Genomic DNA, 115,343 nt, shown 5'->3' on the forward strand with positions numbered 1-115,343 from the left:
GCGTGGCGCCGAAGAAGACGGCGCTGGCCGCGCCGGTTGATGGCGTGATCAGCCCCATTCAAGGTCGGGTGGTGGCGGTGCGGGTGGCCCATGGACAGCAGGTTGAAGCCGGCCAAGTGTTGTTCATCGTGGAAGCGATGAAGATGGAGAACGAGATTACCGCCCCTCACAGCGGCACGATCGGCGAGGTGCGGGTCGAAGTCGGGGCGACGGTTGAAGCCGGCGCCGTGTTGGCGACCTACCAAACCACCGCGTAATATACCTCCGTCGAGCCGCACAGTCATGCGGCTCCCATCATCGTCATGTGATCGAGATCGCCTCATCGCGCCGTGCGGCGCGATGATTTTTTTGGTATCATCACGGCAGAATCGGCGCGATCATCCCTAACACAGGAGGCCCTATGTCCGAACGGCCATGGATCGAATTGTTTCCCGGCGTGTTTCGCCGCCGGATTGCGTTGACTGATCGAATGTATCAGATGGAAGTACGACTGACGGAAGGCAGCCATGTGCCGTTGCACAGCCATCCTGAAGATCAGGTCGCCTATATTGTTAGTGGTCGTTTGCGCTTTCAGCTTGGCGACGAGCTGATCGAAGCCGCTGCCGGCAGTTCGGTTGCTATTCCCGGCGGTACGCCGCATGCGGTTTGGACGCTGGAAGAGACATTGGCGATCGACACCTTTAGCCCGCCGCGGGCCGACTATTTGGCAGCCGATGGCGATCGGTAAGGTAATGTTTGCGCGTCACTGCACGTTGAACCACCTTGGTAACAGCGCCAACAACCCACGCACTCGCTCGCGCAGCTCGTCACGCACGGCGACAAACGCAGCGTATTGCTCCTCATTGGTACCGGTTACAGCCACCGGATCAGGAATGCTCCAATGAATATGACGTGCCGACTCGGGCCACACTGGACACTCCTCGCGAGCAATATCGCACACAGTCACGATCACTTGCGGTTTTTGATCAAGGATAGCGTCAATCGGTTTGGCTACCTGCTGATCGATTGGCGCACCAGCTTTAGCCATGACGGCAATGGCCAGTCGATGGATTGGTTGCGGGTGAGTGCCGGCACTCAACACCCCTACTTGCCCGCCACTCAGTGCGCGTAACCAGCCTTCGGCCATCTGTGAGCGGGCACTGTTGGCGCGACACAAGAATGCGACGGTGACGGGCGGCAACGGCGGCACGGTTGGTTCCGGCAGGGCCAATTCATGGCCAACTTGCGCGAGCAATGCCTCTAGTGCGGCGAGGTGCAAGCTGTAATAGATGACCCGCCCGTCAGCGTCACTGCGGTGGGCGTTGACTAACCCAGCTTGCCGCAGCATATTCAGGTGGTACGAAACCAGATTTTGGGCCAAGCCGGTTGCCGTCACTAACTCCGCGACTTGCCAGTCACTGTCACGCAGAGCAGTGATGAGCTTCCAGCGAGTTTCGTCGGCGAGTAGACGCAATCCAATCAACGCTGATGACGGGTGTGGTACGATCATAGCAGTTGTGCAATATGTCAAACAAGGCGCAATGAAATGTAATTGCTATAGTAGCAGAGGCCAGCAGCATCAGCAAGCATCAAAGATGTTCAATGAGGTGAAAGGCGAATTTCATGAGTGGCGAGGCTCTGAGAGGCGACATGTAGTTCGTCTTCACCTAAGTGCCGCTCTCTCAGAACAAGAGAAAAAAATAGCGCAGCCGGTGATCTCACGCGCTGGGCAGATATGTGTTCAGGGAACGAGACGTTTGCCAACGAGAATCAACGCTCTGCCCATATTCTAGGTTAAAAACCAATGAACCCGCTTGCCGCTGAATATCCAACGTGGGTAGCGTATGCCCACCTCACCGCTGACCTTCCACCACCACCGATCCGCGATCCGGCACAGCCACTCGTGAGCATTGTCGTGCCGTCACTCAACCAAGGGCGCTATATCGGGGAAACGCTCAACAGCATTCTGACGCAAGACTACCCTAACCTCGAAATATGGGTGATTGACGGCGGCAGCAGTGATGAGACGCCGAAGGTGTTGCGCGCGTTTGCCGGTGATGAGCGAGTGCAACTGGTGGTGGGCAACGATGCTGGCCAAGCTGACGCGATTAACCGAGGTTGGGCACGAGCGCGCGGATCGGTGTTGGCATGGCTCAATAGCGACGATACCTACCTACCGGGAGCGATTGCCACGCAGGTGGCGGCGTTGCAAGCTCATCCGGCGGCGGTTGCCGTCTATGCCGACGCGCGCTATACCGATGCGCAGGGCCAGCCGTTGTACACTATCGCGGCCCGCCCGTATCATCCACTCGCTCTGCTTCGATTGCTCATTCCTATGCAGCCTACCGTCTTTCTGCGCCGGACAGCGGTAGGCTTAACCGGCCCGCTCGATGTACGCATGCGGTACGCCCTCGATACCGCGTATTGGGTGCGGCTGGCCCAACTCGGCCCGTTTCAACCCACGTCTACCGTGGTGGCGACCTACCGGCTGCATGCCGCCTCGAAGACGGTGACGCAGTTTGCCGGTTTTTATCGCGAGTGGTTGCAGATCGCCGAGCAGAGTTTTACCGTGATGCCAGAGTTATCGCCGGCGCGGCGGGAGGTGTTGGCCGATATTTACGCGGCGATGACCAACCTCGAAGCGCGCAACGGTTCGTTACGCACGGCGCTGCGCTATGCAGCATATACGTTGACGCTGGCCGGCTGGCGGCCCCGCTTAGCCAAGACGCCACTAGTGTTGCTCGATCGCTGGCTCGGTAGCGATTTGGCTGAGCGTGCCGGCAGTTGGTGGGGCCGGCAAACGCGCAGGTAGCGGGTAGTAGTACCGCAGGGGCGCAGAGGGGGCAGAGGGTACGCTCCCCCCTGCCCCCTCTACGTTCGCTGCGGTTCAATTATGGGCGCAACAGCCTGCGTCCGGCGAGCACCGCACCGGCGGCAAGCGCTCCTGCGCCTAATACGATTGGCCCCCAGCGCCGAGCACTAGTATCGGCCAACACGACGCGGGCCGTGTTGTAGCCACTGGCACCGAAGACACCGCCGCCGGGGTGGGTACTCGCGCCGGTGAGGTAGAGACCGCGGATCGGCGTGCGGTAACCGGCCAGCTCTGGTAGAGGGCGGAAGAAAAACATCTGGTCAAAACTCATCTCGACGTGCATCACATTCCCGCGTAGCAGCCCGATCCGCCGCTCAAGGTCGAGTGGGCTTTGAATGAAGCGGTCAATGATCTTACCGCGCATGTTGGGCGCATAGCGGTAGAGCACTTCGAGGATCGAGTCGGCGACCGCTTCGCGGATGTCGTCCCAGTTTCGACCATCGCTGAGCTGGTAGGGGAAATACTGCGACCAGAGAAAGACCGTGTGCTTGCCGGGTGGAGCAACATCAGGATCAATCGCCGAGAAAGTCATCGCGATCACTGCCGGATCACGGCTTGGCTGACCGCGCAGATAGTCTTCGTAAGCGCGGCGGACGTAGTTCATGCTGGGGCTAAGTAATTGCAAGCCGTGGTGACTCTCGTGCGGGCGGCCATAACTGCGAGCCGCAGTGTAGTCAGGCAGCTCCTCGGCAGCGCAGCGCACCGTCATACCGAAGCCGTTGCCAATCCGAATGTGGTTGAGCCGGCGCGCCAGATCGGCGCTGAGGTGATCGGGGCCAACCAGTTGCAGGAAGGTGGTCAGCACGTGCGCATTCGAGACCACAATCGGGGCCGAGTAACGCTGGCCGTCTTCAGTCTCAACACCTTGCACACGACCATTCTGAACGATAATCCGGCGCACGGGCGCGTCGAGCACAACCTCGCCGCCCATCGCCTTGAGCGAGCGGGCCATGGCTTGGGTCAACATGCCCGACCCGCCACGTGGGTGCTTGGCGCCACTGTAGTGCAGCATCGCATGCCAGCCAAAGAAGTCACCAGCCCCGATCTCGTCTGGTGGTGGCCCACTCTGAGCAGCGAGCCACGTCATCGCGGCTCGCATTGCCTCGCTCTCAAAGGTCTCTTCGATCAACTGCGCATAGCTGGTGAAGAGACGGCGAGTCACTTCTAGCACCTGCTGCTCGGCCTTGGGCAAACGCGGAATGCTCGACGCCACCTTGCCGAACAGGCGCGTCACCGAGGGCGGATTGAGGAAGACATCGAACACCGCCTCGTTCAGCGGCGTCCAGAAGTCGAGGAAGCGCCGGTAAGCTTCGGCGTCGCGCGGGCTAACGGTGGCAATACTCTGGCAAGTGCGCTCGACATCGCGGTAGAAGTAGATCGCACCGCTCCCGTCGGGCAAGGGGTAGAAGGCGTATGGATCCATGTCGATGTACTCGAGGCCGTGCCGTTCGAGTTCGAGGTCGCGCACGATCGGAGTGAGATGGATCATGATGTGGGCCGACGAGCCGACATCGATCTTGTAGCCGGGGATGACCTCTTCAGTGCAGACGGCGCCGCCGACGATAGGCCGCCGTTCGAGCACGAGCACGCGCTTCCCCGCTTTGGCGAGATAGCCGGCGCAGGTGAGGCCATTATGGCCGCCACCCACCACTATCACGTCGTAATCGGTTGCTGATGACATAGGGCTCCTCTAGCTGTGACACTGACTACAATGGTAGTATACCCTTAGTTTGATGGTTAAGAGAATTGTATCGGGTTGAACTATCTTCACGATGTATTTCAAGCAACCAAGCTCGCGCAACGGGACGACCGGGCGGTCGTTCTGCGTATGGCGAGTGTGTGCTGTAGCGATGCGATTCATCGCTCGGCCTTACGTTACCGGTACAGAGGCGCGAGCGAGAGTGAGGGATGCTATCGCCTTACCCGATAGATCACCACTTCGTCTTGAGCAAAAACAACCTCACCGATCTGTGCGAGCGCAGCTAGCCGTTCTGGCGGGTATTGTTCACGTTCAAGCGCACCAACATAAATGTAGTCGATCCCGTATTTATCGACTAAGGCTCGGATTCGATCTCGATCACCGCTGCGGTAGATTGCATCAACGGCCACACAACGCGGGCCGAGTTCGGCCAGCGCTGCCGGGTCGCCGCCGCGCCACTGCATTTCGTGGCCCACCCAACCCAGCACAGTGGCATGCCCGCTCGCTGCCGCCACCCCGCCGAAGCCTTGCCAGTTGTACGAGCCGCCACAACGCGGTGGTTCGCTGCCGGCCACAACTGCGGCGTCATTCTCTACCGCCGCTGCTTCAAGTACCACGCTGCCCGCCGGTACGTTATAGCGCAACCACGCCAGCGAGGCTAAGCCGGCGGCGGTTTGCTCGCGGGGGGTATAGCCATTGAGGCCGCGCAACGGCCCGCGGCTGATGTCACGGGTGACGATGAAGGGGTACACTAGCGCGCCGGCCAGCAAGAGAGCTGTGCCGGCACTGATCAGGCTCGCCGCTAGCCGCCGCCAACCCGTCGCCTGCGCCCATACCCACCACAGCCCGACTGGGGCCAGCCCGCCCCAGATCAGCCAGACCTGATAGTAAAACTTAAAGACGGTATTCATTCGGGAGGAAAGCCCCTCGAACACGTCACGGATGTAGACGATCTCAACCCCAAACAAGATGGCGCTACCCAACGCCACGAGCAGCAACCCGAAGCGGAAACCGGGTTCGGCGGCATTGAGTGCCTGCCAGCTTGCCCACAACGTGATACCGGCCAGCGCCAGCAACGGAAAATTAATCAGCAGACCAACAGTGAGGAGGATGAGCGGCAGCCACAGCACCCAGCGCGGCATTGCTAAGCCGGCTAACGATTCGTTCTCTGGTGAGCGGTAAAGATAGCTGCCGGCGATGATCGGTAGCGCCATCAGGCCGAAGATGATCATAAACTCGTGCCAGCCGCTGCGTTCGCCGAGGTAGATACCAATGATACTAGTTAGCCGACTAAGAATTGGCAGGTCAATCCACGGCGTCGCCCCACCTACCGGCGAGCGAAAGGTGAGGTGAAACGGCAGAAAGAGGGCAAAAGCCAGCACCGCCACAATCACCGCTTCGCGCAGCCATGCCCGCCATGGAAACGCAGCACCGTCGCGCCGGCAAGCCAGCGCCAACCCGCCCCAGTAGAGCAGCAGATAGGTGGGCAGATCCCAACTGTTGATCGCATACAAGCTACCGAGGATCACCCCGTGCAAAGCGCGCAACAGCCAGCCAGATCGTCCGGCAGGGAATAGCGCACCATTGATAAGCAGGGAAGCTCCGCTACTCTGCGCCGCTACCGCTAGCGCCAACCCTATCGCCAGTGTCGCGAAGGGCAGCGCCATCACGTGCGGGTGCATGTCGCCGAGGCGAAAGCTGAAGAAGGGGAATTCGGTGATAGTGTAACGCCGCTCGCTGCGCGGCGGATCCCCAGCGACGCGATAGCTGTCCCAGAGCGAGCGCGATGGCCACCACCAGTTGAAGTCGTTCCATGTATCAGCCCGCCGCCATCCGTCAACCGTGCCAAAATCGTAAGTTGCGGTTTGGGCCGGGTAGGGTAAGGTGATGAAGGTCTCGCCACGCAGGGCCTGCCCGAGTGCAGCAAGGAGCTGACGGTCATCGAGCACTACCGCCCGTTCATCGCCAACGATCACTTGGATCGCGCCAGATTGATTGCCGGCTAACAAAATAATCGCAGCGCCGAGCACACCCAGCGCACTGCGGATCAAGGCTGGCGGCGGGCGATGCAACAAGCCGAGCAGGGCGTTGATCACACCAAACGCGCCTTGTGCGGTCATCGCGGCCAGCAGCGCTAACGCGAGGTTGTAGGCAGTTGCCGGCGGCAAGCCGCTGAGCATAGCCGGGATGGCCATGAGCAAGTAGCCGAAGTAGTAGTAGTTGATACTGTAGCCGGATAACCACGGGTCGTTGGGCGGGAAGAAGCCGCTGCGCTGGATCGCGTTGAAGAAAGCGAAGTCCATGGGGCGTTCGGTGCCCCACGGGGTGGGGTCGTGGGCACGCAGCCAGACCACGCCGAGCAAGGTGGTCAGAAAGATCGCTTCGCCGGCCAGCGTTGGGCCAAGTGGCGGCAGCCGTCGTTGCTCGCTGCGCCAAAGCCAGAGCCAGCCGCTGCCGGCAATGATCGCCAGACAGATGACGATCAGCGGTGCTTCAAAACGGCCGAGTCCTAACATTGCTAACAGCCATGCTAGAAAGCCGGTGAACAGCAACCCCAGCGGGCGAGCAAAGGCAGCACCGGCTCCCGGCAGATGGCCGAAAAGGCGCGCAGTTGCCGGCCAGCCCGCCAGCCCGAAGATAAGACCAATCACCCACCAGATCAAGACTTCGCCGGCAACCGCGCTCATGGTTGCCCTCCGTTCAGGTTCGCCAGCATGCGCTGTGCTTCTCCGGCCCACGGCCCGTCAGGGGCAAGCTGCAGGTAGCGCTGTAAGGCGTCTTTGGCGAGTGTGGTCTGGTTACGCAACAAAAAGACACGGGCCAATTGGAAATAAGGATCAGGCAACGCCGGGTCAATACTCATCGCTTGGCCTAACGCAAGCTCGGCCTTATCAAGTCTTCCCCAGTCGATCAACGCCGTCGCGAGTTTGTTATAGTTACCTGCCGTTGGGCTAGCCCGGGCCGCAGCAAGGTACGCCTGCTCCGCTTCATCATACCGACCGGCATCGGCCAAAATATCACCCCATAGGTGATGCAGCCCGACATCATCGGGATTCGCAGCCGCTGCAGTAGCTAAGATTTGAGCCGCCTCGAACAATCGTCCCTGTTTGCGATAGGCTTCGGCCAGCCCAAAGGCTAGCGGCGCGTTGGTAGGTTGCGCAGCGACGGCGACCTCAAGCTCGGACAGATCGACCGCTGGTTCGTTAGGTGGTGGTGGCGGCGGTTGGGCCGCCGCCGGCATTTCCGCGCGCAACAGCCGGTAGCTGTCAGGCAAGGGCCGCACTTGATAGATCGCAACGCCATCTTGCTCGTAGACCGGACGCAGGTAGCGGTCGCGCAAGACGGTGAACTTTTCCATACCCTGTGGGTAGAAGGCGCGCTCGACACTGCCGATATAGACATAATCGACATTGTAGCGAGCCAAAATCCGCAACGCCGTTTCGGGATCGTTGGTGGTAAAGAAGGTCTCAATATCGCGCACGCGCCGTCTGGTTACCACCGGATCGCGCTGCTCATCGGCGTGGAGGGCACTGATGACAGTAGGCAAGCCGGTGGCCGCCGCGACACGAATGCCGTAGGCGCGGTAAAACCAGAGGCTCGATTGGGCGACGATCGGCGTACCGTTGATCTGCTGGTTAAGCCAGCGAATTGCCGCCGCGTCGCCACGCAGATCGACGTGTACCATCGTCGTACCCGGCGCACATCCACCAAATGCGTTGCAGTCATAGGTGAAGCTGGCCTGTTCCATAAACGCCATACCATCGAGCGTAGGGCCGGTTTCTATCGGGAAGCGGGTCACGAGCCGCGAAGGCACGGCGACCGGCACGTAGCTAGCTGCGATCAATGCGGGAATGGCAATAACGGCGAGCGCTGCGGCGGTTGCTGGTTGGCCGCCGCGATGATTAAGCCACACGAGCATGCGTGGCAAGAGACCGGCAGCGGCTAGCCCCAGCAGCACCCAAACGTGCAAGCCGAACTTAAAGACGGTGTTCATCCGGTACCAGTCGCTGCCATCGAGATGATCACGGATATAGACCACTTCGACACCGAGCGAGATGGCCCATGCTAGCCATGCCAGCAGCAGCGCGTACCATGCCGGTGCGCCGGCAGCCCGCCGTGCCAGTAGCAAGGTAGTCATTGCCAGCAGCGCCAATAGGCTGATCCGCAGTGCCCATTCAGGCAGCGCCGCGCTGACGATGAGCACGATGCCAGTTCCGCTCAGCAGCAGTGTCCACGACTGTGCCGGCAGATGCCGGCGCCAGCGTTGCAACGCCGCGCCAAGGATCACCGGTATGACGATGGTTAGCGGCAGACCATAGAGCAAGATGTAGTCGAGTGGCAGGGTGACGTGGCTTGTTACCAGCCCGATCCCACCCACCATCGGCCAATAGCGGTCGAAGAAGGGAGCAAAGAGCGCGAGTGATCCGATCCCTAGCCCAATCGCTTTCGCCGCAGCCAACGTGATCACCGGCCAGCGCCAACCAGCACGCCGCACTGCGCCGGCAATGATGGTGATCCCAACCAGCAACCCGTAGGTTGGGAAATCCCACGAGTTGGTGACGGCCAGTGTGCCGAGGGTCAGCGCACTCAGCGCCCAGATCGTGCGCCCTTTGCCAAAGATCAATTGCCACGCGCAAGCGATCGCTAACAGCGAGAGCGGCAATGCGATCAGGTGCGGGTGCAGATCGGCGTAGAGGAAGCTAAAGAGCGGAAACTCGTTGATCGTGTACGGAATGACCCGGCTCGGCCCGACAAACCAATCGCCGAGCAGGCCGGCATTACCGCTGAGCAGCAGACGTAAACCGTTAGCGCCTTGCGACCATCCCGCTGCGATCAGGCTGGTGAGATTGCCGGCCAGCCCGATCAAGGCCAGCGCAACCAACCCGTACCGTCGCCGCTCACCCAACCGCGTCCCTAGTTCATACGCACCAGCCAGCAACATGCCGAAGAGAGTGGCCAGCGCCAGATTGAAGCCGATCGCCGGATCGAGACCGAGCAGCTTGATCGGCAGCGACATCAGATAGAGACCGTAATAGTAATAGTTGATGTAGCCGTTGCTGTAGAACGGGTCGTAAGGCGGCATGATCGGGCTGCGCAAGATGGCGTTGAGGAATCCTTGCTCCATGGGCTTTTCACCGCCCCAAATCGGATGCCACAGATCGGGATTAAGCGTGCGAATGACGGTCATCGCCGCAAAACCGGCCAAAAAGATGACTTCTCCGGGAACGACTGCGCGCCATGCAACCCGGTCAGGCCGCACACCGCGCATCCAGAGCGCAAGCGTAATCCCGGCCATTACTGACAGCCCGCCAATGATACCCACCGTATCGTAACGCCAGAGCCCCAGACTCGTCGGCAACCAGATGGCATAACCAAGCATGATCAAACCAACGGGCCGTGCCCACGCCAGCCCGGTTCGACCGAGCGCGGCATACGCTGGCAGCACGCCAAGGCCGGCGATCAGATACCAGACCAGTAGCCATGCCACGACTGCCAGCCATTGTTGTTCGCTCAGCAACGTATTCCAACCCAACCGGCCCGTTGCCGGCAGCTCTTGCACCGGTTGCACCAATTCGAGGGCGGGGATGGTGCGCGCGCTCGGTGGGCGGATCGGCAGGTCGTTCGTGAGCATGCGCGGTTGGCCGGGAGTGCGCAGCCGGTAAATCACGCTCTCGCCTTGCCGGAAGACGATATCGGCGTCGCCGCGGTTGGCCAGCGTAGCGAACTTGGCCAGTCCTTCGGCACGATAGAGTTGCCGTTCAACGCCGCCAATATAGATGTATTCAACGCCGTAGCGCCGGAGCGCCGCCAATGCGGTGTCGGGATCAGGCGTATTGTAGATAGTGGCAATGATCTGCTGTCGGTAATGAATCACTGCTCTAGCGTTGACCGCGTTGCGCTGCTGAATCTGGTGCCATTCCCAGCCGAGCAGGGTGGGCATGCCGGTGAAGGTGGCGATCCGACCAGCCCACTGGTATGAGGGTTGGTGGGCTTCGAGGATGATCGGCGTGCCACGTGCATTGCGACGCAGCCAATCAATCGCCGCCGCGTCTTCATCAAGCGAGTAGGGAGCGCCAGCGCGGGCCACCGTGATGTTGGTAAAGAAGGCCATGCCGTCGAGTGTGCGCGGCGCCGCCGGATCCCAACGGTCGGCGATACGGGCAGGCGTAGCCGTGATAGGGTAGACCAACCCGGCTGCGAGCAGCACTCCCACAAAGGCTCGCACTGTCCAGCTCGTTTGGCGCGGTAGCCGGTTCGTTGCCGCCCACAGCCACGGCAGGGCTGTTGCCGTCGCCAATGCCAGCAATATCCACGCATGCAGCCCAAACTTAAAGACGGTGTTCATACGGCCTACGTCGCCCCGCACGACGATCACCTCAACCATTGCCCACAGCCCAATCCCGCTAAAAGCGAACAGCACAGGGACGACGATGACCAGCGGGCGCGAGCGCAGTTGCCATGCGATCCAACCAGCCACCCCCAGCACGGCGAGGAGCGGGATGATGGCCGGCCAATCGAGCGTCCATGCCACCAGCAGCACTGCCAGCAGCCCAATGACGAACAACAGATGAATACCGCGCCGCCATACCCACAGCCCGATCATAGCCAACCACATTGCCAGCCAATGACCGCCGATTTGCAGCAGTTGGCTGGTAGTGGTGCGTTCAGCGGCTACGACCGTCTCGAGCAGGGTCAGGCCCGGCCCACGCCAGAGGTCAATCCCACTCGACTCAGTGGCGAAGTTGGCGATAAACGGCGCAAAGAACAGATTACCGAGCAGTGCCGGGGTCATCGCCACAGCCAGCGCCGCTGTGACGGTAGCTGGCCAACCACGTCCCGCCCGCCGCCAGCGCCGTCCGGTGGCCAACGCCAGCAGCAACCCCGCCAACCCAATGAAGGTGGGGTAATCCCACGTGTTGGTGGCCCGGATCGCGCCCGCCACCACCCCCATTAGCCCAATCAGCCACCACTGCCGCGCCGCACCCTTGCCCATCCATGCCAGCGCCAGACCCAGCGCAGCGAGGCTGAGCGGCATAACGATCATATGGGCATGGAGATCGGCGAAGAGGAAGGTAAAGAAAGGAAACTCGTTGATAGTACCCGGCGTAATCCGGGTTGCGTCCCAGAAGGCCCACTCGTAGCGCCCTTTCGTGGCTTGCTCGGCGGCATAACCGCTAAGGAACCAGCCGGCCTGCGCCAAATTGCCGAGCAGGAGCATCAAGCCGGGAGCTAGTGATCCGGCCACGAGCGCTGTTCGTTCACGGCGAGCGGATGGCACGCGCGCGGCGAGGAGGTTATAGACGATGCCAAACGCGCCCAAGGCGGTGAGGGCAAAGATCGTCGCCACGCCAAGGTTATAGCCCACTGCCGGTGCGATTCCGCTGAGATGGATTAACGCGCCGACCAGCACAAACCCGAAGTAGTAGTAGTTCATGTAGCCACCGGCATGCCATGGATCGAGCGGCGGGAAGGCAGCGCTGCGCAAGACGGCATTGAGATAGGCGAAATCCATCGGCTTTTCACCGCCGCGCGCCGGATGCCAGAGGTCAGGGTTGAACCAGCGCAAGGTGAGGCCAAGCAACAAAAACCCGATGAAGAGCAATTCAGCGACGAACAACGCCATAAAACGCTCTTGCCAGAGTTGGCGCAGCGACTCGCGAGCGCGCCAGCCAACCACTGCTCCTATCCCCAACACCACCAGCCCGATCGTCCAGAGAGTGGCCGGCGCAAAGGGGGCAAGGCGCAGGCTACCGGCCAGCCATGCAAGGTAGGCGACCAGCAACAGGCCTATGATCTTGGCCAGCGTGAAACCACGGTCGGGCAACCCGCGCAGACGCGGCCCGATCACGGCGAACACTGCCAATCCAAGCGCCTCTAGCCAGAGTACCCACAGCACCGGCGCGAAGGGACTGGTACCGAGCCACGACCACCACTCACCGCCGGCAGCGTACTGCGGCCAGACACTCTCGGAAAAGCGGAGCGCAGTTGGGTTACGGTCGGCAATCTGCAGCGGCGACTTGTAGACCTCGCCCCATTCGACATCGTTGGTTATGAGGCGTTCGGCGCGTTCACGACTGTACAGCGGTGTCTTACGAAAGATCAACACTCGCGGGTGGTCGTAGACGCTAAATGCCTCTTCAGCCATCCAGTCGGGAATACGAATACCAAGAATCGTTGGGTAGGAAGTGATCTCTGCCGCCAGCTCGAAGCCTAGCTCGCCGGTGAAGAGGCTGTGGTAATACCGCATCAGCGCCGGGTAGCGCATGCGCAAGCGCGAGGTGCTATCGTAGACGCGGTTGCTGGTCAGAGTAATGTAATCGGCCCGGTCAAGCTGATCGAGGAAGCCGGGTTCGCCGCCGCTGCCAAAATACTTAGCCGGCTCATCTTCAGCGTAAGGCGATGAGTCGATGCCAAAGAAGGTAATATTCCACGCGGCAATCGACGTAGCTTGCAGTGGCAACGGGTCATCCCAGCGTTCTGAAATCACATAGCTACCGGGCGAGGCGTGCTCGGCCAGCCATTGGGCCGCTTGCACCCGCGAGTGAGGGACGGTATAGATGCGTGAGAAGGCGTAGGCCCAAGCCGCAGTTGCGATCAGTACCGCTGGCAGCGCCAGCCGGGCCGCCCATGCCAGCCCGCGCCCTAGGCGGGCGCGCCACGCCTGTAGTCCTTGGGTGGATAGTCGCGTCGTTGAGGTGGTATACAACCAGCGCCGGCCCCAGCGTGCTGCCGTTATCAGCGCCCATGCCGCCAGCACGATTAATGCGCCGTAGATCGGCAACAGGTAACGCATCGTGATCGCAAACTGGTTACCCTGCCACGCGAAGTAGAAAGCGACCCAAGCCCACAAGACCCACGCCGGATGCCATGGCCGGCCAACGACAGGTGACGGTTGGAGCGCCCACTGCCAACCGTACCGGGCATAACGGGCGGCAAAGAGCAGCCAGCCGCCCCACGCCGCCAATCCTAACAGCGGCCCCATCCCCCACAGTACCATATTGCTCCATGGAAAGAGGTAGGCTGGGCGACCTACCCATTGCTGGCCCGGCGGAAAATCATATTCGCCCGTCACCAATGCCCGCACTGTGGTGAGATTGTCGCGAAAACGCGGGTCGAGTCGGACATCAAGGAAGCCAGCGCCATGCAAGATCGAAGGCCCCTCGATCAGCGGCGAATCGGCGCGCGAGCCGATGAACGCGTCGGGGGCAAGGGTGCGGAAGCTCAGCATGGTGAGGGCACCGGCCATGATCAGCAGCCAGATCTCGCGGTGGAAGAAGCGGTCGAAGACGGCTGGCCACGGTTGCCCGCGCAGCGCGCGTTGGGCGGCAATCAGCGCCGCGACAATCGCCAAGCCGCCGATGGTTGCCATCGTAATTCGGTTGGCCATCGCCGCACCAATACTAAGACCGAGCGCGCCGTACACCGCAAAGCCGCCACCTTGCACTGCTCGTACCGTCCAGTAGAGTGCAAGTAAGCAGAAGAAGGTCGAAAAAGCCGGATCGACAAAGAAATGGCTCTGCTGGATATGCATCACTGTCAGCGCGGCAAACAGCGCAGCGAGCAGCCCAACGCGCCGGCCAAACAACCGGCGCCCAATCAGGTAGACGAGCAGAACGCTACCGAGATCGAACAGCACCGTCAGTCCGCGCCCAACCTTCACAATCTCGCCATAACTCGTGAGATTGACGCCTGTCGGATTCAGCCATGGCAGCAGGAGCGTGAGGCGCGGCCAGTTCCGTTCAGGATTTGGCACAGGCGGGCCATAATCGGTACGCCGTTCGTTCGGTGCAGTTGGATCGGCACCGACGCGCGGCGGCCCCTTCAGAGAGAGTACCTGTGCTGGCAGTGCATCGGCTGGGGTCAGCATCACCGCCACGACACGGGTCAACATGATAGGAATCGGCCCGTACACATAGAGCGGAAACTGTTCGTAACTGCGCGGGTTGAACGGTGAGCGGCTCGAGTCGTAGAATTCGCCAAGATCGCTTGGTAGACGAACCGTTGAGGCAACGTAAGTAAAGAACCGTTCGTCGGGATGCTGGCCGGTGCCGGAATCCCAACCAAACAAGTTGAGGGCACGGAAATAGAGCGCCAACAGTAAAATAGCCGCCAGCCCAAGGCGGGCGACCCATGCACGGTGTCGAATCAGAGCCTGTCGCACAGCGATTCTCACGAATGTGTTGCCAACCCGATGGTGTTTGAATGAACGTGCGAGCGTGATGGGTTTACAGACATCACGCGATGCGCGCTAGCATTATACACCGGTATCACTGAGCAAGGCGACGAGAGCGCTGATCTGGTGCGGAGTAAGACGATGCCAGCGCCTGCCGCCGGGTTGCACGAGCAGGTTCGGCCCGCGTTGGCAACGGTCTTGGCAACCACTGGTAATACATTCTACTTTTCCTACCAAACCGGCTTGCCAGAGGGCTTGTTCCAGCGCGGCGTACACATCGGTAGCGCCCCGGCTGCGGCAATGAGGCCCCATACAGAGATAAAGACGAGGCATAGGAGTGTCGCATAAACAGCGTGTCATGTAAGCCGTCACCATGATACACGCTCGTGCTCTTATGTTCTTGCGCGGTGGCGAACCTGTGTTGTCATTGCGAGGGGACGTAGCGCCTGAAGCAATCTCCGGCTAAAGCGAGAGCCATGCCTGAGCGGGTGGCATCCGGGCTTGCGGGGAATCGCGTCGCCACGCAGGGCCATGCGCAGCATTGCCCCTCTGCAACTCACAACGACAAGGGGCGGGCCGTTCCCCGCCCCTTGCGCCTGCTTACAGCATTACGCCCGGAACCGGTTCAAATAGGCTTGGGTATCGAACGGCTTAGGCGTTGGGCGCGGCAACGGTTCGAGCGGTGGGCGGCGGTAGAAGATGCCGAGCGGCAGCCGTTCGCTCTCAACTGCGTAGTGCATCGCCGCATCGAGGTCGGATGGGTCGTGCGTATCGGGCAGGTTGTAGACCAGTTCCTTATACAGCTTGTAGGTGTCGTAGAAGGTGACGCACGGGCTGAGCACGTGAATAAAGGCGAAGCCGCGATGGTCAAGGCCGGCCTTGATCAGCTCGGCTAACTGCTTTGGCTGGCTAGAGAAGCCACGAGCCACGAACGACGCGCCGCTAGAGAGCACGATAGCCAGCGGATGCAATGGTTGGGCTGACTGGCCATAAGGAGTGCTCTTGGTGACATGGCCGCGCGGCGAGGTCGGCGAGGTTTGGCCCTTGGTTAAACCGTAAATCGCGTTGTCCATCACCACCACGGTGATATCGAGATCGCGTCGCGCCGCATGGGGCAGATGGCCTAAGCCGATGCTAAAGAAGTCGCCATCGCCGCCGACAGCCATCACTGTCAGATCAGGACGAGCGACTTTCAAGCCAATAGCTGCTGGTAAGGCCCGACCATGAACCGTATGCAGGCCGTATGTTTGCAAGAAACCGGGCAAACGCGAGCTACAGCCAATGCCGGAAACAACGGCCAAATCCTTCGGATTGATCTGCGCAGCAGCCAATGCTTGTTGGATAGCAGCCAATACGCCGTAATCACCGCAACCCGGGCACCAGATCGGTTTCAGATCGCTGCGATAATCAGACGGTTTGTAAATAACAGGCGATGAAGTGATTGGTACGGCTGTCATAGGTGTGACCTTGTTGATCTGATATTGTTGAGGCAAGGCGATGTGTTACCCATACAGAATGCGGCAAAGCCCAATTAAACCAGCACTGGCTCGGCTAGGCCGTACAGAGCGTGAATCTGGCGCAGAATCTCAAGCCGCGAGAATGGCATGCCGGTATACTTGGTCAACGAGCGTACCTTAATGCCGAGTTCAGCCTGCAAGAGCTTGGCAAACTGGCCTTGGAAATTGACTTCCGGCACCAACACGATCTCAACCTGCTCGAGAAACTCATTGATCGCGTCAACCGGCAGCGGTGAGAGCATCTGCACTTGCAGCAGCGCCACCGGCAAATCCTCTTGACCGGCCAGATAAACTGCACCACGAGCGGGACCGGCGGTAGTACCCCAGCAAATAATCCCAACCTTAGCCCGCTCAGCGCCGAAACGGCGCACATATTCGCGTGATTGCTGCAACGGCGCCAATTTACCCCACCGCTTCTCAGTCATCTGAGTATGAGTAGCCGGCGTATAATCGGGGTTGCCGAACTCATTATGTTCGAGACCGGTCGCCGTGTACTGGGCATAGGCCACACCGGGAGCAACCATCGGCGAGACCAGATTAGCGGTCAGCTCGTAGCGGCGATACTGTTTGGGAGCTAACGCACCCGCGGGCCGCAACCGGTCGATACGCGGATACTTGCTCAGATCAAACGGCTCAACTGTCTCGGTACGGAACGAGAGCGAATAGTCGCTCAGCACGATCACCGGTGTTTGATATTGTTCAGCCAGATTAAAGGCCCAAACCGTCAGATGGAAACACTCGGCGACACTGGCCGGCGCCAGCACAATGCGCGGGCTATCGCCGTGGCCGCCGTGGAGGGCGATATTCAGGTCTGACTGCTCCATCTTGGTCGGCAAACCGGTGCTCGGGCCGCCGCGCTGCGCATCAACGATCACTACCGGAATCTCGGCCATGCTAGCGTAGCCGATCGCCTCGCTCATCAGCGACAACCCCGGCCCGGAGGTAGCAGTCATGGCGCGCTTGCCACCATACGATGCGCCGATGCACGCCATAATTGACGCAATCTCATCTTCGGCCTGCATATAGCCGCCGCCGATCTGGGGCAACATTGCCGCCATGCCTTCCATAATGTCAGAGGCAGGAGTGATTGGATAGCCGGCAAAGAATTCGACCCCGGCATGCAATGCGCCGGCCACAATCGCCTGATTGCCGGTCATTACGTAGCGGTCGTGTTCGCCGGTCGATTCCATCCAGAACGGATCGCGTTTTTCAAGCTGGTGGGCATACTCAATACCGGCCCGCAGCGCGGCTAGATTCGACTCGAGCAGATCGGCTTTCTTGCCTAGCTTGGCCCGCACAATATCTTCGAGTTTATTCAACCCCAAACCAAACAGCGCCGCTACCAAACCGAGCGCAGCCACATTCTTGCCGCGCCGGTTGCCGGCGGCTTGCGCAATTTGGCCAATTGGGGCCGGGTACGCGATGCCGGTAAACTCGGCAGGGAGGTCAAGCTCTTCGGGATCGTAGAGTAAAACGGCATTGGGGGCCATATCGGCGTGGTGGAGATCCCACGCTTCGCGGTTAAAGGCGAACAGCACATCAACCGCATCACCCATCGAACGGACTGGGCTGTTGGAAGCGCGCACCTGAAACATCACCGGCCCGCCCTTTATTTCAGCCGGAGTGGTGCGGAAGGTGAAGACGTGGAGGCCAGAGCGAGCAGCCGCTTGTGCTAGCATCTCGCCAGTCGCGCTGCTGCCATCGCCGCTTTCACCGGCGACGCGGATGACGACATCTTCTTTCTGGATCATATGGCGACCTCGCCGTTCTTCATTGTGTTGCGTCAGTCTCGGCGCAGCACTGACAAGGAAGTTATTAACCTAATCATAACACCGCTGATCAGCCACTGCAATGACTTTTTGCTTGTGATAAACAGTGCGATGATTGTGCAAATATGTTGCGGGCAGGAATATGGTAGGGGCGCAGCGGTGCTGCGCCCCACCACTAAAACCCAACCCCAGACACTGTGGTCATACGTTATGTATTGTCCCCTCACCCTACCCCGCTCCCCAGTGGGGAGCGGGGGGAAGGAAAACGACGCTCGCTCTCTTCAGGGCAAAGGTTGGGAGAAATAGGTCAGCGAACGAATGGAGAGCAGGGGACATCGTACCTTCACCTCTCCTCTGCTCCTGCTCCCTGAAGGTTCCCCCACACCTCGACGGCAATACCATCACGTTCACCCTGCCAGAGCAGCACGCGGCAGGTGTCACGCAGCAGCCGTTTCCACAGTTGCGCGTGCTGAAAGATCTCTTCGTCGGTGGCGAAGAGCTGGAAGACGGTGCGGGCGGCGATTAAGATCAGCTTGTGGCGCGCGCGGCTGAGAGCAACATTGAGCCGGCGCGGATCGAGCAAGAAGCCGCTGGCGGCGCGCAGGTAGTCGGGGTCGCTCTCGGTGGCCGAGACGATGATCACGTCGCGTTCATCGCCTTGGAAGCGCTCGACGGTATCGACGGTCGCGCCATCGTGCTCGATCAAGAGCGCCTGCATAATCTCAGGCAGTTTTTCGCGCAGCGTCAGCCGTTGGGCGCGGTGCGGCACGACGATACCGATGCCGGTGGCGGCATCGAGGCCAAGCTGTCCAACTAATGTCTCGATCAGTGGCCGAATGAGGCTCGCCTCGAAGGGGTTGCTGTCTTGGCTCTGCGCCTCGTCGTGGACGATAACTACCAGTGGATGGTTGGGATGGAGCGCAGCAGCAACCATAGGGTCAGCAATCTGGGCGACAGCCAGAGTGGTGACACGGCGCGAAAAGTAGGGAATACCGTCTTGTTCGTAGATGACGCGGCGCAGAAACGCGGCCAGATCGCGGTGCAGGCGGAAGCTCTCGACCAACCGCGCCAGCGGCGGCGGTGGATCAAGGTTGAGCAGGGTCTCGAACAGCGAGGCATAGACGCGGTAGGCTTGGAAGGTGCGCCGACGCTCACCACGCCATTCGTGCTGCACAATCGGCGGCATCTGCCGGTGATCGCCGACGACAATCAGCCTCCCCTCGGCTTTGAGGCCCAATGCCGCCATACAGGCTTCAGGTAAGTTCATCTGCGATGCTTCATCGAGCAGCAGCAGATCGGCAAAGGGTTCGGTGTGGTAGCACTGCTCGCGCCGCAGCAACGACGCCACTGCAAACGGTGTGGCAGCGACGAAGCAGGCCGATGTATCAATGATCGGGCTGATGCTGTCGATGACCTGCACAGCCGACGATGGTTCGGCATTCTGCCTAGGACGAACTCGAAAAAGGGGTATGGTCAGCAGTCGTTCATCAAAATAGGCAGCGAACAGTTCAGGGCGTTGGTCGCGCACGATGGCAAGCTTTGCTTGCACCTCGCCAATCTTGCGCAAAAGCACATCGGTGGCAGCATGCGTCTTACAACTGAGCAATACGCGGCAGGGTTGGCCGGCAGCCAGCAAGCCTTGCATGCGGGCCAGCAGGGCAAAGGCCGACGTGTAGCTCTTGCCGGTGCCGGGCGGGCCTTGCACCAGCAAGGTGGGAGCATCGCCATAGTTGGCAATGTAATCCATCTGGTGCTCATCAAAGGGGTGCAACACACCAGCCTCGGCCAACACACGCAACCCCGCGACGAACTGGTCGTGCCCAGTTTGCGCCGTTTCCGGCAACGCGACCCGCACCCCGGCGGGATCGTTCAAGCGCACGTAGAGCGCATTGACTGCCCCTTTCTGCAATTCCCGCACTACCTCCATACAGCGCTGGCCATAGATGTCGTTGGGATCGGCCTCGATCGTATACAGCTCGCCGGCTTGCGGCCAACGCCAATTGCTGTTGAAGGTGAACCGTCGATCGCCTGTGCTATAGCGATGTTCAGGCTTCAGCAACACCCGTCCGTCTGCTTCAATCGCAACCAGCGTCGCCCGTGGCTGATAGAGCAGTTGGCGAACCGTGGTGGTGAACGGTTCGCGCTGGTCGGGTGGCAACCGTTCATCAACGCTCCAGCGCGGCGCGAGAATGACCTTATCGCCGGGCGAGAGACTAGTCAAGCGCAGTGTTGTTGCGAGATCGCACTCAACACCGCTGAGATCAATCCGCAGACACAGCGGCACATCAGGCAGCGGCAGCGGCTCGACCTGCTTTTTCTGCTCGGCCTTCAACCGCACCCCTTTCCGGCCACCGGTCAATTCAGCCTTCAACGCCTGCCGGCGCTCGTTTTCGGCCAGCGTCTCGAGCAAGGCCGGGTCTTGATCTTCCAACTCGTAGCGCACAATCAGGCTAGTACCGGCCAGTACCCGCTGTTCGGGCGGCGGCAGATGCTGCTGCCCCCATGTCACCAGCGCCACGTACCGCTCGAGCAACAGAAATTCGGCCAGCGCATCGGCCAAAGTATGCGCCCGTCGTGAGTAGTTGACAATGCACGAGAGATCAAACGCCGGTTTGGTTGTGCGCGGATTGCGCGGTACTTGATCGACCAGCAGTGCGATGGCATGTAGCCGCTTCTCGACAAAGTTGATGACATCTTGCCGCTTGACTCGCCGGTAATCAACCAAATCGTCATTGCCGTGACCGGGTGGCGGCGGTAATGCATCCCACGCTGCATACACATATTCAAGAGGTATCTGATTGTTGAAGCGTACCCGTCGGGTATACCAGCCCAAATCTTTGTCATTACCGAGATCATCGAACACGCGCCGGTAGAAGAGCCGGCGATACTCGCCCCAATCAAACCGCTGCATGTACGCCAAGCGCGCCAACGAGTCGTAGGCGAGCGGGTCGTTGCGGAACCGACGGCGCTCGCTGATTAGCACCGTTACCATCGGCGCTTCAAAACCGGCGCTCTGCGCCGCCAGATCGTAGAGTGGGGTCGAGCCAAAGACTTGAGGGTGGCGGGCCAGCCCGTCGAGCAGGTTTTGCAAACTGAACGAATCGGGCACGATTAGATGGATAGGCGCTTGCCGAGTCTCATCAGCCACCGCAACAATCGCCTGCAAGAGTTCATTGATCCATTCTTCCAGCAACTTCCCTTCATCGGCTGGCAACTGCGGCGGTTGGTCGAGTAATTTGATCAGTGTCCGTTCCTGAGAGGGGACACCGTTTCTATACCCAACCACCAGCGCACCGAGCAACACTAGCATGCCCTTCGTATGGTCGTAAAGCGGGTCAAGATAGACGGCGATCAGGTTGGGATGGAAATCGGCGCTTACAGCAGGCAACGAGCTATGGCCTTTGTAGGGCAGATAAGCGGTAGCTGTGAGCCGATCGCCACGCCAGCGGCGAAACGCGCGGGCGCGGTGAATCAACTCATCGAGACGCGGGGCCAATATGGGATGGCTGTGCAGTTGGTTAATCAATGGACGGTGGCTGTCCGGCGTGATCAACCGCTCGCCATCGAACTCTTTGAGCAGAGCCAGTTGGTTCGTGGTGGTAATACCGTGCGCGCGTAAAGCTGCCTTCTCCGGCTCGGTGAGCGACGGGATAAGTGAGAGGTCATCGTGGGTGGCAGCCCAGCGCATACACACTTCGTTATAGAGGCAGCCATCGCACTTAGCAGTGAGATGAAATGGCAACTCGGCAAACGGCGCAGTGGCGGTAGTCGCCAAAATCGATGTCGACCCATCGAGCAGGGTCTCAATCTCGGCGAGGTAAGGGGCAGGATCGGCAATCAGCTCAAGCTGAGCAATCGTCACACCGAGGAGATCAGATGCCTGCTGGCGCTCATTGGCCACCCGCCGCTGTTCAGCAGGGGTATGCTGCGGTGATGGTGTCTCACCGCGATAGAGCACGCCAAGCCGGATGGAAGCCAGCGTCACGCCGGCATCGCCCGTTATCTGTTCGAGCAGACGTTGGTAACAGGCCAACTGCAAGCGGTGCTCGATCTTGGCTGCCGCCGAACTTTTGGTGTCAATAATGATCGCATGGCAAGCGCCGGCATCATCGCAGGATAGCAACAGCAGATCGACATCGCCGCTCATCTCCCAGCCGTACACGCGCGCGGCTAAGCGGGGTTGAAACAGCACGTGGGTCGTGTTGGGCGTCAGATGCCGCAACTGGTCAATAACGATATGATTGTGATTAGACAGCAAAAAGTTGGGAACACCCTGTTGCCGGCGCTGCGCGCAGTGAATCGCCTGCGGAAACCGCTTGCGCACCTGCGCCTCGATCTCCTGCTCAAACTGGCGCCCAGCGATGGTCAGCATCGGCGGGAGGGGCTGAAGCGACATACCGTAGCGGGGCAGCCAACTCAGCTCCTTCCGGCGTTCGTGCAGGCGCAAGCGCAGATAGCGCCGGCACTGATCGAGCCGCAGGTACTGGGCTAGATCGGTGGGAGAAATCGCCTGCGGTTGGGCCGAGTCAAGCGCCAACGGCGGTAAGCGCTCATCTATCTCATGCTGCTGGCTCATCGAACACCCCCGGCTCTGGCTTGGGCTCGATCCGGTTGCGCAGCATGCGCTCGAAAGCGCCTACTTGGCGGGGGCCAATCGCGCGGGCCGAGATGAGCAACACCTGCCCATTGATCAGTTGCAGCTCGTAAACACCGCCAAGCTTGCGCCACGCGCGCACCTTCGACCATGGAATCTCGCTGCGCCCGCTGCGTGCGCTGACGATCAACGTCTCGCGTCCCAATTCGTAACGAGTTGGCTGGTAAATCGGTAGATCGCAGTTGCGGCTCTGGCGGTAGATCAGGACAAAACCGGTGATGGCGTAGACCAGAAACGGAATCCAGCCGCCGATCAGGGCTGGCGCTTGCGGGATGCTCGGATCGTAGATCACGAATGCGGTCAAGATAGCGGCGACAAACGCAAACACGTAGAAAATCGGCCGGCGAAAATAACGGCTCAGTGCATGGCGCGTAAACTCGCGCTGGCTAATAGTGCTCTCGATAATCATGGCCAGTTACCGCTAAAAAGCATTCCACTTCACCAGTATTAATTCATTTCCACCCTGAGGCAATACTCGATATTGTAAATCATCGAGCAGATGGCGCGACAAAAATAACCCCAACCCGCCGGCGCGTTGCTGGCCGCGCCCGATCAGATTGCGCGGCAGCGGCACATTGAGCGGGTTGAAGGCCGGCGCGGCATCGCAAATGCGCACACACAGCATATCACCGTCGTTCCAGACATCGACCCAAATGGGGCCAGCTTGGCCGCCATAGCCGTAGGTAATCGCATTGGAAATCAGCTCATTAGCCGCATACACAACATCGTCGATACTATCCCGGCGAGCGCCGATATTGCTGGCCGCATCAGTGATGAAACGCCGGATCTGTTTAAGGCTGCGTAGGTCGGCGTTAAAGACGAATGATGCGGACATATTATCTCCAGTATAGGTGGGGATTCGGCAAATATATCGTGCATGATACCATAGGGTGAGGAAGTAGTGAGTAACAATACCTCTGTTAGGTTATCGCTGAGGAGAGTTTGATAATGCATGAAGCGGTTGAATTTCTCATTCGCCTCTTGCGCACGCCATCGTTATCGGGCCACGAAGCGGCGGCGGTGCAGGTGATGGTCGAGCAGATGGCGGCTTTTGGCTGGGAAGCATTCGTTGATGAGTCGGGCAGCGCGGTTGGGCATGTGGGCACAAGTGGGCCGCTGGTGGTGTTGCTCGGCCATATTGATACTGTGCCGGGCGAGGTGCCGGTGCGGATCGAGGATGGTAAACTGTACGGACGAGGCGCGGTTGATGCCAAAGGGCCGCTGGCAACGTTTGTGTGGGCGGCGCGGCGGGCCGAATTGGCCGGCACGCTTAACTGTCGGCTGGCGATCATCGGTGCAACCGAGGAAGAGGCGGCCAGTTCGCGCGGCGCACATGCCGCCCGTGACCGGTATCGTCCGGCATTCTGCGTGATCGGCGAGCCAAGCGGTTGGGATCGGATCACGCTGGGGTATAAAGGACGCTTGCTGACGCACTACCGGTATCAGCAGCCGGCTGCCCACAGCGCTGGTGAACAGCGTGCCGCACCTGAGCAGATGGTTGATTTTTGGCGTGCAGTTGAACAACATTGTCAGCATGTGAATGCGGGGCGTGAGCGACTGTTCGAGCAGTTGATCCCCTCGTTGCGCCGCGTGAGCAGTGGCAGCGACGGAATCAGTGAATGGGTAGAAGCGACTGTTGGTCTGCGCCTCCCACCCGGCATTGATCCGCACGAGTTAGCCGAGACCGTGCGCAGGCTGGCCGGCCCGGCAGAGGTAGGATTTGAAGGGGCCTGTCCCGCCTTCCAAAGCTCACGCACCACGCCGCTGGCCAGCGCCTTTGTGCGTGCTATCCGCCAACACGGCGGTCAACCGGCCTTCTTGCACAAAACCGGCACTGCCGATATGAACGTGGTCGGGCCGGTGTGGCAATGCCCGATCGTCGCCTACGGGCCGGGCGACTCGCGCCTTGACCACACCCCCGACGAGCACGTCGAGCTGGCTGAATACGAGCGGGCGATTGCGGTGTTGGCCGAGGTGCTGGCGCAATTGCGGTGATGGGGAGGGAGTTAGGGAGATGGGGAAAGATTGACAATCCCGACTCCCTACTCCTTGCCTACAAACGGGCAAGCCGCTTGTAGCGAGAGGGTAGTAGGGAGATTGCCAAGCTCTACTCCATTGACGCACGGTAGCAATTATGGTACTATCGCCGCAATTGAATATAAGTAATTGCGGGGTAGCAACCCCGCCAGCAGGGAGCCCGGAGGAAGCGAAGGGCTTAATTGGGGGAAGTCCGGTCAAAGGCCGGCGCAGTCCACGCTACTGTAGGTCGCCATCGGCGACGAGCCAGAATGCCCGTCCCTGCTTGTTCGCTATCACACCCGCGCTGGAAAGGGGGTGAGGCGCGCGCAAGATTGGCGTTCTTTCTTGCCTTCGCACCCTTCCACAGCCGTGGAAGGGGTTTTTGTTGTCGGGGCAATAGATCTGTTGGATTGTGATGTTTTGTTGAACGAAAGGGATCTGCATGATGCGCCGGGTTTTTGCACTATTCCTTGCCACGGTGTTGAGTATCGCCGCTTGGCTGCCGGTCGCTGCGCAGGGCACGGCGGTCGAATCGGCGCTGAAATGGGTCGCCAGTCAACAGCAAGCCGACGGGAGCTTTGCCGGTTTTGGGCCGGGTGACACAGCCGACGCGATCGTCGCTTTCGTAGCTGGTGGTCAGCAACCGTCGGCCAATGCCGTGACCTACCTCGCCGGGCAGGCAGCCACCTACGGCACCTCATCAGCCGGTGCGACGGCCAAACTGATATTGGCCGCCGTCGCCGCTCAGAGCGATCCGCTCAACTTCGGCGGGGTCAATCTAGCCCAACAGCTTGGTTCAACGTACAACGCAACGACCGGTCAGTACGGTAGCGATGTGTACGGTCATGCGCTCGCATTATTAGCGATCAAGGCAATGGGTGTGCAACCGCCAGCGGCGGCGATTGACCGGCTGATCGCGCTGCAATTGCGCGACGGCGGCTGGAGCTTTGATGGCACGGCGGCAACCGGTAGCGATACGAACACCACGGCGTTGGCAGTGATGGCGCTGGCTGGCCGGGCCCGCGCCGCTGATGCGCTGAACGCGGCGCGGGCTTACCTGCGCGGCCAGCAAAACCCTGATGGCGGCTTCCCCTACTCGCAGACATCGCCGTTTGGCAATGCCAGCGATGCTAACTCGACGGCAGCGGTGACGATGGCCATCATTGCCCTCGGCGAAGATCCCAGCGGCGCAGCGTGGAAGCAAAGCGACGCGACGCCACTCAGTGCGTTGGCCGCCTTCCAAAACAGCAGCGGTGCGTTCCGCTATCAAAATGCGATGCCCGATGATAATGCGCTCGCGACCTATCAGGCTATTCCGGCGCTGGTCGGGAAGGCATTGCCGGTGGCGACGACCTCGATCCCAGCAGCGCAGAGCCTGATTGCGCCGGCGACTACGCTGCCGCGCACTGCTGGCGAAGCACAGCCGCTATTGCCGCTGCTGGCGCTGGCTGGCTTGCTGGCGTTGGCGGCAGGGCAAGCGTTGCGGCGGACGCAGGTAGGATAATGAGAAGATAGCTTGCAGGGCACAGCGCTGCTGTGCCCATACAGCGATGAAGCGAATTTTTCAACTTGTTGGCTTAATCGCGATCGCGCTTCTCTCTGGCGTGGCTGCCGCGCAACCGGCGGTTAACCGCGCCGGAGTAGTCGTGCGGTTTGGCAATGGCGAAGTTGTTACTGCGTGCGTCGAGTTTAGTGAGCCGTCGATCAGCGGATTAGAGCTGCTCGAACGTAGTGGCCTGCCGGTCATTAGCCAGCAAAGCAGCATTGGCGCAGCGGTATGCAAAATTGGGCGCGAAGGGTGTGATTATCCGGCCACCAGTTGTTTCTGTGCTCGCGATCAGCAGGGTCGGGCGGTGTATTGGGCCTTCTACCGGCGCGAAGCGGGTGGGTGGCGCTACTCTAACCTCGGTGCGAGTAGCGTGCGGGTGAGCGATGGCGATCTGCACGGGTGGGCATGGGGGCCGGGTGATGCCAGTGGCGGGGCGGTTCCGCCTCATCTGGAACTCGCCGATGTATGCCGGAGTGAAGCGGCGGAAGCGGCGACTATAGCGCCGACAGCGACGGCAGCACCTACCACAACGCCACCGCCGGCGGCGACGGCAACACCCACCGCAACGGCAGCACCTACCACAACACCACCGCCGGCGGCGACGGCAGCACCCACCGCAACGCCACCGCCGGCGACCGGCACTGCCGGGCAATGGCTGGGCTTTGCGGCGCTGGCGGCGTTGTTAATCGGCGGTATTGTTGTGGCGGCAACGAATCAACGAATGAGAGGAACGAATTAACGAATAGTGATGTACCAATGGAAAGCCGCACGGCGGTGTGGCTCCTACAGCGGCGTGATCATACGGCAAGGGTGGGAGGCGGTCGACGGCGGGGGGCCGGTCGAGGGTAACCCCGCACGGCAATGCGGCTCCCTGATCGAGCCAACGATACATCGTATTATCTCTCTGCAACGCCAATGCGCGTGCCGTCAATAGTGAGAGGATAGGGGGTTAACGACACAATGCGCACCAGTGTCTGGCTCGTTCGCCATGGCCAAACCGAAGCCAACCGTGCTCGCCGGTATCTGGGCCGTGGCGATAGCCCGCTGACCGAGTACGGCCTGCGCCAGCACGCAGCGGCGGCGAATCGGCTGCGCGCGTTGCCCTTTACCCATGCTATCGCCAGCCCTACCCAGCGCACGCGCGCGTTGGCTGCGGCCCTGCTGCAGCATCGTTCCATCCCGTTGCGTGAAGACTCGCGCTGGATCGAGGTTGATCAGGGTTTGTGGGAGGGACTAACCTACCGTGAAGTAGGGCAACGCTTCCCAACCGATGCCCAAGCACGTTGGGCGTTAGGGATAAACGGGCGACCTACCGGCGGCGAGAGTCTGGCTGAGGCGGCGACGCGGGTGGCGGCAGCGTGGCAGGAGCTGTTGGCAAACTATCGCGGCGGACGGGTTCTCGTGCTGACCCATGCCACACCTATTCAACTAGTGCTCTGTTTTTGTTGTAATATCCCGATCGCTGAACACTGGCGCTGGCGGATCGATTTGGGTAGCATCACTGCGCTTGATATCTACGGCGCGTCAATTATTATCCGCACGGTGAATACCGTGCCTCCTCTCGGAGGATGACTATGAGCGAATCGCCGGCTCGACCTGCCAATGGTCTGCTCGAAGCCATCCGGTTTCTCACCATTATCCCACTGCCCGGCCTGCCGCCGATGAACGAGCAGAGCGTGGCGCGGGCGATTCCGTGGTTCCCGGCGGCCGGGTTGGTCATCGGTGGTGCAATGGTCGTCGTCGATGCGGTTGCCCGCCCGCTTTGGGGTGATCTGGTGGCGGCAGTGTTGGTCGTCGCCACGTGGGGGATTGTCACGGGCGGCATGCACCTCGATGGTGTCAGCGATACGTTTGATGCAGTGATGAGCTGGCGCTCGCGTGAGCGCAAGCTCGAGATTATGAAAGACAGCCGGATCGGCGCGATGGGAGCGATTGCGCTGATCATGACCATCTTGCTCAAGGTGGCGTTTATTGCCGGCGCAACGGTGGTATGGCCGGCGTTGCTGTTAGCGCCGATACTTGGCCGTTGGGCTGATTGCTACGGCATCTATCGCTTCCCACCTGCCCGTGAAGGTGGGTTGGGCCGGATGTTTAACTCACACGTCCAGCAGCGCGATCTCTGGCTCTCGTCGGTGCTGATGTTGGGCAGCGCATGGCTGATCGCCGGTCTTGCCGGGATTGTCGCTGCGGCGTTGGTGCTCGCGGTCGCGCATCTGCTGGCACGCTGGTGGGTGCGCGATTTGGGTGGTCTTACCGGTGACACCTATGGCGCAATGTGCGAAATCGGTGAAGTAGTCGTATTGGCAGTGCTGACAGTAAGAATATGAACGCGATAACGCAAGGTCACAATGATGGCAACGGTGCGAAGGAGATAAGGATATTTAGTACGCCTTTGCGCACACCGCGCCTTGGCATTTCTAACGCCACGCACCTTCGCATCCGCTTTGCCTTGGTGGTGCCACACCTTGCGTCTTTGCTCACGCTGCGTCTTAGCGCTTGACGAAAGGCTCACTATGCACACCCGCACATGGCTTTGGTGGCTGGTCGCCGCTGCTGCGATCGCGACGCTGGCTCCCCACCCGCTCTACCATATCTTGTTGATGCTCGCAGTGACGTATGTCTTTACAGCCCGGCGCGACGATCGCCCGCTGGCGCACAGCTTCACGCTCTTTGCCCGCGCCGGCGCGATCCTCTGGCTCGGTTATATCATCTTCGCCGTGGTGACGGTGGGTGGGCCGCGCGGCGCGACGGCGCTCGTTACATTACCCGCTTTGCAACTGCCGATTTGGCTGGGCGCGATTGTGCTGGGTGGGCCGATCACCGCCGAAGCGCTTGCATGGGGAGCGACGCGCGGGTTGGGGTTGTGGGCCTTACTGCTGATCTTTGGCGCGTTTAATGCACTGGTTGATCACCACCGGCTGTTGCGACTAGCGCCGCGATCGCTCTTCCACGCGGGGTTAGCGATCACGATCGCAATTGCCTTTGCACCGGGGTTAGTGCGATCCATCCAAACCATCACTGCTGCCCAACGCGCGCGTGGTCATCGCTTTGGCGGCCTGCGCAGTTGGTGGGCGCTGGCCGGGCCGCTACTGGCCGGCAGCCTCGAACGGGCGCTGCAATTGGCTGAGGCGTTAGAGGCACGCGGTTATGGACGCACGCTTGCTGCAACCCCAGACACTGGACGGATGCTCATACTGCTGGCCGGTCTCAGCAGTCTTGCCGGTGCGTTGATCGGCTGGCTCTGGGCCGGCCCGGCGGCGTTTCCGCTGATGGCTCCGCTCGCCGGTGCCGGGCTGCTCCTCACCGGCTGGGCCGCCCGTCAACTCAGCCGGAGCGTGCCGCGCACCACCTACCGGCGCGAACGCTGGCACCGCCACGACACTATCGCCTGCATCAGCGCTGGCATAGCGTTGATCACCATTGCCGCGCTGCGCCTGCTCGAACCAGCCGTGCTGGTCTATTATCCCTTCCCAACCATCTCCCTTCCCACCTTCGATCTGCGGGTGGGCGTAGCCATAGTATTGCTGGCCGTGCCTGCCTTACCGCTACGCACACCCCTGCCGCGCCGCGCCCGCCGCATCGTTACCGATCGACGCGCTGCCCGCCGCACAGCAGCCCAACAAGGTGCGTTCGCGGATTGAGCGTGATGCGAGGGATTACACTGTGTACGAGATGACCGGGTGGCGATTGGCTCTTCGCTATGCGTGGATGACTGCTACGGGCGAGACGATAGGAGGGATGTGCCATGCGCCCTACGATACCTCTGCTGTTTGAACCGTCGCTCGTTGCGGCCATTCATCCCATGTGCGGCCATCGAGCACGCGACCGGTGCGATGTTTGCGCGGACCACCCCATTGCTTGAAGAAAAACGCCACTCCTGCCGCCTGACACTGATCGCGAATCTCGCGCACCCACGCCGGATCAATTGGTCGCGCTCCCGGCCCCGACTCGCCACCCACGATCACCCAATCGATGCCATCCAATGGAAGATTCGGCAATGGCCCCAACAACGGTTCGCACGACAGAAACTTGATCGTCGCGCCGGTCTCGCGTAGGCGATGGATACGATCAAGATAGTCGGCTCGCTCAACGCTGACTCCCATCCAAACATTTGATGGCCACGCTAGCAACGGATCAAGCTCGTGTAATCGTTCGGCCCGCTTGGTCAAGACCTGAAACGTATGCCAGTGTGCTTGGGTCATGACGGCAAAGACCTGCTGAATGAAGGTCACCGGCACATCGTGATGAAAGAGATCGCTCATCGAATTGACAAAGATCATGCGCGGTTGCTTCCACTGCAATGGCTCAGGCAGCGTGTTAGGGTGGAGCGTGAGACGAAACCCGTTGCGATACTTTTCCAGCCCCATTGCCTGTAAGCGCAACGCCATCCGCTCGGCGTAGCAATGTTTGCAGCCGGGACTGATCTTGGTACAGCCGGTGAGCGGATTCCATGTGGCTTCAGTCCACTCGATACTGCTGCGGGCCATAGTCTACTCCAAACAGAGGAACAAGCCGATCTATTTGTACTGTAGCACAAATGTTTAGGTCTGATGACTAAGAATATGATCAGCAATCTTGAGTGCGGTAGGAGCGCCTTTTGGATTGCCAGCAGCAAAGCAGAGCAAGTAGATCGGGTTGTTCCGTACATTGGTGAGCAGAATAATCTTATCCGTACCTATGTGTGCTATTGTAGAATAGACCACGGATCGGCACGGATGTGCCAGATGTTCCCGGATGATGTGATCCGTGCCCATTCCGCCTCAATCCGTGTGCGATTAAGAGACCACGGATGTTCACGGATGAGGCGATCCGTGTCCCATTAACACAGGAGCGCCCCCGCATGACAATAACCGCTCCGCCCTCCACCGAGTCGCGTTCATCGTGGCACGCTCGTGATCTCGCCGATGTGTACGCTGAATTGAACAGTTCGCCCCGTGGCTTGACCAGCACCGAAGCCACTCGTCGCTTGGCCTACTACGGGCCTAACGAGCTGCAAGCGGCGGCACGAGTGTCGCCGTGGGCTATCTTGCTCGCTCAGTTTCAAAATGTACTGATTATCATTCTGCTTATTGCCACTGGCCTCTCGTTGCTGCTCGGTCACGGCATTGAATCGATTGCGATCATCGTGATTGTGCTCTTCGCCGTGCTGCTCGGTTTTATCCAAGAATACCGCGCCGAGCGGGCGATTGAGGCGCTGCGCCGCTTGGCTGCGCCCAATGCAACGGTATTGCGCGATGGCGTTGAGCAAGCGATCCCGGCGCGCGATCTCGTTCCCGGCGATGTGGTGCTGGTGCGCGCCGGTGATCGGGTACCCGCCGACCTGCGCCTGATCGAGGCGGTGAATCTCCAGATCGAAGAGGCCGCGCTGACCGGCGAGTCGCTGCCGGTCGAGAAGACGGTTGATCTGCTCGTGCCGGCTACGGCACCGGTCGCCGAACGGCGGAATATGGTCTATGCCGGCACATCGGTAAGTTATGGCCGTGGGCGCGGGATTGTGGTCGCGACCGGCATGCAGACCGAGTTCGGCACGATTGCGACCATGTTGCAAACCATCGAGACCGGCCGCACGCCGTTGCAAGCGAATCTCGACCGGGTGGGGCATACGCTGGCGCGGGCGGCGCTGGTAATCGTCGCCGCGATTACCGTGCTCGGTCTCTGGCGCGGCCAGCCGCTGGTCGAGATGATCATCTTTGGGATTGCGCTGGCAGTGGCAGTGGTACCCGAAGCGTTGCCTGCCGTCGTCACTATCTCGCTGGCGATTGGCGTGCAGCGCATGGTCAAGCGCAATGCGCTGATGCGGCGCTTGCCCGCCGTCGAGACGCTCGGCAGCACATCGGTGATCTGCACCGACAAGACCGGCACCTTGACCAAAGACGAGATGACGGCGCGCCGGTTGTTTGTAGCCGGCCAGTGGTGGGAGATGACGGGATCGGGATATGCGCCAGAAGGTGAATTCCGGCTGGCGGATCGGCCTACCCCGCCTGATGAAGCCGTCCGCCAGCTCTTGCGCGGCGCGGTGCTCGCTTCCGACGCCCGCGTCGTCTTTCGCGACGAACGCTGGCAGGCGCAGGGTGATCCGACCGAAGCGGCTTTGGTAGTGGCGGCGGTAAAGGCTGGCTTAGTGGTTGATGAATTGATCACCCAAGCGCCGCGGGTGGCCGAAATCCCATTCTCGTCCGAGACCAAACGGATGATCACGCTCCATGATGAAGATGGCGTCACGGTAGCGTATGCGAAGGGAGCACCGGAGGTGATAGTGCCGGCGTGCAGCCACTGGCTATCGCCAACCGGCCTTGCCCCGCTCACCGATGCTGATCGGGCAAGAGTGCTAAACGCGGCCCAAGATATGGCCGGCGCTGCCTTGCGCGTGCTGGCCATCGCCACCAAAGCTCCGGCCACCCTAGACGATGCCGAACATGATCTGACCCTGCTCGGTCTAGTTGGTATGATCGATCCGCCCCGCCCCGAAGCGAAGACCGCCATCGCCACTTGCCAGCAGGCCGGCATCCGGGTCGTGATGATCACCGGCGATCACCCGTTGACCGCGACCGCTATTGCCCGCGAATTGGGTTTGCTCAGCCACGGGCGAGTCATGACCGGCAACGAACTCGATGCGCTCAGTGACGACGCCTTTGCCCGCATCGTCGAGACAGTGGATGTCTATGCCCGCGTCGCTCCAGCGCACAAGCTGCGCGTAGTAGCGGCGCTGCAACGCAAAGGCTACGTTGTTGCTATGACCGGCGATGGCGTCAATGATGCACCGGCGCTCAAGAAGGCCGACATTGGCATTGCGATGGGCATCACCGGCACCGATGTCACCAAAGAGGCGGCGGCGATGACCATTACCGACGATAATTTCGCCTCGATCGTAGCGGCGGTCGAAGAGGGACGGCGCATTTTCGGCAACATCAAAAAATACCTGATGTACTTACTCTCATCGAACATCGGCGAGATCACGCTGATGGCTGGCGCGACGCTAGCCGGCTTACCGCTGCCGCTCACCGCAGTGCAAATCCTCTACGTCAACCTCGCCACCGACGGACTGCCGGCGCTGGCGCTGGCCGTCGATCCGCCCGACGACGACCTCATGCGCCAACCGCCGCGCGATCCGCGCCGCGGCATCTTCACCCGCCCAGTGGTCGGGCTTATGATGATTGGCGGCTTCTGGTCGGCGCTGGTCAATCTATCGCTCTTCGGGTGGGCCGTGCAGAGCGGGCGTGGCATGGTTGAGGCGATGACCATGACCTTCGTCTCGTTGGTGCTCATCCAATTCTTCAAAGCCTACAACTTCCGCTCTGATCACCTATCAGTCTTTCACCGCCCCTTTGCCAACCGTTGGCTCAACCTCGCCATCCTCTGGGAACTGCTCCTGCTGGCGGGGGTGGTCTACGTGCCCTTCCTGCACGAACCGTTCGGCACCTTTCCGCTCTCACTCAATGATTGGCTGATCGTGGTGCTGGTAGCGCTGACGGTCGTACCGGTGTTGGAAGCGGCGAAATGGGTGTTGCGGCGGTTAACGTAATGGCGCAAGGACGGCAAAAAACGAAAAGGGGGCGAAGATCGCAAAGGTTTTTATGGATAAGGATGTAAGGGAGGATAGAGAACACCTTGTGATAGGTCTACAATTTACTATCATCTTAGCGCCCCCCAGCATTCACACATCTCCATCCAAAATCCTTCGCGCTCTTCGCGCCTTTTGCGCCTGTGCGTTAACCCCTGCGCGTCTTTAACAATTCACATTGCCTGCATCTCAGCCCGCCCCGTCGTTGCAAACAAGGCGCGGGCCAGCGGCACGTAGGCCGACGCACGCCGCACATAGTCGCGGGCGGTCGGGTTGGCCCGGATCACCACCGGATCAACGATGCCCTGATTGTGCCACGCGGCCAACGTGCGCCACGAAATCGGCTGACCTTCAACAGCAGCACGCAAGATACCGCGTTCGAGGTTAGCAGCAAGGTAGTTGATCGCTAACTCATCAGTGCTGATCTCAGCAGTGATCGCGGCAAACAAGGCCCGTCGATCGGAATACTGCGTCAGATCGATTTGACTGCCTTCCACCCGTAGCGGCACACGTAACATGCTCCCGTCAGCAAGCGGCACCTCACCAGCCAGTATCTCGGCCGCCACCGAGGGCCGCAGATTGGCCGGCCAGACGCTAAAATTGGCCCCCATGCCGCTCAAATTGGCTTGCTGTTGGGCAGCTTGGTACCACGGCGTCACCATCCGCAACGGCGGAGCCAGCTCCTCTGCCCACCCAAAGTTCTCGTTGTAGAGGATCGTTGCCATCACTACGGCAAACTCGCGGTCGCTCATCCCCGACAACTGCGGATGATTATGCCGCGCCGCCGCCGCTAGTATCGTGCTGCGCAAACGCCTCATTCGCGCCGCAAATGCAGGGCGTACATACGCTTCAATCGTCGGGCCGGGGCGAGTTGGCGGCGCCGTGCGCGCCTGCGGCATCGTCGCACGCGTTGGCAGTGAGCCAGCTAAGACTGCGTGATCCACACCGATCAGGCAGAGCGCGATGACGAGCACAAGAAAGCGTCGCATAGGCGGTGCCTGTCGCTAGAACTCTTTTTCAACCCTGCCCCAAAGACATCAGGCCGCGTTCGCTATGATGAAGACGCTAGGTAACAACGTGTGGTTGCATCTCCACATACAGGTGTCTGAAAAGAGCGGTGAATGGACGATAGGCGAGGATCCGTACTGACCATTCGCTACGCGCCAACGATACGATAAGCACACCTCAGCGCATCTTGTGTCTCCGAGTGAGCATTGTTCAGACACATCCTGTATATCCCTGCGTTGGCCTAGCTAGCAAGAGACTATGGGCTGATATTCGCGTTCATTCCATCCCTCGATTGCGCCACGAGCTATACATATCCTACCGGTCATCATAGAGTACATGAGCAAAGTACCATTGCTGTCAGCTCTAATTTCTAGGTACTTTTACTACATAGCGAAGAGCTTTCAAAATGAGCAACACGGTTAGTTGCACAACAGAAGTTCTCAGCACAGTGCAGTGCTACGTGTTCGTCGTGCTACGTCTTTAACCCACCCAGCATTCTAGAAAGATCTGCGTTGCCTGTGATGCATTTCCGTTTCTTGCGCGTTGGCGTGAGTGTTGGTCTATGCAGTTTGATCACGCTCTTCCTCATCGCACCGCTCATCTCATTGCTGGCTGCACCTGTATCGCCTGAGATTACTCTTTCTACTGATCAGAACTACGATCTCCAAGTTGTGGCCGGTCAAACAGTTCGTTGGCACAATACCAGCACAAGTCCGCATCGTTTGCGCGCTATTGATAACAGTTGGGCAACGCCACTCATTCAGCCCGGTGAAACCGTGACCCAGACCTTCACCATGCCCGGTCAGTCGTTATTCGTGTGCGATATCGATCCCACGATACGCGGTGTGGTGACAGTACAATCCGGCAACACCATTTTCGTGCCGTTGGTAGTCGGTCGCACGGTCGAGCGTTGGTCACAGCCGGGAACGTGGGGTGGCAGTCTACCCCAAGCCGGAGCGGCGGTCACGATCCCCGCTGGAAAGGTAGTGCTGCTCGATACCAGCCCGCCTCCGTTGCAGAGTTTACTGATCGAAGGCGAGTTAATCTTTGACCGGCGCGATCTCGACCTCACCGTGGGCTGGATTATGCTGCACGGCAATGGCCGGCTCCGCATCGGTAGTCCGAGCGAACCGTTCACGCATCGTGCAACTATCACCCTCAACGCACCCGACCCGAATGAAGATGTAATGGGTATGGGTACACGCGGGATTTTGTTGATGGGTGGCACGTTTGAGGCGTATGGCCTCATACCGAACCGGGTTTGGACAACGCTGAACGATCATGCTGCTGCCGGCGCTACCAATCTGACGCTGCGGGACACAGTGGATTGGCAGTCGGGTGATCAGATTGTGATTGCACCGACCGATTATTACGGCGTCGCCGAAACCGAACGTCTGACGGTACAGGCCGTGAGTGGCTCACACGTGACGCTGGCGATGCCGCTGACCAGAGCACGGTGGGGACGGTTGCAGTATGTCAGTCCAACGAGTCTGACCGAGACTCCTACTACCGCAGTGACACCGCTGGTGCTTGACGAACGAGCCGAAGTCGGCCTGCTTTCACGTCGGATCGTGATTCAAGGCGCTGACGACACGCTCTGGCGCGATCAACGCTTTGGTGCCCATATCATGGTGATGGATCATGCGGTGTTGCGGCTTGATGGAGTTGAGTTACGACGAGTCGGGCAGGGTGGTCGCTTAGGCCGCTATCCAATCCACTTTCACATAATTTCGTATACTGAAGATGGTCGCTTTATTGGTGACTCACCAGCACAGCTGGTCGCCAATTCAAGCATTTGGAACTCGGCCAACCGCTGCATTACTATTCACAGTACGAATGGTACAACCATTCGCAACAATGTTTGCTACGATATTGCTGGCCATGCCATTTTCCTTGAAGATGCTGTCGAGCGCCGGAATGTGATCGAAGGCAATCTGGTGCTGCGCGTGCGTCAGCCACCACAGCCACTCTTGCCAAGCGATCGCAGCAGCTTCCGACGCGGGCCGTCAGGGTTTTGGCTGACCAACCCTGATAACGTGGTACGCGGCAATGTCGCCGCCGATACTGCGGGCAACGGCTTTTGGCTCGCCTTCCCGGAACGATCGCTCGGCCCAAGCAAGCGGGTTCCAATGCGTCCGAATGTTATCCCGCTTGGCATCTTTAGTCATAATGTTGCCCATTCCAATAGCAAGCCGGGGATCAACATCGATTTTGCACCGGTCGATGATGAAGGAAATACCGCTGAACGTAAGTATACGCCAACCAATGATGGCGAGCCGTACCGCGTATCAAACGGCGTTCGCTTCACTCTTAGCGACATCACCACCTACAAAAACAATGACAACGGATTGTGGAATCGGGTCTCGTTGCCGGATTATGTGCGTTTTGTCGCGGCAGACAACGCGGGGATGTTCTTCGCCGGCGCTGGTGACAATGGCAAAATCTACGATTCGCTCATTGTCGGTGAAAGTCTGAACAACCACAACGTGCCTGTGTCGTTGTTTACCAACCAACCAAATGCTGCGATCGCCAGCTATCACAGCACGTTCGATATCTTCGACAACGTGATTGTGAATTTTCCGCTACATCCCCGCCCTGATCGCGCCAGCGGCGCATTTGCGACGAACGATTATTACACTCGTCCGGTCGATCGCGGATTAGTGCGCAATCCGAATAACCGATTGATCAACGCCCATCCGGGCCGACGGGTGATCTCGCCCAACATCCATACGCCAACCGGCAATGCAACGCTTGCCGGCGCGCTCTGGGATCCGCACGGGTATTGGGGGCCGGCCGGCAACTATTGGGTCTACGATATACCCTTCCTCACCGCTGGTCAAGAGTGTGGAGCAGTTGAACCAGTTGGGCAAAATGGCCGCAGTTGCCGCGGGCCGTACTATGGGGTAGCTGGTTTCAGAATTGATAATAGTGATCTATATAAATCGTTGATGCCACTGACCATCACCCGCCTTGATGCCGACAATCAACCAATCGGCCAGTGGGTGGTCGAAGAGGGCTTTAGCGGCATGCGCAATACGTTCGCTATCATGCAATGGATGCGCCATTTCGCTACTGTTTCGGGTGGTCGCTACTTGGTTGAGTTCCGTGATGGCTCAACCAGCTTACCACCACCAACCCACGAGCTACGGTTGTTACTCTCGAATATGCATACGACGTCCGATCAGATCATTCTTGGCGTGCCTTTTAGTAGTGGGAGCGGAGTGGTTGCCTATCTGACGACCCGCGAGCTATATCAGAACGCAGAGGCGGGAGCGCCCGAACGTCGCGATTTGATGCCGGTGAATTCGTTTGCCGCCATGTTGGCCACCGACAACAGTATGTGGCACGACCAAGCCAACCAGCGCGTATGGATCAACGTGCGCGGCGGGGTACCGATATTCGGCGACGAACTTGCAGATCCGTTGTCGGATGCGTCGCTCTACCGCGAGACGAACGTGCGCATCTACCGACCATAGTGACCCCTGAACCGAAGGGCGCCCCCCTCCCGCGTGTGGGAGAGGGGACATAGCCGGTGGTGGCAGTAACTATCATCTGCGCGCCCCCCTCCCGCGTGTGGGAGAGGGGCGTAAAGGCTGACCGTATCACGCGACTCCCGGCTTTGGTTGCAATCCTAGGAGCACGAGCAATACCGCGCTGCCAAGCACAATCAGCGCCACCAATTTCATCAACGGGGTAAAGAAATCGAGCAGCCCAATTGCGCCAAAAGCGATGCTTAAGCCGTAGTAACATGCCACCACCTGTCGCTGGCTCAAACCGAGATCAAGCAGGCGATGGTGCAGATGGTCGCGTCCGGCTTGTGCCGCCGAGCGCCCGCCCAATGTGCGGGTCAGAATCAACCACGCCATATCCACGATCGGCACCCCAAGCACCAGCAAGACCGTTGCCAGCTTAGCCCCGCCGATCAGGGCGCAGATGCCTAGCGTGTAGCCGATCGCCATTGCCCCCACATCACCCATAAAGATGCGGGCCGGATGGGTATTGTAGAGCAGGAACGCCGCACACGCGCCACTCAGCGCCAGCGGCAGCAGCGCGACCGTCAGTTGCGGCGGGTCGAGCGTCAGGGTGTGCAGAGCCAACACCAACCCGGCAATCAACGTTACTCCCGCCGCTAACCCATCGAGGCCATCGATCCAATTCACCATATTCTGCATACCCACAATCCAGAACACGGTAGCAGCGATCGCTAGCCATGGGCTAAGGTTGTGCAGATGAATCTGGTTCACAAAGGGAAAATTGAACGCAGTCAGGATAATCCCGCGCGCCTCAGTCGGCTGGCCGAGCGCGTCGGGGTAGAGGGTGTGATCCCACAGATACGGACCGACGGCGATCAAGGCAGCGCCAATATGAACGGCGAGGCGCGGTAACGCCGGTAAATCGTACAGGTCATCCAGCAAACTAACAAAGGCGATAATTGAAAGGCCAATCAGCAGTAACCCAATGCGCAGATGTTCAAACGACGAACGGGATAATGTCGGATCGAGCTGCTCGAATACGAGACTAGCTATAAGGGCGGTCACCAAACCGGCGATGATTGCCAACCCACCCACAACCGGCGTTGGTTCGCGATGGACATGGCGCGGGCCGGGTTTGGCCACCCATCCCTCGCGGCGTGCCAACCTGATCAGCGGTGGGGTGAGCAGCGCCGTGACGGCGAAGGCGATTAGCGGCGCGCCGAGCAAGGCCAATGTGACAAGCATGCAATAGTCACTGTCCCTCAAAACGCAAAACTCCCGCTTATGATATGAGGAAAGCCGCCTAAACGCAACATCGCAACGAAATGAGCCATTAGCAGCGTTATTGTGCCATTTCCGCCTGTCATTGCGCCCTCCCCCCACTGGTCATTGCGAGCCGCCGCAAGGCCGCGACGCAATCTTGTGCGAGGGCGGGAGAAGGCTGGTTAGGCATCCGTATCCACTGAAGCGGGAGATGGCTGCGGGAGCTGCGCCCCTTCGCACTGACAACTATTACTACCCGGAAATGACGCAGGCGGTTGACGGGACTGTGCCCCCCTGCACTGACAACCACCCATCCGGCGAAGCAATTCTTCGCGGGAGCGGAAGGAACCGGTGTAAGCATCTGTTCCGCTACAGGGGGGATTGCTTCAAGGGTAGGGCGTCCCGCTGGGCAGGTTCGCCCCACCCCTTCGCACTAACAAGCGGGCATGCCCCACCTCACCCATTCGCACGATGCACGCGATTTGCGTCATACGAGGATATATACGCTCCCCCTCTCCAAAGGCATAGGCGAGGGAGCAAGGGGGTGAAGGTCGCTACCCCGTTCCGAATTGGCGGTCGCCAGCATCACCAAGGCCGGGCACAATATAGCCACGCTCGTTGAGATGACTATCAATCGCTGCCAGATGGATAGCAACATCGGGATGTGACTCAGACAACGCGCGCACCCCTTCAGGCGCCGCGATCAAACCAAGAAACTTAATCCGTTGCGCACCCCACCGTTTGAGAATATCCACCGCTGCCACCGCCGAACCGCCGGTCGCCAGCATCGGGTCAACGATAATCGTGAGGTCAATATCCGGCTTGCTGGGCAGCTTGTTGTAATACGTCACCGGCTGCAAGGTTTCGTGGTCGCGGTAGAGACCGAGGTGCCAGACATGCACTGTCGGCAGAATGTCAACAATCGCCTCAGCCATACCTAGACCAGCGCGCAGAATGGGGATGATGCCGATTCGCTCGGCCACTTCATAACCCTCGCAATTAGCCAGCGGCGTCTCGACAGTCAGCGGCGCTAGCGCCAAATCTTGCGTTGCCTCATAAAACAACAACTGGGCAATCTCGCGCACCAATTCACGAAACTTCTTCGGCTCAGTCCACTTGCTGCGCAGGAGCGCCAGTTTGTGTTGCACCAGCGGATGGCGCGAAACAAACACGTGTGAGAAGGGCATATTCAGTTCCTGCCTTTATAGACATATGACGCAAAAACGCGAAGCTGCGAAGAGTGTTGCGGACTAAAACAGCACTATGCCTGCCCACCAACCTCTTTGCGCTTCGGCGTCTTTGAATAAAACCCGCACTCCGGTCTATGATCGCTCGAGCTTGTACCCGACGCCGCGCACCGTCAGAATGACCTTCGGTTTAGAGGGCTCCACCTCAACTTTTTCGCGCAAACGGCGCACGCAAACATCGACCAGATTGGTCTCACCGACATATTCATAGCCCCACACCTCGCGGAACAACACCTCGCGGGTGAAGACCTGCCCGGCGTTGGCAGCGAGGAAATAGAGCAGCTCAAACTCCATCGGCGTCAGTTTAATCTCAGCGCCGCGCACCGACACTTTGTGCGCGATGGCATCAATAGCGAGATCTCCCACTTGCACGAATGTTGGCGCAGTGCGCGCCTTTTGCATGTCTACCCGGCGCAAAATCGCTTCCACGCGAGCCACAAACTCGGCTACTTTGAACGGTTTGGTAATATACTCATCGGCGCCGCGCCGGAACCCTTGCACAATGTCATCGGTGCCATCCCGGGCAGTGATGATCACGATCGGCACATCGCTCTTGGCGCGAATGCGCTCGCAAGCATCGAAACCGTCAACAAAGGGCATCATCACATCGAGAAAGACCAGATCGAACTGGTCTTTCTCGAAGGCGTTCAAGGCATCCATGCCATTCGCCACCACTACTGTTTCATACTGTTGCGCCGGGAGGGCAGTCTGGATCAGGCGGCCAATCGAGGGATCGTCATCAGCCACCAAGATCCGGCGTTTGGGCGGCGGTTGATCGGCTGCGCGTTGTGATGTGCGATGAAATAATGGCATACGGATTCTTCGTTCGTTAACGTCGGGCCGCACGCCGTGCGGCTCTACATTAGACGGCTTCGTCTAGCCGGCGGCGGTAATCGGCCCGCGGCACTAGAATCGGTCGGCCACGCCCCTGAATAACCTCAGCATTGACAATGCAGCGCCCAATATGCTCTTGCGACGGGATCTCGAACATCACTTCAAGTAAGACCTCTTCGACAATACTGCGCAAGGCGCGGGCGCCGGTACGAGCATTCATAGCGCGATCAACAATCGCTTCAAGGCTGTCGGGCGTAAACTCCAGCTCGCAATGGTCAAGCGCGAACAGTTTCTGATACTGTTTGATAATCGCGTTGCGCGGCTCGGTCAAGATACGAAGCATAGCCTCGCGGCTCAGCGGATCGAGTGCGACGATCACCGGTAACCGCCCGACAAACTCAGGGATGAAACCGAAACGCATCAAATCATCAGGAGTAATTTGGGCTAGCAACGCGCCCTCTTCATCGATCGTCTTCACCGGATTGCTGCCAAAGCCGATCGCCTGCTTGCCACGCAGCCGTTTGGCGATGATGTTGGTAATTCCCTCAAAGGCACCGCCACAGATGAACAGAACGTTCGTGGTGTCAAACGGAATATACTCTTGTTGCGGATGCTTACGACCGGGTAGTGGCGGCACATGTGCGACGCCACCTTCAAGGATCTTAAGCAGTGCCTGCTGCACGCCTTCACCCGACACATCGCGCGTAATCGAGGGGTTATCCGACTTTCGTGCGATCTTGTCAATCTCATCGATATAAATAATCCCGGTCTGGGCGCGTTCAACATCGCCATCGGCAGCTTGGATCAAGCGCAAGAGAATATTCTCGACATCTTCACCCACATACCCAGCCTCGGTCAACGCGGTAGCATCGGCAATGGCGAACGGCACATCGAGAATACGCGCCATCGTCTGCGCTAGCAACGTCTTGCCGCTACCAGTCGGCCCAATCAGCAAAATATTACTTTTGCTAATCTCGACATCATCGATTCGGGCGCCGGCGCGCACGCGCTTATAGTGGTTGTACACCGCCACCGACAAAGCGACTTTCGCCCGATCCTGCCCGATCACATACTGATCGAGCTTTTCGCGGAGCTTGCGTGGCGTCGGCAAGCGCGCGGGGCTAGGTGGTGGCGTGCGCCGCGACGCCGGTGTCTTCTGATCGCTCTCTTCGGCGATAATGGCGCTGCACAGCGCCACACACTCATCGCAGATGAAGACATTGCCGGGGCCGGCGATCAAGCGTTGCACTTCGTCTTGTCCGCGCCCGCAGAACGAGCAGGCATACGGATCACGACCGGGATTGCGGGTACGAGTCATGGGGAATTCTCCAGACGGGCGGGCGCCAGCGGTCACGCCCGCCCGGGTGTCGCTACTTCTTATCCTCGCGGGTGAGGATTTCATCAATAATGCCGTACTCTTTGGCCTGTTCTGGCGTCATGAACAGGTCACGGTCAAAATCCTTGGCAATCCGCTCGATCGGCTGGCCAGTGTCTTTGGCCAGCAGTTCACGCACCACCTGTTGCAGACGGAGCAGCTCGCGCGCCATGATCTCAACGTCGGGCGCGTAGCCGCGGGCGCCGCCGCCAGCCGGGTGCATGTGAATGGTCGAGTGGGGCAGGCTGTAGCGCTTGCCTTTAGCCCCGCCAGCCAGAATCGGTGTCGCCATACTGCCGGCCATGCCGACACAGACCGTCGCCACATCAGGCCGGATGTGGTGCATCGTGTCGTAAATGCCCAAGCCGGCTGTAACCGATCCGCCCGGACTGTTGATGTAAAGCCAAATGTCGCGATCGGGATCTTCGCTCTCAAGGAAGAGCAACTGGGCGACGATCAGATTAGCGATCTGATCGTCAATTGGTGTGCCCAAAATCACAATCCGCTCTTTTAACAAGCGCGAATAGATATCAAAGGCGCGTTCGCCGCGGCTCGTGCTCTCGACTACCATCGGAATCAGCAATTCCGGCCGTTGCGAGAGCCACTCTGGGCTGGGCATGCTACGCCAATCATGACTGTAGCGTGTTGACCAATTCATACGGTACTCCTCACGATTCAGTTATTGCACGGCTGGATTGATCTTCCGTTGCAGTCGTTTCAGAGGCCGGTTCTGCGTCCGGAGCTGCACTCGATTCGCCGCGGGCAATCTCGGCGAGGCGAGCGCGAAGTTTCTTATCAAGCACCACATTCGCTACCGAGGAGCGCATTTGGGTGTTGAGCATCTCTCTGAGTTGAGGTCGCCGCTCTTCCTCATAGTCGGCCAGAATGCGCTCGATCTCGGCTGCGATCTCGTCGTCGGTGACGGTCAACCCTTCCTGCTTAATCACTTCGCTGAGCGCCAGCGTCACCTTAGTCTGCCGTTCGGCTTCGGGCAGTAGTTCATCAACCGCCTGATCGTGAGTAATGCCGCGATACTGCAACACCTGCTCGAGGGTGATGCCGTAGCGCGCATACTGCTGCTCTTGGTCGTGCAGCATCGAGTGCGCCAGATCGCGGATCATCACATCGGGAATATCGAAGGTGGTCTGCTCGACCAATTGCTCAAGGTAGGCGTTGAGCAACGCTTGCTCGGCACGGCGGCGCTCGGCCTCTTCGAGATCAGCCCGCACCTTGGCCTTCAGCTCGTCGAGCGTACCGGTGAAATTCACCAGCCCCGGCAGCTCTTCCCATGCCGGCACGATCCGGCGTTGAATACCCAACACTTCAACCTTGAACGTCACCTTCTTGCCGCGGATCGACTCTTCGGCATGATCGTCGGGCATCGTCGCGACAATCTCTTTCTTCTCGCCAACGTTCATGCCGATCAGCCCTTGATACAGCTCATCCACCAGCCGGTTCGGCTCGAGGTCAAGCTGCTCTTCCGAGCCGGAAGCCTCTGGCTCAGCTTCGGATTCGTCGCTGGCCTCGGCCTCATCCTCGTCGCCCTCGACCTTAGTACTGAGCAGCACGCGCAGCCGGTCACCCTGCTGGGCTGGACGCGGCTCGTCAAGCTCTTGCAAGATGACGTGTTCTTCGCGCATGCGTTCAAGCTCAAGCTCGACCATCTGATCGGTCACCGGTTCGACGTTCAGCGGCACACGGATGCTGCGGTAATCGGCGAGTGTGACCGTCGGCGGCACCGGCACCTTGACCGTAAAGATAAACGGCTCCAGCGAGTCGATCCGTTCGAGGGCCGGCGGGCCGATCACTTCGATCTGCTCTTGCTGGATGGCCTTCTTATAGGCATTATTGATGAGATCCTCGGTTGCCTCTTCGATCAGCGCCGCGCGCCCGAAGGTGCGTTCAATAATAAAGCGAGGCGCTTTGCCGGGACGGAAGCCGTGAATGGGAAACTTCTGCGACAGACGGCGCGCCGCCTGCTCGAGGCCGCGCTCGAACTGATCTCGGTCGATTTCAATCTGCAATGAGATGAGACTCTTTGGCAGTTTTTCGGTCGTAACTTTCACGGTGGTATCCTTAACACAATTCGCTTTGCGCAACGATCAAGGCGCTGGCACTCAACGTTGAGCGCTGGCATGCTGGCGCGCCGTATGTTGCATTATAGCATGTCTGCTTGTGGGATGCGAGAAGTCTAGGGGGTGGGATGGTTTCGCAGCGCGCCATCGCTCATCGGTTGCCAGCGATGGTCGTTTCACTCGGATGCATACGCCACTCCTTATGCTCCACTCCCCCATCACTGCCCTAGCCGGCGTGCCACGCGCTGGAGCAACACGCGCAATTGGCGATACCCAATCTGGCGGATGGCGTCGTTAAGCGGCACCCATGCTGCGGCACGAATCCCTTCGGCTAGCGCCGGTGTTGGTGGTTCAGGAGCAGCACTAGCCAGAAAAAAGGTAACTTGCTTATCACGCCAGCGCCCGCGCCGGTACACTGGGTACGTCACCTGATCGAGCCGTTCGGCGAGTGTACAAGTCACCCCCGTCTCCTCAGCCACTTCTCGCACTGCCGCCGCTTCATCACTCTCACCATCATCAACATGGCCTTTTGGTAATGTCCAGACCCCTTGCTGATCTTGAATCAATAAGACAAGATGCCGGCCCGTTTCATCACGGGCCAGCACAATACAACCGGCAGCGCGAATGGGTGTATCCGTCATACGTCCTCAGAGCCCAAATAGCCGGCCAATCGCTGCTTCAATTTCGACCCACCACTGCGCCATGGGGGTGGCATTCGCTTGTTGCGAAATCCACTCTAGCCGCCCAGTCGCCAAGAGCAGGCCCATGACGACCATCAGTGCTCCACTGAGCAGGCTGGTCGTATGCAAGAAGAGTTCGCGTCCAAAGACGTTGACCGTGAAACCGCGCCCGCGCAGGAATTGCCATGCACGCGAACCGGTGCCGAGCCGCTGAAAGAAGGTGGCAATCAGAATGAGCGGCAGCCCTAGCCCCAGCGAGTAGATAAACGCCAGCACAGCCCCTTGCAAGATGGCAACGTCACTAGTGGCAGCGAGCAAGGTCAACAAGGCGCCCAAAATCGGCCCGACGCATGCCGTCCAGCCAAGGGCAAAAGTAGCGCCATAGAGATACGAACCGGCGAAGGTGGCAGCCGGACGCTCTTGCAATTGCGGGCCGGCGAAGCCTTTGCCGAGCATACCCATGAAGCCGAAGCCGATGATTATCAGGCCTCCCCAGAACGTTAGGGCGCTGCGGTTGGCGAAGAGCAAGCCGCTGAGGGCGGTAGCGCTGGCACCGAGCAAGGTCATAGTGGTGGCGAGGCCGAGGAAGAAGGCGATGCCCATCGTGGCGACCCGTGCTCGCCCGTGGCCGCTGGCCTGAAAGGTGAATGCGAAGTACGCCGGCAAGATGGGCAACGTACAGGGCGAGAGAAAGCTGAGCACGCCGGCCAGAAAGGCAGGCAGCGCCAGCACCAGCACACTGCCGCCGCCGGTGAGGAACCGGGTCTGTTCGCCGGCATCTATGCTCAGCGCCAGCAAAATGAGCAAGAGCAACATTCCCAGCACTGCTAGCGCGATCAGGCTGCGCTTGCCAAACCGGCGCGGTGAGTCGATTGGTTGTAAGGTCATACGGCCCTCGCTTGCAGGGAGCGACCGGTGGGCAGCCGCGGCGCTGCGCGCCGAATGCGAGCTGCTTCCTCATCGCTGATTGGTGTCGAACCCATAAAGAAGACAACTTCGGTTGGTATATCGTAACGGTAACGCTGGCGTTCCCATTGACCAGATGTATTCCGGGAGAGCAAGGTTACACGCCAGAACATGCCGTCGGCATCATATTCTTCGGCTTCAATCCAGACCAGCGCCCCGGCAGGAAAGATCGTTGCCAGTCGTTGGTGGCAAGCGTCACGGCTAGCCGCCATCGCGTCGGCCATAGTGATGCGTCCTCCGATATATGTGTACTAAGGAGCGAGGGGTGTCTCGCCGGTTGTGTGTTCGTTCTGGGGGCGAGCAGTGTCTCGCCCTTACTATTATACCGGGTTATCGTAACGGTGATGGCATGGATAGCTATCTCTGCGCGAGATTTAGCCGGCGGTTAGCGCACGCTTAACACTGAGCGCATACCGACTTAACACCCGCATTGTATTATGTCGGCAATATTGTAGGATGTCCGCTCTTCGTCTGGAGCTGATGCCATGCGTGTGGCACTGATTGCGGAAACGTTTCTGCCTGACGTGAATGGCGTGACGACTACCCTCTGCCGACTGCTGGAACATTTGCAGCGCGCTGGTCATGAGGCGATACTGTTTGCGCCGCAGGGTGCGCCAGCGAGCTATGCTGGCGCTGAAATTGTGCCGTTAAGCGGGATGCCATTGCCGATGTATCCTGAAGTAAAATTGACCCCGCCCCAACCCGGCTTGACGGCCCGCCTGCGCAGTTTTCAGCCCGATGTGGTGCATCTGGTAGGGCCGGTGGTGTTGGGGGCAATTGTGCCCGGCATTGTGCGTCGCCTCGGTTTGCCACTGATCGCCTCGTATCATACCGACTTCGGCGCGTATAGCCGGCACTACGGCTTCGGCTTTTTGCAGCACGGCGTCAATGCGTGGCTGCGCTGGATCCACAACCGCTGTCGGATCAACCTCTGCCCGTCGAGCTTTACGTTGCGCGTTCTTCGCGCAGCCGGCTTTCGCCGCTTACGGATTTGGGGGCGTGGGGTTGATGTCGAGCGGTTCCATCCCCGCTATCGTAGTGAGGCATGGCGTGCAGCGGTCGGGGCGCAACCCGGTGAGCGGATTGTGCTGTACGTTGGCCGCGTCGCCGCCGAAAAGCGAGTCGAATTACTACCTGAAGCGATTCGCGGCCTGCCCAATACGCGGCTGGTGATTGTCGGCGATGGCCCCTTCCGACCCGAATTGCAGCGACGCTGCGCTGGCTTGCCGGTGCATTTTACCGGTTATCTGAAGGGAGAGGCACTAGCGGCGGCGTATGCCAGCGCTGATGCTTTCGTCTTCCCGTCCGATACCGACACCTTCGGTCAGGTCATTCAAGAGGCGCTGGCTTCGGCGCTGCCGGTGGTGGCGGCGCGAGCCGGCGGTGCGATTGATCTCGTACAGCACGGCCAGAACGGTTTCCTCTTCACCCCCGGCGTTGCCACTGATTTGCGCGCTCGCCTGCGCGAGCTGCTTGCCGATGACACCCGCCGGATGGCGCAAGGGTTGGCTGGCCGGGCCGCCGCCGAGCGCCGGTCATGGCCGAGCGTGATGGAAGAGTTGATGGGGTATTACGGCTATGCGATGCGGCGCCGGCGTGGGATAGCGCACGCAGCAATCTAGTGGGGAAGTGGTCGCGATTATCCCATAGGGGGACACTAATAGGTGCCCCTATTGTGCCACGCGCGGAGGGGAAGTGGCGACGTTGAATGGTTCTAACGCCAAGATATCGATCCGTGACCGGCGTACCTCAATCCAATCACCAAGTGCAAGGTGATCGCGTCCGATATGATCGGCGATGCGTGGTGCGCTTAACGTCGTCCGCAAGCCGATGGTCGCCTCGTCAGCCAATGCAATCACCAATTCAGTGTAGAGCGTCTCGAAGGGGAGATGCTCGCGCTCTACTTCCCACGTCAAAATTGCCGCTACCCGGCCATAGACGATAGGCTCGCTTAAAGGGGTCGCCGGTGTGATGGATGTTAGCGACGTGAAACCGGCGCGAAACGGCGGGTTTTGCAATTGTACCGTGCTTAGCGCGCAGAGCAGGCGGGCAATGATCACTTGACCTGCGAGCTCCGGATCGACACGGTGATGGCGATCAACCAGCCACAGTTTGGTATCTGGCGCAGTGTCAGGCCCGGCGTCCAGCGGCGTCATTATTACCTGCGGCAAATACCGCCGGCCATCGGGGTGCAGCGCGCCGGGAATGAATTGCTCGTAGCGGCAACGCAGATGGAGTTGGCTCAGAGCGCTAAAGCGCATTACTCACCTCCGCCAACTCTTGTAAGCGTTTGGTGGCCGAAGCGAGCCGTTGCTCATTGAGGGCAGTGATAAAATCGCGGGGCCGGTCAGGGCTGATGATCACGACGGAAGCATCGTATCGGGAAATGGCGACAAGCCGTTGCCGGTTGGTGGCAAAGAGCGTCACGCGGCCATAGGGGGCAAGGTGAAACGGCCCCTGATAACCGAATACGCCGGCGTTGAAAGCGAAGCGCAACCCAAACCGTGGCATATCGGCCAGAGCGGTGGCCGGCGACACGCCACTGATCTGATCAAACCGGATGCGTACCGCCGGCGCCCAGCGCCGCTCAATCACCAGCGCATCGGGGTCGATCCGGTACGCTTTGGGTTGAAAGGCGTAACTCAGCAAGAGAAACAAGGCCAGCGCCGCCGCTAATCCCAGCGGGACCTGCAAGCCATTCCAGCGTAGATTGGCGAGATACGCGAAAAATTGCGGCAATACCAGCAAGCCGCCTACATACGCGAGACTGTAGGTAACTTTGACGGCATACGAGTCGAGCGGCGCTGACGCGAAGCGCGTGGGCGAAGACATACACCGAATCCTTATCTTACTCGTTTATGAACTGCGTTTACGAATAGCTCTTCGATAGGCGTTCCAGCGGCCCGCGCTTCAGGCCGGTGGGTGCGCGGGCGACTCACTTGCGGGAATGGCCTGCGCCTTGCATTGCGGCCGCTCGCCTGCATAACAGTTGCCCACAACGCTACCCTTCGATAAGGAGAAGCGCCGAATTGCTGCTCACAACGTATGTCACCAATGAAGATATGCACTGTTTCCATCGCAACCTCTCTCCGCATTATACCCCGCCTTTTCTTTCTGTGCAGGCTTTGCATATAAAACATATCATTGCATTTCATTCGATTTCAGCGCATAATAGCAGCGGGATCTACACTCTTGCCTACCGGCAGCCAACAGACAGGAAGATGCTCTATGACGCAAGAATCGGAGTTACCCCTGTTACCGGTGGCTCCCACCTACGTCGGCTGGCGCGATCAACGGATTGCTACGTATCAAGCGGGCGCTGGCCGGCCAGTGCTGCTGATCCATAGCATCAACGCGGCGGCATCGGCGTTCGAGATGCGCGAGCCGTTTCAGCGGTTGAGCCAGCAGTTTACCGTGCATACGCTCGATCTTATCGGGTATGGCAATTCGAGCCGCCCGCCGTGGCGTTACCGCGCTGCGATTTATGTCGATCTGATCACGGCGATGCTTGACCGGATCGGCGAACCAACGGCGCTGGTGGCCAGTTCGCTCGGGGCAGCCTATGCGGTGTTAGCCGCCGCTCGCCGGCCCCAGTTGGTGAGCCGGCTGGTACTGATTTGCCCAACCGGAATTGGCCAGCTTGATCGCGGCCCCGGCATCGCGGCGTACACGGTCTACCAATTGTTGCGCAGCCCGTTCGGGCGGGCATTCTACGAGGCGCTCACCACGCGCGCCAGCATTCGTCTCTTCCTTGCCAGCCAAGCTTACGCTAACCCGGCTAGCATTACTCCTGACCGGCTAGAGGTCTTTTACCAAACGTGCCACCGTCCCGGCGCGTACTATGCGCCGATCTGCTTCCTCAGCGGTTTACTCAATTGCGATATTGCGCCAACCTTCGCAACATTGCCGCAACCCACGCTGGTGGTGTGGGGGAGCGACGCCAAGACCAGCCCACCGGCTTTAGCTAGCAATTTTGTGCGCGTGCGCGTGGCGACCAAGGTGGTCACGATCAATCAAGCCAGCCTGCTGGTGCAAGACGAGCAACCAGAAGCGTTTATGGCGCAGGTTAGGCCGTTTTTAGCGTTATCGTGACCCTCGTGGTACAATTGCTCTAAACCGACCGGCAACCATCTGCCCGGCAGACGAGCGATGTACCCATGAATAACCGCATTTACGTTGCGATCGATGTTGAAACGACTGGCTTGCAGAGCGGCCTCGATGAGATTATCGAGGTCGCTGCGGTTACGTTTCGCGGGCGTGAGATTCTCGACCGCTTCGAGCGGTTGGTGCGCCCGCGCCAATCGGTGCCGCTGAAGATTACCCGCCTGACCGGGATCGATCCGGTGGCGCTGGCGAAAGCGCCTCGCTTTAACGAGATCGGCGCCGAATTGGCCCGCTTTATCGGTAATCGCCCGATTGTCGGCCATTCGATCAGCTTCGATCTGACAATGTTGCGGGCGCAGGGCATGAATTTTAACCAGCCAGTGTACGATACCTTTGATCTGGCCACCCTACTCTTTCCGCAGGCGACGAGCTATAAACTGTCGGCGCTGGCTGCTCGGCTCGGCATTCCCCATCCCGACGCTCATCGCGCCCTCAACGACGCCGAGGTGACAGCGCAGCTCTTCGCCAAGTTGACCGAGCGAATGTTGCAGCTCGATTTGGCGACGTTGGGCGAGATGGTGCGGTTGATGGGCAAGATTGGTTTACCGTTGCGCGATCTGTTTGAAGAGGCGTTGCGCCAGAAGGCACGCAATGCGTTTCATGAGCCGATTGCCACTCCGTCCGAACCGGCAGAGGCGCTCGGGCCTGAGCTACCGCCGTTGCGCCCGACCGGCGATACCCGCCCGCTCGACCTTGAGGCGATTGGCGCATTTTTCAGCCCCGATGGCCCCTTTGGCCGCGCGTTTCCCGGTTACGAACCGCGCCCGCCGCAGGTTGAGATGGCACGTGCCGTGGCGAAGGCGTTTAATCAGAGCGAGCCGCTGATCGTTGAGGCTGGCACTGGCACCGGCAAGAGTATGGCATATCTGGTGCCGGCGACAATCTACGCGGTGCAACGCGGCGAGCGGGTCGTCATTTCGACCAACACGATCAACCTGCAAGATCAGCTCTACAACAAAGATATTCCCGATTTGCAGCGCATTTTTGCCGCTGCCGGCTTGCCCGCCTTTCGGGCGGCGCTGCTGAAGGGGCGCAGCAACTATCTCTGTCTCAAGCGGTATCACGAGCTGCGCCGCAGCGAACATCTGGCGATCGAAGAGGTGCGTGCGCTGCTCAAGATTCAACTCTGGCTGCCGACGACCGCTAGCGGCGATCGCACCGAGCTGCCCCTAATCGATCGCGAACAGGCGGCTTGGAATAAAGTAAATGTTTCGGCGGAGACCTGCACCGGTGCGCGTTGCCCTCATTTCCGCGAGTGTTACTTCTTCCGCGCCCGCCGCGCTGCCGAGGCGGCTCATGTGGTGGTGGTGAACCATGCCTTGCTGATCGCGGATCTGGCCGCCGCTTCGCAAGTTTTGCCGCCCTACGACCATCTGGTGATTGACGAGGCGCACAATTTAGAGGATGTCGCCACCGAGCAGCTTAGTTTTAATCTCGATCAAGCCGGCTTGCTCGAGTTTCTCGACGATCTGTTCCAGACCGGCGGCGCGCAGGTGGTGAGCGGCTTGCTCAGTGAGTTGCCGGTTGTCTTGACCGAGTTGGGGGGTGGGGGTGCGGCTGGCGAGCGGATTGCGGCGGCGATTGAGCGCGTGCGCCCAACGTTGATCCGCGCCCGCACAGCGGTGTACGAGTGCTTTAACCTGCTTACCCGCTTTGTCCAGTTCGATACCGAATCGGGTGGCCAGTACGACCCGCGGTTGCGTTTGACCAAGAAGGTGCGACAGCAGCCCGAATGGCAAGCAATCGAGCAGGCATGGCAGAACCTGAGCGATATGCTGGCGGCAATCGGCAACGAGCTAGCCGTGATCGAAGATCAGGTGCGCGAGCTGAATGAGACGAGCGGCGAGCTTGACGATGTGTTGGTGCGCACCGAGGTGTTGCGCCGGTTTGCGACCGATGCCCGCGTGCGTAGCGGTCACGTGATCTTCGGCGACGACGACAGTATCTGTTGGTTGACGTATGACCGCCAGCGCGATACGCTCACCTTAACCGCCGCGCCGCTGAGCGTGGCCGAAATCTTGCATAGCCAGCTCTTTACTCAGAAACAGACCAGTGTTCTCGCTTCGGCAACCTTGAGCATCGCCGGCGATTTTGCGTTTGTCAAGAACCGGATCGGTCTCGCTGAGAGCAATGAGCTGATGCTCGATTCGCCGTTCGATTACGAGCAGCAGGCGTTGGTCTACATTCCTAACGATATTCCCGAACCCAACCAACGGGGCTATCAGCAGATGATCGAACGGGCGATCATCGATCTGGCGCTGGCTTCCGGTGGGCGGATGCTGGCGCTGTTTACCGCCTCGAATGCGCTACGCCAGACCTACGCCGCAATTCAAGAGACACTTGAAGATCACGGGATCGGCGTAATGGCACAGGGGATTGATGGTTCGCGGCGGGCGCTCGTTGACCGGCTGAAGGAGTTTCCCCGCTCGGTCTTGCTCGGCACCAACAGCTTCTGGGAAGGGGTGGATGTGGTAGGCGATGCGTTGTCGGTGTTGGTAATCACCAAACTACCCTTTGCCGTGCCGACCGACCCGATTGTAGCGGCGCGCAGCGAGCAATTCGCCGACCCCTTCAGCGAGTACAGCGTCCCACAGAGTATTCTGCGCTTTAAGCAAGGCTTTGGCCGCTTGATCCGGTCGCGTGACGATCGCGGGATTGTGGTGGTGCTCGATCGCCGGTTGCTGACCAAGAAGTACGGTCAGCAATTCCTCGACTCGCTGCCGCACACGCGGGTGCGCACTGGGCCGCTGGCCAATCTGCCGGGGTTGATAACGCGCTTCTTGCAGGCGAAGAATGGCGGGTCGTAGGTTGTTTACCTTGTGTACCGCCGAGGACGCAGAGGATTTCAAACCGCTGTGCATCCTCTGCGGAGCCGGACAGCCGTCCGGCTCGCCGGTGGCTTGGCGTTAATACCCTTTGCGCCTTAGCTTCATTGCCGCACCTACGCCCGTTCAATAGCCAATGATTTGCACGAGGTAGCGCACCACCGGTCAGGTGTGGTAAGAATAAGGTAGCAAGCGCTATGCATGTTGTGGCGATGCTGCTCTCAATCACCACACTAGACAGGAATCTCATGCCGCGGTGGATATGGATCGTCTTGATCGGTTTGGTAAGTTTGACGGCTTGCGCCAGCGCAACTGGCAATCCGGCTGCGCAACCACCGTTGCCCCCCACGGTGCCTATCATCACGCCGGAACCAATCACGCCAACGACCCGACCCACGACGGTGCTGGCCACCGCGCCGGCCAGCTCAGCGCCGTCACCATTGCCAACTACGCCAGCAGCAGTGGTTGACCCGACTCGCCTGACTTACACGCTCGAACAGATTGCCGACGGCTTTAACCGACCCACTCATCTGACCCATTCCGGTGATGGTAGTGGGCGTCTGTTTGTGGTTGAACAGGCAGGACGAGTATGGATACTCCGTGATGGGCAGCGGCTGGATGAACCGTTTCTCGATCTTCGCGCCCTAGTTGGATCGCGCGGTAACGAGCAGGGCTTGCTCAGTATCGCCTTCCACCCGCAGTTTGCCGCCAATAGCCGGTTCTTTGTCAACTATACCGATACCGGCGGCGATACGGTGGTGGCCGAATATCGGGTCAGCGCCGATCCGAACCGAGCCGATCCAGCCAGCGCGCGTGTGCTGTTGCGAATTGCGCAGCCAGCGGCGAATCACAATGGCGGTCTGTTGCTGTTTGGCCCTGACGGCCACCTCTACATCGGCACTGGCGACGGCGGCAGCGCCGGTGACCCGCTCGATGCCGGGCAGCGGCTCGATACGCTCTTGGGCAAACTCTTGCGGATTGATATAGATAACGGCCAGCCATACGCCATTCCCCCCGATAACCCCTTCCTCAACCGTACCGGCGCACTGCCAGAGATCTGGGCCTACGGTTTGCGCAACCCATGGCGTTTTGCCTTTGATCCGGTCGCCGGTCTGCTCTTCATTGCCGACGTGGGCCAAAATGCGTGGGAAGAGGTGAATGTTGCACCAGTAAACGCTGCCGGTCTCAATTACGGCTGGCGCTTGATGGAAGGCAATCAATGCTACCGGCCAACCAATTGTGATCCGAGCGGGTTAATGCTGCCGGTAGCAGTGTATGGCCACGACAACGCCACCGGCGGTTGTTCGGTGACTGGTGGCGAGGTCTATCGCGGCACGCGCCAGCCGGCGCTGGTTGGCGTCTATTTCTACGCCGACTTCTGCACCGGCAATTTATGGGCCTTGTGGGCGAATGCCGGTGAATGGCAGCACGCGCTCGTGGCGCGGCTCAACATTCAGACCACCTCGTTTGGCGTTGATGAGGAGGGTGAGATCTATCTGCTAGATCGGGCGGGTGGCGTCTACCGGTTAGCCGGTCAAAAACTGCCGGATTAACTGGATCAACACCGCTGGTCGGTCATCTTGAATACTATGGCCGCTATTGGCGACAAACTCAAGGCGGCAATTAGGAATAGCGGCGGCCAGCCGGCGCACATCTTCCGGCAAATTATTCCGCTCGCCATCGCCGTTGATCAACAACGCGGGGCAACGGATCTGCGGTGCTTCGCGTAAGCAAATATCACCGCCAGCAGCGACGATCGCCTCCGCTGCTCGCACCCAGCCTTCGATCATCGGTTCGAGCTGCTCGCGTCCATGCAGCTTGATAATCTCTTGCCGCCAAGCGGCGCGCTGTTCATCCCATGCTGACACCGGCAACCAATCTTGCACAGCATCAACCATTGCTTGGCTCATCACGCCAGCTACACCCCACGCCACGACGCCACGCAGCAAATCAGGCCGGCGTGCTGCCAGCACCAACGCGCTCTCAGCGCCATCGCTAAACCCCAGCGCCACCACCGGCCCCGGCTGAATGATACCGAGCAGTTCGGCCAGATCGGCGGCATCGCGCTGGTAAAAATCGGGTGGGAAGGTGCGATTGGGTGGGCGGCTAGCGCCATAGCCACGCAAATCGGGCGCAATCACGCGGTAATCACGACTGAGGTCATCGATCAGCAACCCCATGTGCGAGCGAGCCGTGCCGGTGAAGCCGTGGATGAGCAGTAACGGCAGACCGCTGCCGAGATCGTGATACGCCAAACGAGCGCCATCGTGGAGCATAACATGGTGCAGCATAAAAGTCTCTATAATGGTGATGAGAAACAATGCCGGATCCAACGACGATCGAAGATTGAGAGCAGCGCAATGACGATTGAAGACCTGCGCGCCATTCCATTATTTGCCAGCCTTGATGAAACAACACTGGCCGACACGGCGCGGCGCGTCCATATCTGCCACTACCGGCCCGGCCAACATATCATACACGAAGATCAGCCGGCGCATGCCATCTTTTTTGTGGTGCGCGGGCGGGTGCGTCTCTCGCGCACGGCGCCTGATGGCCGCGAGCAAGTGCTGGCCATGGCGGGGCCGGGCGAGTATTTCAATGCGGTGCCGATCTTTGACGGTGGCCTGAGCCCGGCAACAGCACGGGCTATGAGCCATGTGACCTGTTTGTTGTTAGCCCGCGACGATCTGCTGGCACTAATCCGCAAACATCCTGATCTGGCACTGGCCGCGCTCTCGGACTTGGCCGGCCAATTACGCGAATTAGTAACGCTGGTTGAAGACCTCGCCTTTCGTTCGGTGCGGGCGCGCTTAGCACGGCTATTGTTGGCTGAGGCCGCAGGTGGGGCTGCCGAAATGACCCATCAAGAGTTAGCCGAGCGCACCGGTACCGTGCGCGAGATCGCCGGGCGAGCGTTACGCCAGATGGCTGAAGAGCGGTTAGTGAAGTTGGAGCGGGGGCGGGTGATTGTGCTTGATCGGGCACGATTGGCTAAGGTGGCGGAAGAATAATCTCAAGGCGCGAAGATAATCAACATTGATATCTTGGTGCCTTGAGACCTCATTACAATGAATTCCACACTAATACTTATTGGAAAATGGCCGCCACCGTAGTGATCATGTCAGACAAGGATCCGCCGATAGCGCTAATCGCTAACACACAAACTAGTGCAATTAAGGTAATAATCAACCCGTATTCGGCTAACCCTTGCCCGCGCTCACGGTACAATTGCGCAACGATGATCGTTTTCTGCCATTGATTCAAGAACATGAGCCTTCACCTCCTTTCTGTTTGGATTGTATGGATCTACTGTACCGTGAAAAATGGCGTCATGCAACAAGGATCAGGTACTATTACGCCGTGGTACCAACCCTCATTGCCAATTGCAGCACGTAACAATAGTGTAGGAGTAACGGAATGACCATCACATGGCGGGTGCCGTTTGGCAATTTGCAGCGCAGTCATCAAGCCTTGCAAGCCGAATTGCTTGCTGCTGCCGAGCGGGTAATTGCGAGCGGCTGGTATATCTTGGGCGCTGAAGTGGCCGGTTTCGAGCGCGAATTCGCCACGTTGTGCGGTGTTGAGCACTGTGTAGGTGTCGCCAGCGGCGCCGAAGCGCTCTATTTAGCGTTAGCCGCGGCCGGAGTCGGGCCGGGTGACGAGGTCATCACGGTGGCGAACGCTTGTATGTATGATGTCGCGGCGATCCTCCAAGCCGGCGCGCGGCCAGTGTTAGTGGAGATCGATCCGGTGACGCAAACCATGGATCCGGCGGCATTGGCGGCAGCGATCACCCCGCGAACCAAGGCAGTCATCCCAGTACATTTGTTTGGGCGGCTGGCCGATATGGCGGCAATTATGGCAGTGGCCGAACAGTATGGGCTGACGGTGATTGAAGACGCGGCGCAGGCACACGGCGCATGGCGGCTCGATGCCGGCGCCGCGCCGCGCATGGCCGGGCAGTGGGGGCATTTGGCTGCGTTTAGCTTCTACCCCAGCAAGAATCTCGGTGCATTGGGTGATGGCGGCGCGGTTGTGACAAATAATCCTGAATTGGCCGAACGGCTGCGCCGCCTGCGGATGTACGGCTGGGAACGTAAGTATTACACGACGGAAGCCGGCGGGCGCAACTCGCGGCTTGATGAACTGCAAGCGGCGTTGCTACGGGTGAAGTTGCCTCGCCTTGCCGCTGCCAATGCCGCGCGGCGCGAACGGGCTAGTTGGTACGCCGCCGCGCTAGCTGATTTACCGGTTGGCTTGCCAGTTGATGAACCGGGCCACGTCTATCATCTCTACGTGATCACGCTTGCTGACCGGGCGACCCGCGATCGCTTGCGCGAACACCTGCTAGCGCACGGGATTGGATGTGATGTTCATTATCCGGCGCCAACCCATCTACAACCGGCCTATGCCGATCTTGGCTATCATTCGGGCAGTTTGCCGGTCACTGAGGATTTGGCCGGGCGGATTCTGTCGCTGCCAATGTATCCGGAATTGAGCTATGACGACGTGATGACAGTCGCCGAAACGATACGCATGGGGTTCGTATGATTGATCGCACGATATTTGCCGGCTCACAGGTGTTAATTACCGGTGGGCTAGGGTTTATTGGTTCAAATTTAGCCCATCGCTTGGTTGATCTAGGCGCTAAGGTGACACTAGTCGACTCACTGATCCCGGAATACGGTGGTAATCTCTACAATATCGCCGGGATCGAGGATCAGGTGCGGGTAAATATTGCCGATGTGCGCGATGAATACTCGATGGATTATCTGGTGCAGGGGCACGATTTTCTCTTTAATCTGGCCGGCCAGACCAGTCATCTCGACTCAATGCGCAACCCGTATATCGATCTTGATATCAATTGCCGAGCGCAACTTTCGATTCTCGAAGCTTGCCGCAAAAACAATCCACGGATTACGATTGTATATGCTTCCACCCGCCAGATCTACGGCAAACCCGACTATCTGCCGGTCGATGAACGCCATCTGCTCCATCCGGTGGATGTCAATGGGATCAACAAGATGGCCGGCGAGTGGTACCACATTCTCTACAATAATGTCTACGGCATTCGCGCCTGCGCCTTGCGCCTGACCAACACCTACGGCCCGCGCATGCGGGTGAAAGATGCACGCCAAACCTTTCTTGGCATTTGGATCAAGAATGTTATCGAAGGAAAACCGATACAGGTGTGGGGCGACGGTATGCAATTGCGCGATTTTACCTATGTGGATGATTGTGTAGAGGCGATGTTGCTGGCTGCCGTCCATCCGGCAGCCGCCGGACAGATTTTCAATCTAGGCGGTCTTGAGGTGATCAACCTGCGCGATCTGGCAGCGCTAATGGTCGAAGTGGCGGGCGGTGGCAGTTTTGAGATCATTCCTTACCCGGACGATCGCAAACCGATCGATATTGGTGACTACTACGCCGATGATCGCCGCATTCGGAGCATGCTTGGCTGGCAGCCGCGCATTGATCTCCGCACTGGCTTGGCGCGAACCATTGCCTTCTATCGCGAGCACCGCCAATACTACTGGGATTCATCTGATGCAAGATGTTAATAACTAACAGCCGGATGTTCATCAGACCTTCACGATAAACGGCTACAATACCCACTGATAGCGATACTAAGGAGAACTTCAGTTATGCGCGTGCTTATTACTGGCGGGGCAGGGTTTCTGGGATCGCACCTGTGTGATCGCTTTTTGGCCGAAGGTCATACGGTGATCGCGATGGATAATTTGATCACCGGCAACACCGACAATATTGCTCATTTGGCTGGTCATCCCCGCTTCCTCTTCATTCATCACGACGTCACCAACTATATTTACATCGAAGGGCCTATTGATGCTATCCTCCACTTTGCCTCGCCGGCGTCGCCGATTGATTATCTCGAATTACCGATCCAGACGCTCAAGGTAGGCGCTCTAGGCACGCACAAAGCGTTGGGCTTAGCGCGAGCCAAGGGCGCGCGCTTCTTGTTGGCCTCGACCTCAGAGGTCTACGGTGATCCACAAGTCCATCCACAGCCGGAAACCTACTATGGCCACGTCAATCCGGTTGGGCCGCGCGGCGTCTATGATGAAGCCAAGCGTTTTGCCGAAGCGATGACAATGGCCTATCATACCTACCACGGTGTCGAGACGCGGATTGTACGTATCTTCAACACTTACGGCCCGCGCATGCGGTTGCGCGATGGCCGAGTGGTACCCAACTTCATTGCGCAGGCGCTGCGCGGCGAGCCGCTGACGATCTACGGCGACGGCAGCCAAACCCGCTCATTCCAGTACGTCTCTGATCTGGTCGAGGGAGTCTACCGGTTATTGTTTAGCGACGAGGTCGAACCGGTCAACATCGGGAATCCCGGCGAATTCACTATCGCCGAATTTGCGCAGATCGTGAACGAGATTACCGGCAATAAGGCCGGTGTGACCTACCGCGACCTGCGCACCAAAGACGATCCGCAGGTGCGCCAGCCCGACATCAGCAAGGCGCGCCGGATCCTCAACTGGGAACCGAAGGTGACGCTGCGCGAAGGTCTTGAACAGACAATCCCGTGGTTCCGCCAAGAGTTGCAGCGCCGCGGCGAGTTGTAATCGGCGTGAGCAATGGTTAGAGGAGCGAGACGATGCGGTTCATGCCCACTGAGCTGAAAGATGCGTACATCATCGAGCCAGAGTTGTACGAAGACAATCGCGGGTTCTTTGCCCGCGTTTGGGCTCAAAACGAGTTTGCCGAGCATGGGTTGGTCAATCGGGTTGTGCAGATGAACCTTTCTTACAACCGAGTGGCGGGAACCCTGCGTGGCATGCATTTCCAGCACGCACCCTACGCCGAAACCAAGCTGGTGCGCTGTATTCGGGGCGCAATTTACGATGTGATTATCGACTTGCGACCCGATTCGCCCACCTACAAGCGTTGGATTGGGGTGAAGCTGACGGCAGCTAACCGGTTGGCGCTGTACGTCCCCGAAGGGTTTGCTCACGGCTTTCAAACGCTCGAAGATGACACCGAGGTCTTCTATCAGGTGTCGCAATACTACACCCCAAGCGCCGAGGGCGGCGTGCGCTACGATGATCCGGCGTTTGGTATTATCTGGCCGTTGCCGGTCACCGAGATGAGCGAGAAGGATAAGCGTTGGCAACCCTTTACGGGCTAACTGAGATAGCAGGACTCAACCGGGGATAGCACACTATCCCCGGTTGTTGGGGATCGCTAGGAAACAAGTTGCGAGTGATCGTTTATCTCTGGATAGTTGAAATTGTCTCCGTTCCATACATCCACTTGCTCCTCGCGCCCGTAAAGAGTAGTGAAGCCGGAAATTGTGCAAGATATTTGCAAAGAATTGCCAATACCGGTACGTGAGGAAGCGTTGTATTGTAGGGAGGAGACATCCGTGTTTCGCAAGCTGTCGATTGCCCTGACCACTGCCCTCTTGTTCGCCCTGTTGGTTGTGCCAGCTGCCTTTGCCCAGAGCGGCGCGGCGAAAGTGCGTGTGATCCACGCTTCGCCCGACGCGCCGGCAGTGGATGTGTTCGTCAACGGGAATGCAGTATTGACCAACGTCGGCTTCTTTGCTGCGAGCCCTTACCTTGATCTGCCGGCGGGCACTTACCGCGTGCAGGTCGCGCCAACGGGTGCCGGCGCCGGTTCGGCGGTGATCGATGCCAACGTGACGATCGAGGCGGGCAAGGCCTACACTATCGCTGCGGTTGGCCCGGTGGCCAGCATCAAGCCGCAGGTGATCGTTGATGATTTGCGCGCTCCGGCGGCTGGCCAAGCCAAGGTACGGGTGTACCACTTCTCGCCCGATGCCCCGGCGGTAGATGTCAAGCTGGCTAATGGTACGACCCTGATCAGCAACTTGGCCTTTCCCGATGCCAGCAACTATCTCGAAGTTCCGGCAGGCACCTACGATCTGCAGGTGACTCCGGCTGGCGGTGATGCGGTGGTGATCAACTTGGCGGGCACGACTGTCAATGCTGGTCAGATCTACAGTGTCTTTGCCACCAACTTCGTTGCCAACATCACCCCGCAGCTCGCAGTGACCGCGCCGGTAACCACGGCAGCGCCAGCGGTGCTGCCCACCACAAGCGGTGAGACGCTGCCGCTAGCGGCGCTAGCCCTGACCGCGTTGGCCCTGACCGCGTTGGGTGGGATGGTGGTGCGCCGCAGTATGCGGTAAATCAAGCGATATGTTCGGTTGAGGGCGGCTGCAATGCAGCCGCCCTCGTTACGTTTTGGACGGTTTCGTATCTGTTTACCGCAGAGGACGCAGAGGGTTTGAACGCAAAGATGCAGGAGAGCCGGACGGCTGTCCGGCTCCACCAAGGTGCAAAGGGTTGAGAATGGAATTATCCCGCGCCCTCCACGGTAGCAACCGCTAGGAGCAGGCTCACCCCTCATCTCCTTCCCTCGCTGGGTGAGGGGGATGGGGATGAAGACCACCACTAAGGCGCAGAGAACGCAGCGGGCGTTTGGGAATGATCCCCTCACCCCCAATCCTCCCCTGCTGAGAGCGAGAGCAAGTTGCCCCCTCCCCGCTGGGGGAGGAGGATAGGGAATAGGGGCGACTTCGGGAGAAGGGCCGGGGGAGAGAGCCACTACCAAGGCGCAGCGGGTGGTACCGCCAAGGCGCAGCGCATGCAGAGGGGAGGAAATGAGTCGCATTTTCGGCGTCCGCTACGGGAACAACCACTTGACAACCCGATACAAATAGTGTAAAATTGACACTATACTAGTATAGTACATTTTTCAACCGGCACTCATTAGTGCCAATGAGACATTTACAAGGAGGCGCGCCATAATGACCATCTTTCTATTGGGGCTGACGGCGCTGGTAGGTGTAACGGTAGCCAGCGCGGCGCTACCGCTGCCCACACCGCCGCCAGTGGTCTATCTGCGTGCCGAAACTCCAGCAGAGTCAGGTGGCGGTGACATAGGGTTTGCGTTACTTATCTTTGTGATATTGGCGTTGGTGGTGGCGATGGCGGTGTGATGAGCGCGCAACATTCACCCCTCCCCGCGTCGCCAGTTCCAAATGATGACTGAGAGGTAGCCAGCGGCGCCAATCGCGATTCCGACCGGCCACGAGTTGCTGGCTTGCATGCCGACCAAACCGGCGAGCAACGGCCCGACTGCGGCCAAAAGCGGGCGTAGATCGTCGCTGGGGGTGAGGCTAGCGCGGCGGCGCGGGAGCGACGACGTTTCGGTCGGCGGTAATTCAGCTTGCACGGTTTCGTCATCATCTTCGTCATCGTCTTCGGCCTCGAAGATGGCCGGCGGGAGCGGGTTCTCGACCGGCGGATTTTCGCGCAGTTCGGCGCGGTAAGCTTTGCGCCAGCGATAGGTTGGCCGGCGGCGCGTTTCGTAGAGGTGGTAGGCGGCGCGCTGCAAGAAAGCCGGCTGGCCGGCGCTGAGCACCATCAGTTCACGCACTTCGTCGGCGCTAAAGAGCGGTTCGCCTTCCTCAAGGTAGCTGTCGAGCAGCATACGCGCTTCAGCAAAGCTGAGCGGGCCGAGCCGCACGGTGGCGAACGGTTCGCTGAGCGTCGGCGGCGCCCCGCGCACGGCCCCAACCACCATCAGATCGTAGGCCATGCTCTGACCGGTCGGCCCGGCGACGCCGTGGTAGCCGGGGGAACTGCGCCGGGCCAGCCGGCCTAATCGTTCGAGCAGGTCTTCGCCCCAACCGGCGGCGATTGCCGACTCAACCCCATCGAGGCAGATCAGCACCGGACGCCCATTGGCGGCCAACCGCCGTTCAAGCGCAGCGATAGTCGGTTCGCTGCCGCCGAGTGCGCGCACGATCAGGCCATAGGTGGTGGCGGCGTCGGGCAACACGGCCAGATCGAGATAGAAGGCGTTGAGATTGGGAATTTCGAGCACTGCGCCGGCAGCTTGGGCGAGATGGGTGAGCAGCGACGAGCGCCCGCTACCGCTCGGCCCATACAGCAAAATTGGCCGCCGCCGTTCGAGTTGCTCACATGCCGCGCCAAGCTCACGCCACCGCCCAACAAATTTGCCCGGATCGACGATGCGCCCGCGTTCGCTAAAGGGGTTGGTCATACGTTCCACCTAATATAGAGAGGCAGGGAGTGGGCAGACAGGGGATGTTCAAGCACGGCTTCCTCTTGCCTACTGCCTACCGTTCTAAATACCACCGTTCAATATTCCACAAATACCGCGGCGTACTCAGATCGATCGGGCCATCGAGCGTGCGAAAGCGACTATCGAGTACCACCGCCGCGCGATCAACCCACAGGTACAAATAGGGCAACTCGCTGGCAAGGCGGGCCTGCGTCTGGGCAATCGCACTGCGCCGCTCGTCTCGGCCATAGAGTTGGCGGGCAATCAGCGCCTGTTCATCGTAGACCGGATCGTTAAAACCAACAAAGTTGCGCGTGGCCCGCGTATCACCCGGCCCCTGTGCGAGCTGGCTGGAATGGAAGAGAGCGAAATCGTCGGGGTCGTAGAACATAGTATCGGCGAAAGCCGGATCGCCGGCGCCGTTGATCCAACTGCCTAGCAAGAGGTCGAAATCGTAAGGCGCGACATAACGGGCGAGAATGACGGTAGCAAAGTCGGCTGGTTCAACCACAATCTGAATGCCGATGCTGGCAGCGATTTCGGCAATGCGCCGCGCCGCCACCAACCGCCGTTCGTCGTCGTTGCGCACGTAGAGGCGGGCAATCAGCGGCACACCCTCGCGTTGGCGAATCGTCGCCCCTGCCGGCAACGTCCAGCCGGCAGCGTCAAGGATTTCACGCGCCGCCGGCAAGTCGCCGGCTGTCATCGGCGGGGTCAGGTCGGCCCAACTCCCCGGCAATGCGCCGTTGCCAACCGGGATGCCGGCGCCTTTGGTGGCCGTCTCGACCAGCCGGGGCAGATCGATGGCAGTAGCTATTGCTTGCCGCAAGCGGACATCGGCAAAGGGCCGTCCGGGGCGCAAATTGAAGGCTAAAAAATACACGCCGTTTTCGGGGATGCTACCGCTGCGCAGGGTGGTCACATCGGCGAGGGCATCTTGGCTGCCCCACGGCAATTCGGCGGCTTGCAACCGGCCATCGCGCAGCGCGCTCTGGGTGAGGCTAGTTTCAGGCATAACGGTCAAGACCACGCGATCGAGCAGCGGCGCGCCGTGGTGATACTGTTCAAACCGATCGAGAACGAGACTACCGTTGGTTTGCCGTTCGGTCAGGCGAAACGGCCCACTGCCAATCGGCTGATTCAAGAAATTAATCTGGCTCAGCTCGCGCCCGGCGAAGAGGTGGCGGGGCAGGATCGGCACAGCCAGCAAACTGAGCATCGGCGCATACCGGCTGCGCAGCTCGATCACCACGGTGCGTTCATCAGGGGCAGAGGCGGTGGCAATGTAGCGCAGATCGGCTAACAACGCCGTGCTGGTTTCGGGTAAACTACGCAACGCTTCGAGGGTAAAGAGCACATCAGCCGCGGTCAGCGGTTGGCCGTCGTGCCAGCGCAGATCAGGGCGCAGAGTAACGGTGAGCGTCCGGCCTTCGGCATCGATATCGAGCCGTTCGGCTAGATCAGGAGTAGGCCAGAGATCAGCGTCGAGGCGCATCAAACCGCTGTACAGCAAGCCGATCAGATGTTCTTCGCCGCGCGATCGCGGTTGCCACGGGCGCAGATCGGTAATATTGGCAGCAATCCGCAGATTTAGTGTGCCGCCGCGTGGCAGTGGCGTCGCGGTTGGCAGCGGCGTCGCGGTTGGCGGCAGCGTGCTGATCGGTGTTGGCGTTGCCGGCGCCGCACAAGCAGCCAACCAGATGCTCAACCCCACCCACCATACGATCCGGAACCAGCGCTGCCAAAGAGGGTTGCGATGCTTCATAAGATTATTATACCAATGCTCATTTTATTAGGGGCGATGAACGAAAGCTTATGGTACAATACCATAGCAATGAAACGCTCCACATTGGCCGGTCGAGATGGCGCGGAAAGGGATAAGGCATGGCATCACGGCTGCATGAAGCGGAATCCTTCGTCTGGCATCGCTTGGCCCCATTAGGGCAGGCGCAGTCATTCCGCCGGCACAGCACCATCTATACTCCAGCCCAACCGGCACAGATGATCTATTTGTTGGCCAATGGGCAGGTTGGCTTGCACCTTGCTTCGCGGGAAGGAAGGTTGCTGACCGTGCGCGTCGTTGAGAGCGGCCAAGTGTTTGGCTTGAGCGCCCTAGAGCGCGAAGCAACCTACGACACCTTTGCCGAGGCGTTGACACCGGTGCGCGCGTTGGCCGTGCCGCGGGCCGAGGCGCTGCATGCGATCGCGAATGATGGCGCGTTGGCGACGGCAATGCTCGAATTGCTCGGTCAGCAACGACTGATTGTCAGCCGCCGGATCGAAGAGGTGGCGTTCAAGTCGGTACCGGCCCGTTTGGCTTCGGTGCTACTCGAGATGTCTGAGACCCAGCCGGTCGCGACGCCGCAACCGGCCCGGCTGCCGCGCCGTACCCATCAGCAACTAGCCGACATGATCAATGCCTATCGCGAAACTGTCACCAAAGTCATTAACCAGTTCCGCGATGCGCGCCTGCTCGATGTGGACAGCTCCGGCATCACGCTGCTCAACCCGTCTCGGTTGCGTGAATTGGCTCAAAGTTAGCTTACGGCGTTTCAGCGCGTCGTCTGCTCAACCTCGGTTTGGGCGCGGGTTTTGCGTTTGCGCAGATGCTCGCGCCGCACCACCAACTTCCACCACAATTCAATCAACTGCACAAACGTGCGCCATAGCCGCGGGAAGTTGAAGAACTGGCTCTTGCCGTAAGTACGGTGATAGTGATGCACCGGCACTTCAGCGAACCGGTAGCCGGAGTCTTGCAATTTCTTGACTAGTTCGAGACAAATGGTACCGCTGTCTGATTCCAGCTCGATGTTGTCAAAGACGTGGCGGCGAATCAGGCGGAAATCGCAATCGACGTCGCGTAACTTGAAGCCGAAGAGAAATTTAACGGTGTGGTGATAGATCCGCCCGATAATAACGCGGTGCAACGGATCGCCGCGATCGATCTTCCAACCGTTGACAATATCGACATCCTCGCGTAGCGCCGGCAAGAGTAGCTTGAGTTCACGTGGATCGTACTGAGCATCGCCATCGGTGTAGAAGATGAGGTCTTTCGTTGCCTTGGCGAAGCCAACCCGCAGTGCGCCGCCATAACCGAGCGCCTGCCGGTGGGTGTAAACCCGCAGCTTGTCGTAGCGTTTGGCCAGCGACTCGAGCACTTCGACAGTGTAGTCGGTGCTGCCGTTTTCGACCACAATTACTTCGTAGTCGTCGGTGATCTCTTCGAGCGTCTCGATCGCTGCGACTACCATACTGCCGATAGTGCCGGCGTCATTGCAAGCGGGGAAGAAGACGCTGATACTGGGCCGATTGTCCATGCTGTAAAACTCCCTGCGCCATTGGGTTCGTTGCCGGCTGATTATAACATAGGGTCTGCGGTCGTGACGGTGAGGGCGCAGCGTATCCCATGACGATCCCTGCGCACCGTCGTGTGCGCTGCGGCGTTACCTTTAACCCTTTGCACCGTTGGGTTGACCAGACAGCGCCGTGCCAGCGCAAGTGTGTTATCATGCCTCTGCAATGTAGCGGACATAGCGAGGATGGCTATGGCGACACTGCTTTCGTGGCTCCTGCTGCTGATGATTCTGCTGTCAATCTGGTATGTGATCGCATATCTGGTCGCGTTTGTTCATCTACGCGAACGGATGCTGTTCCTGCCGATTGTGCAGTGGATCCTCGTCGGGATAGGGCTCGGTTCGATTGTACTTACCAATGGCACGCCAGTACTGGTGTGGGTCATGACACCACTCTTGATCGGGTTGGCGCTAGCTGGAATTTGGCGGCGGCATCCGCGCGGGTTAGCGCTTATCTTGCGGTCATACCCCCGTGGCACGCTCGACGTACTCTCGTTTCGGCGTCCGGTTATTGACCTTAAGCGCCGGGTGCGCACGAAGTAGTGTTCAACCGGTTGGTTACCGTTCCTTGGCTGTGACGGCAGCGAGAGGTTTACGAAGGTTATGAGAGATGATCTTGTCGCTGCACTGCTGCGCGTAGTTGATCCGGCCATCGTATTACGCCGGCCTGAAGAGCTGATGCTCTACGAGTACGATGGTTCGGTGCTCGATCAAGGGATGCCGGAGGTGGTGGTAGTGCCGCGCACCACTGACGAGGTGGCAGCCTGCGTCAAGGTGGCGTTCCAGCTCGGCGCGCCGATCGTGGCGCGGGGCGCCGGTACCGGTTTAGCCGGTGGTTCGGTGCCCGAACAGGGCGGGCTGGTCATTTCCCTCGCTCGATTGAACCGCATCCTCGCGATTGATCCGGTTGCCCGCACTGCCCGCGTGCAAGCCGGCGTGGTCAATACCGATCTGAGTCTTGCCGCCGCTCGCTACGGTCTCCATTTCGCCCCTGATCCAAGCAGCCAGCGTTCGAGCACAATTGGCGGCAATATTGCTACCAATGCTGGTGGGCCACATTGCTTGAAGTATGGTGTAACCACCAACCATATTTTGGCCGCTACCGTCGTGTTGGCCGATGGCCGGGTGGTGGAGCTAGGCCACGCCGCGCTCGATGCCCCCGGCTACGATCTGCTTGGGGTGATGATTGGCAGCGAAGGCACTCTTGGCATTGTCACCGAGGCGCTGGTCAAGCTGACGCCAAACCCGGAAGCGGTGCGCACATTCCTTGCGATTTACGACGATCTCGATGCCGCGAGCACGACCGTATCGGCCATCATTGCCCACGGCATTCTGCCCGCGGCGCTCGAGATGCTGGTCGGGCAGGGGATTGCGGCGGTGGAAGCAGCGGTGCAGGCCGGTTACCCAGCCGAGGCGCGGGCGGTGTTATTGATTGAGATTGACGGTTTGGGTGAAGAGGTAGCGGCGCAGGCTGAGCAGATCGCGGCGTTGTGCCGGCAGTATGGTGCGCGTGAGTTGCGCGCCGCCCAAGATGAAGTGCAGCGAGCGAAGTTGTGGGCCGGGCGCAAGGGTGCGTTAGCCGCCTGCGCTCGGATTGCGCCCCACTATCACATTCAAGATGGGGTGGTGCCGCGTTCGCGGTTGCCCGAATTGTTGCGGCTCACCGAAGAGGTCGCGACGCGCCATCAGATCACCATTGTCAATATCTTTCATGCCGGTGACGGCAATCTGCATCCATTGTTGCTGTTCGATCTGCGTCATCCCGGTGCGCTCGAGCGGGCAGTGGCGGCGAGTGAAGAGATTTTGCAGGCCTGTGTCGCGGCTGGCGGCACCATTAGCGGCGAACACGGGGTCGGGATCGAGAAGCGCGATTATTTGGGATGGATCTTCGGCCCGGCAGATTTGGCCGCTTTTGCCGATGTGCGGGCGGTCTTCGATCCTGTTGGCGTGATGAATCCGTGCAAGTTGTTGCCGAGCGGCAGCAGTTGCGCTGATATTCGTCACGCGCGCGGTGCGTTGCGCGCAGTTGATCGCGGGGCATGGATCTGATGGCGGCGCAAAGGCATAACGATGAACGTTGAATCTCTTCAACCAACGCCTCAAACCGCTGCGTATGCGTTTGGTGATTGCTGGCCACGCCAAGTGGCGCAACCGATGACCGTGGCCGAAGTGGCCGAGGTGCTCGCTGCCGCATCCCGCGCGCAAGCGGCAGTGGTGCCGTGGGGCGCCGGCACACGCCAGTTTTTGATGAACCCGCCTCCACGCTACGATCTGGCCCTCGATTTACGCCGGCTCGATCGGGTGATCGAGTATCATCCCGCCGATCTGGTCGTGATGGTTGAGGCCGGCATCACTTTGGGCGCATTGCAGGCCGTGCTGGCCGAGCACGGGCAATGGCTGCCGTGGGATCCGCCGACGTCTGATACCGCTCCTATCGGTGGCTTGTTGGCGACGGCGGCGTGGGGGCCGTTGCGGCTCGGCTATGGCGGGCCGCGCGATTGGCTGCTCGGCATGCGGGTGGTGCTCGGCGATGGCCGGATCGTCCAGAGCGGCGGGCGGGTGGTTAAGAATGTAGCTGGTTATGATAATCACAAATTACACCTCGGCGCTTTCGGTACGCTCGGCGTCATCGCTGCCGTCACCTTTAAAGTCGCGCCGTTGCCAGAACGCATCGCCTCGGTGCGGGCCGTCTTTGCCACCCCGGCCGCGGCGCTGCACGCCGCTACTGCCATCCGGCAACCGCCAACGCAACCGGTTGCGTTGGCCATCACTGTGGCCGAGACGGTCACGCTGGCGGTTCGGTTTGCCGGCGTCGCAGCAGCCGTCGAGCGCCAGCTTGGATTGGCGACCGCTGCTTGTGCGTTGGCGGAAGCGGTGACGCTGAGTACCGATGATCGTGAACTGTGGGCAGTGCCCTCCGCGCCGGACGATGCTCTTGTGCTGCGCATTGGTGTGCCTGAGCGGATGCTGGCGGCGGCGATCGATGCGGTAACGGCGCTGGCTCCTTCCCACCTCACCATCTTCCCCGGTCTTGGCCTGATGGTTGGGCGCTGGTCAATGGCGGCAGCAACGCACCTGCCCGCTCTCCGTCAAACCCTCGCCGAGATGGATGGCTACGCCGTGGTTGAACGCGGCCCCGCCGGGATCGATCGCTGGGGGCCGCCACCGCCAACGATCGATTTGATGCGTGCGTTGCGCCAGCGTTGGGATCCGGCGGGTATTCTCAATCCGGGACGGTGGCTGGTGGAGTAGCTCGTTGAGATTGCGCCCCGTTCGTGTGATTAGGGTTCGCAGATAAGGAGAAGCAAATGGCGCTGCTTGGTTCATTGATTGCGTTGGGTGCGGCGCTGGTCTTTGCAGCGTTAGCGATCGCTACCCTCTGGGGTGGTTGGCAGGCGGTGCAGCGCGAACTCGTGCGCGGCTTTGTGAGTACCAATCCTCCCGTGGGCGAACGTATTTGGAGCATCCTCTTAACTATTGTTCCGCTCTTAGGTGCGGCGCTGCTTGGCCTGCTGGCGGCATGGCGAATCGCGCAAGTAGCCTTTGGGCTTGGATAAGGAGCAAAACCGTATGACCAGTCCCCGTCCGGTGGTGTTAATTATTATGGATGGCTGGGGCGTCGCCCCTCCCGGCCCCGGCAATGCGGCTGATCTGGCCGATACGCCGCATGTTGATGAGTGGATGGCGACTTGCCCCTTCACGACCTTGGGTGCATCTGGGCTGGATGTCGGCTTGCCGGCAGGCCAGATTGGCAACTCGGAAGTCGGCCATCTCAATATCGGCGCCGGCTTCGTTGTCTATCAAGAGCTGACCCGCATCAGTAAAGCGATTGCCGACGGCGATTTCTTTACCAATCCGGCCCTATTGCAGGCGATTGAGCACGTCAAACAACGTGACTCGGCCCTGCACCTGATGGGCCTCTTCGGCCCCGGCGGCGTCCATGCCCACGAGGATCACCTGCATGCCTTGCTTGAATTAGCCCATCGCCACCAACTGCACCGTGTCTACCTGCATCTCTTCCTCGACGGGCGCGATGTGTTGCCGCGCAGCGCGCTTGGCTTTCTCGATACACTCGAAGGCGTGATTGCCCGGCTCGGCACCGGCGTGATCGCGACGGTGTCGGGGCGCTACTACGCGATGGATCGCGATAAGCGCTGGGAGCGCACCGGTAAGGCGTATGCGGCGTTAGTCGATGGCGTCGGCGAGAAAGCACCCTCGGCGCGGGCTGCGATTGAAGCCTCGTATGCAAAGGATGTTAGCGATGAGTTTGTTTTGCCGACGGTCATCGTCGATGCTAATGGCGCACCGATCGCCACTGTGCGCGACGGCGATGCAGTAATCTTCACCAACTTCCGCCCCGACCGGGGCCGCCAGTTGACCCGTGCTTTCGTCGATCCGGAGTTGAACGAGCGCATTCGCCAGCATTACGAGCGGCAAAAAGCTGAGGGCCAGCCGCTGCCGCCGCAGATTTGGCAGCGTGATCGCCAGTTGCGCGATCTGTGCTTCGTGACGATGACCCAATACGAAGAGGGTTTGCCGGTATTGATCGCCTTCCCGCCACGCTACGTCACTAGCCCGCTGGCGGCAGTGATTAGCCAAGCCGGTATGCGCCAATTCCACATCGCTGAAACCGAGAAGTACCCACACGTCACCTTCTTCCTCAACGGCGGGCGTGAAGAGCCGTTCCCCGGTGAAGATCGCCAGCTCATTCCCTCGCCGAAAGTCGCTACGTATGATCTCAAGCCGGAGATGAGCGCGCCGGAAGTGACCGAGGCGCTCTTGCAGGCGATCGAGAGCGACCAGTACGATTTCATTGTGGTCAACTATGCGAACCCGGATATGGTTGGTCATACCGGCAGTATTCCCGCCGTGATCAAGGCTTGCGAAGCGGTCGATGCCGGGTTGGCGAAGGTGGTGCCGGCGATTTTGGCCCGCGGCGGGGTGGCATTGGTGATTGCCGATCACGGCAACGCCGAGCAGATGATTGATCCGGAGACGGGTGGCCCGCACACTGCCCATACGACCAACCCCGCGCCTTGTTTCTTGATCGGCGGCCCCGGTTACGGCAAAGATGCGGTGAGCCTGCGTAGCGGCGGGCGCTTGGCCGATGTTGCGCCGACGTTGTTGGATCTGTTGGGGTTGCCGCCGGCTGCCGATATGACCGGGCAAAGCCTGATTGTGCGCCGGTAGGAGGTTCAGTAGCGGGTGGCGTGAGTCAGGGCGGGTTTGCAACCCGCCCTGACCACTATCCGGCTATCCATGCCGTCCGTATCATAGATAACGCTCATCTCACCAACGTGCGCACCAAAGCGAGCAAATCACTGCGCCGGTAGCGACCCTTTTGCAACACAGTTGCGCCGATGTTGGCGAGCGCACTCAGCTCGTCGTGATGGAGCGTTTTGGCAGTGACGACCACAACTGGCGTCGTCATTGTTTGGCGTAAATGGTGCAAGAGGGCCAAACCATCGCCATCAGGCAGCATCAGATCAAGAATCACTAGCGCCGGCTTTGCACTGAGCCAGATCGTTTTCCCAGTGACGCCATCGCCAGCTTCAATCACATGCCAACCCTCGCTTTCTAACGCACGCCGGATCATCAAGCGCGTTGGTGGATCGTCTTCAATCAATAAAATGGCATTTGAGTTCTGTTGTGGTCGGGGCAGTACTGTCTTCACGGTGCGAATAACTGCTTCCACATCACCCGGCCACCGCGCGCAAAGCATCGTGCACTCACCACTATCAGCATGGCACAACCAGATCACAGGGACGGTATCCCAACCAGCGGCCAGCAGCATCTCCTCTACTGGCGCGCGCTCGCGCGTGAAATCGATCAGCAACGCGGATGGCGGCCGGCGCACGTGCGCGATTGCTTCGGCCAATGACGCTGCCCGCTGCACCTGCCAGCCCACTTGTTCGAGCGCGTTTTGGAGGGCGCGGGCTTCAATGGCTGTCACCAACACGATATCGGGTTGCGGCCAATAGTGGGTTTGCGCAACGGGGTCATCAGGCTCACGTGATAACGTGATCGGTATTTGAATCGTGAAACTGATGCCGGCCGGCGTGCGTGGATGGGCTGCCAGTACACCTCCCATCAACTCGCACAATTGGCGACTTAACGCTAACCCTTCCCCTTCATCGGCACGACGCGATCCGGCGGGCGGTAGCACGAATGGCGTGAGCAGGGTTTGGAGGTGGCGTTCGCTCAACGTTGCGCCGGTATCGTTGATGGTGACTGCAAGCACATCTCGTTGCGCGTCAGCCGTTTGTCGCTGCACTTGCACCGTGATAGCGCCATGACGAGTCGTGGCGGCAGCAAAACGCAGCGGATGGATCAACACGTGGCGTAGCCGGTTCAGATCAGCGACGATCAAGCCCAAGTTCGACGGTCGCTCAATTTCGAGCCGGTTATGGTTATGGCGAATCAGCGGTTCAATCTCGCTCAGCACATCATCAAGCAAGGTATCGAGCGAGAACGGTTCAGGCTGTAAGGTCAGCATCCCCGACTCGATCTTGGCGCTATCGAGCAGAATATTGAGCCGGCCTAGCAAACGCCGACCAGCGCGGGCAATCGTGCCAGCATCAGCAGAAGCTGCTGGGCGGTCGGTAAGCGCCTCGCGCAACATTTCGCCCATCGCAATAATCGTGTTGAGCGGGTTGCGCACATCATGGTCGAGGCGGGCCAGAAAGGCGCTGCGCTCGCGATTAATGGCTTCGGCGGCCTCTTTGGCTTGTTGCAACGACCCCACCAACCGCACGCGAGTCAGTGCCTGTCCGGCCAAGCGCGCGGCAATGCCTACATAGGCGATCTCGTCGTCGGTAAAAGCGTTGGGTTGCGGGCGATACAGGGTCAACAGAGCGTAATCTTGCTGATCCAAGTGGATCGTCGCTGCCACCACCGATCCCTGTAGAGCAGGTAAACTCGGAAATGAATAAGCGCTCAGATCGGCGATATAGCACGGATTGGCACGCGCCTCTTCGAGAGCCTTGGGCGCGACTAATTTGAGGAAAGGATCGCGTTGGTGGCCATGCGTGACTTGCGGAGTCCAGAACGCCCCGTCTGCTTCACGGGTGTAAATACCGATGCGATCATCGGGTTCTTTGCCGGTAGCCAATGTATTAACTACACACTGACAGATCGCCGCTTCATCAGACAGATGACTTAAGGCAAGGCTCAGATCAATCAGAATCTGTTCGCTACGGCTGCGCCGACGTTCTTGAGCAAGCAAGGCCTCATTTTGGGAGAGCGCACGTTGCAATTGGATAGTGCGCTGAGCTACCCGATCTTCAAGTTTAGCAATGGTTTCATTCAATTCATTGGTGAGCCGGGCGAGCGCACGGGACAGATCGCCGATCTCGTCAGCGCCAACAATTGGGATCGGTGTTTCACGCCAGCCGCTGGCCACCCGTTTGGCCGCGTAGGTCAATGTGGTCAACGGGCGAGTGACATGACGATTGATGAGCCAGCCGAGCGTCACAAAGATCGTGGTACTGCTGCCGATCATCCAGAGGATTAAGCCATAACTCATCCAGTCCGCCAGATTGAGCATCGCAGCCGCCTGATCTTGTTCGGTCGCTATCGCCTGCTGGATGCCATCAATGGCGCGCAGCATATCATCGGTGTGATACCGCAAGGTGATGGCATACTGTTGCAGTTCCCAATCAAGCGTAGTCAATTGCAAGAAGGTGTTGAGATAGGCAGTCAACCGCTGTTGGAGGAGGGTGCGCTCTGGTGCGGGCAAGCCCATAGTCGCCGTTTGCAATTGATTAATCTGGATGCGCACCCCATCAATGTATTCCTGCCGGCGAGTAGTCAGATACGACTGCTCTTCCAGCGCGAGCCGCAAACCTCGTTCGCGGAAAGTGCTCTCGTGCTGATCGAGCGTTAACCACAAGGCGCGCTGCGCTTCACGAAGCTGATACTCAATCCCATCGATACGGCGGCGTTGTTCGATCTGGGCCGTAATCTGCGCAAGGGTGACTTGATACGTATTGAGGATCTGTCCCAGTTCTTGTACAAATGGTGTGAGCGAGGTGAATTCGGTGCTCAGCGTCTCAAGCTTGCCAAACGCTTGGCGTACTTCTTGCAAGGTGGTAGTGTAAGCAACGACCGTGAGCGGTTCGATGGGTTGGTTGCGATACGCAAGTTCGAGGAGAGCACTATCATGGCGGTGCGCCATTACCAAGGCAATATTGAGTGACAATGCCGCTTCGCGGGCTTGTGCTGCACGCTGAAGGCGCTCGGCGGTGTGTTGGTGCAGCGCTGCTTGGATCCACAAGCCGCCGATTAACACCACCAGCGAAAGCATGATTGCGCTCGCGATACCGAAAGTTAGCCAGCGGCGCAAGGAAGGGGAAGGATCATTCATCGCCGCACCTCCGCCCAAGCGGCACGGTAGAGTTGATACGTCGCCGAGTCAACATCGACTAAACGGAACAACCGCCCCTCTTGTTCAAGAGCTTGATAGCGTTGGATCAAGCGTCGCAGATCGTCATCAAGACGGTCAAAGGCTGCGCGATTCGGTGAAATATAGCGGGTCTTGTTCGCTAAAGCCGCACCGTGTTCAGCCGTCAAGATAAAATTGATAAACTGCTCGGCGGCGACGTGGTTAGCGGCATTGGCGAGCACACACATACTATCAGCCGCGAAAATGGCACCCTCGGCCGGAACTTCAAACTGGATGTCAGGATCAATGATCGCTATTTGGAGAATATCGCCACTCCATTCGATCGCAACATCGGCTTCGTTGCTCGCCAAGAAGGTTTGCCCATCATTACCGGCAAAACGAACGATGCGCCCGGCGTGCGAGCGCAACCAATCACGGGCAGCGCCAATGGCGGCCGGATCACTTGTGTTTGGGCTAAATCCTAGCTTGATCAATGCTAATCCGATCCCAAAGCGGGCGTCGTCAACCATAACCACGCGATTACTGCGAGCCGGATCGAACACATCGTCCCAACTGGTAATCGATTGGCGCTGGGCTGATTGGCGATAGCCAAAGCCAAGCACACCCCACAGATATGGCACGCAGAACCGATTGACTGGATCGCCTGCAATCCGATTAAATGCCGGAGCAAGATTGGCCAGATTAGGGATTCGTCCACGGTTCAGCACGGCCAGCCGCTGCTCACGGAGCAGGCGATCGATGAGCACATCGCTGACGATCACTAAATCGTACGGTTCTTTGGCGGTGGTTAGAATGTTGTACAGCTCTTCGTTGTTGCTATAGGTGTGGTAGACAATGACAATGCCGGTCTCGTCAGTAAACGCATCGAGTAATGCAGGATCAATATAGGTGTCTCGATTGAGGATACGGAGCAGGGCAGGGGTCGGTGACACTAGCGGTGATGGTGGCGACGCGCAACCGATCAACATCCAACTTAAAAATAGCAGTTTGATGAAGCGTGATTTCATTGGACAGAAATCTGGGCGTAACGATTCAGCATTCGCCGCGGTATTCATAATAGCACGATGATATTACCAACCGGCAATCATTCCGTGCCAATACGGCATTCATACAGGCAGGGTGAAAGCGGAGTATAATAATTGCCGCCTGCACTCTGCCGCTCACGACAGGAGTGATGCGTATGTCAGCTCGCCGCCAACGCTGGGAATTCCGCCCGCCAGCGCCTGCCGATGTTAGCGAACGTCTTGGTCTGCCTCCGTTACTGGCGACGTTGCTTTACCAGCGTGGCTTGCATGATCCCGCCGCGGCCAGCGCCTTTCTCGCCGCCGATTACGCTGCCGGTCTGCACGATCCATTTCAAATGCGCGGTATGGCTGAGGCCGCGGCCCGGATCGCCGCAGCCATCGATCGCGGTGAGTTGATGACGGTCTATGGCGATTTTGATGTTGATGGGGTGACGGCAGTCGCGTTGGTAACCCAAGCGATTGGCGCAATGGGCGGGCGGATCCGACCATACATTCCGCATCGCGCTCGCGAGGGGTATGGCTTGAACAACGTTGCGATCGGCCAGTTGGCCGCCGATGGAGTGCGCCTGCTGATTACGGTTGATTGCGGCATCTCGAATCACGCCGAAGTGGCCGATGCGAACCGGTTGGGGATCGACGTGATTGTCACCGACCACCACCATCCGCCTACCGAACTGCCGCCAGCGTTGGCAGTCGTTAATCCCAAGCAACCCGATTGCGCGTATCCATTTAAAGAGTTAGTCGGTGTTGGGATTGCGTTCAAGCTCATCCAAGCATTGGCGCGCAACGGCAAGCGTCCGGCCAATTTGCGCGGGCGCGATATGCTCGATCTGGTGGCGCTGGGAACGGTGGCCGATATGGGGCCATTGCTCGACGAGAATCGGGTCTTAGTGCGGGCCGGCCTCATCGCGCTGAACGAGACGACGCGTCCCGGCGTGCGTGCGCTGATGGCCGCCGCCGGATTAGCGCCGGGGTTGATCGATAGCGGCGCAATCGCGTTTGCGCTGGCCCCGCGCCTCAATGCCGCCGGCCGGCTCGCTGAAGCTCGCCGCGCCTACGAGTTGTTGCTGGCCAGCGATCGGGAAACTGCCGATGGGTTAGCCGCCGAATTGAATGCGACCAATCGCGAGCGACAGGCGCTCACTCGCCAGTTACAGGCGCGAGCCGAAGAGCTGGTCGCGCAGAGCGGGCGGGCCAAGCAACCGTTGATTGTGCTCGCCAGCCCTGAATTCAACGCCGGTGTGATCGGGCTAGTCGCGGCTCGTATCGTCGAGACCTACTACCGGCCGGTGGTGGTGATCGAGCAAGGTAGCGAAACCTCACGCGGTTCGGCTCGCTCGATCCCCGGTTTGAGTATCATCGATATCTTCGATCAATGTGCCGACCTATTCGTGCGCTACGGCGGCCATGCTGCGGCAGCCGGCTTTACCATTACCACTGCGCAGATTCCGGTGCTCGAACAGCGATTGATCGCTCTAAGCCGGCAATATGTGCGCGATGACCAACTGGTGCCACGGCTGATGATTGACGCAGTAGTACCGCTGACCGAGCTATCGTGGGAACTATACGCCGGCATCCAGCAGCTTGAGCCGTTTGGGCAAGGCAACCCGCAGCCGATCTTGATGGCGCCAAACGTGACTGCCATTGACCCCCAGCCGACCAGCGATGGCGCCCATCTGCGCATGCGGGTGCGCGCCGGCACGAGCATGTTCGAGGCGATTGGCTTTCACTTTGGCCACTTCGCCGAGGCGTTGCAGCGATACCCAACGATTGATCTCGCCTATCAACTAGCCGTTGATGAATGGAACGGGCAACGGCGCATGCGGTTGCTGGTGCGTGATTTTCGGCGCGCGGGAGGCGGGCGGAACGGTGGCTGAAACAAAAACCGCCCTGCCTTAATGATCGGCAGGGCGGCGCATAGAGACCGGATGCGAGCGATTAGGCGTCAGACTGGTTGGTAACCGGTGGTTGGGGCCGGCGCGCCGGCAACGGGTTCACGCCCCACAACGACTGAAGGTGTTGGCGTGCGCCGCCGGTGCGCCGATCGAGCAACATCACGAAGCGACTCGCGTTTGCCAGTCCCAGACGCTCAACCAATGCCGCCCATCCTTCCTCGATCAGCCGAGTCTCGGATTGATTCATCGCATCTGCTCCTTAACTAAGTGTAGGTCGGCCTCAACCATCATCTGCACCAGTTCGGGGAACGTGGTGCGTGGCTGCCAGCCAAGTTTCTGGCGAGCTTTGGAAGGATCGCCGATCAGCAGATCCACTTCGGCTGGACGCATAAAGCGCTGGTCAATCACCACATAATCGCGATAGTCAAGACCGACATAACCAAACGCCAACTCGCAAAACTCGCGGACTGAATGCGTTTCGCCGGTTGCAATTACATAGTCTTCGGGTTGATCCTGTTGTAACATCAGCCACATTGCTTCGACGTAATCACCAGCGAACCCCCAATCGCGCCGAGCCTCAAGGTTGCCCAATCGCAGCTCCTCATCGAGCCCGAGCTTAATCCGCGCCACGCCGTGCGAAATCTTGCGAGTGACAAACTCAAGCCCGCGCCGCGGACTCTCGTGGTTAAACAGGATGCCCGAAGTGGTGTGCATCCCATAGCTTTCGCGATAGTTCACCGTAATCCAGTGACCATACACCTTGGCGACCCCGTAGGGACTGCGCGGGTAGAATGGCGTTGTCTCTTTCTGCGGCACCTCCACCACTTTGCCGAACATTTCACTGCTCGACGCCTGATAAAACCGGATGTCGGGATCCACGATCCGCACCGCATCGAGCAAACGGGTAACGCCCAACGCGGTGGTTTCGCCGGTAAAGACCGGCTGCGGCCACGAGGTCTGCACGAAGGATTGCGCCGCGAGATTGTAGACCTCGTGCGGACGATGCTCGCGCAAAATGTGAATTAGCGACACCTCATCGAGCAAATCGCCGCTGACAAGGGTCAGTTTATCTTGAATATGCTTAATTCGCTCGAAATTGACGGTGCTCGAGCGCCGCACCATCCCGATCACCTCATACCCCTTAGCAAGCAAGAACTCAGCGAGGTAGCTACCATCTTGCCCGGTAATGCCGGTGATCAATGCGCGTTTCGGAGCCATTGTTCGTTATCCTCTCACATGAGCAGTGCGACACGCCTACGGCTATTCTGTGCCACGGCGACTCAGACAATGCTACTATACAACGGAATGGCGGATCGCGTCTGCTAAGAGAGTTACCATGACCGTTACTGAAGAACCGATTGGTCAACGAATTGCCCGGTTACGCGCCAACCTCGGCTGGACGCAGCAGGATCTGGCTGAGCGTCTGGCCATCTCGCGGGTAGCAGTCTCTCACATAGAGTTGGGGCTGTCAACGCCCGGCGAGCGCACCATCACGCTGCTAGCCGGTTTGTTCAAATGTGAACCGCTGCAACTCGTCGCCGGTACCGATTATCCGCCGGCGCGGGCGGAGCGGTTGCCGTTTGTCGCCTGCCGCTATACCGAAGTCGAGTTGCAACTGGCGCTACTGGCTCGCGATCGAGCTTGGCTGGCCGAGATGGGGGCGGCAGCGGGTGCGCGCGCCGCCGCCATCATTGACGAGTGGCGTTGGCGGCTCGACCAACTCACCCGTGAGACGATTGATCGCCGTGAACGGGCGCTCATTGCCGCTGCGCGCCGCGAACTAGACGGCTAACCTACAACTCGCCGCGGGCCGCCGCCACTGCCTTCTGGGCGCCTTCGGCCAACGTGGCCGCTGGGATCAGCTTAGAACCGGCCAACAGTGCCCGTCCAGCTTCTTCATTGGTGCCAACCAGCCGTGCCACCATCGGCACGTCGGTGGGCACCTCTTCGAGAGCAGCAAGGATGCCGCGCGCGACTTCGTCAACGCGGGTGATGCCGCCAAAGATGTTGAACAATACCGCCTTGACGTTCGGATCAGAGAGGATGATCTGCAACGCTGCTTTGACCTTCTCTTTGCCGGCCCCGCCGCCGATATCGAGGAAATTGGCTGGCTCGCCGCCCGACAGCTTGATCACATCCATCGTCGCCATCGCCAACCCGGCGCCGTTGACCATACAGCCGATGTTGCCGTCGAGTTTGATGTACGTAATATCGGCCTCGCGCGCGCGCCGTTCGGCTTCCGGCTCAGCAGAGGGATCGCGAAGCGCTGCTAGTTCGGGGTGGCGGAAGAGGGCGCTCTCGTCGAGCAGCACTTTCGAGTCGAGCGCAAGCAGGCTGCCGTCAGCTTTCACCACCAGCGGGTTGATCTCGGCCAGCGAAGCGTCGTTCTCGACAAAGGCCCGATACAGCGCACTGGCGATCTGAGCGAATTGGCGAGCTTGCTTGCCGTCGCGCAGCCCGATGCGGAAGGCTAGCTCACGGGCTTGAAAATCGAGCAAGCCCATCGTCGGGTGGGCGGAAATCTTGATAATTGCTTCAGGGTTCGTCTTAGCAACCTCTTCGATCTCGACGCCGCCTTCGGCTGAGGCGATCATCGTGATCCGCTTGCTGCCGCGATCCAGAATGGCTGACAGATAGATCTCGCGCTCGTAACTGACCGCTTCGGCAACCAGCACCTTCTCAACGGTCAACCCTTTGATATTCATGCCCAAAATCTGCCCAGCCACCTGCTCGGCCTCGGCTGGAGTTTGGGCCAACTTCACGCCACCCGCCTTGCCGCGCCCACCGACATGCACTTGCGCTTTCACCACCACCGGCCCGCCAATTTGTTCGGCGATGGCGCGCGCCTCGGCTGGCGTGACCGCCACTCCGCCGCCGGTCACCGGAATGCCGTAGCGCGCCAAGAGTTCGCGCGCCTGATATTCATGCAACTTCATGCCAGCTCTCCACTACCCGCCGTGGGCTTGTTTCGTCGTTTAGACACAACCATGCAACTGAGATCTGTGCGTGATAACTTCGGGAATAGTAGCACAGAAATCGGCGAACTGTCAAATATTTTGCTTGTGCAAAAGTTGTGCATGAGGTAGATCTTTCCCTGATCCCATGCCTTGCTGCGCAGCAAAAGGATACCGCAAAATGTTTGACACTTCAAGCGTCATTCAGTCGCTGGCGAGATCGTACCGCGCCACGATGCCGGTGGGAAAGCTACACGCGATCAACTCTTCGACCAGCCCGCGCCGTTTGCCGTCACAGTTGATTTTGCGGCTGGCCAGCACCACATCCACCTCATAGGCATTGTCATATAATTGATGGGCTAGCGTCGTCGATGAATTGGAAAGCATCACGTAACAGCCGCGCGCTGCTAGTTGGTGGAAGACGGCGGCTAACCGGCGCTGCTCGGTTTCGTCGAACCCGCGCCGGGTGTAGCTGGTAAACGAAGCGGTGGGGCTGACGGGGACGTAAGGCGGGTCGAAGTAGATGAAATCTCTCGCTTGGGCATAGTCGAGCACGGCGGCGAAGTCGGCAACGCGCAGTTCGGCGTGGCGCAAGGCTCGGCTCACTTCGCGCAGGTTGTCGCTATCGACGATCAGCGGGTTTTTGTAGTAGCCGAACGGCGCGTTGAATTGGCCTTTGTTGTTGAGGCGGTAAAGGCCGTTGTAGCACGTGCGGTTGAGAAAGATGGTGCGGGCAGCGCGTTCGACAAGCGAGCGCTGGGCGAAGTCGGGCCGGCGATCCCAGCCGCGAATCTCGTAGAAGAAGTCGCGGTCGGTCGCATACGGGCGCAGACTCTGGAGCAGGTCGATCAACTCTTCGGCCTGATCTCGCACGGCCCGATAACAATCGATCAGCTCCGGGTTCACATCGCTCAAGATCGCGCCATGCTGCAAGCGGCCTTGATTCCAGAGGTAGAAGAAGAGAGCGCCGCCGCCCACGAATGGCTCGTGATAGCGGCCAAAGCGTTCGGGAATCCGCCGTGATAGCTCTGGCAAGAGTTGGCTTTTACCGCCAGCCCACTTTAAAAATGGACGCGCAGGCACACATGGCTCCCCGGCAGGCGCGGCGGGCGCGCCCGTCCCCCAAACGCGATTGTAGGAACGCATTATAGCATATCGGTTACCGCCAGCAGCCGGCTAAGCACTGGCAAGGGCGGCGCGCCAAATGACAGTACGGCGTCGTGAAAGCGGCGTAGCGAAAAGTGTTCGCCCCAGCGTTGTTGCATCCGTTCGCGTAGTCGCATGATCGCCAAGCGACCCACGGTATAGCAGATGACCCCCGGATCGAGCGCTGCCCGGCGCGCTTCGCGCATAGCGAGCGGTGGCTCTAGCCCGGCTTCGGCGCGAAATCGCTCGGTGGCGGCGGCGAGATCGGTCGCGCCGGTGTGCAGATCCACCGCCACGACCAGCCGGCAGGCGCGCAAGAGGGCCTCGCCAGCCACCGCCGCTGTGAGCCGGAGATCTTCTCCATCAAAGCCAGCAGCTACTGTCATCTGTTCGACATAATGCGCCCAGCCTTCGAGATGGCACACACTCCAGAAGTGGCGGGCCAACCGGCCCGGCGCGCGCGCGATAAAGGCAAGGTGCAGGTAATGGCCGGGGTAGGCTTCGTGGAGGGCGGCGACTGCCAGCGCTGGCCGGCCAAAGGCGCGCAACCATGCCGCTTGCTCGTGAACTGGCCATGTTGGATCAGGCAGGCTGACGGCCACTTGCGCTAGCCCGCTCCGCCCCGGTGGGATGAGGCTCAGCGCCGTCCAGCGGGCAAACGGCGGCGCGATCGTCACCTGTGGTAACGTTGTGTCGATCAGACTCACCAGCTCGTAGCGAGCGAGCAGGGTGCGCGCATGGGCAATCCAGCCACGCAATTCGGCTAACACCTGCTCAGCCGGCGGATGGTCGGCGGCCAGTTTGTGCAGCAGCCGGCGGTAGTCGCGGTACGGTGCGAGCGCACTCAAGATATCACGCTGCCGGCGCAGCTCAGTTTCACCCAAGGCGCGCAGCCGTTCCGGCGATAGGCTAATCTGTTCAGCCAGCCGCAGCCAATCGCTGAAGTAGGCGGCGCCAAGACCCACTTCCTCAATGGCGGCAGGCAGGTGTTCTACCTGTAAAAAATGGCTAAACGCCGCCAGCGCAGTGAGCGCTGCACGCGCAGCAGCCCGCAACTCGCGGTTGGGCAGATGGGTGCTATTGAGCGTAGCGGCGGTGAGTTGGAGTGCAATCAGCGCCTCTTCGATCGCTAGCCGGCTAAGGGGACGGCGGAGGTTGGCGCGCGCGGTTTCCAACAGGCCGGGAATAGCGCGCAGTTCGGCCAAGAGCACGTCACATTCGGCTTCATCACTGGTCTCTAACCGGCGCGGGTCAAGAAACGCCAGCCCAGCATAGTAACGGGGATCGCGGCGGTGCAGTTGTAACGTGCTCAGTTGCCAGATGGCCCATTCGAGCTGCCAACTCAACAAGGCGTGGTCGAGCTGTTCGGCGACGGTTTGGGGCGTAAGGTGCTGCAACGCCACAGCTAAAGCCCGGTAACGGGCCAGCCGCGCCGCGATTGCCACCGGGCTATGTTCGCCGATCACCGGCGGCGGCGGCAATCCGCTCGCAGCGGCTTGCGCTGGGTGTGCTGCGGTATATTCGGCCAAAAAGTCATCGATCAGGCCGCTAAGAGTTGTCGCAGAGAGTGGCGCAACCACGAATGGTAGACCTCCGAGCGCAGGTGGTTTCTAGCTCTCGATGGCACGCGAAAAGGTTGCCGGCTACTGGTCGGTTACAGCGTATGGCGGTCAAGCTGTTGTATGCCATCTCGTATCTCTAGTATCAAGATAAATGGGGGTGTCTGTCAACAGGGTTTGTTCACGGTTTTTACGATGAAGGGGAAGCTATTTCCGTTGTAACAGACTATTACCGCCAACAGGAGCGATTACTTGGGGCTGCGCCCCCTCGCCTTGACCGCCGATTACGCCCCGCTCCCCACCTGTCATTGCGAGCCGCGCTCTGCGCGGTGAAGCAAGCTCCCACAAGTACGGATTCAGCTCGCTGAGGGGGATTGCTGCGGTCGGGCGCTCACAGTCAAGCTGGGCACCGCTCCCTCGCCCTGACCGCCGATCACGCCCCGCTGTTCCCCCGTTGTTGCTATAATTCGGCGTAGTTCTTCAGGCATCAATCACATATATTATTGAGGACACCATGCAGATCACTATCCGGCCAGTAGCCACATACGCCGAGTATCAGGCCTGCGAACAACTTCAGCAATTGGTGTGGGGCGATGAGTTTGTGGTACCGCTCAACCTGCTGGTAACGGTGCAGCGCAATGGTGGGTTGGTGCTGGGCGCATTTGCAGGCGACGAACTGGTGGGCTTCGTGTTTGGTTTTTTGGCCCGCACTGCCGATGGCCGCTTGAAGCATGCCTCGCATATGGCGGCGGTACGGCCCGATCTGCGCGATGCGCGCATTGGCGAGCGGCTCAAGCGGGCGCAGCGTGAGTTTGCCTTGGCGCAAGACCTTGAATTGATGACGTGGACGTATGACCCGCTGTTGGCGCGCAATGCCCATCTTAATATCCACAAACTGGGCGCGATCTGCCGCACCTATTTGCGCAATGTATATGGGCCGGAGCCAGAGCTGGTTGATGGTACGTTGCCTAGCGATCGGTTTCAGGTCGAGTGGTGGTTGGTGCAATCACCGGTGGCGCGCCCGTCTGCCGAGCAGGTAGCGGCAGCTCCTCTGATCAATCCGTCACTCGATGCGCTGCCAGTCATTGCTGGTGAACTGGTCGCGCGTTTGCGCATTCCGCTTGATTTTAGCGCCGTGCAGCAACGCGATCCTAGCGCAGCGCAGGCGTGGCGTTACCATTTCCGGGCCTGCGCCGAAGCTGCTTTTGCCGCCGGGTATGTGGTGGTTGATTTTGGCCGCGCCGATCACCAACATGGCCAATATACCTTGGTGCGGCCCACGTCGTAAGGTCGTCGTAGGGGCGCAGCGTGCTGCGTTCCTACAGCGCGGTCGGGGGCTGGTAAGGCCGGCGGCGCGGTCGGGGGCTCGTGGGTGGCAACAGAATGCCATCGCGCGCACGCGCATAGTTCAGGTCGCCGTTGATTGCGCCGTGGTAGCCGATATGCGGGCAATTGGCCCGATCGAGCACGATTGAGGCATCGATGCCGACCTATTTGTTGGCATCTACCACCTGCCGTACCCATACTGCTCCGTTCGGATATGCATAGATAAGCACGCCATTCGTGGCATCACAGTAGGCGACATGTGACCGTCCGGCTCTGTCAAGGGCCAGCGAAGCATACCGGCCCACATCACCTTCGGCAACTACCGTCTCGATTTGCCAGCCATTGCCGTTCCAACGGGCATAGTGCAAATCGCCATTCGTGGCGTCATAGTAGGCGAAGTGCGGCCAATCGTTACTATCGAGCGCCAACGTGACACACTCGCCCACTTGACCGTAGCTATCCACCCGTTGTTGCTCCCAGCGATTGGCGCGCCGGCGCGCATACTTGAGATCGGCGTTGGTCGCATCGTAATAGGTAATATACGGCTGATCGGCACGATCGAGCGCAAGCTGGGCAAACTGCCCGCTTGGCGGCGCTTGATCGACAGTCTAAACTACCCAGTACGCACCCGTCCACGCAGCGTCAGCCAGATTGCCGCTAGTGATGTGTAATACGCTAGATACGGCCGTTCGGCGCTGTCAAGGGCGAGCGAGGCGTAGCGGCCAACCAGACCGGATTGTTCAACCAGCTCGATCTGCCAGAAGCCATTGCTCGGGCGGGCATACCAGAGAGCGTTCTGATCTCAACGGTATTCGGTAAACAAGCTGAGCTGCGGTTAGTTATCTGCATCAAGGTCAAGACTGAGGGCACGGATGGCGTTGTTGGCAGCGATGACAGTTTGTTGTTGCCATGCGGCGCCATTCCAGAAGGCATATTGCAGGCTTGATTGCGCGACGTAGTATTCAATATGCGGCTGATCGCGCGTATCAAACGCCAGCGTCACATACCAGCCGGTGATGTCTCTGTCATCAACGACTTGGATCATCCACCACGATCTATCCCAGTACGCATATTTCAGAACAGCATTGGCCGTGTCATAGTAGGCAAGATGAGGGTGGCCCTACCGGTCGAGGGCTTATGACAAAAATTGTCCGGCGTAGCGATCAACCGTTTGCACCTGCCACGCGCTTCCTGTCTACAGAGCATGCTGTAATGTCGCTGTCACTGCGGCAAAAAAAGCTGATGTGCGGGCGATCACTAGTGTCAAGGGCAAGGGCAACGGCGATGCCGGTATCGTGCTGGTCGACAGTCCGAATCTGCCAACGTTATCCATCCCAGCGCGCCTACTTCAGCGCGCTATGCGTCCAGTCATAGTACGCAATATGCGCATAGCCGGTACGACCAAGGGCGGGGTATTGGCAGTGTGCGTAGTGTTGTCAACAGTTGCGATCTGCCAGCCGTTAGCGGTGCGATAGGCATATTTCAACGCGCCGTTAAACCAGTCGTAGTACCCGATGTGCGGTTAATTGGCGTGATCAAGTGCGCGGGCAGCATATTCACCCACCCCGGCATTGTCATCAACGACCTCAATCCGCCAGCCGGCGGCTTCGGCATAGGCGTAATAGAGCGCGTCGCCACCAAAAGCGAGATGCGGTTGCCCGGCGGGGTTGATGCGCAAGGTACGATCACGCCGGCGGGTGAAATGGTATGGCCAATCGACCGTCGCAATCTCCCACGTTATCGTTGGAGCAGGTGAAGGCACAGGCGTGATGCCAGCCAATATCCGGCCATCGCAAATACCCACAAGTGCGAGGATAAAAGAGTCTGAAGTTTTAAAACGTTCCCCTCCCCGTCCAAATACCCACAAGTGCGAGGATAAAAGCCGTGGACAACACAATGCGCAACAACTGCGAATTCTCACAGACAGTTGTCCTGCGCACAGCCGGGGATGCGGGAGAACAAGCAATAGTAGTACAGCACAAGGCCAATGAACCCAATCAGTACCGTGTGCAACCAGTTTGACACATCCCGCCGAGCACCGTACAATCGAAAGTGGGGAAGGGTGAACGAGGCATCACCCCACGCGCAAAGTCACGATGTGTCACATTTCGAGGAGGCTCCATGACCGTCAAGGCGCCACGTTCTCAATCGCGTCGCGCAGCGGCGGCAGTCGCTCCTGATCTGGCAGCAGTAGGTGAAGGGCGGCGCCGGGTTATTATCGAGGCGGTTGAACCGGCAATCGATGGTGGCCGGTATCCGGTTAAGCGGATTGTGGGTGATGTACTGACGGTGCGGTGCGATCTGTTTGCCGACGGTCATGACGAGTTGGCAGCGGTGGTGCGCCACCGTCCGGTCGGGGCCGAGGCGTGGCACGAAGCGCCGTTGCGCCCGCTGGTCAACGATCGTTGGGAGGGTCAATTTACCCTCAATAGCATTGGCCGCCACGAGTTTCAGATTGTGGCGTGGATCGATCGCTTTGCGACGTGGGTGCATCAGCTTGAGAAGCGGCTAGCTGCCGGCCAAGACGTACGGGTTGATTTGCAGATCGGGGCGGCACTCGTCGGCGAAGCGGCGCACCATGCCAGCGGCGCCGATTCGGCGGTGTTGCACGTGGCTGAGGCGGCGCTGATTGCCGGTGATGTCGATACCGCTTTTGCCAGCGAGATCCATTCATTAATGGCCGTCCATTTACCACGCCGCTTTGCCACTGAATCCGAAGTGTATCCAGTGACGGTCGAGCGTGAGCGGGCGCGGTTTTCAGCGTGGTACGAGTTGTTCCCCCGTTCGACTGCCGATGAGCCGGGCCGTCATGGTACCTTTCGTGATGTGATCAAGCGCCTGCCCTACGTGGCCGAATTGGGCTTTGATGTGCTCTATCTGCCGCCGATCCATCCGATCGGCTACACCTTCCGCAAAGGTCGAAACAACAGCCTCACCGCCGGCCCCAGCGATCCGGGCAGCCCGTGGGCGATCGGCAATGCCGACGGCGGCCATATGAGCGTCCATCCCGAATTGGGCACGCTCGAGGATTTTCGAGCGCTGGTAGCGGCAGCGCGTACCTACGGCATCGAGGTAGCGCTCGACATCGCCTTCCAGTGTTCGCCAGATCATCCGTATGTACGCGAGCATCCGCAGTGGTTCCGCGCTCGCCCTGATGGCACCATTCAGTACGCTGAGAATCCGCCCAAGAAGTACCAAGATATCTATCCGTTTGATTTTGAGTCGGATGACTGGCAGGGGTTGTGGCAAGAGCTACGCCGGATCTTTGCCTTCTGGATCGAGCAGGGAGTACGTATCTTCCGGGTCGATAATCCGCACACCAAGAATTTGCGCTTCTGGGAGTGGTGCCTCAGCTCGCTCAAGGCCGAGCATCCCGACCTGATCTTTCTCTCAGAGGCGTTTACGCGGCCAAAGGTAATGTACCATCTGGCCAAGATCGGCTTTACTCAGAGCTATACCTACTACACGTGGCGCACGACCAAGCACGAGATTACCCAGTATCTGCTGGAATTGACCACACCGCCGGTGAGCGATCTCTTTATCCCTAACTTCTGGCCAAACACGCCCGACATTCTGACCCCGCAGTTCTATGCCGGCCAGCGTTCCGTCTTTCTGACGCGGGCGGCGATGGCGGCAACGCTGACGGCGAGTTGGGGGATGTACGGCCCGGCCTACGAGTTGATGGAGCATATTCCGGTGCCGGGGCGCGAAGAGTATATCGACAACGAGAAGTACGAGATCAAGCGGTGGCACCTCGATGCGCCGCATAGTCTACGCGGCTTTATTGCTCAACTCAACCGGATTCGCCGTGAGCATCCCGCGTTGCACCGCAACGATACGCTGCGCTTCCACCGGGTTGACATTGACTTCCATGAGCACGAGTGGTTGTTGGCCTATAGCAAAACTTCACCCGATGGCCAAGATATTATTCTAGTGGTGGTCAACCTCGATCCCGAACGTACCCAGCGCGGTTGGGTGCAGGTGCCGGTGGCCGAGTGGGGCCTCAATAGTGTGTACCAAGCCCACGACTTGTTGACCGATGCTCGCTATACGTGGTCGGGCGAATTTAACTATGTCGAACTCAGCCCGCAAGCGCCAGTGCATATCTTCTGCATTCGCCGCTTGCGCCGCGATGAGCGCGGGTTTGAGTATTTCGCCTAACAGCACGCGCAACGCTGCGCCGATACGACGATGTTGGATGAGGGGAGTAAGCTAAACGAACGATGAGGACGCATCATGAGCCGTACCCGCCCAGCCAAGGCGCCGACGATTCTGGCCGATGATCCGCTCTGGTATAAAGATGCGGTGATCTACGAGCTGCATGTCCGTGCCTTTTGCGACAGCAACGGCGATGGAATTGGCGATTTTCCCGGCCTGACCGGTAAGCTCGATTATTTGCAGGATCTGGGGGTGACGGCGATCTGGCTACTTCCGTTCTATCCTTCGCCACTGCGTGATGATGGCTACGACATCGCTGACTATACCAACATCCACCCTAACTACGGCACTCTCGCCGACTTCAAAGTCTTTATTCGCGAGGCCCACCGTCGTGGCCTGCGCGTGATTACCGAGCTGGTCTGTAACCACACCTCTGATCAACATCCGTGGTTTCAGCGCGCCCGCCGCGCCAAGCCCGGCTCCTCGGCACGTAATTTTTATGTGTGGTCGGATACGCCCGACCGCTACAAAGACGCGCGGATTATCTTCAAAGATTTCGAGACCAGCAATTGGACATGGGACCCGGTGGCGCAGGCGTATTACTGGCACCGTTTCTACAGCCACCAGCCTGACCTCAACTTTGAGAATCCGGCGGTGCAACGGGCCATGTTCAAGGCGATGGAGTTCTGGCTCGATCTCGGCGTCGATGGTATGCGGCTCGACGCTATCCCCTATCTCTATGAGGCTGAGGGTACTAATTGCGAGAATTTGCCGGAAACGCACGCCTTCCTCAAGCGGCTACGCCGGCACATGGATGAGAAGTACCATGGGCGGATGTTTCTGGCCGAGGCGAATCAGTGGCCGGAAGACGCGGTCGCCTATTTCGGTGATGGCGATGAGTGCCACATGGCTTTCCAATTCCCGGTCATGCCGCGGCTCTTTATGTCGGTGCATCTTGAGGATCGCTATCCTATCATTGACATTATGCGGCAGACGCCGCCGATTCCCGATACTTGCCAGTGGGCGATCTTCTTGCGCAACCACGATGAGTTGACCCTCGAAATGGTGACCGATGAAGAGCGCGATTATATGTACCGGGTCTACGCCCGTGATCCGCAGGCGCGCATCAATCTTGGCATTCGCCGCCGGCTGGCCCCGCTACTCGGCAATCACCGGCGCAAAATTGAGCTGATGAACGGCCTGCTCTTTTCGTTGCCGGGCACGCCGGTGCTGTATTACGGCGACGAGATCGGCATGGGCGATAACATCTACCTTGGCGATCGCAACGGGGTGCGCACGCCGATGCAGTGGAGCGGCGACCGCAATGCCGGTTTTTCCCGCGCCAACCCGCAGCAACTCTACCTGCCGGTGATTACCGATCCCGAATATCACTACGAGACGGTCAATGTCGAAACGCAGAGCGCCAACCAGCACTCGCTACTCTGGTGGATGAAGCGACTGATCGCACTGCGCAAGCGATATGCGGCGTTTGGTCGCGGCACGCTTGAGTTTCTCTACCCCGAAAACCGCAAGGTACTCTGTTTCTTGCGCAAGACCGAAGACCAAATCCTGCTCGCGGTCTTCAATCTGTCGCGGTTTGTGCAAGGCGTCGAACTCGACCTCTCGCCGTACCGCAGCCTGATGCCGGTGGAGCTGTTTGGGCAAGTCGAGTTTCCGCCGATTGGTGACCAACCCTATTTCCTCACCCTTGGCCCGCATAGCTTCTACTGGTTTACGCTGGTGCCGCAGCGTGTCGAGGGGGTGCGGTTGGCAGCGCCGCAACCTGAAACCGAGCTGGCGCAGATACCGGTTGACGCGATCGAGTGGGATGCCATCTTTTACGACGGTCGCCAAGAGCGGCTAGAACGGGTCTTGCCCGTTTATTTGCGCAACCGGCGCTGGTTTGGCGCCAAGACGCGCAAGATTAAGCAGGTCAGCATCAACGAATTTGTTCGGCTCGATTATGCCGGCGGCCCGGCCTATCTCACGCTGCTGAATGTGCAGTATGTTGAGGGCAGCCCTGAAATGTATCTGCTACCGATGGCCTATGCCGAAGGTGAGCGGGCCGATCAGATAGTGGCCGATCAGCGCCATTTGGCGATTGCCCGCCTGAAGGTGGGGCGACGGCCTGAAGCGGGGGTGCTGTACGATCCGATCGGCGAGCGGCGCTTTCCGGCGGCGCTCCTCGAACTGACGATAGGTCGCCGGCGCTTGCGCGGCGAGGCTGGCGGCGAGCTGGTGGGAGGTACGACTCGCGCTTTGCGGAAGTTGCTGAGCGGCAGTGATGGCCTTGAACCGAGCCTGATGCGCGGCGAGCAGAGCAATTCGTCAATCAATTTCGGCGCCCGGCTGATCATGAAGCTGTTCCGCAAGATCGAGCCGGGCCGCAACCCCGATCTTGAACTAGGCCGCTATTTGACCGAAGAGGCTGGGTTTGCCCACACGCCGCCAGTGGCCGGCTACATCGAATACTTGCGCGGCAAAGACGAGCCGCTAACGCTGGCGATTGTGCAGGGTTATGTGCAAAACGAGGGTGACGCCTTCGATTACGCGCTCGATGTGGTGCGGCGCTATTACGATACGGTGCTCACCCGGCCCGATTTGACCCCGCCGGTGGTGAAGGGGAGCGTAGCCGAGCTGTTGGCGGCTGCTGCACAACCGCTGGCGCCGTTAGCCGAAGAGCTGATCGGCGGCTACCTTGAAGCAGCACGCTTGCTTGGCCAGCGCACCGCCGAGATGCATCAGGCGTTGGCAAAAGGGAGCGGGCCGGCTATGGCGCCAGAACCCTTCTCAACCCTCTACCAACGCTCGATCTATCAGAGCATCCGCAGCCTGATCGGGCGCACCCTGCAAGACCTGCGCAAGCAGTTGCCATCCTTGCCGGCGACAGTGCGCCCCGCCGCCGAACGCGTCGCGCAGAGTGAAGACGCCTTGCTAGCCCGGCTACATCGCATTACCAGCGATAAAATCGAGACCGTGCGCATCCGCATTCACGGCGATTATCATCTTGAGCAGGTGCTCTTTACCGGCAAAGATTATGTAATTATCGACTTCGAGGGTGAACCGCTGCGCCCGATCAGCGAGCGGCGGATTAAGCGGTCGCCGCTGCGCGATGTGGCCGGCATGCTGCGCTCGTACCAGTACGCCGCGTATGCTGTTCTCTTTGCGCGTGATGGGGCGGCCAGCAGCGCTGATGAGTTCGAGCGGCTGCAACATTGGGCCGATTTCTGGAGCTTCTGGGTTTGCGCTGCGTTCCTGCACGGCTACCTCGCTACAGCGGGTCACGAACCGTTTGTGCCCGCCAATCGCGCCGATTTGGAAGCGTTGCTTGAGACCTTTGTGGTCGAAAAAGCGATCTACGAACTGGCGTATGAAATGAATAATCGCCCGGATTGGTTGCCCATTCCGATCAACGGGATCTTGCGCCAGCTTGAGCAGTAGCAGTGTACCGCAGAGAATGCCGAGTGCGCAGCACGTTTGTCATTGCGAGGGCGTACAGCACCCGAAGCAATCTCCCGCTTCAGCAGAATACATGCCTGAGCGGGCGACTTCCGCCCTCGCGCGGAATTGCTGCGCCTCCGCGCCCTCGACGCACGCTGCGGGAAAACCAAAAGCTGCATTACAATAGCCTACGAGTTGCGCGTGAGCGCAGCCATCAATACCCACAAGAGGAACCACCCATGAGCGATACTGAAAAACCGCGCCGTACCCGTCGCAAGAAAGAAACGCCGGTTGAAGAAGCGACTGCGCCGATGATTGCGCCGCATACCGCTACACCCGCCGCAGTGGCCGAAGAGCCGTCGGCGGCAACCAAAGCGATGATGGCTAGCATCCTCAGTGAAGATGATATTTATCTCTTCAATCAAGGCACCCATTACCGCCTGTACAATAAATTCGGTGCCCAACCGGTAACGATCGAAGGCGTTTCCGGTACGTACTTTGCAGTCTGGGCGCCCAACGCCGAATATGTGGCTGTAATCGGCGATTGGAATAACTGGGACGCTGGGGCCAACCCGTTGCGCCAGCGCGGCTTTTCCGGCGTGTGGGAAGGGTTCATCCCCCACGTCGGCAAAGGAATGCGCTATAAGTTCCACATCGCCTCGCGCTACTATGGCTACCGTGAAGACAAGACCGATCCCTTCGGTAGCTACTTTGAAGTCGCACCGCAGACGGCGGCAATTGTCTGGGATCGCGACTATACATGGTCGGATCAGCAATGGATGGCCGAGCGCGGCCAGCGCCATCGGCTCGACGTACCAATCTCGATCTATGAAGTGCATCTTGGGTCGTGGCGACGTAAGCTCGAAGAGGATAACCGCCCGCTCAATTACCGTGAGCTTGCGCACGAGCTGGCCGAGCACGTCAAGGAGTGCGGCTTTACCCACATCGAGTTGTTACCGGTAACTGAACACCCCTTTTACGGCTCGTGGGGTTACCAGTCAACCGGGATGTTTGCGCCGACGAGCCGTTACGGTACGCCGCAAGATTTTATGTACTTTGTTGATTACCTGCACCAGAACGGGATCGGTGTGATTCTCGACTGGGTGCCGAGTCACTTCCCCACCGACGGCCATGGTCTGGCCTACTTCGACGGCACCCATCTCTACGAACATGCTGACCCGCGCAAGGGCTATCACCCTGATTGGGGGAGCTATATCTACAACTACGGGCGCAATGAGGTGCGCAGCTTCCTGATCAGCTCAGCCCTCTGCTGGCTTGATAAGTTTCATATTGACGGCCTGCGGGTTGACGCGGTGGCGAGCATGCTCTACCTCGACTACTCGCGCCGGCCCGGTGAGTGGATTCCTAACGAGTACGGCGGCAATGAGAACCTTGAAGCGATTAGCTTCCTGCGCGAATTGAATACCCAAATCTACAAGTACTATCCCGACGTACAGACGATCGCCGAAGAGAGCACGGCATGGCCAATGGTCTCGCGTCCGGTCTACGTCGGCGGGTTAGGCTTTGGCTTTAAGTGGGATATGGGGTGGATGCACGATACGCTGCAATACTTCCGCCGCGACCCGATCTATCGCCGTTTCCACCACAACGAGCTGACCTTCCGCGGCCTCTATATGTTCACCGAAAACTACGTGCTGCCGCTCTCGCACGATGAGGTGGTGCATGGCAAGGGGTCGCTACTCGATAAAATGGCGGGTGATGTGTGGCAGAAGTTTGCTAATCTGCGCCTGCTCTACAGCTACATGTTCGCCCAACCCGGCAAGAAGCTGCTCTTTATGGGCGGCGAGTTCGGCCAGTGGCGCGAATGGTCGCATGACACCAGCCTTGACTGGCACCTGTTGATGTTCCCTTCGCATCAAGGGGTGCTGCGCACGATCAGCGATCTCAACCGGCTCTACCGCAGCGAGCCGGCGCTACACGAGTTCGACTGCGATCCGAAGGGGTTTGAGTGGGTGGATGCCAATGATGCCGACGCCAGCGTTTACAGTTTCTTGCGCAAGAGCCGGCATGGTGAAACGATTCTGGTGGTACTGAATGCGACGCCGGTGGTGCGCGAGGATTATCGAGTCGGCGTGCCGGCGGGCGGCTGGTGGCGCGAGTTGTTTAACAGCGACTCTGAGTACTATTGGGGCAGCGGGCAAGGCAATGCCGGCGGGGTAATGGCCGAAGAGACGCCATCGCATGGCCGGCCATATTCGTTACGGCTGCGCCTGCCGCCATTGGGGGCGCTGTTCTTTAAACATAATGGATAAATGAGAGGGGGCGGGTTTTCAAACCGCCCCACCGGCTCGCACATTGTGGCAACACAGGGCGAGTTTTCAACCCGCCCTACGAATTCGAACCGTGGAATCTCTATGTTTGATTTACCCCTGCCCGGCGCGGTCTACCGGGCCGATGGTACAACCGCGTTCACACTATGGGCGCCAACGGCGACAACTGTTGAGCTGATCGTGCTCGATGCGCAGCCGCATGCGGTGGCGATGCAGCCGATCGGCTACGGTTGTTGGCATGTGATCACGGCAGCACCTCCCGGCACGCGCTACCGCTACCGGATCGACGGAGCGCGCGAGCGGCCCGATCCGGCGTCGCGCTGCCAACCCGACGGTGTGCATGGCCCGTCGGCGGTGGTGGATCATCGCTTTGACTGGAGCGATACGACGTGGCGCGGAGTTCCGCTCGCCGATCTGGTGATCTACGAGCTGCACGTAGGCACCTTCACGCCGGAAGGCACCTTCGAGGCGATTATTCCCCACCTACCCATGCTGCGCGATCTCGGCATCACCGCGATCGAGCTGATGCCAGTGGCTCACTTCCCCGGTGCGCGCAACTGGGGCTACGATGGCGTCTACCTCTATGCGCCGCATACCACCTACGGCGGCGTAACGGGCCTCAAGCGACTGGTTGATGCCGCCCATGCTCACGGCATGGCTGTGCTGCTCGATGTGGTCTATAACCATTTTGGTCCCGAAGGCAACTATTTATGGGACATCGCGCCGCCGGCGTTTACCGATCGTTACCGCACACCGTGGGGGGCGGCGATCAACTATGACGGGGCCGAGAGTGATCTGGTGCGCTGGTTGATCATCGAAAATGCACTTGAGTGGCTGCGCGAGTACCACATTGACGGCTTGCGCCTCGATGCAACCCATGCTATTTTTGATATATCGCCCTACCACGTGCTCGAAGAGCTAGCCGATCGGGTACGGGCGCAAGCGTTGCGATTGGGCCGTCCGGCCTACCTCTTCGCCGAGCATCCACTCAATGATCCGCGCTTTGCCCGCCCTAAAGAGCTGGGTGGATATGGCTTGACTGGTATCTGGTCAGACGATTTCCACCACGCGCTGCACACCCTGCTCACCGGCGAGCAACAAGGGTACTACGAGGGCTTTGGCAGCATCGAGCAGATGGCGACAGCAATTGAGCGGAGTTTCGTCTTTGCTGGCGAATATTCACCCCATGCGCGCCGCCGGTTTGGTCGTAATCCGTCGGATTTGACCGTCGAGCAGTTTGTGGTCTTTGCCCAAAACCATGATCAAGTCGGCAATCGCGCGGTTGGTGATCGGCTCGGCGCGACGCTCAGCGAGGCGCAGATGCGCTTGGCGGCGGCGACGGTACTGCTCAGCCCGTATACGCCGTTGATCTTTATGGGGGAAGAGTATAACGAACCAGCGCCGTTCCAATATTTTACCGATCATAGTGATCCGGCGTTGATCACCGGCGTGCGCGAGGGGCGCAAACGCGAATTTGCCTACTTCCTCCATCCCGGCCAAGCTGTGCCCGATCCGCAAGACCCAGCAACGTTCATGCGCTCAAAGCTGAATCATAGTTTGCGTGCGGTAGGGCGGCACGCGGCGCATCAAGCTTTCTACCGCGAACTGTTACGCATCCGGCGCGAACTGCCGGGGTTGCGGCAGCGCCCACGCACCCGTGTGCAAGGGCAGGTGATTATCGTCGAGTGGCCGGGCATCCGGTTACTGCTCAATTTCGGCCTCGATCCGGCGCAGATCGATCTACCGGCGCAAGCGTGGCAGATTCGGCTCGATAGCGCCGATCCGCCGGCAGCGAATCTAAAACGGGCCAGCGTCGTGTGCGCTGGCCACAGCGCGGTGCTGTTGGTAGCAACCGCCTAGAAGTAATACAGGGGCGCAAAGGTGTAAACAATCTGTAGCAGAGCGTCTTTGCGCCAACGCAAACGAAGCTGAAACAACGGAGTACCTCCTATGGCCGAGCGGCTGATCTGCATTCACGGCCACTTTTACCAACCGCCACGGGAAAATCCATGGCTTGAAGCGGTTGAACAGCAAGACTCGGCATACCCCTATCACGACTGGAACGAGCGGATTACTGCCGAATGCTACGAGGCAAATGCCGCCTCACGCATTCTCGATAGCCAAAATCAAATTGTCCGCATCGTCAACAACTACAGCCGGATCAGCTTCAACTTTGGGCCAACCCTCTTGACGTGGCTGGCCGCCCATGCGCCGCAGGTCTATCATGCCATCCTTCAAGCTGATCAAGAGAGCCAGCGCTATTTCGGCGTCGGCTCGGCGATGGCGCAGTGCTACAACCACATGATTATGCCGCTAGCCTCGCGGCGCGATAAGGTGACGCAAGTCATCTGGGGCATCCGCGACTTTGTCTACCGGTTTGGCCGTCAGCCGGAAGGGATGTGGTTGCCTGAAACGGCGGTTGATCTCGAAACGCTCGATATCATGGCCGAGCATGGCATCCGCTTTACGATCTTGGCCCCGATCCAAGCTAGTCATGTGCGCAAAATCGGCGAGATGATCTGGCACGATGTCAGTGGCGGACGGATCGATCCGACCCAGCCGTATCTGGTGAAACTGGCGAGCGGGCGGGCGATCACCGTCTTCTTCTACGATGGGCCGGTGTCGCAGGCCGTCGCCTTCGAGCGCCTGCTCAGCAGCGGGGTCGGTTTTGCCAACCGATTGGCCAGTATTTTCAACGACCAGCGCCCGTGGCCGCAACTTGCCCACATCGCCACCGACGGCGAGACCTACGGCCACCACCATCGCTACGGCGACATGGCGCTAGCATACGCTATGCACTACATCGAAGAGACCGGCTTGGCTAAGCTGACCAATTATGCCTCGTACTTGCAACGCTACCGCCCCACCCACGAAGTGCAGATCATCGAACGCACCTCGTGGAGTTGCGCGCACGGCGTGGGGCGCTGGTCAACCGATTGCGGCTGCAATACTGGCGGCAATCCGGGTTGGAATCAGGCATGGCGGGCGCCGCTGCGCGCTGCGCTCGACTGGCTGCGCGATACAATTGCCCCTCGCTTCGAGGGTTATGCTCGCCGGTTGCTGGTTGATCCATGGGCAGCGCGCGATGACTATATCAACGTGATTCTCGATCGCTCGCCGGAGAATGTCGCTGCCTTTATTGGCCGGCATGGCCGGGGGCGGCTCGATGAGGGCCAGCGGATTGCGGTGCTGAAGCTGATGGAGTTGCAGCGCCATCTGATGTTGATGTACACCTCGTGCGGCTGGTTTTTCGATGATCTGAGTGGAATCGAAACGATACAAGTGATGATGTATGCCGGGCGGGCGCTCCAACTGGCCCACGAGCTGTTTGGCGAAGAGTTTGAAGTGGAATTTCTCGACCGGCTGGCGCAGGCGCGCAGCAATGTGCCGGCGCGCGGCACTGGCCGCGACCTCTACGAGCGCCACGTGCGCCCAGCAATGGTCGATCTGCGCAAAGTCGGCGCGCACTACGCGATGACCTCGCTCTTCAATGGCGTCGGAGAACGTGAGCGAATTTATGCTTATACGGTCGATCGCGAAGATTATCATCTGCTCTTGGCGGGGAAATCCCGCTTGGCGCTTGGTCGGATTCGGATCGAGTCGAATGTCACCGGCGAATCAACTCGGCTCAGCTTCGGCGTGCTTCATCTTGGCGATCACAATATTTCAGGTGGTGTACGCGAATATCAGAGCGAGCAAAGCTATCAGCGGCTGATCGAAGATCTGAGTGAGCTTTTCCTACGTGCTGATATTCCCGGTGTGATCCGTCTCGTTGACCGCAATTTCGGCCAAGAGCAGTATTCGCTCAAACTGCTCTTTGGTGATGAACAGCGCCAAATCCTCAACCGCATTCTAACCTCGAGTTTGGCCGATGCCGAGGCCGCGTACCGGCAAATTTACGAGAATCATGCCCCCTTGATGCGTTTCTTGGCGAGCATGGGTATGCCGGTGCCGCAAGAGTTTCAAATTGCCGCTAAGTTTGCTATCAATACCGAACTACGCCGTTTGTTCGAGGCTGATCCGCTCGATTTTGACCGGATTAATAGCCTGTTACGTGAAGCAAAGCGTTCTGGCGTTTCTCTCGATGCCGAAGGATTGAGTTATACGTTGGCACGCACCATCCGGCGTATTAGCGAGCATTTTCAAGTCAAGCCTGAGGATCGGGCGCTGTTGGCGCAGCTCGACACAGCAGTCGGCTTAGCCCGCAATCTACCCTTCGAGGTTGATGTCTGGCACACCCAAAATGTCTATTACGAGTTGTTGCAGTCTGTTTATCCGCAGATGAAGGCGGAAGCCGAGACAGGATACGCCGATGCCCATACGTGGGTGCGGCTGTTCCGCGCGCTCGGTGCAAAATTGCGCTTTCGTCTGCCGCCGGGAGAACCATGATTGACGTAGAACCACACATTCCACGCGCAACCTACCGCTTGCAGTTGAACGCTGATCTGACCTTCACCGATGTAGCTGAGCTGGTTCCTTATTTCGCTGAACTTGGGATTAGCGATCTGTACTTCTCACCGATTCTGACCCCGCGCGCCGGTAGTCGGCACGGCTACGATATCACCGATCATTCGCAATTAAATCCTGAATTAGGTGGTGAAGCGGCTTTTGCCCGTCTCGCTGAGGTTCTCCGTGCCCATCAATTGGGGTTGATCCTCGATGTAGTGCCCAATCACATGGGTATTGGCGATCTGCGCAACTATTGGTGGCGCGATGTGCTTGAAAATGGGCCGAGTTCGGTGTTTGCCCCCTACTTCGATATCGATTGGGATCCGGTGCCGCCCGAACTGCACGGCAAGGTGTTGCTGCCGGTGCTCGGCGATCAATACGGCGTGATCCTCGAACGGGGCGAGTTGCGCTTGTCCTACGATGATGATGGCGGGTTTAGCTTGGGTTACTGGGAACACCGCTTCCCGCTCAATCCGCGCAGTTATGCCGATATTTTGGCTCACCGGCTCGACGATCTGCTGAGCGAGCTAGGGCCGGATCATCCCGACGCGATTGAGTTGCAGAGCATCATAACGGCAATCGGCTATCTGCCGGCGCGTCACGAGACGGCGCCTGATCGGGTGATCGAGCGCAACCGAGAGAAAGAAGTTATCAAGCGACGAATCGCAACGCTGGTGGCAGCGAGCGAACCGGTGCGCCGCATGATTGAGCAGGCACTGGCCGATTACAACGGCGATCCCGCCGATCCGAAAAGTTTTGACTTGCTTGATGCGTTGATTGCCCGCCAATCGTACCGGCTGGCTTTCTGGCGGGTGGCGACCGAAGAGATCAACTACCGTCGCTTTTTCGATATTAACGATCTTGCGGCTATCCGGGTTGAGCTGCCGGAGGTCTTGCAAGCGACCCACGATCTGATCTTGCGCTTGTTGGCGGAAGGAGTTGCTACCGGTGCCCGTATCGATCACCCTGATGGGTTATGGCAGCCGGCGGCCTACTTCCGTCAATTGCAAGAGAGTTATTTGCGCTATGCGGCGGCATATCGCTTTGGTGGCAGTGCCCCGGCTGATCTCGATGAACAGATTCGCGAGCGGTTGGCGCAGGCCGAACGCGGCGAACGACTGTGGCCGCTCTACGTGGTGGCCGAGAAGATTCTCAGCCACGGTGAACCGTTGCCCGCTGATTGGGCAGTGGCCGGCACCACCGGCTACGATTTTCTCAACCAAATCGGCGGCGCTTTGATTGATCGCAGCAGTCAACGCGCGCTCAACCGTCTATACAGCCAGTTTGCCGGGCCGCAACCCACCTTCGCCAATTTGGTCAACAGCAAAAAGAAAGAGATCATGCTGGTCGCGCTCGCCAGCGAAGTCAATACGCTCAGCCATTTACTCGACCGACTGGCCGAACGCACCCGCCGCTATCGCGACTTTACGCTTAACAGTCTGACGTTTGCGATCCGTGAAGTAATTGCCGGGATGCCGGTCTACCGCACGTACATCAGCACTGACGGTATCGTTAGCGAACGAGATGAGCAGGCGATCCGCTTCGCAGTGAGGGAAGCGAAACGGCGCAACCCGCGCACTGCCGCCCAAATCTTCGACTTTATCGAAGAAACATTGCTTTTGCGTAATCTTGACCACTTTGCACCAGAAGTGCGCGATGATGTGGTGCGCTTTGTGATGAAGTTTCAGCAACTAAGTGGGCCAGTGATGGCCAAGGGGGTGGAAGACACGGCCTTCTACGTCTATAACCGGCTGGTCGCGCTCAATGAGGTGGGCGGACACCCCGAACTCTTTGGCAACGATGTGGCCGATCTGCATCAGGCTGCTCAAGCTCGGCAGCAACACTGGCCGCACAGTATGGTGACAACCTCAACCCACGATACGAAGCGTAGTGAAGACGTGCGCGCCCGCATCAGCGTGCTGAGTGAGCTGCCCGATGAATGGCGCAAGCACGTGCTGCAATGGAGCCGACTGAATGCGGCGAAACGCAGCCAGCTTGAGGGCGGAATGGCGCCTAGTCGCAACGATGAGTATCTGCTCTACCAGACGTTAGTAGGTACGTGGGAAGGGATGGAGCAGCTTGCTCACTTTACCGAGCGGATTGCCGCGTATATGGAAAAGGCCACTCGCGAGGCCAAGGTGAATACGAGCTGGATCAATCCGAACGCGGCGTATGATGCCGCTGTGCAACGGTTTGTGACGGGTATTCTCGACCCACGCCGTTCGCGCCGGTTCCTCGAAAGCCTTGATGCGTTTGCTAAGCGGATCGCGTTTTTTGGCCGCTTCAACAGCCTGACCCAAACTCTCGTGCGGCTGGCGACGCCGGGGGTGCCTGATCTCTATCAGGGATGCGAGTTGTGGGATTTGAGTCTGGTCGATCCCGACAACCGGCGACCGGTAGACTTCCAGCGCCGGGTGGCGCTGCTGGCCGAGTTGCGCGCGCAGCGAGCCGAACGCGGGGCGCAGGCATTGGCGGAAGAACTGCTGGCTACCGCCGCCGATGGCCGGATCAAGCTCTACACCATCGCCACTGCGCTGGCCTGCCGGCGCGAGCGGATCGATCTCTTCCGCACCGGTGCCTACTTGCCGCTCACCCCGACCGGGCCGGCTACCGAGTACGTTATCGCCTTTGCTCGCCGCCATCCCACTGCCGGCGAAGTGCTTGCAGTCGCCCCCCGGCTCACGGCCCGGCTTAGCGGCGGGAAGGAAACGCCGCCGATCGGTGAGTTGTGGGGTGAGACGTGGCTGCCGTTGCCTGAAGTGGCGCCGGGAACGCACTACCGCAATCTGTTTACCGATGAGTGCCTGACTGTCGCCGATCATCCGGCGGGACCGGGGCTGGCGCTGGCTGATGTCTTGCGGCGCTGGCCAGTGGCGTTGGCGGTGCGGGAACCGTGACGGCTGCGGCCATCCGCAAACCGGCATTTTCGGCTATACTATTCATGGTAGCCTGAATACACGATCGCCGTCGATGGGGACGGAACGTAAGCGTTTACGAGCGTGCGCCTGCGTTGTCGCGCCCCGCTACGGCGAACCGTGGCGGGAATTTGGTATTGGCGCGTAAATCAAGAGGGAGGTAGTATCAATGACCGTCTCGATCAACGAAATCAGCGCCAGTCCGGGATTTGGGCACGATCTGCCGCCGCATACGTTGCAAGACATGCTGCGGTATATGATGTTAGCGCGGGCGCTCGATGAGCGAATGTGGGTGCTCAACCGGGCCGGCAAGGCACCGTTTGTGATTAGTTGCCAAGGGCACGAAGCGGCACAAGTAGGGGCCGCATTTGCGCTCAGCCGAGGCAAGGATTTTGTGTTGCCCTACTATCGTGGCTTGGCGACGGTGCTAGTGATGGGGATGACTCCAACCGAAGTGATGCTGGGCCTCTTTGCCCGCGCCACCGATCCGAGTTCGGGGGGTAGACAGATGCCGGCTCATTACGGTTGCCGCCGCCTAAAAATTGTGACCCAATCGTCGCCGGTGGGGACGCAAATTGCGCACGCCGCTGGGATTGGCCTCGCTGAGAAGATCAAAGGTGGTGATGCGGTAGCGTGGGTATCCTTCGGCGAGGGCACCACCAGCCAAGGCGACTTTCATGAAGCACTGAATCTGGCAGCCGTTCACCGGCTGCCGGTCATTTTCCAGTGCGAGAACAACGAATACGCGATTAGTGTTCACCAACGCCAACAGATGGCAGTAGCCAGCGTGGCCGACCGCGGGCCGGCCTATGGCATTCCCGGCATTAGCGTCGATGGCACCGATGTGCTGGCCGTCTACGAAGTCACCCGCCGCGCTGTCGAGCGCGCGCGCCGTGGCGATGGTCCCACGCTGATCGAGGCCCGCGTGGTGCGCATGACGGCCCACTCTAGCGACGATAACGACCGCACCTATCGTCCGCCGCACGAACTGACGCTCGTGCGCCACCAAGACCCGATTGTGCGCTTTGTCGCCCAACTGCGCGAGCACGGCATCTTGAGCGAAGCTGAAGAGCAGGCGATGCGCGCCGAAGTGGCGGCGATCGTTGACCGCGCGACCGAAGAGGCCGAACGCGCGCCGATGCCCGAACCCGAAACGCTCTACGACCATGTGTATGCGCCGGCACGGCCACGCCGGTAACGCAACATCGCAACGGCGCAAAGGATAGTGGAGTATGGCGCAAACGCGCCGGGGGCGACCATCCAAAAACCGTCGCGTCCTTGGCGTCCTTAGCGGCTTTGCGTTAAACACAGTCATTGGAGGATGTCATGCCAGAGATGAACCTGCTCGAAGCGATCCGGCAGGGCCTCGACGAGGCGATGGCTGCCGATACACGGGTCTTTATTTTTGGTGAAGATGTCGGTAAGCGCGGCGGCGTCTTCCGCGTCACCGAAGGCTTATACGACAAATACGGCCCCATGCGCGTGATCGACTCGCCGCTGGCCGAGAGCGTGATCGTCGGCGCGTGCATTGGCGCGGCGATGAACGACACGCTGCCGATCGCCGAAATCCAATTCGCCGACTTTATTGCGCCCGCCTTCAACCAAATCGTGCAAGAGGCGGCCCGGATTCACTACCGCTCGAACGGCGATTGGGAGGTACCACTCGTGATCCGTACTCCCTATGGTGGCGGCATCCACGGCGCACTCTACCACAGCCAGAGCGTGGAAGCCTTCTTTGCCCACGTGCCCGGCCTCAAGGTGGTAACGCCATCAACTCCCTACGACGCCAAGGGCTTGCTCAAGAGCGCGATCGAAGACCCGAACCCGGTGCTGTTCCTCGAACACAAGAAGACCTATCGCCTTATCAAAGGCTTTGTGCCCGAAGAGGATTACCGCGTGCCGATCGGCCCCGCCGATATCAAGCGTCCCGGTGAGGATATATCGGTCTTTGCCTATGGTCTGATGCTGCACTACTGCCTCGAGGCGGCCCAGACCCTCGCCGCCGAAGGGGTGAGCGTCGAGGTGGTCGATCTGCGCACGCTACGCCCGCTCGACACCGAGACGATCCTCGCCAGCGTGCGCCGTACCGGCAAGGCGCTGATCGTCCACGAAGACAATCTGTTTGGCGGGTTTGGCGGCGAGGTAGCGGCAATTATCGCCGAGCATGCCTTCGAGGATCTCGACGGACCGGTCATGCGGATCGGCGGGCCGGATGTGCCGGCGATGCCGTTTGCCCATTCGCTCGAAGCGGCGTTTATGCCTTCGCCAGCATCGATCGCCACCGCTATGCGCCGGTTAGCAGCGTATTGAACATCACACGGGTCGTACCGAAGGGACACAGCGGCGCTGTGTCCCTCTGATCGATGCATAACGTATGAGCAGGTGAGATCCATGATCGACATCAAAATGCCCCAATTGGGCGAGAGCGTCACCGAAGGCACCGTTGGGCGCTGGCTCAAGCAACCCGGCGATGCAGTGGCGAAATACGAGCCATTGCTAGAAGTCGTGACCGATAAAGTTGACACAGAGGTGCCCGCTCCTGAAGCTGGCATCCTGCACGAGATACTGGTGCCCGAAGGCGAGACGGTGCGGGTCGGCACGGTAATTGCCCGGCTCGCTCCGGCTGGGGCAGCGGTTGCCGCGCCGGCCCCAGCGGCTAGCCCGGTGGTAGCGACCGTTGCCGCGCCGGCAGTGGTCGCCGCTGCCGCCACGACCACGACTGCCGCACCGCCAGCTACACCGCCAGCTACCGATGGACGCAATGCCTATCTCTCGCCGGTCGTGGCCCGGCTATTGGCTGAACACAACCTTGACCCGGCCCAAATCCGTGGCAGCGGACAAGGTGGGCGGATCACCAAACAAGATGTACTGCGCTTCCTCGCCGAACGTGAGCGCCAACCGGCTGCGCCGACTCCGGCAGTTGCCCCTGCGCCGGTTGCGGCTGCTCCAGTCCCTACACCAGTTGCGGCAGTTGCACCTGCGTCAGCGGTGGCTTCCGCTCCGGCCTCGGCAGTCGAGCCAGCTCCGGCCCCGGTCGAGATCCCTGCCGACGCCGAACTCATACCGCTCACCCCAATGCGACGCAGCATTGCCGAACACATGACTCGTTCGGTACGCACCGCGCCGCATGCGACTACCGTGATGGAGGTCGATTTGAGCCGAGTGCTTGCACACCGTGCTGCCCATCAAGAAGCTTTCAACCGGCAAGGCGTGCGCTTGACCCTTACCCCCTACTTTGTGATGGCGACGGTGGCCGGTTTGCAAGCAGTACCGGTCTTCAACGGCAGCTTCACCGAGCAGGGCATCGTGCTGCACCGCCGGATCAACATCGGGATTGCGGTGGCGCTGAACGAAGGCTTGCTGGTGCCGGTCATTCCTGACGCCGACGAGAAAAATCTGCTCGGTCTGGCCCGCGCCGTCAACGACCTCGCCGAACGAGCGCGCACCAAACGGCTGCGGCCCGAAGAGACCCATGGCGGTACCTTTACTATCACCAACCATGGCGTCACCGGCAGCCTGTTTGCCACGCCGATCATCAACCAACCGCAAGCCGGTATTCTCGGCATCGGCGCCGTGGTTAAGCGTCCGGTAGTCATCACTCAAAACGGGCTTGATGCCATCGCCATTCGCCCACTGTGCTACCTCTCGTTTACTTTCGACCACCGGATAGCCGACGGCGCTACCGCCGATCGCTTCCTCGCTACGGTCAAGCAGCGACTCGAACAGTGGGAGGGATGAGCAGATCATAAGCCAACACGCCACGCGAAGATGGTATTGCTTAACCTTGCCGTCTTCGCGTGGTTGCCTCTAGTTTTAACCCACATCAATCCGCAAAACCATCGTAGCAATGCGCACCAGATCACGTTGGCGGCGTTCGAGCAACTCCATTGTCCATTCCTCTGGCGCTAGTTCGGCAATGTTTTTGGTCAATTGATAAGCGCTCTGCTGGTAAATGCTCACCTTCTCGCGATAACTGGCATTCCTAGCGCGCCGGTTGGCCGCTGCCCGGAGCAGAGTGAGATTTCCTAAGCGGTAAACAGCAGCTTCCCACTGTGATTGAGGAAACGTCTGTTCCCATTCTTGGCTCGGATTTTCAAGCAGAATATGTTCAATTGAAGCCGGATCAGTATCAGGATCACATCAACAAGGTATATTTGACCAGTTTCTTGCGTTGGCCATTCATTGAAATGGCCAAAGTAGCAAAATCGTGCTCGAATTTATGGTCTGAAACATAAATCGGACGCAATAGTTCAAATACTGTCGCCGGCGTTTTGGCTTGATGAGAGATAATAGCTTTTGCTGCTTCGTGATATACCGGTTCCAATCCATTAGGATTTAATGCGCTGACCACGGTATAGCGAAACGAGATAACTGAAACCATCCTGAGAATACTGACAAAATTCGCGGGATTGTCAGGCATCCACTGTTCCCAAGCGGCAAACAGCACCGGTGTCATCTGGCGCACACGAAACAGGTTGAGTTCGCGAATGTATGGTCGCACCTCACTGAAATCAAACCAGAGTCCGTGATGTGGATCTGACAAGGCGGCGAATAATTCGGCCCGCGCCTCAAGCGCGGTGAGCAGCGCGAATACTTTAACCGGATCGCGCACTCGTTCACGAATGAGTTTAAAGAGCCGTTGACTACGCACTTGCGGGAGAACAATGGAACAGCGGCGTAAACCGGCAACAGCGTGCGTCGCCAGCCAGATCGCAACCGGTGCTTGTACCCTCGTGATGGTGGGGCAGTTTTTGTTGATCAGCGGCGTGATTCCGGTCTCGTAGGCTTGAGCGGCACACAGAAAACTCTCACCCCGACGGTGCAAATCGGCAGGGTGGCGGCAATTGCTATGCTGACCCTCTCGACTACGCCATCCAGCGGCGGGTCGGGCTTGACGGCGCGGGCCATCCGGGGAGAGGGCTAGTGATCGCGTCGTGGCTGATAACTGTTTACCTCTTCCTGAATACTCCAGATCCTGTTGCGCTCAAGCGGGGGATTGCTTCAGACGCTCCGCGCTCTTGCAATGATAACTGGGTACGCTCACTCGCAAGCTCTGAGGGGGGCGAAGGTACGAGACTCTCTTGTCCGTGCGTACCGCGCTCCACTCAGCATAGCGCTTCTTCGCGCGCACAAGCGCGGGATTGAACCCCCACTCCCTTTCCCTTCCCCGCAAATAGGAAAGAGTCCCTTACATCTGCTGCCAAAAGGGCGGACAGAGAAGTATATGATTACGCCCTCCACCAATCAGGTCACGGCACACCGTGGCCCTATTGGAGGGCAAAGAGCAACTCAGCTTCGCACGCCAATTGATCGGCGACGGTGGCACGGGCCTGTCCTTTGCCGATCCCGCGCCGCATCCGTTCGAGCTGCACCTCTAGCCGCAGGGTATCGCCGGGACGCACCACCCGCTTAAAGCGCGCGCCGTCAATTCCGGCAAAGAGCACCAGCTTGCCGGCGTTTTCAGGCAGGCTCAGCGCCGCCACCGCGCCGGTTTGGGCGAGCGCCTCTAGGATCAACACGCCGGGCATAATCGGGTTACCGGGGAAATGGCCCTGAAAGTAGGGTTCATTCGCCGAGACCAGCTTCTCACCCACCGCGCGCACTCCCGGTTCCAGCTCGACAATCCGATCAACCAGCAGAAACGGGTACCGGTGCGGTATCAGGGCCATAATCTCTTGGATCGACAGCATACAGCGTGCTCCTTCAGCAACAACACCGCTCAACGGCGCGGCGAGGCCACCGCAATCAAACGCGGGCTCGCCGACGTATACGGTTCCAAATCGTAATTGCCATAGATAGCGCGAAGGGTAAAGCCGGCCCGCGCTAGCAGATGTTCTAGCTCAAAGCGGTAGAGCCAGCGCATCGTAAACTGCATCGTGCGCCGGCTCAATGCACCATCAGCCGCCGTCTCGTCGTAGATGAAGGTAACGTGACTAAGCTGCTCGGCGGCATCGCTCTCGATCACAACAAATTTCTGCACATAGCGGCCATCGAGTTCGTAGCTGCGTTCGAGCTGCATCCGGCCATCTTCGCGGGTAATGGCCAGCGGATCGGGATTAAACAGATCGATGATCAGTGTCCCCTTGCGGGTAAGCGCCCGGCGCACCGCCGCCAGCGCTGCGAGCTGATCTTCGATCGTAGTTAAGTGCATAAACGAATTAACCGCTACGAACGCTAACGGAAAATGGTTTTCCGGCAAGATCATGCTACGCACATCGGCTTCGATCAGCGTCACCCGGTCGGCCAAGCCTTCGGCGACAAGCCGTTCATTGGCCAGTGCCAGCATCGCCGGCGAAAGATCGACACCGGTGAGACGATAGCCGGCGCTGGCCAACGGCACTAGCACGCGCCCTGTCCCGCACATCAATTCAAGAATCGGATCGCCAGTGCGGCGCGCCCACTCGCGGTAAAAGGGCACATCATCGTGAAAATGGCGAAAATCGGCATCGTAGTAACGCGCAAAGGGATCGTAAAGGTTCATGCATCTTCTTCAGGCAAAGGAGCAGGCCGATTACGGATTGATCAGCAAAAACAGCACACCGAACACCAAGCCAATGCATACCACGCCGATGATACCTATCGTCAAAATCCGCGGTTCGATGATTGGCTCGAAACGGGGCGCGCCGGGTAGATTGGTTGACGAAGCCGGCATGCGCGGCGGTTCAGGCGGCGGCGGCGGCGTGCGAAACACCTCATCGAGGTTTGCGGAAGGCAGACGAAAGACTTCACCCTGCGCTGATGGAACGTTGAAGGGGTCATTCCCTGCCGGCATTGACGGCCCGCCACTACTCTCGCTCGACCGGCGCAGCGCACCAAAAATACTGCTGCCAACCGAGATGACCATCATCAACACAATCAGCGCAATAAACAGTTCGGTCGTGCCGATTGGCAACCCCGTCTGCTGGGTTAGCCAACGCGCCAACGGCGGCAGAATAGACGGCCCCAGAATAAACAGCAGGAACACGAGCCAGCCGATCCAGCCCGATCCCCGACGGCGTTGTTCCATAGCTCCCCCTTTCTCACGAGCCGGCGACCGGCGCAGCGCGCACAATCAGGCGATGCGAGTAGATGCCAATCGGCACGCAGGTGATGAGGGTTAAGGTTTCACTGCTGGTAGGCGCTAACACCCACGTCTCATCTGGCAGCACAGTCAACACCTCACGCACCACATAGCGGCGGTCGCTACCATTCACTGTGACCAATACCTCGTCGCCAACCGCAATCGCCGGCAGTTGATTAAAGATGATGCCGCGATAGCCGACATGCCCGGCAATGACAATGTTACCGCTTGTGCCGGGATAACCGCTGATCGGCCAGTAATGGACTGCCGTGTAGCGCGGCACATCCCACGCGCCGAATGAGAAGCCGGCGCTGACCACCTCGGTATCAACTCCGATCCGGGGCACGCGCACGCGGGTAGGACGCACAGCGGCCCACGCGGTATCGGCGGTTTTCACCGGCGCGAGTGTCCATTCCGGCGCCGGATGTTCGGCCAACCATGCCCGCCCCAAATGGCCCAGCAACACCTGATAGCGCGGCGGATTTTGGGGGTACCACTCGAAACGGGCACGCTCGAAATATTGCACAAGCCGGGGTTGACCATTCTCTTCAATTATCTCAAACGGCTCCGACAGCGGATAGCCGAAGGTGGGCAAGCCACCGTTCTGCCACCAAAAGGCGCGGAACGCGCCGCTCAGGCTATGACCGGTTTCGGGGAAGAAATCGGCATGAGCCGGCGCCGCTGGCAACGGAGCGAAGGCTAGGTGATCGGCATAGGCCGCAGCCGCCCACCGCCCCAGATGTCCCACCTGCACCAGCGCCAACTCGGCATGCCACTCGAAGCGGGCGCGCTCGAAATATTGCACTGGGCGGCCATCTTCGATGAATACTTCGGTCAGGGGGTAACCAAAGATCGGCAACCCTCCCTGCCGGTCATAAAACTCGCGGAACGCATAAGCCAAGGTATGGCCCGTCTCGCGGAAAAGCACCGGCGTGCCGGCGGCGGTATTGGCAGCCACGGGTAGCGGCCCCAATCCGATCAGCAGTACAATCAGGCAGAGGATGAGAATTCGACGCATAGCTGCATTGTACCGTATTTCTAGCGGAACTTTAGGCTGTGCCATCAAGCTAGCCGAATCTTGGAAGCCTTCGGCTCATTGCCAGAGCCGAACCAAAACACGAAAGACGGTCGAACTACTCGGCGGTCGCGCCTCTCACCAAGGCAGTATTCTCCGCATGCTGACAGATTTGGCCTCGCCTCCCCTGCTTACTTTAGGCGAAGAAAGGAGAGGTTGCGCGTGCTTATGTCGCGCTGCCTACAACAAGCACCTTACCCCTCGATCGTAGCAGCAGCCAACGTCAGCAAGAGCAACGCCTGCATTCCCCGGCTCAGGTTGGCCGGCAGGATATACTCATCGGTGCGGTGGGCATTGCCGCCGTCAGTCAGGCCGACGCACACCGCCGGCATACCAATGCTGAGCGGGATGTTAGCGTCAGTGCTGCTCTGTTGGAACGAAATCTGTGCGCCGACCATCTGATACGCGGCCACGGCTGCTTGCACCAGCGGGTGCTCGCGCGGGATCGCGCCGGACGGACGATCGCCGACTTTGATCAATTGCAAATGCACTTCAGGCTGTTCGAGCGCCGCTTCTTCCACCAAGCGGTAGACCTCATTGACCAGATCGGCCAGCGCCGCCGACGACACCGAGCGCAGATCAAGTAGCATACTGGCGTGCTGAGCAATCGTGTTCACCGAGGTGCCGCCGCTAATCGTGCCAATATTGAATGTCGTGCGGGGCGATAGCGGCACATACAACTCGGTCAAGCGGGCGGCCAGCCGCACCAGCACATGGATCGCGCTTGGCGTACCAAAATTGCCCCATGAGTGGCCTCCCGGTCCCGAAGCTTCGATCCGAAAGCGGCGCACCCCAATCGCCTGATGGTGGAGCGACCCAAAATCGCAGCCCTCGATGACCACGACAGCGCCGAGCCGGGTGCGCAGCCGGTCGATCACAGCCCGCATCCCCCGCAGATCACCCAACCCTTCTTCGGCAACATTCGCGACAAACCAGATATCGCTGGTAGTGGGTAAATTAAACCGCTGATAGACTTCAGCCAAGCGCAGCAGACCAGACAAACCGGCGCTGTTATCACCGATGCCGGGGCCGTATACCCGATCGCCTTCATAGCGAATTGAGAGATCGGTATCGGCCGGGAAAACGGTATCGAGATGGGCCGAAACCAACAGCGCCGGACGATCGCGCTGGCCGGGCCGGCGGCCATAGACATTGCCAAGCTCGTCGATCTCGACATCGTGCAAGCCGAGCGCCTGCATCCGTTGGCTCACCAGCGACGAACGCGGACGTTCAGCAAAGGTTGGGGCCGGCACCTGTTGAATCTCGATCGCCGTTGCCAACGTCGAACGATAGTCAGCCAGATCGGCCAACGCGGCGCGCACTGCCGGATGGGTATACCATTGCTGAACCACAGCTTTCATCGCCGCTTCCTCATCTACAGGAACAATTCGCAGATCAGACTCTGTGCGGCGTTTGCCGCGATCAAGCGCCTTTGATAAGCATTATCCGGTAACGAGCGATTGCTGTCAATTTGCCAGCCATTCTGAGTCGTGGCATACTGACGCGGTAGACAAGGGAATAGTGAGTGGAGAGTAGGGCGTCAAGGCGACTCAAATATCAACGATCACATGAGAGCGAATCATGCTGCAGAAAGTTTGTGATCGACATAGTAAACGCCTTGGCAGTAGCGCACAATTAAGGAGCGTATATGTCGCTGTTGCCGACTGCAACCGTCGCGACCATTGCCCGCCACGTTGGTCAGCGAGTGACATTAGCTGGCTGGGTCTACCACAAGACCGAGAAAGGCAAGCTGATTTTTATCCTCCTACGCGATGGCAGCGGGACTATTCAGTGTGTGACGTTCAAAAAGAATGTGAGTGAAGCAACCTTCGCCACCGCGCAAGCGCTAACCCAAGAGAGTTCGTGCCGGATTACCGGCACGGTGCGCGCCGACGAGCGAGCGCCGGGGGGATATGAACTTGACGTAGAAGAAGTTGAGTTGATCGGCGCCAGCCACGACTACCCGATTACCCCCAAAGAGCATGGGGTCGAATTCTTGATGGCGCACCGCCATCTCTGGGTGCGCTCTTCCAAGCAGCACGCCATCTTGCGCATCCGGGCCGAAGTGATCGCCGCCGCGCAAGAATGGCTCAACGAGCAGGGTTTTATCCGCTTCGACACGCCCATCCTCACTGCAACTGCCGCAGAAGGTACAACCAACCTGTTCGCCACTGACTATTTTGATCTCGGCAAGGCGTATCTCGCTCAAACCGGTCAGCTTTACGTTGAAGCCGGTATGATGGCGTTTGGCCGGGTGTACTGTTTTGGCCCCACCTTCCGTGCCGAAAAGAGCAAGACGCGACGGCACTTGACCGAATTCTGGATGATCGAGCCGGAAGTGGCGTTTGCCGATCACGAAGACAACATGCGGTTGCAAGAGCAATTTGTCAGCGCGATTGTAGGTCGCGTGCTCGATCGCCGACGCGAAGACCTGAAGGTGCTAGAGCGCGACACCACCATGCTCGAGCAGGTCGTCCCTCCCTTCCCACGCATCACCTACGATCAGGCGATTGAATTGATTGCTCATCATCAAGGCGAAGTTGAGGGAGCTGATCCGCTGCCGTGGGGCGAAGACTTCGGCGCGCCGCATGAAACACTGATCGCCTCGAAGTTTGACCGGCCAGTGTTTGTCGAGCGTTTCCCATCGGCGGTGAAGGCGTTCTATATGCAACCCGACCCCAACCGGCCCGAGGTGGCGCTCTGCGCCGACTTGTTAGCACCAGAGGGGTACGGCGAGATCATTGGCGGTTCGCAACGCATCCACGACCCGGCACTGCTTGAGCAGCGCATCCACGAGCACGGGTTGCGGATCGAGGACTACGAATGGTACCTCGATCTACGCCGGTATGGGACGGTACCGCACAGCGGGTTTGGCATGGGGATCGAGCGCGTCGTAGCGTGGCTTACCGGCACCCGCCACATCCGTGAGACGATCCCGTTCCCGCGCCAGTTGTACCGGATCTATCCGTAGGAGACAGCAAGGGCGGGTTTGAAACCCGCCCTTGCATTCCGTCCTATCCACGTTCCTCTCACCGCACCAAGGAGCGGCGTACCCGTTCAATGGCTTGCTGGGCGGTAGTCAGATAGGTGGTGTAGACACCCGACCGGTTGAGTACCAACGGCGTCGCAACGCCAACCGCCAGCAACGCGGGCAACCAGAAGAAGACAAAGAATTGGGCCAGCCACGCACAGATCAGGCCTCCGCCAACCAGTGTATTGAGCAGAGCTGTACTGCCGCGCTGGGTATAGCCAGCACCCAACAGTTCACGCAGATTGGCGATCAGCAACAGCACCCCGGCAAAGGCGCTAAAGTGCATCGTGAGACTGATGTTAAAGAAGCGCAGCAACAAGTAGATCAACAACCCCAAGACGATCAACCCGAAGATGATCACATAGATCGACTTGATCGGATAGCCGCCAATGATCACATACGATTGGCGCGAACCGTTGCCATTGTTCCCGTACATCGCCGTATCCTTTCCCAGTGTTACCATGATTGATCGCTGGCGATACGACGTTGCCGTATTGCCAAAGGTTGCACATGTTTCTGCAAGGCTCGCGATCAAGCAAAGTCGCCAGCCCTATCAGGATAGGGCTAGCGACTTCTGTTTCCCATGTTTGCACAAGCAGCGAGCCATCACCGGTGCTATTCATCAAACACAGCCCGCACACGGAACATGCCATCTTGCTGATCGGGTGCGTTAGCCAACGCTTGCGCTTGGGTCAACATCTCACCGACCACATCAGGCCGCCAGACCGTCGTCAGGCCGGTAACTTGCGCCGTTGGCGGCACATCACTTACATCGACCTCCTGCAACATCGCGATATAGTCAAGGATCGCCGAGAGCTGAGCCCGCATCACGGTTATTTCTTCATCGGAAAGGGCAATGCGAGCGAGGCGGGCGACGTGACGAACTTCAGCTTCTGACAGTGACATAGCAACCTCGTAAGCAATTGATTAGGCAACCCCTGATTCTTTGCGCAATTTTCGATCGCGGGCCGAACCAACCAGCATATGGCGTGTGTAGAGCAGCCGCTGCACGGCGGTAATATGCGAGGCGACCCCAACAGCGATCACTGCCCATTCAAGGATTGGCAAATTAGGGAACAGAGGCATCAACACCAACCCGACCAAGAGCAGGCCAAGCTTTTCTTGCCGGCCGGCAAAACCGACATTGCACGAATCCAATTTACCGGTCGCTTCTGCGCGGGCACGCACGTAGCTCGCCATCACCATGCCAAAGATCGCAAACAGCGCCCACACCGGCGCCACCACACCGGAGAGCATCAAACCACCCATCACAAACGCCTCGGCATAGCGATCGGTCACATGATCAAGCACTGTCCCGTACTCACTTGCCTTGCCACTGGCGCGTGCAGTTGCACCATCGAGAACATCAGCCAGCCCCATCAGTAAGATAGCAACCACTCCCCAGAGGAAGGCGCGTTGCGAGAGGAGATAACCTGCCAAAATACTGAATACAAGGCTCAGATATGTCA

The 115,343-nt window shown here is 59.3% G+C and carries 91 protein-coding genes and 1 riboswitch (2 of these 92 cut by a window edge); of the genes, 43 read left to right on the plus strand and 48 right to left on the minus strand.

The window, feature by feature from the left end; genetic code table 11:
* Both accC and Q1A00_RS13625 read left to right on the plus strand, forming a co-directional pair.
* On the plus strand, positions 1-257 hold the final stretch of the coding sequence (gene accC, locus Q1A00_RS13620; RefSeq protein WP_298402461.1) for an acetyl-CoA carboxylase biotin carboxylase subunit. Its footprint begins 1,519 nt before the window's first position; 257 of the gene's 1,776 nt are visible here — the last part of the coding sequence; its start codon lies beyond the left edge, outside the window; the stop codon is at positions 255-257.
* Between the two features lie 143 nt (positions 258-400).
* Positions 401-727: a cupin domain-containing protein gene (locus Q1A00_RS13625; protein ID WP_298402460.1), complete on the plus strand. Its 327-nt coding sequence runs from the start codon at positions 401-403 to the stop codon at positions 725-727.
* A gap of 15 nt (positions 728-742) precedes the next feature.
* Here the strand turns inward: Q1A00_RS13625 and Q1A00_RS13630 are convergent, their stop codons facing one another.
* Positions 743-1,489 carry a metalloregulator ArsR/SmtB family transcription factor gene (locus Q1A00_RS13630; protein WP_298402459.1) on the minus strand — a complete coding sequence of 249 codons (747 nt, stop codon included), beginning with the start codon at positions 1,487-1,489 and terminating at the stop codon, positions 743-745.
* A 294-nt stretch (positions 1,490-1,783) separates the two neighbouring features.
* On the opposite strand from Q1A00_RS13630, the gene Q1A00_RS13635 reads away from it, so the two are divergent.
* Complete coding sequence (locus Q1A00_RS13635) at positions 1,784-2,791, plus strand: glycosyltransferase family 2 protein (protein WP_298402457.1); 1,008 nt, start codon at positions 1,784-1,786, stop codon at positions 2,789-2,791.
* 79 nt (positions 2,792-2,870) lie between these two features.
* On the opposite strand, the gene Q1A00_RS13640 is transcribed toward Q1A00_RS13635, so the two are convergent.
* The 9 genes from Q1A00_RS13640 to Q1A00_RS13680 form a co-directional block, all read right to left on the minus strand.
* Positions 2,871-4,532 carry an NAD(P)/FAD-dependent oxidoreductase gene (locus tag Q1A00_RS13640; RefSeq protein ID WP_298402455.1) on the minus strand — a complete coding sequence of 554 codons (1,662 nt, stop codon included), beginning with the start codon at positions 4,530-4,532 and terminating at the stop codon, positions 2,871-2,873.
* A gap of 230 nt (positions 4,533-4,762) precedes the next feature.
* Positions 4,763-7,237: a DUF2298 domain-containing protein gene (locus Q1A00_RS13645; RefSeq protein ID WP_299757341.1), complete on the minus strand. Its 2,475-nt coding sequence runs from the start codon at positions 7,235-7,237 to the stop codon at positions 4,763-4,765.
* The gene (locus tag Q1A00_RS13650; protein WP_299757344.1) at positions 7,234-14,712 is read right to left on the minus strand and encodes a DUF2298 domain-containing protein; all 7,479 of its coding nucleotides are present in this window, start codon (positions 14,710-14,712) and stop codon (positions 7,234-7,236) included. Before Q1A00_RS13650 ends, Q1A00_RS13645 begins: the two co-directional genes overlap by 4 nt.
* Before the next feature lie 93 nt (positions 14,713-14,805).
* Entirely contained in the window at positions 14,806-15,057 is a 252-nt protein-coding gene (locus Q1A00_RS13655) for a (2Fe-2S) ferredoxin domain-containing protein (RefSeq protein WP_298402450.1), read from the minus strand.
* A gap of 275 nt (positions 15,058-15,332) precedes the next feature.
* Positions 15,333-16,181: a 2-oxoacid:ferredoxin oxidoreductase subunit beta gene (locus Q1A00_RS13660; RefSeq protein WP_298402448.1), complete on the minus strand. Its 849-nt coding sequence runs from the start codon at positions 16,179-16,181 to the stop codon at positions 15,333-15,335.
* Positions 16,182-16,255: 74 nt separating this feature from the next.
* Positions 16,256-17,992, minus strand: a complete 1,737-nt coding sequence (locus Q1A00_RS13665; RefSeq protein ID WP_298402446.1) for a 2-oxoacid:acceptor oxidoreductase subunit alpha — start codon at positions 17,990-17,992, stop codon at positions 16,256-16,258.
* A 361-nt stretch (positions 17,993-18,353) separates the two neighbouring features.
* Positions 18,354-22,586, minus strand: coding sequence for a bifunctional RecB family nuclease/DEAD/DEAH box helicase (locus Q1A00_RS13670; RefSeq protein WP_298402445.1), 4,233 nt, complete (start codon positions 22,584-22,586; stop codon positions 18,354-18,356).
* Entirely contained in the window at positions 22,570-23,073 is a 504-nt protein-coding gene (locus Q1A00_RS13675; protein WP_298402444.1) for a YcxB family protein, read from the minus strand. The genes Q1A00_RS13670 and Q1A00_RS13675 overlap by 17 nt, the downstream gene beginning before the upstream one ends.
* Before the next feature lie 12 nt (positions 23,074-23,085).
* Positions 23,086-23,499 carry an ATP-binding protein gene (locus Q1A00_RS13680; protein WP_298402443.1) on the minus strand — a complete coding sequence of 138 codons (414 nt, stop codon included), beginning with the start codon at positions 23,497-23,499 and terminating at the stop codon, positions 23,086-23,088.
* Between the two features lie 113 nt (positions 23,500-23,612).
* On the opposite strand from Q1A00_RS13680, the gene Q1A00_RS13685 reads away from it, so the two are divergent.
* From Q1A00_RS13685 to Q1A00_RS13710, 6 genes are all read left to right on the plus strand, one after another.
* A complete protein-coding gene (locus tag Q1A00_RS13685) occupies positions 23,613-24,659 on the plus strand; it encodes a [LysW]-lysine hydrolase (protein WP_298402442.1) in 1,047 nt (348 codons plus the stop codon).
* Between the two features lie 179 nt (positions 24,660-24,838).
* A riboswitch (cobalamin riboswitch) is annotated at positions 24,839-24,980 on the plus strand.
* Positions 24,981-25,125: 145 nt separating this feature from the next.
* A complete protein-coding gene (locus tag Q1A00_RS13690; protein ID WP_298402441.1) occupies positions 25,126-26,187 on the plus strand; it encodes a prenyltransferase/squalene oxidase repeat-containing protein in 1,062 nt (353 codons plus the stop codon).
* A 46-nt stretch (positions 26,188-26,233) separates the two neighbouring features.
* Positions 26,234-26,971, plus strand: a complete 738-nt coding sequence (locus tag Q1A00_RS13695) for a hypothetical protein (protein WP_299757350.1) — start codon at positions 26,234-26,236, stop codon at positions 26,969-26,971.
* Positions 26,972-27,192: 221 nt separating this feature from the next.
* Positions 27,193-27,804 (plus strand): histidine phosphatase family protein, encoded by a 612-nt coding sequence (locus Q1A00_RS13700; RefSeq protein WP_299757353.1) that lies wholly within the window; start codon positions 27,193-27,195, stop codon positions 27,802-27,804.
* 2 nt (positions 27,805-27,806) lie between these two features.
* The gene (gene cobS, locus Q1A00_RS13705; protein ID WP_298402438.1) at positions 27,807-28,559 is read left to right on the plus strand and encodes an adenosylcobinamide-GDP ribazoletransferase; all 753 of its coding nucleotides are present in this window, start codon (positions 27,807-27,809) and stop codon (positions 28,557-28,559) included.
* A gap of 186 nt (positions 28,560-28,745) precedes the next feature.
* Positions 28,746-29,873 carry an energy-coupling factor transporter transmembrane component T gene (locus Q1A00_RS13710; RefSeq protein WP_299757356.1) on the plus strand — a complete coding sequence of 376 codons (1,128 nt, stop codon included), beginning with the start codon at positions 28,746-28,748 and terminating at the stop codon, positions 29,871-29,873.
* A gap of 111 nt (positions 29,874-29,984) precedes the next feature.
* On the opposite strand, the gene Q1A00_RS13715 is transcribed toward Q1A00_RS13710, so the two are convergent.
* Positions 29,985-30,719, minus strand: coding sequence for a DUF5131 family protein (locus tag Q1A00_RS13715; protein WP_298402436.1), 735 nt, complete (start codon positions 30,717-30,719; stop codon positions 29,985-29,987).
* 353 nt (positions 30,720-31,072) lie between these two features.
* On the opposite strand from Q1A00_RS13715, the gene Q1A00_RS13720 reads away from it, so the two are divergent.
* Positions 31,073-33,754: a cation-translocating P-type ATPase gene (locus tag Q1A00_RS13720; protein WP_299757359.1), complete on the plus strand. Its 2,682-nt coding sequence runs from the start codon at positions 31,073-31,075 to the stop codon at positions 33,752-33,754.
* A gap of 212 nt (positions 33,755-33,966) precedes the next feature.
* Here Q1A00_RS13720 and Q1A00_RS13725 read toward each other — a convergent pair whose 3' ends face one another.
* Positions 33,967-34,782, minus strand: coding sequence for a hypothetical protein (locus Q1A00_RS13725; protein ID WP_299757362.1), 816 nt, complete (start codon positions 34,780-34,782; stop codon positions 33,967-33,969).
* A gap of 540 nt (positions 34,783-35,322) precedes the next feature.
* Between Q1A00_RS13725 and Q1A00_RS13730 the strand changes: the two genes are divergently transcribed.
* Positions 35,323-38,277 carry a G8 domain-containing protein gene (locus Q1A00_RS13730; RefSeq protein ID WP_299757422.1) on the plus strand — a complete coding sequence of 985 codons (2,955 nt, stop codon included), beginning with the start codon at positions 35,323-35,325 and terminating at the stop codon, positions 38,275-38,277.
* A gap of 126 nt (positions 38,278-38,403) precedes the next feature.
* Here Q1A00_RS13730 and Q1A00_RS13735 read toward each other — a convergent pair whose 3' ends face one another.
* The 9 genes from Q1A00_RS13735 to Q1A00_RS13775 all read right to left on the minus strand — a co-directional run bounded on the left by Q1A00_RS13735 (position 38,404) and on the right by Q1A00_RS13775 (position 46,938).
* Positions 38,404-39,519, minus strand: coding sequence for a glycosyltransferase family 4 protein (locus tag Q1A00_RS13735; RefSeq protein WP_298401626.1), 1,116 nt, complete (start codon positions 39,517-39,519; stop codon positions 38,404-38,406).
* 572 nt (positions 39,520-40,091) lie between these two features.
* Complete coding sequence (gene upp, locus Q1A00_RS13740) at positions 40,092-40,724, minus strand: uracil phosphoribosyltransferase (RefSeq protein ID WP_298401623.1); 633 nt, start codon at positions 40,722-40,724, stop codon at positions 40,092-40,094.
* 135 nt (positions 40,725-40,859) lie between these two features.
* Positions 40,860-41,597, minus strand: a complete 738-nt coding sequence (locus Q1A00_RS13745; RefSeq protein WP_298401620.1) for a response regulator transcription factor — start codon at positions 41,595-41,597, stop codon at positions 40,860-40,862.
* Positions 41,598-41,646: 49 nt separating this feature from the next.
* Positions 41,647-42,936 (minus strand): ATP-dependent Clp protease ATP-binding subunit ClpX, encoded by a 1,290-nt coding sequence (gene clpX / locus Q1A00_RS13750; RefSeq protein WP_298401617.1) that lies wholly within the window; start codon positions 42,934-42,936, stop codon positions 41,647-41,649.
* A 52-nt stretch (positions 42,937-42,988) separates the two neighbouring features.
* Entirely contained in the window at positions 42,989-43,651 is a 663-nt protein-coding gene (locus Q1A00_RS13755) for an ATP-dependent Clp protease proteolytic subunit (RefSeq protein WP_298482212.1), read from the minus strand.
* A gap of 10 nt (positions 43,652-43,661) precedes the next feature.
* Positions 43,662-45,059, minus strand: a complete 1,398-nt coding sequence (tig, locus tag Q1A00_RS13760) for a trigger factor (RefSeq protein WP_298401612.1) — start codon at positions 45,057-45,059, stop codon at positions 43,662-43,664.
* Between the two features lie 227 nt (positions 45,060-45,286).
* Entirely contained in the window at positions 45,287-45,709 is a 423-nt protein-coding gene (locus Q1A00_RS13765; RefSeq protein WP_298401610.1) for an NUDIX domain-containing protein, read from the minus strand.
* 6 nt (positions 45,710-45,715) lie between these two features.
* The gene (locus Q1A00_RS13770) at positions 45,716-46,636 is read right to left on the minus strand and encodes a cytochrome c biogenesis CcdA family protein (RefSeq protein ID WP_299757368.1); all 921 of its coding nucleotides are present in this window, start codon (positions 46,634-46,636) and stop codon (positions 45,716-45,718) included.
* Positions 46,633-46,938: a hypothetical protein gene (locus Q1A00_RS13775; protein WP_298401605.1), complete on the minus strand. Its 306-nt coding sequence runs from the start codon at positions 46,936-46,938 to the stop codon at positions 46,633-46,635. The genes Q1A00_RS13770 and Q1A00_RS13775 overlap by 4 nt, the downstream gene beginning before the upstream one ends.
* A 261-nt stretch (positions 46,939-47,199) precedes the next feature.
* On the opposite strand from Q1A00_RS13775, the gene Q1A00_RS13780 reads away from it, so the two are divergent.
* Positions 47,200-48,336 (plus strand): glycosyltransferase family 1 protein, encoded by a 1,137-nt coding sequence (locus Q1A00_RS13780; protein WP_298401602.1) that lies wholly within the window; start codon positions 47,200-47,202, stop codon positions 48,334-48,336.
* A gap of 48 nt (positions 48,337-48,384) precedes the next feature.
* On the opposite strand, the gene Q1A00_RS13785 is transcribed toward Q1A00_RS13780, so the two are convergent.
* Both Q1A00_RS13785 and Q1A00_RS13790 read right to left on the minus strand, forming a co-directional pair.
* A complete protein-coding gene (locus tag Q1A00_RS13785) occupies positions 48,385-48,975 on the minus strand; it encodes a hypothetical protein (protein WP_298401600.1) in 591 nt (196 codons plus the stop codon).
* Positions 48,965-49,546: a PH domain-containing protein gene (locus tag Q1A00_RS13790; protein ID WP_298401598.1), complete on the minus strand. Its 582-nt coding sequence runs from the start codon at positions 49,544-49,546 to the stop codon at positions 48,965-48,967. The genes Q1A00_RS13785 and Q1A00_RS13790 overlap by 11 nt, the downstream gene beginning before the upstream one ends.
* Positions 49,547-49,942: 396 nt before the next feature.
* Here Q1A00_RS13790 and Q1A00_RS13795 point away from each other — a divergent pair, with 396 nt between their 5' ends.
* The 3 genes from Q1A00_RS13795 to Q1A00_RS13805 all read left to right on the plus strand — a co-directional run bounded on the left by Q1A00_RS13795 (position 49,943) and on the right by Q1A00_RS13805 (position 55,256).
* A complete protein-coding gene (locus Q1A00_RS13795) occupies positions 49,943-50,806 on the plus strand; it encodes an alpha/beta hydrolase (protein WP_299757373.1) in 864 nt (287 codons plus the stop codon).
* 65 nt (positions 50,807-50,871) lie between these two features.
* Positions 50,872-53,685: a helicase C-terminal domain-containing protein gene (locus Q1A00_RS13800; RefSeq protein ID WP_298401593.1), complete on the plus strand. Its 2,814-nt coding sequence runs from the start codon at positions 50,872-50,874 to the stop codon at positions 53,683-53,685.
* A 266-nt stretch (positions 53,686-53,951) separates the two neighbouring features.
* Complete coding sequence (locus tag Q1A00_RS13805; RefSeq protein WP_299757377.1) at positions 53,952-55,256, plus strand: PQQ-dependent sugar dehydrogenase; 1,305 nt, start codon at positions 53,952-53,954, stop codon at positions 55,254-55,256.
* Here Q1A00_RS13805 and Q1A00_RS13810 read toward each other — a convergent pair.
* The gene (locus tag Q1A00_RS13810; RefSeq protein ID WP_298401590.1) at positions 55,230-55,994 is read right to left on the minus strand and encodes an alpha/beta hydrolase; all 765 of its coding nucleotides are present in this window, start codon (positions 55,992-55,994) and stop codon (positions 55,230-55,232) included. The two genes, Q1A00_RS13805 and Q1A00_RS13810, sit on opposite strands and share 27 nt — an antisense overlap.
* Before the next feature lie 69 nt (positions 55,995-56,063).
* Between Q1A00_RS13810 and Q1A00_RS13815 the strand changes: the two genes are divergently transcribed.
* Positions 56,064-56,714 (plus strand): Crp/Fnr family transcriptional regulator, encoded by a 651-nt coding sequence (locus Q1A00_RS13815; protein WP_366144831.1) that lies wholly within the window; start codon positions 56,064-56,066, stop codon positions 56,712-56,714.
* 76 nt (positions 56,715-56,790) lie between these two features.
* Here the strand turns inward: Q1A00_RS13815 and Q1A00_RS13820 are convergent, their stop codons facing one another.
* Complete coding sequence (locus Q1A00_RS13820) at positions 56,791-56,973, minus strand: hypothetical protein (RefSeq protein ID WP_299757381.1); 183 nt, start codon at positions 56,971-56,973, stop codon at positions 56,791-56,793.
* Between the two features lie 147 nt (positions 56,974-57,120).
* Here Q1A00_RS13820 and Q1A00_RS13825 point away from each other — a divergent pair, with 147 nt between their 5' ends.
* From Q1A00_RS13825 to Q1A00_RS13850, 6 genes are all read left to right on the plus strand, one after another.
* The gene (locus Q1A00_RS13825) at positions 57,121-58,254 is read left to right on the plus strand and encodes a DegT/DnrJ/EryC1/StrS aminotransferase family protein (RefSeq protein WP_298401586.1); all 1,134 of its coding nucleotides are present in this window, start codon (positions 57,121-57,123) and stop codon (positions 58,252-58,254) included.
* Positions 58,251-59,264: an NAD(P)-dependent oxidoreductase gene (locus Q1A00_RS13830; protein WP_298401584.1), complete on the plus strand. Its 1,014-nt coding sequence runs from the start codon at positions 58,251-58,253 to the stop codon at positions 59,262-59,264. The genes Q1A00_RS13825 and Q1A00_RS13830 overlap by 4 nt, the downstream gene beginning before the upstream one ends.
* An 84-nt stretch (positions 59,265-59,348) precedes the next feature.
* Complete coding sequence (locus tag Q1A00_RS13835; protein WP_298401583.1) at positions 59,349-60,299, plus strand: UDP-glucuronic acid decarboxylase family protein; 951 nt, start codon at positions 59,349-59,351, stop codon at positions 60,297-60,299.
* A 32-nt stretch (positions 60,300-60,331) separates the two neighbouring features.
* A complete protein-coding gene (rfbC, locus tag Q1A00_RS13840) occupies positions 60,332-60,862 on the plus strand; it encodes a dTDP-4-dehydrorhamnose 3,5-epimerase (RefSeq protein WP_298401582.1) in 531 nt (176 codons plus the stop codon).
* A 237-nt stretch (positions 60,863-61,099) separates the two neighbouring features.
* Entirely contained in the window at positions 61,100-61,888 is a 789-nt protein-coding gene (locus Q1A00_RS13845) for a DUF4397 domain-containing protein (RefSeq protein WP_298401581.1), read from the plus strand.
* Between the two features lie 621 nt (positions 61,889-62,509).
* Entirely contained in the window at positions 62,510-62,701 is a 192-nt protein-coding gene (locus tag Q1A00_RS13850; RefSeq protein ID WP_298401580.1) for a hypothetical protein, read from the plus strand.
* A 14-nt stretch (positions 62,702-62,715) separates the two neighbouring features.
* Here the strand turns inward: Q1A00_RS13850 and Q1A00_RS13855 are convergent, their stop codons facing one another.
* On the minus strand, positions 62,716-63,771 hold the full coding sequence (locus Q1A00_RS13855) for an ATP-binding protein (RefSeq protein WP_298401579.1): 1,056 nt from the start codon (positions 63,769-63,771) through the stop codon (positions 62,716-62,718).
* Positions 63,772-63,847: 76 nt separating this feature from the next.
* Complete coding sequence (locus Q1A00_RS13860; protein ID WP_298401577.1) at positions 63,848-65,557, minus strand: peptide ABC transporter substrate-binding protein; 1,710 nt, start codon at positions 65,555-65,557, stop codon at positions 63,848-63,850.
* A gap of 119 nt (positions 65,558-65,676) precedes the next feature.
* On the opposite strand from Q1A00_RS13860, the gene Q1A00_RS13865 reads away from it, so the two are divergent.
* Entirely contained in the window at positions 65,677-66,333 is a 657-nt protein-coding gene (locus Q1A00_RS13865) for a Crp/Fnr family transcriptional regulator (RefSeq protein ID WP_298401574.1), read from the plus strand.
* A gap of 11 nt (positions 66,334-66,344) precedes the next feature.
* On the opposite strand, the gene Q1A00_RS13870 is transcribed toward Q1A00_RS13865, so the two are convergent.
* Positions 66,345-67,109, minus strand: coding sequence for a glycosyltransferase family 2 protein (locus Q1A00_RS13870; protein WP_298401572.1), 765 nt, complete (start codon positions 67,107-67,109; stop codon positions 66,345-66,347).
* Between the two features lie 228 nt (positions 67,110-67,337).
* Here Q1A00_RS13870 and Q1A00_RS13875 point away from each other — a divergent pair, with 228 nt between their 5' ends.
* From Q1A00_RS13875 to gpmI, 5 genes are read left to right on the plus strand one after another with little or no spacing between them, the layout of a single operon-like run.
* Positions 67,338-67,688: a hypothetical protein gene (locus Q1A00_RS13875; protein WP_298401570.1), complete on the plus strand. Its 351-nt coding sequence runs from the start codon at positions 67,338-67,340 to the stop codon at positions 67,686-67,688.
* A gap of 60 nt (positions 67,689-67,748) precedes the next feature.
* Entirely contained in the window at positions 67,749-69,194 is a 1,446-nt protein-coding gene (locus Q1A00_RS13880) for an FAD-linked oxidase C-terminal domain-containing protein (RefSeq protein ID WP_298401569.1), read from the plus strand.
* Between the two features lie 21 nt (positions 69,195-69,215).
* Positions 69,216-70,397, plus strand: a complete 1,182-nt coding sequence (locus tag Q1A00_RS13885) for an FAD-binding oxidoreductase (RefSeq protein ID WP_299757390.1) — start codon at positions 69,216-69,218, stop codon at positions 70,395-70,397.
* A gap of 56 nt (positions 70,398-70,453) precedes the next feature.
* On the plus strand, positions 70,454-70,702 hold the full coding sequence (locus Q1A00_RS13890; RefSeq protein ID WP_298401564.1) for a hypothetical protein: 249 nt from the start codon (positions 70,454-70,456) through the stop codon (positions 70,700-70,702).
* A 13-nt stretch (positions 70,703-70,715) separates the two neighbouring features.
* Entirely contained in the window at positions 70,716-72,335 is a 1,620-nt protein-coding gene (gene gpmI, locus Q1A00_RS13895; RefSeq protein ID WP_298401561.1) for a 2,3-bisphosphoglycerate-independent phosphoglycerate mutase, read from the plus strand.
* Positions 72,336-72,429: 94 nt separating this feature from the next.
* Here gpmI and Q1A00_RS13900 read toward each other — a convergent pair whose 3' ends face one another.
* Positions 72,430-75,510 (minus strand): response regulator, encoded by a 3,081-nt coding sequence (locus tag Q1A00_RS13900; protein WP_298401558.1) that lies wholly within the window; start codon positions 75,508-75,510, stop codon positions 72,430-72,432.
* On the minus strand, positions 75,507-76,556 hold the full coding sequence (locus Q1A00_RS13905; RefSeq protein ID WP_298401555.1) for a spermidine/putrescine ABC transporter substrate-binding protein: 1,050 nt from the start codon (positions 76,554-76,556) through the stop codon (positions 75,507-75,509). Before Q1A00_RS13905 ends, Q1A00_RS13900 begins: the two co-directional genes overlap by 4 nt.
* 173 nt (positions 76,557-76,729) lie before the next feature.
* On the opposite strand from Q1A00_RS13905, the gene recJ reads away from it, so the two are divergent.
* Positions 76,730-78,451 carry a single-stranded-DNA-specific exonuclease RecJ gene (gene recJ / locus Q1A00_RS13910; protein WP_298401551.1) on the plus strand — a complete coding sequence of 574 codons (1,722 nt, stop codon included), beginning with the start codon at positions 76,730-76,732 and terminating at the stop codon, positions 78,449-78,451.
* A gap of 61 nt (positions 78,452-78,512) precedes the next feature.
* Here recJ and Q1A00_RS13915 read toward each other — a convergent pair whose 3' ends face one another.
* Together Q1A00_RS13915 and gmd are read right to left on the minus strand one after the other, a co-directional pair.
* Positions 78,513-78,716, minus strand: coding sequence for a hypothetical protein (locus Q1A00_RS13915; protein ID WP_066786510.1), 204 nt, complete (start codon positions 78,714-78,716; stop codon positions 78,513-78,515).
* Positions 78,713-79,687, minus strand: a complete 975-nt coding sequence (gene gmd / locus Q1A00_RS13920) for a GDP-mannose 4,6-dehydratase (RefSeq protein WP_298401543.1) — start codon at positions 79,685-79,687, stop codon at positions 78,713-78,715. Before gmd ends, Q1A00_RS13915 begins: the two co-directional genes overlap by 4 nt.
* Positions 79,688-79,805: 118 nt before the next feature.
* Between gmd and Q1A00_RS13925 the strand changes: the two genes are divergently transcribed.
* On the plus strand, positions 79,806-80,261 hold the full coding sequence (locus tag Q1A00_RS13925) for a helix-turn-helix transcriptional regulator (RefSeq protein WP_298401541.1): 456 nt from the start codon (positions 79,806-79,808) through the stop codon (positions 80,259-80,261).
* A 1-nt stretch (position 80,262) separates the two neighbouring features.
* Here Q1A00_RS13925 and sucC read toward each other — a convergent pair whose 3' ends face one another.
* From sucC to Q1A00_RS13940, 3 genes are all read right to left on the minus strand, one after another.
* Positions 80,263-81,405 carry an ADP-forming succinate--CoA ligase subunit beta gene (gene sucC / locus Q1A00_RS13930; protein ID WP_298401538.1) on the minus strand — a complete coding sequence of 381 codons (1,143 nt, stop codon included), beginning with the start codon at positions 81,403-81,405 and terminating at the stop codon, positions 80,263-80,265.
* 222 nt (positions 81,406-81,627) lie between these two features.
* The gene (locus Q1A00_RS13935) at positions 81,628-82,506 is read right to left on the minus strand and encodes a DNA adenine methylase (RefSeq protein ID WP_298401535.1); all 879 of its coding nucleotides are present in this window, start codon (positions 82,504-82,506) and stop codon (positions 81,628-81,630) included.
* A gap of 62 nt (positions 82,507-82,568) precedes the next feature.
* A complete protein-coding gene (locus Q1A00_RS13940; protein ID WP_298401532.1) occupies positions 82,569-84,149 on the minus strand; it encodes a DUF885 domain-containing protein in 1,581 nt (526 codons plus the stop codon).
* Positions 84,150-84,642: 493 nt separating this feature from the next.
* On the opposite strand from Q1A00_RS13940, the gene Q1A00_RS13945 reads away from it, so the two are divergent.
* Entirely contained in the window at positions 84,643-85,416 is a 774-nt protein-coding gene (locus tag Q1A00_RS13945; protein ID WP_298401529.1) for a hypothetical protein, read from the plus strand.
* 202 nt (positions 85,417-85,618) lie between these two features.
* Here Q1A00_RS13945 and Q1A00_RS13950 read toward each other — a convergent pair whose 3' ends face one another.
* The gene (locus tag Q1A00_RS13950) at positions 85,619-85,822 is read right to left on the minus strand and encodes a hypothetical protein (protein ID WP_299645005.1); all 204 of its coding nucleotides are present in this window, start codon (positions 85,820-85,822) and stop codon (positions 85,619-85,621) included.
* Between Q1A00_RS13950 and Q1A00_RS13955 the strand changes: the two genes are divergently transcribed.
* Positions 85,817-86,125, plus strand: a complete 309-nt coding sequence (locus Q1A00_RS13955; protein ID WP_298482218.1) for a hypothetical protein — start codon at positions 85,817-85,819, stop codon at positions 86,123-86,125. The genes Q1A00_RS13950 and Q1A00_RS13955 overlap by 6 nt on opposite strands.
* A 164-nt stretch (positions 86,126-86,289) precedes the next feature.
* Here the strand turns inward: Q1A00_RS13955 and Q1A00_RS13960 are convergent, their stop codons facing one another.
* Positions 86,290-86,499, minus strand: coding sequence for a hypothetical protein (locus Q1A00_RS13960; protein ID WP_298401520.1), 210 nt, complete (start codon positions 86,497-86,499; stop codon positions 86,290-86,292).
* Between the two features lie 199 nt (positions 86,500-86,698).
* Here Q1A00_RS13960 and Q1A00_RS13965 point away from each other — a divergent pair, with 199 nt between their 5' ends.
* Positions 86,699-86,929, plus strand: a complete 231-nt coding sequence (locus tag Q1A00_RS13965; RefSeq protein WP_299757401.1) for a hypothetical protein — start codon at positions 86,699-86,701, stop codon at positions 86,927-86,929.
* Between the two features lie 47 nt (positions 86,930-86,976).
* Here the strand turns inward: Q1A00_RS13965 and Q1A00_RS13970 are convergent, their stop codons facing one another.
* A complete protein-coding gene (locus Q1A00_RS13970; protein ID WP_299645007.1) occupies positions 86,977-87,216 on the minus strand; it encodes a hypothetical protein in 240 nt (79 codons plus the stop codon).
* Between the two features lie 359 nt (positions 87,217-87,575).
* Here Q1A00_RS13970 and Q1A00_RS13975 point away from each other — a divergent pair, with 359 nt between their 5' ends.
* The 9 genes from Q1A00_RS13975 to Q1A00_RS14015 all read left to right on the plus strand — a co-directional run bounded on the left by Q1A00_RS13975 (position 87,576) and on the right by Q1A00_RS14015 (position 106,446).
* Entirely contained in the window at positions 87,576-89,615 is a 2,040-nt protein-coding gene (locus tag Q1A00_RS13975) for an alpha-1,4-glucan--maltose-1-phosphate maltosyltransferase (protein ID WP_298401511.1), read from the plus strand.
* A gap of 75 nt (positions 89,616-89,690) precedes the next feature.
* Positions 89,691-93,053 carry a maltose alpha-D-glucosyltransferase gene (treS, locus tag Q1A00_RS13980; protein WP_298401509.1) on the plus strand — a complete coding sequence of 1,121 codons (3,363 nt, stop codon included), beginning with the start codon at positions 89,691-89,693 and terminating at the stop codon, positions 93,051-93,053.
* A 239-nt stretch (positions 93,054-93,292) separates the two neighbouring features.
* Entirely contained in the window at positions 93,293-95,326 is a 2,034-nt protein-coding gene (gene glgB, locus Q1A00_RS13985; RefSeq protein ID WP_298401507.1) for a 1,4-alpha-glucan branching protein GlgB, read from the plus strand.
* A gap of 102 nt (positions 95,327-95,428) precedes the next feature.
* Entirely contained in the window at positions 95,429-97,204 is a 1,776-nt protein-coding gene (gene treZ / locus Q1A00_RS13990) for a malto-oligosyltrehalose trehalohydrolase (protein ID WP_298401505.1), read from the plus strand.
* A 90-nt stretch (positions 97,205-97,294) separates the two neighbouring features.
* Complete coding sequence (locus Q1A00_RS13995) at positions 97,295-99,733, plus strand: DUF3536 domain-containing protein (RefSeq protein ID WP_298401502.1); 2,439 nt, start codon at positions 97,295-97,297, stop codon at positions 99,731-99,733.
* Positions 99,730-102,690 carry a malto-oligosyltrehalose synthase gene (locus Q1A00_RS14000; protein ID WP_298401499.1) on the plus strand — a complete coding sequence of 987 codons (2,961 nt, stop codon included), beginning with the start codon at positions 99,730-99,732 and terminating at the stop codon, positions 102,688-102,690. The genes Q1A00_RS13995 and Q1A00_RS14000 overlap by 4 nt, the downstream gene beginning before the upstream one ends.
* Before the next feature lie 187 nt (positions 102,691-102,877).
* A complete protein-coding gene (locus Q1A00_RS14005) occupies positions 102,878-103,906 on the plus strand; it encodes a thiamine pyrophosphate-dependent dehydrogenase E1 component subunit alpha (protein WP_298401497.1) in 1,029 nt (342 codons plus the stop codon).
* A gap of 128 nt (positions 103,907-104,034) precedes the next feature.
* Positions 104,035-105,018, plus strand: coding sequence for an alpha-ketoacid dehydrogenase subunit beta (locus tag Q1A00_RS14010; protein ID WP_298401496.1), 984 nt, complete (start codon positions 104,035-104,037; stop codon positions 105,016-105,018).
* A gap of 81 nt (positions 105,019-105,099) precedes the next feature.
* Entirely contained in the window at positions 105,100-106,446 is a 1,347-nt protein-coding gene (locus Q1A00_RS14015) for a dihydrolipoamide acetyltransferase family protein (protein WP_298401493.1), read from the plus strand.
* A gap of 75 nt (positions 106,447-106,521) precedes the next feature.
* Here the strand turns inward: Q1A00_RS14015 and Q1A00_RS14020 are convergent, their stop codons facing one another.
* The 7 genes from Q1A00_RS14020 to Q1A00_RS14050 form a co-directional block, all read right to left on the minus strand.
* A complete protein-coding gene (locus tag Q1A00_RS14020) occupies positions 106,522-106,821 on the minus strand; it encodes an HNH endonuclease family protein (protein ID WP_299757425.1) in 300 nt (99 codons plus the stop codon).
* 22 nt (positions 106,822-106,843) lie between these two features.
* Positions 106,844-107,320, minus strand: a complete 477-nt coding sequence (locus tag Q1A00_RS14025; RefSeq protein ID WP_298401490.1) for a hypothetical protein — start codon at positions 107,318-107,320, stop codon at positions 106,844-106,846.
* Positions 107,321-107,975: 655 nt separating this feature from the next.
* On the minus strand, positions 107,976-108,398 hold the full coding sequence (fabZ, locus tag Q1A00_RS14030; RefSeq protein WP_298401487.1) for a 3-hydroxyacyl-ACP dehydratase FabZ: 423 nt from the start codon (positions 108,396-108,398) through the stop codon (positions 107,976-107,978).
* A 29-nt stretch (positions 108,399-108,427) separates the two neighbouring features.
* Positions 108,428-109,189 carry a class I SAM-dependent methyltransferase gene (locus Q1A00_RS14035; protein WP_298401484.1) on the minus strand — a complete coding sequence of 254 codons (762 nt, stop codon included), beginning with the start codon at positions 109,187-109,189 and terminating at the stop codon, positions 108,428-108,430.
* Positions 109,190-109,219: 30 nt separating this feature from the next.
* Entirely contained in the window at positions 109,220-109,714 is a 495-nt protein-coding gene (locus Q1A00_RS14040) for a hypothetical protein (RefSeq protein WP_298401479.1), read from the minus strand.
* Between the two features lie 13 nt (positions 109,715-109,727).
* The gene (locus Q1A00_RS14045) at positions 109,728-110,786 is read right to left on the minus strand and encodes a sortase (RefSeq protein ID WP_298401476.1); all 1,059 of its coding nucleotides are present in this window, start codon (positions 110,784-110,786) and stop codon (positions 109,728-109,730) included.
* Between the two features lie 251 nt (positions 110,787-111,037).
* Positions 111,038-112,204, minus strand: coding sequence for a M20/M25/M40 family metallo-hydrolase (locus tag Q1A00_RS14050; RefSeq protein WP_298401473.1), 1,167 nt, complete (start codon positions 112,202-112,204; stop codon positions 111,038-111,040).
* Positions 112,205-112,491: 287 nt separating this feature from the next.
* Between Q1A00_RS14050 and asnS the strand changes: the two genes are divergently transcribed.
* A complete protein-coding gene (gene asnS, locus Q1A00_RS14055) occupies positions 112,492-113,814 on the plus strand; it encodes an asparagine--tRNA ligase (protein WP_298401470.1) in 1,323 nt (440 codons plus the stop codon).
* Positions 113,815-113,872: 58 nt separating this feature from the next.
* Here the strand turns inward: asnS and Q1A00_RS14060 are convergent, their stop codons facing one another.
* From Q1A00_RS14060 to Q1A00_RS14070, 3 genes are all read right to left on the minus strand, one after another.
* Positions 113,873-114,310: a hypothetical protein gene (locus Q1A00_RS14060; protein ID WP_298401467.1), complete on the minus strand. Its 438-nt coding sequence runs from the start codon at positions 114,308-114,310 to the stop codon at positions 113,873-113,875.
* A gap of 179 nt (positions 114,311-114,489) precedes the next feature.
* Positions 114,490-114,780, minus strand: a complete 291-nt coding sequence (gatC, locus tag Q1A00_RS14065; RefSeq protein ID WP_298482226.1) for an Asp-tRNA(Asn)/Glu-tRNA(Gln) amidotransferase subunit GatC — start codon at positions 114,778-114,780, stop codon at positions 114,490-114,492.
* Between the two features lie 21 nt (positions 114,781-114,801).
* Positions 114,802-115,343 carry the 3' portion of a CDP-alcohol phosphatidyltransferase family protein gene (locus Q1A00_RS14070; protein ID WP_298402393.1) on the minus strand. Its footprint extends 97 nt past the window's final position, so only the last 542 of its 639 coding nucleotides appear in the window; its start codon lies beyond the right edge, outside the window; its stop codon occupies positions 114,802-114,804.

Origin of the sequence: uncultured Chloroflexus sp. (genome assembly GCF_938091255.1) — a bacterium.
In the GTDB taxonomy this organism is placed as follows: Bacteria; Chloroflexota; Chloroflexia; order Chloroflexales; family Chloroflexaceae; genus Chloroflexus.

What these genes read in the sequence shown, in the direction of transcription:
- Q1A00_RS13825 (WP_298401586.1), top strand. Translation starts at nt 57,121, where the DNA reads ATGACCATCACATGGCGGGTGCCGTTTGGCAATTTGCAGCGCAGTCAT.
- Q1A00_RS13805 (WP_299757377.1), top strand. Translation starts at nt 53,952, where the DNA reads ATGCCGCGGTGGATATGGATCGTCTTGATCGGTTTGGTAAGTTTGACG.
- Q1A00_RS13830 (WP_298401584.1), top strand. Translation starts at nt 58,251, where the DNA reads ATGATTGATCGCACGATATTTGCCGGCTCACAGGTGTTAATTACCGGT.
- cobS (WP_298402438.1), top strand. Translation starts at nt 27,807, where the DNA reads ATGAGCGAATCGCCGGCTCGACCTGCCAATGGTCTGCTCGAAGCCATC.
- fabZ (WP_298401487.1), bottom strand. Translation starts at nt 108,398, where the DNA reads ATGCTGTCGATCCAAGAGATTATGGCCCTGATACCGCACCGGTACCCG.
- recJ (WP_298401551.1), top strand. Translation starts at nt 76,730, where the DNA reads ATGTCAGCTCGCCGCCAACGCTGGGAATTCCGCCCGCCAGCGCCTGCC.
- Q1A00_RS13685 (WP_298402442.1), top strand. Translation starts at nt 23,613, where the DNA reads ATGCATGAAGCGGTTGAATTTCTCATTCGCCTCTTGCGCACGCCATCG.
- Q1A00_RS13790 (WP_298401598.1), bottom strand. Translation starts at nt 49,546, where the DNA reads ATGTCTTCGCCCACGCGCTTCGCGTCAGCGCCGCTCGACTCGTATGCC.
- Q1A00_RS13660 (WP_298402448.1), bottom strand. Translation starts at nt 16,181, where the DNA reads ATGACAGCCGTACCAATCACTTCATCGCCTGTTATTTACAAACCGTCT.
- Q1A00_RS13890 (WP_298401564.1), top strand. Translation starts at nt 70,454, where the DNA reads ATGGCGCTGCTTGGTTCATTGATTGCGTTGGGTGCGGCGCTGGTCTTT.
- Q1A00_RS14015 (WP_298401493.1), top strand. Translation starts at nt 105,100, where the DNA reads ATGATCGACATCAAAATGCCCCAATTGGGCGAGAGCGTCACCGAAGGC.
- Q1A00_RS14060 (WP_298401467.1), bottom strand. Translation starts at nt 114,310, where the DNA reads ATGTACGGGAACAATGGCAACGGTTCGCGCCAATCGTATGTGATCATT.
- treZ (WP_298401505.1), top strand. Translation starts at nt 95,429, where the DNA reads ATGTTTGATTTACCCCTGCCCGGCGCGGTCTACCGGGCCGATGGTACA.
- Q1A00_RS14045 (WP_298401476.1), bottom strand. Translation starts at nt 110,786, where the DNA reads ATGCGTCGAATTCTCATCCTCTGCCTGATTGTACTGCTGATCGGATTG.
- Q1A00_RS13670 (WP_298402445.1), bottom strand. Translation starts at nt 22,586, where the DNA reads ATGAGCCAGCAGCATGAGATAGATGAGCGCTTACCGCCGTTGGCGCTT.
- treS (WP_298401509.1), top strand. Translation starts at nt 89,691, where the DNA reads ATGAGCCGTACCCGCCCAGCCAAGGCGCCGACGATTCTGGCCGATGAT.
- Q1A00_RS13720 (WP_299757359.1), top strand. Translation starts at nt 31,073, where the DNA reads ATGACAATAACCGCTCCGCCCTCCACCGAGTCGCGTTCATCGTGGCAC.
- Q1A00_RS13710 (WP_299757356.1), top strand. Translation starts at nt 28,746, where the DNA reads ATGCACACCCGCACATGGCTTTGGTGGCTGGTCGCCGCTGCTGCGATC.
- Q1A00_RS13690 (WP_298402441.1), top strand. Translation starts at nt 25,126, where the DNA reads ATGATGCGCCGGGTTTTTGCACTATTCCTTGCCACGGTGTTGAGTATC.
- gpmI (WP_298401561.1), top strand. Translation starts at nt 70,716, where the DNA reads ATGACCAGTCCCCGTCCGGTGGTGTTAATTATTATGGATGGCTGGGGC.
- Q1A00_RS13865 (WP_298401574.1), top strand. Translation starts at nt 65,677, where the DNA reads ATGGCATCACGGCTGCATGAAGCGGAATCCTTCGTCTGGCATCGCTTG.
- Q1A00_RS13870 (WP_298401572.1), bottom strand. Translation starts at nt 67,109, where the DNA reads ATGGACAATCGGCCCAGTATCAGCGTCTTCTTCCCCGCTTGCAATGAC.
- Q1A00_RS14010 (WP_298401496.1), top strand. Translation starts at nt 104,035, where the DNA reads ATGCCAGAGATGAACCTGCTCGAAGCGATCCGGCAGGGCCTCGACGAG.
- Q1A00_RS13850 (WP_298401580.1), top strand. Translation starts at nt 62,510, where the DNA reads ATGACCATCTTTCTATTGGGGCTGACGGCGCTGGTAGGTGTAACGGTA.
- Q1A00_RS13675 (WP_298402444.1), bottom strand. Translation starts at nt 23,073, where the DNA reads ATGATTATCGAGAGCACTATTAGCCAGCGCGAGTTTACGCGCCATGCA.
- Q1A00_RS13855 (WP_298401579.1), bottom strand. Translation starts at nt 63,771, where the DNA reads ATGACCAACCCCTTTAGCGAACGCGGGCGCATCGTCGATCCGGGCAAA.
- Q1A00_RS13645 (WP_299757341.1), bottom strand. Translation starts at nt 7,237, where the DNA reads ATGAGCGCGGTTGCCGGCGAAGTCTTGATCTGGTGGGTGATTGGTCTT.
- Q1A00_RS13715 (WP_298402436.1), bottom strand. Translation starts at nt 30,719, where the DNA reads ATGGCCCGCAGCAGTATCGAGTGGACTGAAGCCACATGGAATCCGCTC.
- Q1A00_RS13835 (WP_298401583.1), top strand. Translation starts at nt 59,349, where the DNA reads ATGCGCGTGCTTATTACTGGCGGGGCAGGGTTTCTGGGATCGCACCTG.
- Q1A00_RS13815 (WP_366144831.1), top strand. Translation starts at nt 56,064, where the DNA reads ATGACGATTGAAGACCTGCGCGCCATTCCATTATTTGCCAGCCTTGAT.
- Q1A00_RS13735 (WP_298401626.1), bottom strand. Translation starts at nt 39,519, where the DNA reads ATGCTTGTCACATTGGCCTTGCTCGGCGCGCCGCTAATCGCCTTCGCC.
- glgB (WP_298401507.1), top strand. Translation starts at nt 93,293, where the DNA reads ATGAGCGATACTGAAAAACCGCGCCGTACCCGTCGCAAGAAAGAAACG.
- upp (WP_298401623.1), bottom strand. Translation starts at nt 40,724, where the DNA reads ATGCCCTTCTCACACGTGTTTGTTTCGCGCCATCCGCTGGTGCAACAC.
- Q1A00_RS13795 (WP_299757373.1), top strand. Translation starts at nt 49,943, where the DNA reads ATGACGCAAGAATCGGAGTTACCCCTGTTACCGGTGGCTCCCACCTAC.
- Q1A00_RS13915 (WP_066786510.1), bottom strand. Translation starts at nt 78,716, where the DNA reads ATGAATCAATCCGAGACTCGGCTGATCGAGGAAGGATGGGCGGCATTG.
- Q1A00_RS13635 (WP_298402457.1), top strand. Translation starts at nt 1,784, where the DNA reads ATGAACCCGCTTGCCGCTGAATATCCAACGTGGGTAGCGTATGCCCAC.
- Q1A00_RS13730 (WP_299757422.1), top strand. Translation starts at nt 35,323, where the DNA reads ATGCATTTCCGTTTCTTGCGCGTTGGCGTGAGTGTTGGTCTATGCAGT.
- Q1A00_RS13695 (WP_299757350.1), top strand. Translation starts at nt 26,234, where the DNA reads ATGAAGCGAATTTTTCAACTTGTTGGCTTAATCGCGATCGCGCTTCTC.
- Q1A00_RS13975 (WP_298401511.1), top strand. Translation starts at nt 87,576, where the DNA reads ATGACCGTCAAGGCGCCACGTTCTCAATCGCGTCGCGCAGCGGCGGCA.
- Q1A00_RS13945 (WP_298401529.1), top strand. Translation starts at nt 84,643, where the DNA reads ATGCAGATCACTATCCGGCCAGTAGCCACATACGCCGAGTATCAGGCC.
- Q1A00_RS13665 (WP_298402446.1), bottom strand. Translation starts at nt 17,992, where the DNA reads ATGATCCAGAAAGAAGATGTCGTCATCCGCGTCGCCGGTGAAAGCGGC.
- Q1A00_RS13625 (WP_298402460.1), top strand. Translation starts at nt 401, where the DNA reads ATGTCCGAACGGCCATGGATCGAATTGTTTCCCGGCGTGTTTCGCCGC.
- Q1A00_RS13640 (WP_298402455.1), bottom strand. Translation starts at nt 4,532, where the DNA reads ATGTCATCAGCAACCGATTACGACGTGATAGTGGTGGGTGGCGGCCAT.
- Q1A00_RS13885 (WP_299757390.1), top strand. Translation starts at nt 69,216, where the DNA reads ATGAACGTTGAATCTCTTCAACCAACGCCTCAAACCGCTGCGTATGCG.
- Q1A00_RS13680 (WP_298402443.1), bottom strand. Translation starts at nt 23,499, where the DNA reads ATGTCCGCATCATTCGTCTTTAACGCCGACCTACGCAGCCTTAAACAG.
- rfbC (WP_298401582.1), top strand. Translation starts at nt 60,332, where the DNA reads ATGCGGTTCATGCCCACTGAGCTGAAAGATGCGTACATCATCGAGCCA.
- Q1A00_RS13725 (WP_299757362.1), bottom strand. Translation starts at nt 34,782, where the DNA reads ATGCGACGCTTTCTTGTGCTCGTCATCGCGCTCTGCCTGATCGGTGTG.
- asnS (WP_298401470.1), top strand. Translation starts at nt 112,492, where the DNA reads ATGTCGCTGTTGCCGACTGCAACCGTCGCGACCATTGCCCGCCACGTT.
- Q1A00_RS14035 (WP_298401484.1), bottom strand. Translation starts at nt 109,189, where the DNA reads ATGAACCTTTACGATCCCTTTGCGCGTTACTACGATGCCGATTTTCGC.
- Q1A00_RS13820 (WP_299757381.1), bottom strand. Translation starts at nt 56,973, where the DNA reads ATGTTCTTGAATCAATGGCAGAAAACGATCATCGTTGCGCAATTGTAC.
- Q1A00_RS13900 (WP_298401558.1), bottom strand. Translation starts at nt 75,510, where the DNA reads ATGAATGATCCTTCCCCTTCCTTGCGCCGCTGGCTAACTTTCGGTATC.
- Q1A00_RS14005 (WP_298401497.1), top strand. Translation starts at nt 102,878, where the DNA reads ATGACCGTCTCGATCAACGAAATCAGCGCCAGTCCGGGATTTGGGCAC.
- gatC (WP_298482226.1), bottom strand. Translation starts at nt 114,780, where the DNA reads ATGTCACTGTCAGAAGCTGAAGTTCGTCACGTCGCCCGCCTCGCTCGC.
- Q1A00_RS13630 (WP_298402459.1), bottom strand. Translation starts at nt 1,489, where the DNA reads ATGATCGTACCACACCCGTCATCAGCGTTGATTGGATTGCGTCTACTC.
- Q1A00_RS13770 (WP_299757368.1), bottom strand. Translation starts at nt 46,636, where the DNA reads ATGACCTTACAACCAATCGACTCACCGCGCCGGTTTGGCAAGCGCAGC.
- Q1A00_RS14040 (WP_298401479.1), bottom strand. Translation starts at nt 109,714, where the DNA reads ATGGAACAACGCCGTCGGGGATCGGGCTGGATCGGCTGGCTCGTGTTC.
- Q1A00_RS13775 (WP_298401605.1), bottom strand. Translation starts at nt 46,938, where the DNA reads ATGGCCGACGCGATGGCGGCTAGCCGTGACGCTTGCCACCAACGACTG.
- Q1A00_RS13995 (WP_298401502.1), top strand. Translation starts at nt 97,295, where the DNA reads ATGGCCGAGCGGCTGATCTGCATTCACGGCCACTTTTACCAACCGCCA.
- Q1A00_RS13780 (WP_298401602.1), top strand. Translation starts at nt 47,200, where the DNA reads ATGCGTGTGGCACTGATTGCGGAAACGTTTCTGCCTGACGTGAATGGC.
- Q1A00_RS13875 (WP_298401570.1), top strand. Translation starts at nt 67,338, where the DNA reads ATGGCGACACTGCTTTCGTGGCTCCTGCTGCTGATGATTCTGCTGTCA.
- Q1A00_RS13810 (WP_298401590.1), bottom strand. Translation starts at nt 55,994, where the DNA reads ATGCTGCACCATGTTATGCTCCACGATGGCGCTCGTTTGGCGTATCAC.
- Q1A00_RS13960 (WP_298401520.1), bottom strand. Translation starts at nt 86,499, where the DNA reads ATGATCCAAGTCGTTGATGACAGAGACATCACCGGCTGGTATGTGACG.
- gmd (WP_298401543.1), bottom strand. Translation starts at nt 79,687, where the DNA reads ATGGCTCCGAAACGCGCATTGATCACCGGCATTACCGGGCAAGATGGT.
- Q1A00_RS13655 (WP_298402450.1), bottom strand. Translation starts at nt 15,057, where the DNA reads ATGCCTCGTCTTTATCTCTGTATGGGGCCTCATTGCCGCAGCCGGGGC.
- Q1A00_RS13880 (WP_298401569.1), top strand. Translation starts at nt 67,749, where the DNA reads ATGAGAGATGATCTTGTCGCTGCACTGCTGCGCGTAGTTGATCCGGCC.
- clpX (WP_298401617.1), bottom strand. Translation starts at nt 42,936, where the DNA reads ATGACTCGTACCCGCAATCCCGGTCGTGATCCGTATGCCTGCTCGTTC.
- Q1A00_RS13765 (WP_298401610.1), bottom strand. Translation starts at nt 45,709, where the DNA reads ATGACGGATACACCCATTCGCGCTGCCGGTTGTATTGTGCTGGCCCGT.
- Q1A00_RS13745 (WP_298401620.1), bottom strand. Translation starts at nt 41,597, where the DNA reads ATGCCATTATTTCATCGCACATCACAACGCGCAGCCGATCAACCGCCG.
- Q1A00_RS14000 (WP_298401499.1), top strand. Translation starts at nt 99,730, where the DNA reads ATGATTGACGTAGAACCACACATTCCACGCGCAACCTACCGCTTGCAG.
- Q1A00_RS13755 (WP_298482212.1), bottom strand. Translation starts at nt 43,651, where the DNA reads ATGAATTGGTCAACACGCTACAGTCATGATTGGCGTAGCATGCCCAGC.
- Q1A00_RS13800 (WP_298401593.1), top strand. Translation starts at nt 50,872, where the DNA reads ATGAATAACCGCATTTACGTTGCGATCGATGTTGAAACGACTGGCTTG.
- Q1A00_RS13925 (WP_298401541.1), top strand. Translation starts at nt 79,806, where the DNA reads ATGACCGTTACTGAAGAACCGATTGGTCAACGAATTGCCCGGTTACGC.
- Q1A00_RS13860 (WP_298401577.1), bottom strand. Translation starts at nt 65,557, where the DNA reads ATGAAGCATCGCAACCCTCTTTGGCAGCGCTGGTTCCGGATCGTATGG.
- Q1A00_RS13700 (WP_299757353.1), top strand. Translation starts at nt 27,193, where the DNA reads ATGCGCACCAGTGTCTGGCTCGTTCGCCATGGCCAAACCGAAGCCAAC.
- Q1A00_RS14050 (WP_298401473.1), bottom strand. Translation starts at nt 112,204, where the DNA reads ATGAAAGCTGTGGTTCAGCAATGGTATACCCATCCGGCAGTGCGCGCC.
- sucC (WP_298401538.1), bottom strand. Translation starts at nt 81,405, where the DNA reads ATGAAGTTGCATGAATATCAGGCGCGCGAACTCTTGGCGCGCTACGGC.
- Q1A00_RS13785 (WP_298401600.1), bottom strand. Translation starts at nt 48,975, where the DNA reads ATGCGCTTTAGCGCTCTGAGCCAACTCCATCTGCGTTGCCGCTACGAG.
- Q1A00_RS13905 (WP_298401555.1), bottom strand. Translation starts at nt 76,556, where the DNA reads ATGAAATCACGCTTCATCAAACTGCTATTTTTAAGTTGGATGTTGATC.